Source organism: Falsiroseomonas oleicola (assembly GCF_019029495.1).
Classification (GTDB): domain Bacteria; phylum Pseudomonadota; class Alphaproteobacteria; order Acetobacterales; family Acetobacteraceae; genus Falsiroseomonas; species Falsiroseomonas oleicola.
In genome coordinates this window covers 1-111843 of the sequence record NZ_JAERQM010000010.1, presented here as the reverse complement: position 1 = coordinate 111843, position 111843 = coordinate 1, and the positions used below count along the sequence as shown (strand labels likewise).

Annotated in this window: 108 protein-coding genes, 1 tRNA gene and 1 pseudogene (1 of these 110 only partly in view); 46 read left to right on the top strand and 64 right to left on the bottom strand. The window is 69.2% G+C overall.

Annotated features, from left to right (window positions below; all coding sequences use genetic code 11):
* Positions 1-111: the final stretch of a DUF2891 domain-containing protein gene (locus JJQ90_RS24640; protein WP_216878945.1), read on the top strand. It extends 873 nt beyond the left edge of the window; the window shows 111 of its 984 coding nt (coding positions 874-984); its start codon lies off the left edge, out of view; its stop codon occupies positions 109-111.
* Here JJQ90_RS24640 and JJQ90_RS24635 read toward each other — a convergent pair.
* The 4 genes from JJQ90_RS24635 to JJQ90_RS24620 all read right to left on the bottom strand — a co-directional run bounded on the left by JJQ90_RS24635 (position 108) and on the right by JJQ90_RS24620 (position 2550).
* Positions 108-596 (bottom strand): DUF421 domain-containing protein, encoded by a 489-nt coding sequence (locus JJQ90_RS24635; RefSeq protein WP_230410957.1) that lies wholly within the window; start codon positions 594-596, stop codon positions 108-110. The genes JJQ90_RS24640 and JJQ90_RS24635 overlap by 4 nt on opposite strands.
* A 217-nt stretch (positions 597-813) precedes the next feature.
* A complete protein-coding gene (locus tag JJQ90_RS24630; protein WP_216878944.1) occupies positions 814-1908 on the bottom strand; it encodes an Acg family FMN-binding oxidoreductase in 1095 nt (364 codons plus the stop codon).
* Between the two features lie 225 nt (positions 1909-2133).
* Positions 2134-2210 (bottom strand) — tRNA-Arg (locus JJQ90_RS24625).
* Positions 2211-2223: 13 nt separating this feature from the next.
* Entirely contained in the window at positions 2224-2550 is a 327-nt protein-coding gene (locus tag JJQ90_RS24620; RefSeq protein ID WP_216878943.1) for an NADH dehydrogenase ubiquinone Fe-S protein 4, read from the bottom strand.
* 187 nt (positions 2551-2737) lie between these two features.
* Between JJQ90_RS24620 and JJQ90_RS24615 the strand changes: the two genes are divergently transcribed.
* Genes JJQ90_RS24615 through JJQ90_RS24605 form a run of 3 tightly spaced genes read left to right on the top strand, consistent with a single transcriptional unit; the run spans position 2738 to position 4728 of the window.
* Positions 2738-3622: a bestrophin-like domain gene (locus tag JJQ90_RS24615; protein WP_216878942.1), complete on the top strand. Its 885-nt coding sequence runs from the start codon at positions 2738-2740 to the stop codon at positions 3620-3622.
* 29 nt (positions 3623-3651) lie between these two features.
* Positions 3652-3966 (top strand): quaternary ammonium compound efflux SMR transporter SugE, encoded by a 315-nt coding sequence (gene sugE / locus JJQ90_RS24610; protein WP_216878941.1) that lies wholly within the window; start codon positions 3652-3654, stop codon positions 3964-3966.
* 60 nt (positions 3967-4026) lie between these two features.
* Positions 4027-4728, top strand: a complete 702-nt coding sequence (locus JJQ90_RS24605; RefSeq protein WP_216878940.1) for an isochorismatase family protein — start codon at positions 4027-4029, stop codon at positions 4726-4728.
* Here JJQ90_RS24605 and JJQ90_RS27570 read toward each other — a convergent pair whose 3' ends face one another.
* On the bottom strand, positions 4729-5733 hold the full coding sequence (locus JJQ90_RS27570; protein ID WP_216878939.1) for a nitrile hydratase subunit alpha: 1005 nt from the start codon (positions 5731-5733) through the stop codon (positions 4729-4731).
* An 88-nt stretch (positions 5734-5821) separates the two neighbouring features.
* Here JJQ90_RS27570 and JJQ90_RS24595 point away from each other — a divergent pair, with 88 nt between their 5' ends.
* The 3 genes from JJQ90_RS24595 to JJQ90_RS24585 are packed head-to-tail and all read left to right on the top strand — an operon-like array spanning position 5822 to position 7844.
* On the top strand, positions 5822-6817 hold the full coding sequence (locus JJQ90_RS24595) for a Bug family tripartite tricarboxylate transporter substrate binding protein (protein ID WP_216878938.1): 996 nt from the start codon (positions 5822-5824) through the stop codon (positions 6815-6817).
* The gene (locus JJQ90_RS24590) at positions 6814-7275 is read left to right on the top strand and encodes a CMD domain-containing protein (protein WP_216878937.1); all 462 of its coding nucleotides are present in this window, start codon (positions 6814-6816) and stop codon (positions 7273-7275) included. The genes JJQ90_RS24595 and JJQ90_RS24590 overlap by 4 nt, the downstream gene beginning before the upstream one ends.
* A complete protein-coding gene (locus tag JJQ90_RS24585; protein WP_216878936.1) occupies positions 7272-7844 on the top strand; it encodes a peroxidase-related enzyme in 573 nt (190 codons plus the stop codon). The genes JJQ90_RS24590 and JJQ90_RS24585 overlap by 4 nt, the downstream gene beginning before the upstream one ends.
* A 9-nt stretch (positions 7845-7853) precedes the next feature.
* Here JJQ90_RS24585 and JJQ90_RS24580 read toward each other — a convergent pair whose 3' ends face one another.
* The 8 genes from JJQ90_RS24580 to JJQ90_RS24545 all read right to left on the bottom strand — a co-directional run bounded on the left by JJQ90_RS24580 (position 7854) and on the right by JJQ90_RS24545 (position 15949).
* Entirely contained in the window at positions 7854-9017 is a 1164-nt protein-coding gene (locus tag JJQ90_RS24580) for an alpha/beta hydrolase (protein WP_216878935.1), read from the bottom strand.
* Positions 8977-9957 (bottom strand): Bug family tripartite tricarboxylate transporter substrate binding protein, encoded by a 981-nt coding sequence (locus tag JJQ90_RS24575; RefSeq protein ID WP_216878934.1) that lies wholly within the window; start codon positions 9955-9957, stop codon positions 8977-8979. The genes JJQ90_RS24580 and JJQ90_RS24575 overlap by 41 nt, the downstream gene beginning before the upstream one ends.
* 52 nt (positions 9958-10009) lie before the next feature.
* Positions 10010-11002 carry a D-2-hydroxyacid dehydrogenase gene (locus JJQ90_RS24570; RefSeq protein ID WP_216878933.1) on the bottom strand — a complete coding sequence of 331 codons (993 nt, stop codon included), beginning with the start codon at positions 11000-11002 and terminating at the stop codon, positions 10010-10012.
* Positions 11003-11032: 30 nt separating this feature from the next.
* On the bottom strand, positions 11033-12229 hold the full coding sequence (locus JJQ90_RS24565; protein ID WP_216878932.1) for an amidohydrolase: 1197 nt from the start codon (positions 12227-12229) through the stop codon (positions 11033-11035).
* 51 nt (positions 12230-12280) lie between these two features.
* Positions 12281-12700: a holo-ACP synthase gene (gene acpS, locus JJQ90_RS24560; RefSeq protein WP_216878931.1), complete on the bottom strand. Its 420-nt coding sequence runs from the start codon at positions 12698-12700 to the stop codon at positions 12281-12283.
* 13 nt (positions 12701-12713) lie between these two features.
* A complete protein-coding gene (locus JJQ90_RS24555; RefSeq protein ID WP_216878930.1) occupies positions 12714-14990 on the bottom strand; it encodes a RelA/SpoT family protein in 2277 nt (758 codons plus the stop codon).
* Positions 14991-15054: 64 nt separating this feature from the next.
* Positions 15055-15450: a DNA-directed RNA polymerase subunit omega gene (gene rpoZ, locus JJQ90_RS24550; protein ID WP_216878929.1), complete on the bottom strand. Its 396-nt coding sequence runs from the start codon at positions 15448-15450 to the stop codon at positions 15055-15057.
* Between the two features lie 151 nt (positions 15451-15601).
* Entirely contained in the window at positions 15602-15949 is a 348-nt protein-coding gene (locus JJQ90_RS24545; RefSeq protein ID WP_216878928.1) for a hypothetical protein, read from the bottom strand.
* A 58-nt stretch (positions 15950-16007) separates the two neighbouring features.
* Here JJQ90_RS24545 and JJQ90_RS24540 point away from each other — a divergent pair, with 58 nt between their 5' ends.
* Positions 16008-16559: a hypothetical protein gene (locus JJQ90_RS24540; RefSeq protein WP_216878927.1), complete on the top strand. Its 552-nt coding sequence runs from the start codon at positions 16008-16010 to the stop codon at positions 16557-16559.
* A 3-nt stretch (positions 16560-16562) separates the two neighbouring features.
* Here JJQ90_RS24540 and folK read toward each other — a convergent pair whose 3' ends face one another.
* On the bottom strand, positions 16563-17072 hold the full coding sequence (gene folK / locus JJQ90_RS24535; protein WP_216878926.1) for a 2-amino-4-hydroxy-6-hydroxymethyldihydropteridine diphosphokinase: 510 nt from the start codon (positions 17070-17072) through the stop codon (positions 16563-16565).
* A gap of 40 nt (positions 17073-17112) precedes the next feature.
* Between folK and JJQ90_RS24530 the strand changes: the two genes are divergently transcribed.
* The gene (locus JJQ90_RS24530; protein WP_377100055.1) at positions 17113-17751 is read left to right on the top strand and encodes a uracil-DNA glycosylase; all 639 of its coding nucleotides are present in this window, start codon (positions 17113-17115) and stop codon (positions 17749-17751) included.
* Positions 17752-17933: 182 nt separating this feature from the next.
* Here the strand turns inward: JJQ90_RS24530 and JJQ90_RS24525 are convergent, their stop codons facing one another.
* Together JJQ90_RS24525 and JJQ90_RS24520 are read right to left on the bottom strand one after the other, a co-directional pair.
* Positions 17934-18479, bottom strand: a complete 546-nt coding sequence (locus tag JJQ90_RS24525) for a glutathione peroxidase (protein WP_216878925.1) — start codon at positions 18477-18479, stop codon at positions 17934-17936.
* On the bottom strand, positions 18472-19143 hold the full coding sequence (locus JJQ90_RS24520; RefSeq protein ID WP_216878924.1) for a sulfite oxidase-like oxidoreductase: 672 nt from the start codon (positions 19141-19143) through the stop codon (positions 18472-18474). Before JJQ90_RS24520 ends, JJQ90_RS24525 begins: the two co-directional genes overlap by 8 nt.
* A 121-nt stretch (positions 19144-19264) precedes the next feature.
* Between JJQ90_RS24520 and JJQ90_RS24515 the strand changes: the two genes are divergently transcribed.
* The 3 genes from JJQ90_RS24515 to JJQ90_RS24505 all read left to right on the top strand — a co-directional run bounded on the left by JJQ90_RS24515 (position 19265) and on the right by JJQ90_RS24505 (position 20895).
* A complete protein-coding gene (locus JJQ90_RS24515) occupies positions 19265-19768 on the top strand; it encodes a hypothetical protein (RefSeq protein ID WP_216878923.1) in 504 nt (167 codons plus the stop codon).
* Positions 19765-20229 (top strand): hypothetical protein, encoded by a 465-nt coding sequence (locus JJQ90_RS24510; protein WP_216878922.1) that lies wholly within the window; start codon positions 19765-19767, stop codon positions 20227-20229. Before JJQ90_RS24515 ends, JJQ90_RS24510 begins: the two co-directional genes overlap by 4 nt.
* 114 nt (positions 20230-20343) lie before the next feature.
* Positions 20344-20895, top strand: a complete 552-nt coding sequence (locus tag JJQ90_RS24505; protein WP_216878921.1) for a hypothetical protein — start codon at positions 20344-20346, stop codon at positions 20893-20895.
* A gap of 7 nt (positions 20896-20902) precedes the next feature.
* Here JJQ90_RS24505 and JJQ90_RS24500 read toward each other — a convergent pair whose 3' ends face one another.
* From JJQ90_RS24500 to dapA, 3 genes are read right to left on the bottom strand one after another with little or no spacing between them, the layout of a single operon-like run.
* Positions 20903-21751: an alpha/beta hydrolase family protein gene (locus tag JJQ90_RS24500; protein ID WP_216878920.1), complete on the bottom strand. Its 849-nt coding sequence runs from the start codon at positions 21749-21751 to the stop codon at positions 20903-20905.
* 43 nt (positions 21752-21794) lie between these two features.
* On the bottom strand, positions 21795-22286 hold the full coding sequence (gene smpB, locus JJQ90_RS24495) for an SsrA-binding protein SmpB (protein ID WP_216878919.1): 492 nt from the start codon (positions 22284-22286) through the stop codon (positions 21795-21797).
* A complete protein-coding gene (gene dapA / locus JJQ90_RS24490) occupies positions 22286-23164 on the bottom strand; it encodes a 4-hydroxy-tetrahydrodipicolinate synthase (RefSeq protein WP_216878918.1) in 879 nt (292 codons plus the stop codon). The genes smpB and dapA overlap by 1 nt, the downstream gene beginning before the upstream one ends.
* Before the next feature lie 108 nt (positions 23165-23272).
* Between dapA and JJQ90_RS24485 the strand changes: the two genes are divergently transcribed.
* From JJQ90_RS24485 to JJQ90_RS24465, 5 genes are read left to right on the top strand one after another with little or no spacing between them, the layout of a single operon-like run.
* On the top strand, positions 23273-25237 hold the full coding sequence (locus JJQ90_RS24485; RefSeq protein ID WP_216878917.1) for a lytic transglycosylase domain-containing protein: 1965 nt from the start codon (positions 23273-23275) through the stop codon (positions 25235-25237).
* Complete coding sequence (locus JJQ90_RS24480; protein ID WP_216878916.1) at positions 25234-26076, top strand: alpha/beta fold hydrolase; 843 nt, start codon at positions 25234-25236, stop codon at positions 26074-26076. The genes JJQ90_RS24485 and JJQ90_RS24480 overlap by 4 nt, the downstream gene beginning before the upstream one ends.
* Positions 26073-26519, top strand: coding sequence for a phosphatidylglycerophosphatase A family protein (locus tag JJQ90_RS24475; RefSeq protein WP_216878915.1), 447 nt, complete (start codon positions 26073-26075; stop codon positions 26517-26519). The genes JJQ90_RS24480 and JJQ90_RS24475 overlap by 4 nt, the downstream gene beginning before the upstream one ends.
* Positions 26519-27016, top strand: coding sequence for a CinA family protein (locus tag JJQ90_RS24470; protein ID WP_216878914.1), 498 nt, complete (start codon positions 26519-26521; stop codon positions 27014-27016). The genes JJQ90_RS24475 and JJQ90_RS24470 overlap by 1 nt, the downstream gene beginning before the upstream one ends.
* Complete coding sequence (locus tag JJQ90_RS24465) at positions 27013-28398, top strand: dipeptidase (protein ID WP_216878913.1); 1386 nt, start codon at positions 27013-27015, stop codon at positions 28396-28398. The genes JJQ90_RS24470 and JJQ90_RS24465 overlap by 4 nt, the downstream gene beginning before the upstream one ends.
* 88 nt (positions 28399-28486) lie before the next feature.
* Here the strand turns inward: JJQ90_RS24465 and JJQ90_RS24460 are convergent, their stop codons facing one another.
* The 7 genes from JJQ90_RS24460 to JJQ90_RS24430 all read right to left on the bottom strand — a co-directional run bounded on the left by JJQ90_RS24460 (position 28487) and on the right by JJQ90_RS24430 (position 35030).
* Complete coding sequence (locus JJQ90_RS24460; protein ID WP_329959516.1) at positions 28487-29320, bottom strand: carbohydrate ABC transporter permease; 834 nt, start codon at positions 29318-29320, stop codon at positions 28487-28489.
* Entirely contained in the window at positions 29313-30236 is a 924-nt protein-coding gene (locus tag JJQ90_RS24455) for a carbohydrate ABC transporter permease (RefSeq protein ID WP_329959515.1), read from the bottom strand. Before JJQ90_RS24455 ends, JJQ90_RS24460 begins: the two co-directional genes overlap by 8 nt.
* A gap of 32 nt (positions 30237-30268) precedes the next feature.
* Positions 30269-31528 (bottom strand): ABC transporter substrate-binding protein, encoded by a 1260-nt coding sequence (locus JJQ90_RS24450; RefSeq protein WP_216878912.1) that lies wholly within the window; start codon positions 31526-31528, stop codon positions 30269-30271.
* 31 nt (positions 31529-31559) lie between these two features.
* The gene (locus JJQ90_RS24445; protein WP_216878911.1) at positions 31560-32303 is read right to left on the bottom strand and encodes a FadR/GntR family transcriptional regulator; all 744 of its coding nucleotides are present in this window, start codon (positions 32301-32303) and stop codon (positions 31560-31562) included.
* The gene (locus JJQ90_RS24440; protein WP_216878910.1) at positions 32303-33190 is read right to left on the bottom strand and encodes a TauD/TfdA dioxygenase family protein; all 888 of its coding nucleotides are present in this window, start codon (positions 33188-33190) and stop codon (positions 32303-32305) included. The genes JJQ90_RS24445 and JJQ90_RS24440 overlap by 1 nt, the downstream gene beginning before the upstream one ends.
* A gap of 70 nt (positions 33191-33260) precedes the next feature.
* Positions 33261-34328, bottom strand: coding sequence for a threonine aldolase family protein (locus tag JJQ90_RS24435; RefSeq protein ID WP_216878909.1), 1068 nt, complete (start codon positions 34326-34328; stop codon positions 33261-33263).
* A gap of 54 nt (positions 34329-34382) precedes the next feature.
* Positions 34383-35030: a glutathione S-transferase family protein gene (locus JJQ90_RS24430; RefSeq protein WP_329959514.1), complete on the bottom strand. Its 648-nt coding sequence runs from the start codon at positions 35028-35030 to the stop codon at positions 34383-34385.
* Between the two features lie 146 nt (positions 35031-35176).
* On the opposite strand from JJQ90_RS24430, the gene JJQ90_RS24425 reads away from it, so the two are divergent.
* Positions 35177-35809 carry a hypothetical protein gene (locus JJQ90_RS24425; RefSeq protein WP_216878907.1) on the top strand — a complete coding sequence of 211 codons (633 nt, stop codon included), beginning with the start codon at positions 35177-35179 and terminating at the stop codon, positions 35807-35809.
* Between the two features lie 4 nt (positions 35810-35813).
* On the opposite strand, the gene JJQ90_RS24420 is transcribed toward JJQ90_RS24425, so the two are convergent.
* The 7 genes from JJQ90_RS24420 to pdhA all read right to left on the bottom strand — a co-directional run bounded on the left by JJQ90_RS24420 (position 35814) and on the right by pdhA (position 42958).
* On the bottom strand, positions 35814-36284 hold the full coding sequence (locus JJQ90_RS24420; protein WP_216878906.1) for a type II toxin-antitoxin system RatA family toxin: 471 nt from the start codon (positions 36282-36284) through the stop codon (positions 35814-35816).
* Positions 36284-37276, bottom strand: a complete 993-nt coding sequence (gene lipA, locus JJQ90_RS24415) for a lipoyl synthase (protein ID WP_377100098.1) — start codon at positions 37274-37276, stop codon at positions 36284-36286. The genes JJQ90_RS24420 and lipA overlap by 1 nt, the downstream gene beginning before the upstream one ends.
* Before the next feature lie 9 nt (positions 37277-37285).
* Entirely contained in the window at positions 37286-38680 is a 1395-nt protein-coding gene (gene lpdA, locus JJQ90_RS24410; protein ID WP_216878904.1) for a dihydrolipoyl dehydrogenase, read from the bottom strand.
* A gap of 1 nt (position 38681) precedes the next feature.
* Entirely contained in the window at positions 38682-39170 is a 489-nt protein-coding gene (locus JJQ90_RS24405; protein WP_329959513.1) for a GNAT family N-acetyltransferase, read from the bottom strand.
* A gap of 70 nt (positions 39171-39240) precedes the next feature.
* On the bottom strand, positions 39241-40548 hold the full coding sequence (locus JJQ90_RS24400) for a pyruvate dehydrogenase complex dihydrolipoamide acetyltransferase (RefSeq protein WP_216878903.1): 1308 nt from the start codon (positions 40546-40548) through the stop codon (positions 39241-39243).
* A 12-nt stretch (positions 40549-40560) separates the two neighbouring features.
* Complete coding sequence (locus JJQ90_RS24395) at positions 40561-41925, bottom strand: pyruvate dehydrogenase complex E1 component subunit beta (RefSeq protein WP_216878902.1); 1365 nt, start codon at positions 41923-41925, stop codon at positions 40561-40563.
* Position 41926: 1 nt separating this feature from the next.
* Positions 41927-42958 carry a pyruvate dehydrogenase (acetyl-transferring) E1 component subunit alpha gene (pdhA, locus tag JJQ90_RS24390; RefSeq protein WP_216878901.1) on the bottom strand — a complete coding sequence of 344 codons (1032 nt, stop codon included), beginning with the start codon at positions 42956-42958 and terminating at the stop codon, positions 41927-41929.
* A gap of 232 nt (positions 42959-43190) precedes the next feature.
* On the opposite strand from pdhA, the gene JJQ90_RS24385 reads away from it, so the two are divergent.
* The gene (locus JJQ90_RS24385; RefSeq protein ID WP_216878900.1) at positions 43191-44423 is read left to right on the top strand and encodes an MFS transporter; all 1233 of its coding nucleotides are present in this window, start codon (positions 43191-43193) and stop codon (positions 44421-44423) included.
* Here JJQ90_RS24385 and JJQ90_RS24380 read toward each other — a convergent pair.
* From JJQ90_RS24380 to tpiA, 8 genes are all read right to left on the bottom strand, one after another.
* A complete protein-coding gene (locus JJQ90_RS24380; RefSeq protein WP_216878899.1) occupies positions 44396-44704 on the bottom strand; it encodes an FtsB family cell division protein in 309 nt (102 codons plus the stop codon). The two genes, JJQ90_RS24385 and JJQ90_RS24380, sit on opposite strands and share 28 nt — an antisense overlap.
* A gap of 147 nt (positions 44705-44851) precedes the next feature.
* Positions 44852-46129, bottom strand: coding sequence for a phosphopyruvate hydratase (gene eno, locus JJQ90_RS24375; protein ID WP_216878898.1), 1278 nt, complete (start codon positions 46127-46129; stop codon positions 44852-44854).
* Between the two features lie 136 nt (positions 46130-46265).
* Positions 46266-46571 carry a hypothetical protein gene (locus JJQ90_RS24370; protein WP_216878897.1) on the bottom strand — a complete coding sequence of 102 codons (306 nt, stop codon included), beginning with the start codon at positions 46569-46571 and terminating at the stop codon, positions 46266-46268.
* Between the two features lie 59 nt (positions 46572-46630).
* Positions 46631-46795 carry a hypothetical protein gene (locus tag JJQ90_RS24365; protein ID WP_216878896.1) on the bottom strand — a complete coding sequence of 55 codons (165 nt, stop codon included), beginning with the start codon at positions 46793-46795 and terminating at the stop codon, positions 46631-46633.
* Entirely contained in the window at positions 46795-48432 is a 1638-nt protein-coding gene (locus JJQ90_RS24360) for a CTP synthase (protein WP_216878895.1), read from the bottom strand. The genes JJQ90_RS24365 and JJQ90_RS24360 overlap by 1 nt, the downstream gene beginning before the upstream one ends.
* A gap of 107 nt (positions 48433-48539) precedes the next feature.
* The gene (secG, locus tag JJQ90_RS24355) at positions 48540-48872 is read right to left on the bottom strand and encodes a preprotein translocase subunit SecG (protein ID WP_216878894.1); all 333 of its coding nucleotides are present in this window, start codon (positions 48870-48872) and stop codon (positions 48540-48542) included.
* Positions 48873-49013: 141 nt separating this feature from the next.
* Entirely contained in the window at positions 49014-49259 is a 246-nt protein-coding gene (locus tag JJQ90_RS24350) for a hypothetical protein (RefSeq protein ID WP_216878893.1), read from the bottom strand.
* 97 nt (positions 49260-49356) lie between these two features.
* Positions 49357-50085 (bottom strand): triose-phosphate isomerase, encoded by a 729-nt coding sequence (gene tpiA, locus JJQ90_RS24345; protein WP_216878993.1) that lies wholly within the window; start codon positions 50083-50085, stop codon positions 49357-49359.
* A gap of 22 nt (positions 50086-50107) precedes the next feature.
* Between tpiA and JJQ90_RS24340 the strand changes: the two genes are divergently transcribed.
* From JJQ90_RS24340 to JJQ90_RS24315, 6 genes are all read left to right on the top strand, one after another.
* On the top strand, positions 50108-52081 hold the full coding sequence (locus JJQ90_RS24340) for a peptidylprolyl isomerase (protein WP_216878892.1): 1974 nt from the start codon (positions 50108-50110) through the stop codon (positions 52079-52081).
* The gene (trpE, locus tag JJQ90_RS24335) at positions 52078-53583 is read left to right on the top strand and encodes an anthranilate synthase component I (RefSeq protein WP_216878891.1); all 1506 of its coding nucleotides are present in this window, start codon (positions 52078-52080) and stop codon (positions 53581-53583) included. Before JJQ90_RS24340 ends, trpE begins: the two co-directional genes overlap by 4 nt.
* 128 nt (positions 53584-53711) lie before the next feature.
* The gene (locus JJQ90_RS24330; RefSeq protein WP_216878890.1) at positions 53712-55061 is read left to right on the top strand and encodes a sensor histidine kinase; all 1350 of its coding nucleotides are present in this window, start codon (positions 53712-53714) and stop codon (positions 55059-55061) included.
* On the top strand, positions 55058-56365 hold the full coding sequence (locus tag JJQ90_RS24325; protein WP_216878889.1) for a sigma-54-dependent transcriptional regulator: 1308 nt from the start codon (positions 55058-55060) through the stop codon (positions 56363-56365). Before JJQ90_RS24330 ends, JJQ90_RS24325 begins: the two co-directional genes overlap by 4 nt.
* 259 nt (positions 56366-56624) lie before the next feature.
* Positions 56625-57089: a tripartite tricarboxylate transporter TctB family protein gene (locus JJQ90_RS24320; RefSeq protein ID WP_216878888.1), complete on the top strand. Its 465-nt coding sequence runs from the start codon at positions 56625-56627 to the stop codon at positions 57087-57089.
* A gap of 3 nt (positions 57090-57092) precedes the next feature.
* Positions 57093-58598 carry a tripartite tricarboxylate transporter permease gene (locus JJQ90_RS24315; RefSeq protein WP_216878887.1) on the top strand — a complete coding sequence of 502 codons (1506 nt, stop codon included), beginning with the start codon at positions 57093-57095 and terminating at the stop codon, positions 58596-58598.
* 46 nt (positions 58599-58644) lie between these two features.
* On the opposite strand, the gene JJQ90_RS24310 is transcribed toward JJQ90_RS24315, so the two are convergent.
* The 6 genes from JJQ90_RS24310 to JJQ90_RS24285 all read right to left on the bottom strand — a co-directional run bounded on the left by JJQ90_RS24310 (position 58645) and on the right by JJQ90_RS24285 (position 65474).
* Entirely contained in the window at positions 58645-59685 is a 1041-nt protein-coding gene (locus tag JJQ90_RS24310; protein WP_216878886.1) for an ABC transporter ATP-binding protein, read from the bottom strand.
* Positions 59678-60661: an ABC transporter ATP-binding protein gene (locus JJQ90_RS24305; protein ID WP_216878885.1), complete on the bottom strand. Its 984-nt coding sequence runs from the start codon at positions 60659-60661 to the stop codon at positions 59678-59680. Before JJQ90_RS24305 ends, JJQ90_RS24310 begins: the two co-directional genes overlap by 8 nt.
* Positions 60661-61572 carry an ABC transporter permease gene (locus JJQ90_RS24300; protein ID WP_230410955.1) on the bottom strand — a complete coding sequence of 304 codons (912 nt, stop codon included), beginning with the start codon at positions 61570-61572 and terminating at the stop codon, positions 60661-60663. The genes JJQ90_RS24305 and JJQ90_RS24300 overlap by 1 nt, the downstream gene beginning before the upstream one ends.
* 10 nt (positions 61573-61582) lie before the next feature.
* A complete protein-coding gene (locus JJQ90_RS24295; protein WP_216878883.1) occupies positions 61583-62566 on the bottom strand; it encodes an ABC transporter permease in 984 nt (327 codons plus the stop codon).
* A 125-nt stretch (positions 62567-62691) separates the two neighbouring features.
* Positions 62692-64290, bottom strand: coding sequence for an ABC transporter substrate-binding protein (locus tag JJQ90_RS24290; protein ID WP_216878882.1), 1599 nt, complete (start codon positions 64288-64290; stop codon positions 62692-62694).
* A gap of 110 nt (positions 64291-64400) precedes the next feature.
* Entirely contained in the window at positions 64401-65474 is a 1074-nt protein-coding gene (locus JJQ90_RS24285; RefSeq protein WP_230410954.1) for an AI-2E family transporter, read from the bottom strand.
* A gap of 155 nt (positions 65475-65629) precedes the next feature.
* On the opposite strand from JJQ90_RS24285, the gene otnI reads away from it, so the two are divergent.
* The 4 genes from otnI (at position 65630) to JJQ90_RS24265 (ending at position 69104) form a co-directional block, all read left to right on the top strand.
* A complete protein-coding gene (gene otnI, locus JJQ90_RS24280) occupies positions 65630-66409 on the top strand; it encodes a 2-oxo-tetronate isomerase (RefSeq protein ID WP_216878881.1) in 780 nt (259 codons plus the stop codon).
* 3 nt (positions 66410-66412) lie between these two features.
* Positions 66413-67057 (top strand): nicotinamidase, encoded by a 645-nt coding sequence (locus JJQ90_RS24275; protein WP_216878880.1) that lies wholly within the window; start codon positions 66413-66415, stop codon positions 67055-67057.
* 20 nt (positions 67058-67077) lie between these two features.
* Positions 67078-67962, top strand: coding sequence for a 2-hydroxy-3-oxopropionate reductase (locus tag JJQ90_RS24270; RefSeq protein WP_216878879.1), 885 nt, complete (start codon positions 67078-67080; stop codon positions 67960-67962).
* A gap of 266 nt (positions 67963-68228) precedes the next feature.
* Complete coding sequence (locus tag JJQ90_RS24265) at positions 68229-69104, top strand: helix-turn-helix domain-containing protein (RefSeq protein WP_216878878.1); 876 nt, start codon at positions 68229-68231, stop codon at positions 69102-69104.
* Here the strand turns inward: JJQ90_RS24265 and JJQ90_RS24260 are convergent.
* The gene (locus JJQ90_RS24260) at positions 69101-71728 is read right to left on the bottom strand and encodes a bifunctional acetate--CoA ligase family protein/GNAT family N-acetyltransferase (RefSeq protein ID WP_216878877.1); all 2628 of its coding nucleotides are present in this window, start codon (positions 71726-71728) and stop codon (positions 69101-69103) included. The genes JJQ90_RS24265 and JJQ90_RS24260 overlap by 4 nt on opposite strands.
* Before the next feature lie 106 nt (positions 71729-71834).
* On the opposite strand from JJQ90_RS24260, the gene JJQ90_RS24255 reads away from it, so the two are divergent.
* On the top strand, positions 71835-72788 hold the full coding sequence (locus tag JJQ90_RS24255; protein WP_216878876.1) for an alpha/beta hydrolase: 954 nt from the start codon (positions 71835-71837) through the stop codon (positions 72786-72788).
* Between the two features lie 22 nt (positions 72789-72810).
* Here JJQ90_RS24255 and JJQ90_RS24250 read toward each other — a convergent pair whose 3' ends face one another.
* The 3 genes from JJQ90_RS24250 to JJQ90_RS24240 form a co-directional block, all read right to left on the bottom strand.
* Positions 72811-73200 (bottom strand): hypothetical protein, encoded by a 390-nt coding sequence (locus tag JJQ90_RS24250; protein ID WP_216878875.1) that lies wholly within the window; start codon positions 73198-73200, stop codon positions 72811-72813.
* A 2-nt stretch (positions 73201-73202) separates the two neighbouring features.
* Entirely contained in the window at positions 73203-74132 is a 930-nt protein-coding gene (locus JJQ90_RS24245) for a ParA family protein (RefSeq protein ID WP_216878874.1), read from the bottom strand.
* A gap of 178 nt (positions 74133-74310) precedes the next feature.
* On the bottom strand, positions 74311-76611 hold the full coding sequence (locus JJQ90_RS24240) for a molybdopterin-dependent oxidoreductase (protein WP_216878873.1): 2301 nt from the start codon (positions 76609-76611) through the stop codon (positions 74311-74313).
* Positions 76612-76760: 149 nt separating this feature from the next.
* On the opposite strand from JJQ90_RS24240, the gene JJQ90_RS24235 reads away from it, so the two are divergent.
* Both JJQ90_RS24235 and JJQ90_RS24230 read left to right on the top strand, forming a co-directional pair.
* Positions 76761-78170: an aspartate aminotransferase family protein gene (locus tag JJQ90_RS24235; protein ID WP_216878872.1), complete on the top strand. Its 1410-nt coding sequence runs from the start codon at positions 76761-76763 to the stop codon at positions 78168-78170.
* A 10-nt stretch (positions 78171-78180) separates the two neighbouring features.
* A complete protein-coding gene (locus JJQ90_RS24230; RefSeq protein WP_216878871.1) occupies positions 78181-79386 on the top strand; it encodes a glycosyltransferase 61 family protein in 1206 nt (401 codons plus the stop codon).
* 42 nt (positions 79387-79428) lie between these two features.
* On the opposite strand, the gene JJQ90_RS24225 is transcribed toward JJQ90_RS24230, so the two are convergent.
* Genes JJQ90_RS24225 through JJQ90_RS24210 form a run of 4 tightly spaced genes read right to left on the bottom strand, consistent with a single transcriptional unit; the run spans position 79429 to position 83246 of the window.
* The gene (locus JJQ90_RS24225) at positions 79429-79692 is read right to left on the bottom strand and encodes a hypothetical protein (protein WP_216878870.1); all 264 of its coding nucleotides are present in this window, start codon (positions 79690-79692) and stop codon (positions 79429-79431) included.
* Complete coding sequence (msrP, locus tag JJQ90_RS24220; protein WP_216878869.1) at positions 79683-80672, bottom strand: protein-methionine-sulfoxide reductase catalytic subunit MsrP; 990 nt, start codon at positions 80670-80672, stop codon at positions 79683-79685. The genes JJQ90_RS24225 and msrP overlap by 10 nt, the downstream gene beginning before the upstream one ends.
* A 52-nt stretch (positions 80673-80724) precedes the next feature.
* Positions 80725-82155: an ArnT family glycosyltransferase gene (locus tag JJQ90_RS24215; protein WP_216878868.1), complete on the bottom strand. Its 1431-nt coding sequence runs from the start codon at positions 82153-82155 to the stop codon at positions 80725-80727.
* Complete coding sequence (locus JJQ90_RS24210) at positions 82152-83246, bottom strand: glycosyltransferase family 2 protein (RefSeq protein WP_329959512.1); 1095 nt, start codon at positions 83244-83246, stop codon at positions 82152-82154. Before JJQ90_RS24210 ends, JJQ90_RS24215 begins: the two co-directional genes overlap by 4 nt.
* Before the next feature lie 215 nt (positions 83247-83461).
* Between JJQ90_RS24210 and JJQ90_RS27565 the strand changes: the two genes are divergently transcribed.
* Both JJQ90_RS27565 and JJQ90_RS24200 read left to right on the top strand, forming a co-directional pair.
* Positions 83462-85180: a hybrid sensor histidine kinase/response regulator gene (locus JJQ90_RS27565; protein WP_216878867.1), complete on the top strand. Its 1719-nt coding sequence runs from the start codon at positions 83462-83464 to the stop codon at positions 85178-85180.
* Positions 85181-85358: 178 nt separating this feature from the next.
* Positions 85359-89588 (top strand): EAL domain-containing protein, encoded by a 4230-nt coding sequence (locus JJQ90_RS24200; protein WP_216878866.1) that lies wholly within the window; start codon positions 85359-85361, stop codon positions 89586-89588.
* Positions 89589-89774: 186 nt separating this feature from the next.
* Here JJQ90_RS24200 and nhaA read toward each other — a convergent pair whose 3' ends face one another.
* Both nhaA and JJQ90_RS24190 read right to left on the bottom strand, forming a co-directional pair.
* The gene (nhaA, locus tag JJQ90_RS24195) at positions 89775-90983 is read right to left on the bottom strand and encodes a Na+/H+ antiporter NhaA (RefSeq protein WP_216878865.1); all 1209 of its coding nucleotides are present in this window, start codon (positions 90981-90983) and stop codon (positions 89775-89777) included.
* 204 nt (positions 90984-91187) lie between these two features.
* Complete coding sequence (locus JJQ90_RS24190) at positions 91188-91979, bottom strand: SDR family oxidoreductase (RefSeq protein WP_216878864.1); 792 nt, start codon at positions 91977-91979, stop codon at positions 91188-91190.
* Between the two features lie 130 nt (positions 91980-92109).
* Between JJQ90_RS24190 and JJQ90_RS24185 the strand changes: the two genes are divergently transcribed.
* From JJQ90_RS24185 to JJQ90_RS24165, 5 genes are all read left to right on the top strand, one after another.
* Positions 92110-93123 (top strand): Bug family tripartite tricarboxylate transporter substrate binding protein, encoded by a 1014-nt coding sequence (locus JJQ90_RS24185; protein WP_216878863.1) that lies wholly within the window; start codon positions 92110-92112, stop codon positions 93121-93123.
* Between the two features lie 22 nt (positions 93124-93145).
* Positions 93146-93607: a hypothetical protein gene (locus tag JJQ90_RS24180; protein ID WP_216878862.1), complete on the top strand. Its 462-nt coding sequence runs from the start codon at positions 93146-93148 to the stop codon at positions 93605-93607.
* A gap of 12 nt (positions 93608-93619) precedes the next feature.
* Complete coding sequence (locus tag JJQ90_RS24175; protein ID WP_216878861.1) at positions 93620-95137, top strand: tripartite tricarboxylate transporter permease; 1518 nt, start codon at positions 93620-93622, stop codon at positions 95135-95137.
* A gap of 76 nt (positions 95138-95213) precedes the next feature.
* The gene (locus JJQ90_RS24170) at positions 95214-95729 is read left to right on the top strand and encodes a cupin domain-containing protein (protein WP_216878860.1); all 516 of its coding nucleotides are present in this window, start codon (positions 95214-95216) and stop codon (positions 95727-95729) included.
* A gap of 7 nt (positions 95730-95736) precedes the next feature.
* On the top strand, positions 95737-96222 hold the full coding sequence (locus JJQ90_RS24165; RefSeq protein WP_216878859.1) for a MaoC family dehydratase: 486 nt from the start codon (positions 95737-95739) through the stop codon (positions 96220-96222).
* A gap of 11 nt (positions 96223-96233) precedes the next feature.
* Here the strand turns inward: JJQ90_RS24165 and JJQ90_RS24160 are convergent, their stop codons facing one another.
* Together JJQ90_RS24160 and JJQ90_RS24155 are read right to left on the bottom strand one after the other, a co-directional pair.
* A complete protein-coding gene (locus JJQ90_RS24160; protein WP_216878858.1) occupies positions 96234-97253 on the bottom strand; it encodes a Gfo/Idh/MocA family protein in 1020 nt (339 codons plus the stop codon).
* Complete coding sequence (locus tag JJQ90_RS24155) at positions 97250-97990, bottom strand: enoyl-CoA hydratase/isomerase family protein (protein WP_216878857.1); 741 nt, start codon at positions 97988-97990, stop codon at positions 97250-97252. The genes JJQ90_RS24160 and JJQ90_RS24155 overlap by 4 nt, the downstream gene beginning before the upstream one ends.
* Before the next feature lie 62 nt (positions 97991-98052).
* Here JJQ90_RS24155 and JJQ90_RS24150 point away from each other — a divergent pair, with 62 nt between their 5' ends.
* From JJQ90_RS24150 to JJQ90_RS24120, 7 genes are all read left to right on the top strand, one after another.
* Positions 98053-99597 (top strand): acyl CoA:acetate/3-ketoacid CoA transferase, encoded by a 1545-nt coding sequence (locus JJQ90_RS24150; RefSeq protein WP_216878856.1) that lies wholly within the window; start codon positions 98053-98055, stop codon positions 99595-99597.
* Complete coding sequence (locus JJQ90_RS24145; protein ID WP_216878855.1) at positions 99594-100031, top strand: MaoC family dehydratase; 438 nt, start codon at positions 99594-99596, stop codon at positions 100029-100031. Before JJQ90_RS24150 ends, JJQ90_RS24145 begins: the two co-directional genes overlap by 4 nt.
* A 90-nt stretch (positions 100032-100121) precedes the next feature.
* Positions 100122-101120 (top strand): TRAP transporter substrate-binding protein, encoded by a 999-nt coding sequence (locus tag JJQ90_RS24140; RefSeq protein WP_216878854.1) that lies wholly within the window; start codon positions 100122-100124, stop codon positions 101118-101120.
* 74 nt (positions 101121-101194) lie between these two features.
* On the top strand, positions 101195-101710 hold the full coding sequence (locus JJQ90_RS24135) for a TRAP transporter small permease (protein WP_216878853.1): 516 nt from the start codon (positions 101195-101197) through the stop codon (positions 101708-101710).
* On the top strand, positions 101710-103029 hold the full coding sequence (locus JJQ90_RS24130; RefSeq protein WP_216878852.1) for a TRAP transporter large permease: 1320 nt from the start codon (positions 101710-101712) through the stop codon (positions 103027-103029). Before JJQ90_RS24135 ends, JJQ90_RS24130 begins: the two co-directional genes overlap by 1 nt.
* 39 nt (positions 103030-103068) lie before the next feature.
* Positions 103069-104829: an ABC transporter transmembrane domain-containing protein gene (locus tag JJQ90_RS24125; protein ID WP_329959511.1), complete on the top strand. Its 1761-nt coding sequence runs from the start codon at positions 103069-103071 to the stop codon at positions 104827-104829.
* A gap of 112 nt (positions 104830-104941) precedes the next feature.
* Entirely contained in the window at positions 104942-105586 is a 645-nt protein-coding gene (locus tag JJQ90_RS24120; RefSeq protein WP_216878851.1) for a hypothetical protein, read from the top strand.
* Here the strand turns inward: JJQ90_RS24120 and JJQ90_RS24115 are convergent.
* From JJQ90_RS24115 to JJQ90_RS24105, 5 genes and pseudogenes are all read right to left on the bottom strand, one after another.
* Positions 105583-106221, bottom strand: coding sequence for a hypothetical protein (locus tag JJQ90_RS24115; RefSeq protein WP_216878850.1), 639 nt, complete (start codon positions 106219-106221; stop codon positions 105583-105585). The two genes, JJQ90_RS24120 and JJQ90_RS24115, sit on opposite strands and share 4 nt — an antisense overlap.
* Before the next feature lie 31 nt (positions 106222-106252).
* Positions 106253-106522 (bottom strand): annotated as a pseudogene (locus tag JJQ90_RS27390) (transposase); the annotation flags it as partial.
* Positions 106523-106721: 199 nt separating this feature from the next.
* Positions 106722-106988 carry a winged helix-turn-helix domain-containing protein gene (locus JJQ90_RS27385; RefSeq protein WP_268958712.1) on the bottom strand — a complete coding sequence of 89 codons (267 nt, stop codon included), beginning with the start codon at positions 106986-106988 and terminating at the stop codon, positions 106722-106724.
* Positions 106889-107320 carry a helix-turn-helix domain-containing protein gene (locus JJQ90_RS27380; protein ID WP_268958711.1) on the bottom strand — a complete coding sequence of 144 codons (432 nt, stop codon included), beginning with the start codon at positions 107318-107320 and terminating at the stop codon, positions 106889-106891. Before JJQ90_RS27380 ends, JJQ90_RS27385 begins: the two co-directional genes overlap by 100 nt.
* A gap of 198 nt (positions 107321-107518) precedes the next feature.
* Complete coding sequence (locus JJQ90_RS24105) at positions 107519-111790, bottom strand: autotransporter-associated beta strand repeat-containing protein (RefSeq protein WP_216878849.1); 4272 nt, start codon at positions 111788-111790, stop codon at positions 107519-107521.
* Between the last annotated feature and the right edge of the window lie 53 nt (positions 111791-111843).

The window sequence follows — 111843 nt, the reverse complement described above, 5'->3', positions numbered from 1 at the left end:
ATGGCGGCGGCGGCGCATCTGGCGGCCAGCCTGCCGCATCTCGACGGGCACTATATGGGCGCGCATTGGCTGGCGAGTTTTGCGACGTTGGCACTGGAGGAGGAAGGCTAGGCCGCGCGCCCGAAGACGGCGCTCAGCGTGCCGTCGCTTTCCAGGATGAGCGATGACACATCCTCGATCCCGCGACCGCCGGAGGCGCGGATGGCGCTCAGGGCTTCGTCGCGGGTGATGCGCTCGCGCCGCATCGTCGCGTCGCAAAAGGCGCCGTCACGGGCAAGCAAGGCGGGCTCCGACCGGACCAGCTTCGCGAAGCCCGCCCTGCGCACCGAGACATAGGTCACCAGGAACTGCATCAGGATCAGCAGGCCGAGCGCGACCATGCCTTCCGCCAGGGCGACGGATTCCTGGAGCAGGATGGCGGAAAGGGTCGAGCCGAGGGCCACGGTGACGACCAGGTCAAAGGCGTTCAGCTTCGCCAGCGTCCGCTTGCCCGAGATGCGCAGGAACAGGATCAGCGTGACATAGGCCAGGATGCCGACCGTCACCGTGCGGGCGATCCCCTCCCAGTTCTGAAAGAACATCCCTGACCAATTCATGCGATCCTCCTTGGCCAGTGGGATATTGTCGCGGGCGGGTCGATGTGGTGGCCAACGGGGCGCTGTCCCGCGAGTTCCATGCTGGCGCCCAGCCAGAAGGCGCAGGATCTGATCCCCGGCGATCACGCCAGCCCTGGCATGGCGGCGATCGCCTCAAACATCCGCATGCGGTCCTCGATGTCGCGGTCCGGCGGGGCTAGCCGGCCAGGTCGCCATTTCACGCGAGGACGGCTTCGACGGGCCTGCGCGCCGAGTAGGGAAGCGAAGGGCCGTAGCCAAAGCGCATGACGATGTCGGGGCGTCGCCCAGGCAGCCCGACCAGTGTCGCCAGCTCAGGCCGCAGGCTCGCGACTTCAACGGGCTGATTGATAAAGGCATGCTTGAGACCGAGGGCGGTGGCTTGCAACGCGAAACGCTGGCATGCGCGGCCAGCAAGCACCCAATGCGCGCGGTCGTCCTTGTGGGCCACGAAGACCGCGACCCCGGCTGTCGACGCAAACTGCCTGGCGTATTTCTCGTTCTCGGCTTCAGCCTTGAAAGCCAGATCAAACATCATTGGCCCGAGCCAGGAGGGCAGTGAGGGATTTCCAGAGGAGGCGCTGAGCAGACCGTCGCCGGCCCTCATGGCCTGCCGAGGGTTGAAGCGCAGCCACGCCTTCAGTTCATGCAGGAAGGCCGGATCGGCCAACTGCGCGCTGTTCCCGGCAAGGACCAGATCGCGGACCCGCTCGATCTGCGGCCGATCCGTGAGCAGAACCAGATCGACGCCCGGCATCGCCGCCGCCGTGACAAGACTTCGCAGATCGGCGGTGCTGACAGGCTTGCCGTCGAAGTCGCCACGGGTCGATTGGCGCTGCGGAATGGCGTTGAACAACATCGGCTCTGCCGGCACTTCGCCTCCGGTGGCGAAGATGATGGAACCGTTTTCCGCCGGGTTGAAGCGGAGTGCGCCCGGCCTTCCGCGCGCACCGCAGGCAATGGCCAGATTTTCTGCCGCGCAGCCGAGGCTGGCGAAAAGATGGTGGTTGTCCGGGTCGACGATTCCGATCTGCCGTGCCATGTCGGGCAGGATTTCGATATTGCCCGCGCTGATCCTGAACCGCCAAGGCTGCGTATTGTGGCTGTTGGCCGCGAGCGTCGCGTAGCGAATGAGATCGTTTGTCTCTGGCGCCTGCCTCAATGCCGCCCGCGTCGCGGCAATCGAGGCATTGTACTCCTCCATGGAGCCCATGCCCCGGAGCACGAAGAATGCTGCCCCGACACCAGCAATCGCCAGCCCGGCCCCGCCGGCAAGAAAAGAACGCCTGTTCATCTGGTTGCCGATCTTTTCGAAGCGATCGGAACGATCAACGATGACCGGTACGGTCGCGCGTTATACGATGAAAACGCCTGGAATTGAAATTACTCCCGTCAGATCACGACGTCACGTGTTTCAGATTATTCAATTATGAATTTCCCGGCAGACCAGCGGTCTCGACGTCTAAGCCGCGCCGAAAACCGGCTTTGGGATGCCATTATTGTTCTGGAATAGAGAAAATGGCGCACCCGGAGGGATTCGAACCCCCGACCCACGGAGTAGAAATCCGATGCTCTATCCAGCTGAGCTACGGGTGCAAAGCCGGCGCCGTCAGTGCGACCAGTTCTCGCTGCGGCCGAACTTGAAATTGTCCGCATAGGCCTTCGGCTTGATGTCGGCCCGCACCACCGGCGGCTGCGCGACCTCATAGGTCCAGCCGCGGCTTTCGGCATAGGCGATGGCGGCCTCGGCGGTGGCGAAGCGCAGCTTCACCTGGGCCTGGGTGTCGCCCGATCCGGGCCAGCCGGTCATCGGGTCCAGCCGCTTCTTCTCGCCCGGGGCGAATTCCAGCAGCCATTGCCCGGCCCCGGCGCGGCCGGACTGCATGGCGGATTTGGGCTGGCGGTGGATGCGGGCAATCTGGCTGTCGCGCGACATGGGGCGGCGGTCTTCCCTCGGCAGGGGCGGTGTTCTGCGGCTTTCCTATACATCACGCGACGTCCTGCCGCGACCCCTGCCCGCGCCAACCCCGGTCGCTAACCCCTGGTCAAGAAAGCAGGCCGGATACTGGCGCCTCGCCAAAGGAGGCCGCCTTGCCCCGCACCCATTCCGGCCGCGCCACGCCATGCCTCTGCTGATCGCCTTCTATGAACTGCCGGATATCGCGGTCTATGCGGTCTTCATGCTGGCCTCGGCGGGGCTTGCGGCGGGGGCCTGCGCGGCCATCGCGCCGCATCTGAACCTGCCGGACCGCAAGGACCATCTGGACATGGCGCTGCGCAGCACCGCCGCCGTGGTCTCGGCCCTGACGCTCACCCTGGCCTTCTGCGCCATCCAGGCCCGCACCCAGCAGAGCGATTCGCAGCGCCTGGTCTCGGCGGAGGTCTCGGCGATCAGCGGCATGGCGCGGCTGGCGGACCGGCTGGGCCCGCCGGCCGCCCCGCTCCAGACCGGCATCCGCGCCTATCTGACCAGCATCACGGAGGATGAGTTCCCCGGCATGGCCGATCGCGGCCGCCATCCGGAAACGCAGAAGCTGGCGGAGGCGCTGGAACACGCCGTCTATGCTGCCGCCGCGACGATGTCGGATGTCCTGGCCCAGGACCTGTTGCAGGAGATCGATGGGCTGGACACGGCGCGGGAGGAACGGCTGAGCCATGCCGCGGACGGGCTGCCCAAGCCCTTCTGGATCCTCATCAAGCTGCTGATGCTGCTGCTGATCGCCAGCGGCACGATGTATCCGGCGCGCCGCCATGTGCTCGGCGTGCTGGCGATCCAGGCCTCCGGCGTCGGCGCGCTGGTGGCCTTCGTCTTCCTGATGGACCAGCCCTTCCGGGGTAATATCTCGGTCTCCCCGGCGCCCTATCGCACGCTGATGCACAGCATCATCCACCGGGCGGAGGTGGCGGCGACGATCCGTCGCGGGCTGATGGTGGCACAGCCGCCACCCCTCGCGGCGGAGGACGCCACGCGTCTTGCCGGGGATGACCTGCCGCCGCCGGCGCCGTAAGACCCTGCCATCATGGCGGAGTTGGAAAGGTGGCCTGGATCTACCTGATCGGTGCCGGTCTGCTGGAGATCGGCTGGGCGATGGGGCTGAAGCACACGTATGGCTTCACCCGGCTGGTGCCCTCCCTGCTCACCGTCACCTGCATGGCGGCCAGCTTCTGGCTGCTGGCGCTGGCCCTGAAGACGCTGCCGATCGGCACGGCCTATGCCATCTGGACCGGCATCGGCGCCGTCGGCACCGCCATCCTCGGCATCTGGCTGCTTGGGGAACCGGCGAGTCTCGGCCGGCTGGCCGGCGTGGCGCTGATCGTGGGCGGCATCGTCACATTGAAGCTCGCCAGTTGAACGCCGCTTGACGCCTCCCGCCGCCACCGCGACCGTGGCCTTGTATCCCAGGAGGAAATCATGACGGAACCGCTGGAGAAGCTGGAGAAATGGCGCGGCTTCGTGCCGGATGAGGAGCTGGAGACCTATCGCAAGGGCGGCTTCGCGCGCCGCATCGGCATCGGCCGCCGCCCGGCGCTGCTGAACATCGACACCACCTACATGTTCGTCGACCCCGCCTATTCCCAATGCGGGCGGGAGGATCCGGCGCTGCTGGCCGCACTGGAACGACTGACGGCGCTGTTCCGGGAACTCGACCTGCCGATCTATTACAGCCGCCGCGACGACCGCACCCATCCCAGCTATCGCGGCATCTGGAACCTCAAGCTCGGCACCGCCGGAGACTTCCAGTACAGCCGCGACCCCCGCGCCGATGAATGGCCGGCCGCCTACGCGCCGCGGGAACAGGACCGGGTGGTGATGAAGAACAAGCCCTCCTGCTTCTTCGCCACGCCGCTGGAGGCCTTCCTGCGCTATGACGAGGTCGACACCGTCATCATCTGCGGCATTTCCACCAGCGGCTGCGTGCGGGCCGGCGCCATGGACGCCTTCTCGCATAATTTCCGCGTCGTGCTGGTGGAACAGGCCTGCGGCGACCGCAGCCCGAGCGCGCACAAGGCAAACCTGTTCGACCTCGACATGAAGTTCGCCGATGTCGAGAGCCTGGATTATGTCGAACGGGAGCTGCGCGCGCGGTTCGGACTCGCGCGTGCCGCGGAATAGTCAGGGGCTGGCCGCCGGGGTGACGCCGATCATCGAATCGCGCGTCACCAGTGTGGCGAGGCGCGCCGGGTCCCAGCCCTCCGTGCCCGCCGGGCGCGCGGGCACCACCAGGTAGCGCAGCTCCGCATTGCTGTCGTGCACGCGCAGCTCGGTCCCCTCGGGCAGCGTCGTGCCGAATTCGGCCAGGATGCCGCGCGGGTCGCGCACCGCGCGGGCGCGATAGGCGCGGCTTTTGTACCAGGCCGGCGGGCGGCCGAGGATGCTGCGCGGGTAGCAGGAACACAGGGTGCAGACGACCAGGTGATGGCGCTGCGCCGTGTTGAACAAGGCGGCCAGCTTGGTGCCCGCCGAATCCAGGCCAAGCTCCGCCGCCGCAGCCACCGCATCCTCCGCCAGGCGCCGCGCGAAATCCGGATCGGTCCAGGCACGCACGACCAGGGCGGCGCCGTTATGCGGGCCCCGCGCATCCATCCGCGCGATCTCCTCCCGGATTTCCCCTGGCGTCAGGATGCCCTTGGCCAGCAGCAGGTTGCGCACCGCCATGCCGCGCAGTCGCAGCGGGGAGAGCACGGTCTCCGCCGCGTCGTGATCCTCCTGATAGGGGTGATCCTCGTCATGGTCGTGGTCATGGTCGTGGTCATGGTCATCGTGGTGGTGGTGATGCCCCGCTGGCGCACCCTCCACCCGGTCCAGCCCTTCGGCGCGCAGCCGCGCCTCCTCGGCCAGCAACGCGGCCTCCGGCAGCGTCCCCTTCTCGATCAGCAGGCTGGAGAAGGCGAGGATCCAGCGCTCGTAATAAGGCATCGCCCAATAGGTCGCGGAATCGAGCTGTTCCTGCATGCGGCGGCTTTCATCCGTGGTGAACAGGCGGTGGCCGGCGAGCAGCATGCGGATCGCATCGGCCTCCTTCTCCCAATGCGCCGCCTCATGCTCCTCCCGCATCACGGGGCCGTCGAAGCGGCCGCCGGCGTCATGGGGCGGATGGTCCTGCGGCAGCGTGGTCATGGCTCTGTCCCGGATGCGTCGCCCAAGCCTCGACATGACGCGCCGTCCACGTCAACGTGGCTGAAATACAACTGGGAGACAGATGGGAATGACCCTTCGGAAAAACCTGTTCGGGCGCCGCCTGCTGCTGGCCACCGCCGGCGCGGCACTTGCCGCCCCCGCTCTCGCCCAGCCGGCCTGGCCGCAGCGCGACCTGCGGCTGATCGTGCCCTTCCCGCCCGGCGGCACGACCGATGTCGTGGCCCGCATGGTGGCGCTGGCGATGCGCGATCGGCTTGGCCGCGCCGTGGTGGTGGAAAACCAGCCCGGCGCCGGCAGCACCACCTCCGCCGGCCGTTTCGCGCGGGAGGGTGACGACCATGCGCTGTTCGTCTCGCAGATCGCCTCCCACGCCATCGGCCCAGCGCTGTACCGCAACCTTGCCTATCGCCCGATCGAGGATTTCCGGGCGGTCACGCTGATGGTCACGGTGCCGAATGTCTGGGTGGCGAATGCCGCCAAGGTGCCCGGCGATGTCCGCAGCTTCCTGCGCGACGCCCGGGCGCGGCCCAACGAACGCAACTTCGCCTCCGCCGGCAATGGCACCTCCACCCATCTGACCGGGGAGCTGATCGCCCAGCTCGCCCGCGCGCCGATGCAGCATGTGCCCTATCGCGGCGCCGGCCCGGGGATGGTGGCGGTGATGGGTGGGGAGGTGGACAGCTTCATCGACAACCTGACCACGGCCCTGCCGCAGATTCGTGCCGGCACGGTGAAGGCCCTGGCCGTCACCGCGCCGCGCCGCCTGCCGGACCTGCCCGATGTGCCCGCCCTGGCCGAACTCGGCGACGAATTCAACATGACTGGCTTTGCCGCCGAGGCCTGGTTCGGCCTGCACACGCATCGCAGCGCGTCCGACGCCGTGGTGGCGCGGATGGCGGCGGCGGCGCGCGAGGCCCTGGCCGATCCGACGCTGCGCCAGCAGCTCGCCGAACGCGGCACCACGCCGCAGGGCAATGCGCCGGAGGAATATGCCGCGCTGGTCAGTTCGGAGTTGGAGCGGTGGCGCGATGTCGTGAGCCGGGGCAATATCCTGGTGCAATGACAAACCTGCCACCTGACCTGATCGAGGACCTGCTCGGCATCGCGCCGGACAGCCCCTTGGGCGTGCTGCGCCGCCGCCGCCCCGAAGCCCTTCGCCATGCGGAGGGCGCCTTTCGCGAATTGGTGCTGCCCGAGGATCCGGGCGGCATCAGCCGGGCGGAGCGTGCGCGTCTCGCTTGCCATGTGGCGGCGCGGGAAGGCGATGCGGCGCTGGCCGCGCGGTACGAGGCCCTGGCCGGGGCGGTGGACCCCTCCCCCCGCCTCGATGCGCTACTCACCTATGCCGAGAAGGTGGCGATGACGCCGGAGGCGACGGCGAAGGCCGATATCGACGGGCTGGCGGCGCTCGGCCTGTCCCCGCGCGACATCGTGGCGGCGACCCAGCTCATCGCCTTCGTGCCCTACCAGGTCCGGATGCTGGCCGGGCTGCGGGCGATGCAGCAGGAGAAGGCCGCATGACCCGCTTCACCATGAAGCCCGTCGGCTGGCGGCCTCGGCTGGAACCCGTGAAGGCGGAAACCGCGACGCCCGCGCAGCTTGCGGCGCTGGATGCCTGCCCGCCGGCCGTGCGGCGCTCCACCTATTTCCTGACCCTCGCCCATGACCCCGGCTCGCTGGGTGAGCGGGGCGCGCTGTTCAACATCGTCATGTATGCCGAGGGTGGGCTGGACCGCGCGGATCGGGAACTGGCCACCGCCGTGGTCTCCATGGTGAATGGCTGCGTCTATTGCACCTCGGTCCATGCCAAGCGCTTCGTGGAGCTCAGCGGCGACGAGCCGGCGATGCAGCGCATCCTGGAGGAAGGCTGGGCCGCCGAGCCCGACCCGCGCCGCAAGGCCATCGCGGATGTGACGGAGGCGCTGACCCGCGACCCCGGCGTCGTCACCGCGGCCCATCTGGCGCCGCTGCGCGCGGTGGGGCTGGACGACCTGGAAATCCTCGACCTGCTGCATGGCATCGCCATGTTCGCCAATGCCAACCGGCTGATGCTGACCCTCGGCGACCCGCTGCTGCCGCGGGTGATGTAGAGGCGCCCCTCACTCCGGCGCCAGCGCCTGCCCGACCGCGACGAAGGGGCTGGCGATCACGGTGCCGACGGTGTTGAAGATGAAGGCGCCCGCCTGCCGCAGGCCGGCGCCGGGCGTGATCCGCCCGGTCGCCGCCATGCGGGCATAGGCCCCGGCGAAGCTCACATAGCGATCGTGGTTGAAGCTGTCCGAGGCTTCGAGCCCGGAGATATCGACGATGTTGAGCTGGGCGGCGCGCGCGGCCTCCTGCACCTCCGGGTCATGGACATTGACCAGCCCCAGCCGCTGCCGCGCGCCGGACAACTGGCTGGAGACGGACAAGGCGCGATCGTCACGGGAGACCAGGACGGTCATCGGCGGCGTCAGCGGGCCGATCACCTGCATCTGGGTCCGGAACACGTCGATATCGATATCCGGCGAGGCCAGGGCGACATGCAGCCGTGCCAGAACCGCGTCACGGCCGGCCAGGCGAAGCTGGCGCAGCGCCTCCACCGTCAGCCAGCCGCCCATGCTGTGCCCGACCAGCGTGATCTGCCCGCGCGGACAGATCTGCGTCAGCCGCGCCAGGAGATCGGCGAGATAGTCGCGCGAATAGATCGCGGAATCCCGGTCCGCCACATAGCCCAGCGTGGCGGCATCGGAGGGCCAGGCGAACAGGATGGGGATCAGCCGGTTGTCCGTGTCGTGGGCCATCTGCACCACCCGGAACAGCGCCTCCGGGAAGTTGGTGTTGTAGCCATGGACGAAGACGAGGGTATTCGCCGCCGCCTCGCCACAGCCCCGGCCCGCCAGCGCCGCCTCGAAATCGTCGCGGCCGAGGACGCGGTCCCGCAGCGGCGCGAAGCTCACCGCCGGATCTGCCGGGATGCGCGGCCATTCGATGCGACCCGGCCGGTGGTTCGGGGGGACGGAGACCGTGTATTCCGCGAAGTTGAGGTCGCGGGCACGGCGATTGGTGAAGCCATTGGCCTCGGGGGAGCGGCGTTCCCGCGTCGTCGCGACATGCACCGTCACGCCGCGCGCCTCGGCCGGCGCCGTCGTGATGGGCGTGAGGATATCCATCCCCGGTCGCTCCGTGCAGCCGATCAGCAGCAGGAACAGCACCAGAAGGCGCGGGCGGCGCCCCGCGCGCTCAGTTGATCCGCGCACCGGAAATCCGCACCAGCTCGGCATGGCGCACCAGCTCCTCCTGGAGATAGGTCGCCAGGCGTTCCGGCGTGCCGCCGCCATCGAAGGCCATGCCCGCGGCTTCCAGCCGCGACCGGGCGCCGGGGTCGGCCAGCACCTCATTGGCCAGGGCGTTCAGCCGCGTGACCAAAGCGGGCGAGGCGCCGCGCGGCAGCATCAGGCAGAACCAGGTGCCGAAGGCGAGGCCCGGCATGCCGAGCTCCGCCGCGGTGGGCACATCCGGCAATTGCGGCACGCGGCTTTCGGACAGCACGGCGATGGCCCGCACGCGCCCGGCCTCGACCAGCGGCTTGGCGCCGGTGACGAGGTTGAACATGGCCTGGATGCGCCCGGCGATCAGGTCCGTGGTCGCCGCCGCCGGCGCCGCATAGGGCACATGGGTCAGTTGCGTTCCGGTGCGGGAGGCGAAAAGCTCCGCCGCCAGATGCATCGAGGACCCGTTTCCGGTGGTGCCGTGGTTGATGGCGCCGGGATTGGCCTTGGCATAGGCGGTGAAGGCGGCGAGGTCGCGTGCCGGCAGGTCGTTGTTCACCGTCAGGATGTTCGGCACGCTGCCCAGCAGGATGACGGGGGTGAAATCCCGCACCGGGTCGAAGGGCATGTCGCGATACATCGCCGGATTGGTGGCCAGCGTGCCGGCCCATGTCCAGAGGATGGTATGCCCATCCGGCTCCGCCCGCGCCGCCGCCGTGGCGCCGATATTGCCGGCGGCGCCGCCCCGGTTCTCGATCACCACGGGCTGCGGCAGGCGCTTTTCCAGCTCCTGCGCGAAGATGCGGGCCAGCGTGTCCGCCGTGCCGCCACCGCCCGGCGCCGGCAGGATGATGCGGATCGGCCGGGTCGGCCAGGCGGGTGCCTGGGCCAGGCTGGGGGTGGTGGCGGCAATCGCCGCGGTGGCGAGAAGGCTGCGACGGGTGAGGCTCATGGCGGTGGCTCCGGAGCTGAACCCGGAACGCTACGTGGCCCGCCCGCCCTCCTCAATAGCCGCGCGCGGGGTCCACCCGGTTCGGCGCCGGCTGGCCTGCCCGCATGGCCAGCAGATTGGTGAAGAGGATGTCCAGCGTGTCCTCGTTATAGGTCGCCGGGTCGTCGGAGGAGACATGCGGCACCACCAGCATGCCCGGCGTGCGCCACATACGGTGGCCGGGCGGCAGCGGCTCCGGCACCGCCACATCGGTCACCACGCCGGCCAGGGCGCCGGCCTCCAGCGCGTCGCAGACGGCATCCTGGTCCCAGACCGCGCCGCGCGCCATGTTCACCACCTTGGCGCCTGCGGGCAGCAGGCCGATGCGGCGGCGGTCGACCAGGCCGCGCGTCTCGGGCGTCAGCGGGCAGGCCAGCAGCAGGAATTCGGCGCGCGGCAGAACCTGGTCCAGCGCGGCGGTGGTGACGACCTCATGGCATTCCGGATGCGGGGTCGCGCTGTTGCGCACGCCGATCACCTTCATGCCGAAGGCCTTGGCGTGCTTCGCGGCGGTGCCGCCGATGCTGCCCAGGCCGACGATGCAGACCGTGCGGCCGGCGAGCACCGAGCCGAAGCGCTTGGTCCAGCTCTCTTCCCGCTGCTGCGTGCCGAAGAACGGAATATGGCTGGCCAGCATCAGCAGCGACATCAGCGCGAATTCGCCGGCCTTGGCGGCATGGGCGCCGCGGTTGTTCAGCAGCGTGACCTCGGGCGGCAGCCAGCCGAAGGGCGCCAGGCCATCCAGGCCGGCGGAGGTGCAGGCGATGACCTTCAGCTTCGGCGCGATCCCGGGCAGGGCGCCGACGGGGAAGCGGGCCTTCACCACCCGCGTCCAGGTCAGCAGCGCCTCCGCCTGCCCGATCGCGGCGTCGAAGCCGGCATCGTCATCGGCGAAGGAGATGTCGGGCTGGCCGATCTCCGGATGGCGGGCCAGGGCGGCGGCGACCTGGGCTTCAGTGACGGGGAACAGCTTCTCGCCGTGTGGATTCTGGATATGGATGCGCATGCGCCAACCCTCGCAGGCCGGCGCGCGACGTCAAGTGAGCCAGGCACCATCGCGGGCCACGCATGCGCCCGCATGGAAGACCAGGCCGCGCGGCGGATGGCCGCCCACCGCCTCCGGCACATTCTCGGCCGGCAGGGTGAAGAAGTTGGCGGGGTGGCCCTCGGCGATGCCGTAATCGGCGATTCCCAGGGCGGCGGCGCCCTCGCTGGAGATCATGGCGAAGATCGCCTCCAGCAGCGGATCAGTGCGGACATCCTCGCGCCAGCCGATGACGCTGGCGCGTTCCAGCATGTCGGCATTGCCATAGGGGCTCCAGGTGTCGCGGATATCGTCATTTCCGCAGAACACCCGCACCCCGGCCCGGCGCAGCAGCATCAGCGGTGGCAGGGTGGCGCCGCCGGCGCCGTGGGTGACCAGCGCCACGCCCGATTCCGCCATCAGCGCGGCCGCCGCCTGCTGCTTCGATTCGGCGATGCCGCCCAGGCAGAAGCCATGGCTGATGGTGACCTGGCCCTGCATGCCCTCCGCCTTCGTGCGCGCGCAGATCTCCTGCAGGCTGAACAGGCCGAGCTCGCCCGGCTCATGCAGATGGATGTCGATGCCGACGCCGCGCCTGCGGGCGATAGCGAACAGCCCGTCGAGCTGGCCGGCGGGGTTGCGATCGACCTCGCAGGGGTCGATGCCGCCGACGAGGTCCGCCCCCTCCCCGATCGCCGCCTCCAGCAGGTCGAGCACCGGGGCGCCGCCCTGGCGCATGACGCCGGCCTGGGGGAAGGCGACGATCTGGATGGTCACCGCCGCCGCATGCGCCTGCTTCGCCGCCAGCACGCCGTGCAGGGCGGTCAGGCCGAAGCCCGGGGTGATGTCCGCATGGGTGCGGATATGCGCGGTGCCATGGGCGACGCAGCGGCGGATCAGATGGCCGGCGCGGTCGGCGGTGGAGGCCGGCAGGCTGGGCAGCAGGCTCTGGTCCGTGTCGATACGGCTCTGCCGGAAGGGTTTGGCGCTGTGCGGATGCCAGGGCAGGCCGAACAGGGTCTTGTCCAGGTGCATATGGCCATCGACCAGGCCGGGCAGCACCAGATGCCCGCCGAGGTCGCGCGTTTCGGCGGCTTCCGGCTCCGGTGCACCGGGCGGCAGGATGGCGGCGATGCGGCCGGCGGTGATGGCGATGCGCGGCGTGCTGCCATCGGCCAGGCGGAGATTGGTCAGCAGCAGGTCGGTCATGGCGGCGGCTCCAGGGGGAGCCGCCATCAAACGCCGGCCGGGCGCCGGTGGCTACACGCCCATCCGCGGCAAGGGCACCGCGGTGATGATGACCATGGCCTGGGCGTAGGGGAATTCATCCGTCATGGTCAGCGTGACATGGGAGACCAGCCCCGCCGGGGTGATCGCCGCCAGCCGCGCCGCCGCGCCGCCCGTCATGCGCAGGGTCGGCTGGCCGGAGGACAGGTTCACCACCCCCAGATCCCGCCAGAACACCCCCGCCCGGAAGCCGGTGCCCAGCGCCTTGGAGGCGGCCTCCTTCGCCGCATAGCGCTTGGCATAGGTCGCGGCGCGGATCTTCTCCGTCCGCCGTTCCGCCTTGGCGCGCTCCGCCGGGGTGAAGATGCGGTTGAGGAAGCGGTCGCCATACTGGCCGATCACCCGCTCGATCCGGCGGATGTCGATGATGTCGCTGCCAAGTCCGATAATCATGGAGGGGTCAAGCTCAGCCCTTGGACCGCTCGACCTGCGCCACGCCTTCCAGGGCGCGCAGGGCGGCGATGATGTTGGACAGGTGGCGCAGGTCCTGCACCTCCACATCCACCGCGATCTCCTGGAAATCCGGGCCGCGATGGACGATGCGGATGTTCTCGATGGCGCCTTCCTGGCGGGCGATCGATTCGGTGATGGTGGACAGCGCGCCGCGCTCGTTGCTGATGACCACCTCGATCCGCCCGGTATGGGCGACGCCGCTGCCATCGGCATAGTCCCAGTCGACATCGATGAAGCGTTCCGGGCTTTCGGCGAAGCCGGACAGGTTGTGGCAGTCGTTCTTGTGGACCGTCACGCCCTTGCCCGTGGTGACGATGCCGACGATGCGATCCCCCGGCAGCGGATGGCAGCAGCCGGCGAAATGCACCTCCATCCCCGCCACGAGGCCGGTGATGCCCATGGTGACGTCGCGCTTGAAGCCGCCCTTGGCGAGCGGCACCGCGCGGGGGCGGGAGCGTGCCAGCGGCAGCGGGTCCGCCGCGCGGGGCGGGCCGCGCAGCTCCGGATAGACCGCGTGCAGCACATCCTTGGGCGAGATGGCGCCGGAGGCGACGACCAGGCACAGCTCCTCGAAGCCGGTCTGCTTCAGCGTCTTCAGAACCGGCTCGATGATCTTCTCGGAGAACTCGACACCCTCCGCCCGGAAGGCCTTGGCCATGGCGGCGCGGCCTTCCTGCTGCTGCTGCTGGCGCTGCTCGGCATGGACGAAGCGGCGGATGCGGGCGCGGGCCTTGCCGGTGACGACGAAGCGCGCCCATTGCGGGTTCGGCGTGCCGCCGCGGGCGGTGATGATCTCCACCTGGTCGCCGTTTTCCAGCGGCGTGCGCAGCGGCTTGATCTGGCCGTTGATCTTGGCGCCGACGCATTGGTCGCCGACCTGGCTGTGCACCTGATAGGCGAAGTCGACGCAGGTGGAGCCGCGCGGCAAAGCGATCAACTCGCCCTTGGGCGTGAAGCAGAACACCTCGTCGCGGTGCAGCTCCATCCGCGTGGCGTCCAAAAATTCCTGCGGCTCGCTGGCCTGTTCCAGGATTTCCAGCAGGGCCTTCACCCAGGGGAAGTTCTGCCGGTCGCGCGCCGCCTCCCCGCCCTGTTTGTAGATCCAATGCGCGGCGACGCCGTATTCGGCGACCTCATGCATCTCCCGCGTGCGGATCTGCACCTCGATCTTGGCGTTGCGCCGTTCCGGCACGGTCAGGCCGGTATGGATCGACTGATAGCCATTGGTCTTGGGGGTGGAGATGTAGTCCTTGAACCGGCCCGGCACCACGCGATAGGCCGAGTGCAGCACGCCCAGCGCCTGGTAGCAGGCCGCCTTGTCGGGGACGATGACGCGGAAGGCCATGATATCGGAGAGCTGTTCGAATTCGATGCTCTTGCCGTGCATCTTCAGCCAGATGGAATAGGGCGACTTCTCCCGGCCTGTCAGTTCGAGCAGTTCAATGCCCGACTCCTCCAGCACCCGGCGCAGGTCAGTGCGGATTTCGGCGATCAGGTCGGCGCCCTGGCCATAGAGGAAGCCGCGGCGGGCCAGGATGGACTGGAAGGCGTCCGGCTCCAGCTCGCGGAAGGACAGCGTCTCCAACTCTGTCTTCAGCGCATCCATGCCGATGCGGCCGGCCAGGGGCGCGAAGATCTCCATTGTCTCCCGCGCCGTCTTGCGGCGGCGGGCTTCCTGCGGGACGAAGTGCAGGGTCTGCATGTTGTGCAGACGGTCGGCGAGCTTGACCAGGAGAACACGAATGTCCTCGCTCATCGCGAGGACCAGTTTCCGGAAATTCTCCGCCTGCTTCGTGCGTTCGGATTGCAGTTCCAGCCGCGTCAGCTTGGTGACGCCGTCCACCAGCCGGCTGACCTCCCGCCCGAAGCGCTTCTCCAGCTCGGCCAGGCCGACCTTGGTGTCCTCCGCCACGTCATGCAGCAGGGCGGTGGCGATGGAGGCGACATCCAGCCGGTAGTGGATCAGCGTGCGGGCGACCGCGACGGGATGGATGATATAGGGGTCGCCGTTGTCGCGTTTTTGGCCCTCATGCGCCGCCACGGCAGTGAGCCAGGCACGCTCGATCAGCGACGTATCGGCGCGGGGCGAATAGGCGGCAACGAGTCGCGCCAACTCCTGCCCGATGGTCTCCTGCGCCGGGGCCGGGCTGGCGGGGGCCAGCGGCGGCGCGGCGGGCGCCGGCTCCAGGGCGATGCCGGATTCGGCCGGGGGATCGGCGGGCGTGTTCATCGGCGGCCCATCCGGACCGTGGCAGGTTGCGCGGGGGACAGCCCCCCGCGCGAGCCGCCTGCGGTCAGCGCTTGCCGCCGAGCTCGGCGGCGATCGCCGCTTCGATGTCGTCGGCGGAGAGGTCTTCTAGGCCGCCACCCTCGCCGATCTGCTCCTCGTTCACATCCATGACGCCAAAGATGTTCTCGTCGGTGGCGATGAGGTCGAGCACCTCCTCCTCCGCCGGCTCCGGCTCCGGCGCGCGCTGCAGCGACTTCACCAGGTCGGCCTGGAGCAGGTCGAGGTCGACGGTGGCTTCCGCGATCTCGCGCAGTGCCACGACCGGGTTCTTGTCGTTGTCGCGTTCGAGGGTCAGGTCCTCGCCACGGCTGATGTTGCGGGCACGCTGCGCGGCATGCAGCACAAGCTCGAAGCGGTTGGGGACGCGGAGGATGCAGTCCTCGACGGTTACGCGCGCCATGGCGGCTCCAATCCCGATGCGGGGGGAATAGTCCGGGGCACCCGATGCGCAGACTCTGCGCGCGGGACTCCCCTCCCCACCCTATGGTGAACGCCCCATGTAGCCAGCCGGCGCGTCGCTTGCAAGGCGCGGCTGCGATGCGCGGCTCCGCTCAGACCGGCGCGGCCAGGGTGCAGTTACGTGCGGCCGCCATCTCCCGCAGCCGGGCATTCCGGCGCTCCAGGGCCGCCGATTCGCTGCGCTGGGTGTCGCCATTGTCCATGAAGGCAAGCCCGCCCAGGCCCATCAGCAGCAGCATGCCGGCATTGTCCGCGCCGCGACGTTCCGACTCCTGCGCCAACTCCGGGAGCCGCGCCTGGTTGGCAGCGAGCTCACCTTGAATGTGTTCGCAACTCAAACGATTATCCAGCCCGGTCGATTCGGCCTGTGGTTGCGCCTGCCGTGCCCCGCAGGCCGGCAGCAAGAAGAGGATCAGCAGCGTGGCGACGATTTTTCCCATGGGCGCATTGTTCCATAAGGGCATCATACAGAAAAGATGGGGCCGGGCTGTCCGCGGCATGGTTCTGGCGCTGGCATTGCCGCTGGCCGCCTGCGCCAGCGGTGCCACGCCGGGCGCCATGACCGTCCCCCTCTCCCCCGACACCATCATTGCCGAGGGCTCCGGCCTGCGGCAGGCGATCGCCACGGGCACCCTGGGCGGAGGGCAGGAGACCAATCCGATGTGGACCTCCCAGGTCTCCAACGAGGCCTTCGCCACGGCCCTGCGCCAGAGCCTCGGCACCCATGCAATGCTGGCGATCCAGGGCGGGCGCTTCCGGCTTGATGCGACGCTGGGCACGCTGCGGCAGCCGCTGATGGGCGCCTCGCTTGAGGTCACCTCGACCGTCGCCTACCGGCTGACCGCTGTGGCCAGCGGCGCGGTGGTCTTCGAGCGGACCATCGAGGCCGCCTATACCGCCCCCTTCAGCGCCGCCTTCGCCGCGGTCGAGCGGCTGCGCCTGGCGAATGAGGGATCGGTGCGGGAGAATATCCGGCAGTTCCTGGCCGCCCTGGTGGCCGAGGAAGCCCGCAATCCGCAGGCCTTCCGCGCCGGCACGCCGATCTCCTGAGGCCTAGCCGAGCACGCGCACCCCGGCCTGATCCGCCTGCGCCAGCAAATCCGCCACCGTGGCGCTGAGCCTGGGATGCACCCAGCCCGGCGCCACATCCGCCAGCGGCGCCAGGACGAAGGCGCGCAGATGGGCGCGAGGGTGGGGCAGGATGGGATCGGGCGCGTCGCGCATCACCCCGTCCAGGTCGATCAGGTCGAGGTCCAGCGTCCTTGGCGCATGGAGGTAGGGTCGTACCCGGCCGAAACGGGTCTCGATCTCCTGCAAGGCGGCGAGCAGCGCCGCGGGGTCGGGCGGCGCGGCGCCGGGGCGCAGGGCCAGGCGCGCCATGCCGTTGACGTAGTCGGGCGCGCCGGGGCTGGGCGGCACCGGGGCCGTGGCGTACCAGCGGGACAGCGCCCGCAGGCGCAGGCCGGGCAACGCATCCAGCGCGGCGGCGGCGGCGCGGCAGGTGGCCAGGGCATCGCGCCCATCCGGGCCGGGCAGGTTGGCGCCAAGGGCGATCAGGATCATATCCGCCGCTCTACTGCCAGTGCTCCGGAAAGACCACGCCTTGAACCTGCCCGAGACGCCCAGCCATGACTGCCCGCTATGTCCCCGACTGGTGGCGTATCGCATGGCGAATCGCGCCGCCTGGCCCGACTGGCACAATGGCCCCGTGCCCTGCTGGGGGCCGCGGGATGCAGCGATTCTGGTGGCCGGCCTGGCGCCGGGCGTGCGCGGGGCAAACCGCACCGGCAGGCCCTTCACCGGCGACCATGCCGGCAAGCTGCTTTATGCGACGCTGCTGAAATACGGACTGGCCCGCGGCGAGTACCGGGAGGACCCGGCGGACGGCATGGAATTGCTCGGCGTGCGGATCGCCAATGCGGTGCGCTGCGTGCCGCCGGCCAACCTGCCGACGCCCGCCGAAATCACCACCTGCAACCGCTTCTTCATGGCGGAGCGCGCCTCCATGCCCAATTTGCGGGTGGTTCTGGCGCTGGGCCTGGTCGCCCATAACGCGGTGATGAAAAGCCACCGCATTCCCGCGGCGCGGCACCGCTTCGCGCATGGCGCCATGCATGCGCTGCCCGATGGCACGCTGCTGGCCGACAGCTATCACGTCAGCCGCTACAACACGAATACCGGCCGGCTGACGACGGAGATGTTCGAATCCGTGGTGGCGGAGATCCTGCGCCGCCTCGGTTGAGCGGGGTGGGAGCGTGGCGCGCCACACCCCCCGCCCCCACCTCAGCGAAGGCCGAGGAAGCTCAGGATGGCAATGACGATGACGACGGCGCCGACGATGTAAACGATGCTGTTCATGAGATGTCCCTCGGTTCACGACAGCGGGACAACGGGGCAGCAGCGGGAAAGTTGCAGACTCCGTATTCAGCCCATCGGATGTCCGCCGAGCGCCGCCTCCACCGCTCGCAGCAGGTCGGGATGGTCCGGCGCGACCGAGGTTGGGAAGGCGCGCACCGCCACCCCATCCCGCGCCACCAGGAACTTGTGAAAATTCCAGCGCGGCGGTCCGCCGGCGCGAGCAGCGAGCCAGGCGAACAGCGGATGCGCCCGCGGCCCGCGCAGCGTGGTCAGCCCGGCCATGGGGAAGGTGATGCCATAGACCGTCTCGCAGAATTCACGGATTTTCGCGGCCTCCGCACTCTCCTGCCGAAAGTCGTTGGAGGGCACGCCGATCACGGCGAAGCCCTGTGGCGCGAAACGGTCATGCAGGCGTTGCAGCCCCTCATATTGCGGCGTGAAGCCACAGAAGCTGGCGGTGTTCACCACCAGCAGCGCCTGACCACGGAAATCGGCAAGTGGCAGCGCGCCGCCCTCCAGCGCCTCCAGCCGGAAGTCGAAGACGGTCTGGGTCGGGGCGGCCGCCATCAGCAACGGCGCGGCGAGCAGCGCCCGGCGTGACACATCAGCCATAACGCTCCTCCATCCAGGGGTCGCCGCGATTGTGGTAGCCGCGCACCTCCCAGAAGCCGGGGCGGTCGTCGCGCAGCAGTTCCACCCGGGTCAGCCACTTCGGGCTTTTCCAGAAATACAGATGCGGCACCACCAGTCGCAGCGGCCCGCCGTGCTGGCGTTCCAGCGGCGCGCCTTCCCAGGAATGCGCGAACAGGTTCTCGGGCCGCGCGAAATCCTCGATGGCGAGGTTCGTGGTGTAGCCGTCATAGCTGGTCAGCGCGACGAAGCGCGCCTCCTCCTTCGGCCGGGCCAGGGCCAGCAGGTCCGGCACCGGCACGCCGTCCCATCGGTTCGCGTAGCGCGACCACTGGGTGACGCAGTGGATGTCGTTGGTGCGGCTGGCCTGGGGCAGCCCGAGAAATTCATCCAGCGTCAGGCGCAGCGGCGCGGCCACCAGCCCCTCGATGCGCAGCCGGTATTTCTCCCGGCTCACATCCGGCTGCACGCCGAGGTCGAGCACCGGGAAATCCTTCACCAGGCGCTGGCCGGGCGGCAGGCGGTCGGCCTCGGGCGTGGAGGTCGTGCCGGTCAGCAACCGCCCGTCCCGCGCCCAGCCCTGTTTCGCCTCGACAAGCTTCTCGCGCAGCTTGCCGGTGAGCGTCACATCCTCGTCGTCAGCCATGGCATGCTCCTCAGTCCTGATAGGTGCCGATGCGCGGTACGGATGCAAGAGGCGCGAGCCCAACGATCCGTGAACAGACCAGGGGTTGCCGGATCGACGGTCTTTCCGCCAACCCTGGACCATGACCCGCATTAGAACCGTTGCCCTGCTCCTCGCCTGCCTTGCCCTGCCCGGCTGCGGCGCCCTGCTGTCGGAGGGCAGCAGCGCCGCGGCCGGTATCGGCGGCGCCAGCCTGGCGGAGGCGGTGGGCGCCAATGCCGCGGCGACCACGGGCATCGGCCTCGGCGTCCAGGCGGGCGCGCGGGCCGGGCTGCAATACGCCCAGCGCCGCAGCCGCAACGCCGCCCAGCTTCGCCTGGCCGCCGTGGCCGGGCCGCTGGAGGTGGGCGGCGTCACCCGCTGGGACACCGACCATTCCCTGCCGATCGAGCCGGAGGAGCGCGGCGAGGTCACCGTGGTGCGCCGCATCGCCGCCGGGGACCTGGACTGCAAGGAGATCGTCTTCTCGGTGGAGGGCGATCCCCCTGCCCGCGCCTTCTACACCGCCACCATCTGCCGCGACGGCACCATCTGGCGCTGGGCGACGGCCGAACCGGCAACGGAACGCTGGGGCAGCCTGCAGTGAAGCGTTTGGCGCTGCTGCTGGCCCTGGCCCTGCCCGGCTGCGGCCAGGTGGCGGAGATCACGGGCGCGGTGGCGGGTGGCGGTGCGGCGCTGGCCAGCAGCAATCCGGCGCTGGGCTATGCGCTGGGCATCACCGTGCGCGCCGGCGTCACCGCGGGCATGCAAGGCGTGATGCGCTGGCGCAGCCGCGAGGAACAGGATGCGCTGGCCGCCGCGATCGGCGGGCTGGCGCCGGACAGCGCCGGCCGCTGGGCCGTGCGCCACCGCATCCCCATCGGCAACCGCGACGGCGAGTTGCGACTGGTGCGAGTGATCGACAATGCCCTGGCAGAGTGCCGGGAGGCGCTGTTCTCGGTGCAGGGCGAGACCCAGTGGTTCCTCACCACCGCCTGCCGCCAGGGCGAGACCTGGAAATGGGCCGGCGCGGAACCGGCGACGGGGCGCTGGGGCAGCCTGCAATGAGGCTGAGGTCGCTCACGGATTCGTAAGCCGAGGCCGGGTGTTCAAGGCCGGGCGCTGCCCCTAACCGTATTCAATGTTGTTTGTTTCGGGGGAGTGCTCCGGATGGAAGACCGGATGACGGCGCCGCGCCCGCTCGACGCGGAGGAGCTGGACCAGGTGACCGGCGGCTTCGGCATCGGCAATGTCGGCTGGACCAATATGGACCTGGATGACCTGCTGTCCTTCATCGACGACAGCCGGAACGCGGACCCCACCGAGCCGCCGCCGAACCCGGTGCAGGAGCAGTTGACCGCGATGGCGGAACGCGATGCCTGGATCGGCACCGCGCAGCAGGTGCTGGGTGAATTGCGGGACAACCGCCCGGCCGATGGCACCGCCGCCTTCGGCAGCATCACCGGCCCGGATGGCGCGCCGCTCTCCGTCACGGACTGGCTCGCCGCCCAGGGCATGGAGGTGCCGGATGCCGGCCAGGACGGGCTGGGCGACCCCGCCGAGTTCGACGCCGTGATCGGCGCGCTGGAGGGTGTCATCGCGGCCGAGATCGAGGCGAACACCATGGCCGCCGAAGCGCTGCGCCTGATGACATCGCGCGGCGCGGAGGCGGATGCACTGCTGCAGCACTACCTGGACAAGATGAAGCAGACGCAGGGCGCGGCCGGCGGGTGAGGCCGGGTCACCTCGCCCGGTCGCCCTGCCTGCGCAGGAAATCCGTCACCACCGGTCCCCAGACGGCGCTGCCGCCACGGCCGAAGAACAGGCTGTGGCCATCGGCGCCGAAGGCCGGCAGCGCGGCGAATTCCACCCGCCCGCCGGCATCGGCGAAGGCGCGCCGCATCCGCTGGGCGAGCTCCGGGCCGAAGAAGCTGTCATTGGCGGTATAGACCCATAGCGTCGGCAGGCGCGCGCTGCGCCCGAAGCCGCCGGCCGCGGCCACCAGCCGGTCGGCGCCACAGACCTGGTTCGGTTGCCCGCCGGCCCAGCCGCCCCTGCCGCCGGCCATGTTCACCACCGCCACCACGCCCTCCGGCGGGTTCGCCGCCAAGGCGAGCGCGCCCCAGCCGCCGGCGGATTGCCCCACCACCAGCACGCCATCGCTACGAATTCCGGGCAGTCGCCGCCCATGTCCCACCGCCGCGGCGATGTCCCGCGCGGTCTGCCGGCCACCCGCCGCATAGTCCGGCGTGGCGCAGCGGCCATAGGCTTCCGCCCATTCGCCCCCCGCCGCGCCATAGCCGCGGCGCAGCGGCAGCAGCACGGCGAAGCCGCGATCGAGGAACCAGCGCACCGCCTCCGCCGTGCAGGGCTGCGGCCGCATGGCGGCGCGGGCGGCGGCATTGACCGGGGAGCCGTGGTTGATGACGGCCAGCGGCGCGGGACCGGCGCCCTCCGGCCGGCAGAGCCGCGCCGCGATGGCCCGGCCGGTGCCGGGAACCTCGATGACGAGCAGGCCAGGATCGGCCGGGGCGGTCTGGGCGCTGGCACAGCCGGCGACCAGAAGGGCAATCAGGAGAAGGAGGCGCATGCCGCAGCCTCGCGATCCTTTCGGAGTCGCGTCGAGGGGGCTTTCAGCCCCGGTCGCGCATCAGCCTCGCCTTGTCGCGCGACCAGTCGCGTTCCGCGATGGCGGCGCGCTTGTCGTGCTTCTTCTTGCCCTCACCCACGCCGAGCTGGATCTTCGCCACGCCGCGCTCGTTGAACTCGATGGCGAGCGGCACCAGCGAGATGCCGTCGCGGGCGATGCTGGCCGAAAGCTCCTTCACCTGCTTGCGGTGCAGCAGCAGCTTGCGCGGGCGGCGCGGCTCGAAGGTGGCGACATGGCTGCCGGCCTGCCATTCGGGGATGTAGCAGTTGAACAGCCACATTTCCCCGTCCCGCTCGCCGGCCCAGGCCTCGGTCAGGGTGGCGCGGCCGGCGCGCAGCGACTTCACCTCCGGCCCCACCAACATCACGCCGGCCTCGATCTCCTCGCCGATCTTGTAGTCGTAGCGCGCCTTGCGGTTCTGGGCCGCGATGCCGTGGCTGATCAGCGCGCTTTTCTTCTTCTTCGGCTCTGCCATCAGTTCAACAACCCGGCGCCCGTCATGGCGGCGCGGACGCGGGCGCGCGTCGCCTCCGCCACCGGGGCCATCGGCAGGCGGCAATGGTCGGTGCCATGGCCGAGCAGGCTTGCCGCGACCTTCACCGGGCCGGGCGAGGTTTCGCAGAACATCGCGTCATGCACCGGGGTCAGTCGCGCCTGGATCGCCATGGCGTCCTTGATGCGGCCCTCGGCCCAGGCGTCGTGCATCTGCCGGCACAGGCGCGGGGCAATATTGCCGGTGACGCTGATGCAGCCATGCCCGCCGGCCGCGAGAAAAGCCAAGGCCGTATGGTCCTCGCCCGACAACTGACAGAAATCCTCGCCGATGGCGGCGGTGGTGTGCAGCGGGCGGGTCAGGTTGGCAGTGGCATCCTTCACGCCGACGATATTCGGGTGCTTCGCCAGCCGCGCCATGGTCTCCACCGACATGTCCACCACGCTGCGTGGCGGAATGTTGTAGATGATGATCGGGAGATCGACGGAATCGGCGATCGCCATGAAGTGGCGATACATGCCCTCCTGGGTCGGCTTGTTGTAATAGGGCGTCACCACCAGCGCCGCATCGGCGCCTGCCGCCTTGGCATGGCGCGTCAGGTCCACGGCTTCCGACGTGCTGTTGGAGCCGGTGCCGGCGATCACCGGCACGCGGCCGGCGGCAGCCGCGATGCACAGGTCCACCACCTGGTGATGCTCGGCATGGCTCAGCGTCGGGCTCTCGCCCGTCGTGCCCACCGGGATCAGGCCCTGGGTGCCTTCCGTGATCTGCCATTTCACGAAATCCTGGAAAGCCTTCGCGTCCAGGGTTCCGTCTTCCTGCATGGGCGTGATCAACGCCACCAGCGATCCCCTGAACATGTTTTTTCCGGTCATTCCAGCGTGGTTGAGTGGGCCGAAGAACCTAATGGCCCGGGCTCTGCACGACAAGGGCGCGAGATGTGGCGCGATTTGCGCTAGGATTTGGCCATGCGCAGCATCCTTGCCCTGATCCTCGCCTCCACCCTCGGGACAACCCTTGCCGGGCCGGCACAATCGCAGCCCTGGGCCAGCGATTCCGCCCGCCTCGCCGGCCGCCAGGCCATGGAGGCGCTGCGGCAGAACCGCTTCCTGGAAGCCGACAGCCTGTCGCTCGCCGCCGATCCGGTGGTGCGCAAGCTGGTGGTCTGGGGCCGCGTGCAGAACCGCAATGGCGGCGCCAGCGCGGCCGAGATCGTCGGCTGGCTGGACGCCAACCCCGACTGGCCCCTGCCCATCACGGTCTCCATCCGGGCGGAGGAGGCGCTGGTCGGAGAGCCTGACGACGCCCTGGCGCTGCGCCAATTCGCCCGCAGCGCGCCGCGCACCCTGGCCGGCACGCAGCGCTTCGCCGATGCCCTGACCCGCGCCGGTCGCACGGCGGAAGCCAGCGCCGCGCTGCGCGCCGGCTGGCGCGACGCGGAGGCGGACAATTTCGCCGAGCCGGACTTCCTGGCCCGCAACAGCCTGTCCCTGACCGCCGCCGACCATGCCGCGCGCGCCGACCGCCTCGCCTGGGCCGGGCAGATCGGCGCCGCCGCGCGGCTGCTGCCGGTGCTGGACGGCAATGCGCGCGCCGCGCTGGAGGCCCGCCTCGCCGCCAGCGCCACACCCGGCCCGGTGCGCCATATCGGCGCCGCACACGACACCGCCCGGCTGCTGCGCCGTGCCGAGCGCGATGCCGAGGCCGCCGCCATCTGGCAGGCGGCCGAACCCCTCCAGCGCGAGCTTTCGCCGGAGGCCCAGCGCGCCATCTGGGTGGAGCGCCAGGTTCTGTCCCGCAAGACGCTGCGCCTCGGCGACCCCGCCACCGCCTATCGCCTGGCCGCCAATCACGGCCAGGCGGAGCCCGGCGAGGCGCGGCAGGATGCGGAGTTCCTTGCCGGCTTCATCGCGCTGCGCGTGCTCAACCAGCCGGCCCAGGCGCTCGGCCATTTCACCCGGGTCGGGGAAGGCAGCCGCAGCGTCATCACCCGCGCCCGCGCCGCCTATTGGGAAGGTGCGGCCCTGGCCAGCCTCGGCCGCACAGGAGAGGCCCAGGCGAAGTGGCGGGAGGCGGCGACCCTGCCCACCGCCTTCTACGGCCAATTGGCCAGCGTCTCCCTCGGCGAAAGCCCGGCCCAGCTCGCCGCCCGCATCGCCGGCGTGCCCAGCCCGGCCCCGCCGCAGGAGGCCGGCGTGCGCTTCCTGGGGCGGGAGATGGTGCGGGCGGTGATCGCGCTGTCCGACCTCGGCCAGTCGGACCGCGCCCGGCTGTTCCTTCTGCGGCTGGAGGAACTGGCGCCGGAGCCTTCGGACCACTGGCTGATCGCGCGGCTGGGGGTTGCCATCGGCCGGCCGGACCATGCGGTCTGGGTGGCGCGGCGCGCGGGGGCGGATGGGGTGATGCTGCTGGAGGATGGCTGGCCCACCCCCTATCCCGCGCCGAGCGATGGCGCGGAGCCGGCGCTGGTCCATGCCATCACGCGGCAGGAAAGCAATTTCGACCTCTCGGCCGTGTCCTCGGCCAATGCGCGGGGGCCGATGCAGCTTCTGCCCACCACCGCGGCCGGCGTGGCACGGCGGCTGGGCGTGCCGCATACGACGGCGATGCTGACCACGGACGCGGCGCATAATCTGCGGCTTGGCAGTGCCTTCATCGACCAGATGCTGAACCGCTTCGGCGGCGCCATGCCGCTGGCCGCCGCCGGCTACAATGCCGGGCCGGGGCGCGTTGACCAGTGGCTCGGCACCTATGGCGATCCGCGCACCCCGGAGGGACCGCATATCCTCGACTGGATGGAGCAGATTCCCTTCAGCGAGACGCGCAACTATGTGCAGCGGGTGATCGAGAACGTGGTGGTCTATCGTGCCCGCAACCCCGCCACCGGCGACCTGCCGCATCCGCTCGCCAGCCTGATGGCCGGCCGCCGATGACCACCCGCCGAGTTTTCTTCCATGCGCGCGACGGGCTGCGGTTGGCGGCGCTGGACCATCCGGGGCCGGAGGGACGGACCCCGATCCTCTGCCTGCACGGGCTGACCCGGACCTCGGAAGATTTTGACTCTCTGGCGGCGCGCCATTCCGGCAAGCGGCGGGTGCTGGCGCTGGATTTCGCGGGGCATGGCGAAAGCGCCCGCGCCGCGGATGTCGCACGCTACGGCGTGGAGCACAGCCTGCGCGACGTGCTCGACGCCATGGCGGCGCTGCATTGCCACCGCGCCGTGGTGGTCGGCACCAGCTTCGGCGGCATCCTGGCCATGATCCTCGGCGTTTTGCGCCCGACCGCCTTGGCCGGGGTGGTGCTGAACGATGTGGGGCCGGTGCTGGAGCCGGTGGCGCTGGACCATGTGCGGGATTTCGTCGGCCACGACCCGGCGCTGCCGGGCCTGGAAGCGGCGGTGGCGCATCTCAAGGCCGTGTTGCCACCGCTGGTGATGGGCGAGGCCGCCTGGCAGCGCTTCGCCACAGGCACCTTCCGGGCCGGGCCGGATGGCGCCTGGCATCCCCGCTGGGACATTCGCATCGCCAGGGCGATGGAGGCCGCCGGCCAGATGCCCGACCTCTGGCCCGCCTTCGGCGCCCTGGCCCATGCGCCGCTGATGCTGGTGCGCGGCGCGCTTTCCACCCTGCTGGCGGAGGAGACCGCGCTGCGCATGGGCGAGCTCCGGCCCGACATGCGCTTCGTCGAGATCGCCGGCACCGGCCATTGCCCGACGCTGGAGGAACCGGCGGCCATCGCCGCCCTCGACAGCTTCCTCGACCGCATTCCATGACCCCCGCCTTGATGGTGGCGACGCTGGGGGGCGTTGGACGGCTGCGCCCAGGCCCCGGCACCTGGGGCTCGGCTCTGGTGCTGCCGGCGCTGTGGCTTGGGCCATGGGCATGCCTGGGCCTCGCGGCGCTGTGCCTGGTGGCGGGCTGGTGGGCGGCGGGCGAGGTGCTGCGGGATGGTGTGGAGGACCCGGGCTGGTTCGTGGCGGATGAGGGCGCTGGCATGCTGCTGGCCCTCGCTGCCCTGCCCGCGGCCACCCTGCCCGGCGCGCTGCTGGCCTTCGCCCTGTTTCGCGTTCTGGACATCACGAAGCCCTGGCCGATTTCCTGGTTCGACCGGCAGCCGGGCGCCTTCGGCGTGATGCTGGACGATGTGATCGCCGGCGCCATCGCCGGCGCGACGCTGCTGGCGTTTCATGCCTTCTTTCCGGGAGTGCTCATCTGATGCTGCCCGCAACAACCCTTGAGGACGCGCAACGCCTTCTGGTGCGATTGAAGGAACGCGAGCTGACCCTCGCCACGGCGGAATCCTGCACCGGCGGGCTGATCGCCGCGGCGCTGACCGCGATCCCCGGCTATTCCACCATCATGCTCGCCGGCTACGTCACCTATTCCAACGAGGCCAAGACCCGCATGCTGGGCGTGCCCGCCCCGTTGATCGAGGCCGTGGGCGCGGTCAGCGAGCCGGTGGCGCGACAGATGGCCGAGGGCGCGGCGCGGGATTCCGGTGCCGCCGTCGCCGTCTCCTGCACCGGTATCGCCGGGCCGACCGGCGGCAGCCCGGAAAAGCCGGTGGGCCTGGTGCATCTGGCCTGTGTGCTGCGCGGCCGGCCGACATTGGCCGAGCACCACATCTTCCCCGGCGACCGCACGGCGATCCGCGCCGCCACCGTCGCTGCCGCCTTCGCCCTGATCCGCCGCGCCTTGGAGTCCAACGCATGAGCCAGACCGACCAGATTCTCGCCGCCCTCGATGCCGACCGCGACGCCGCGGTGGCCCGCCTGGTGGAATGGCTGCGCATCCCCTCCATCAGCGCGCAGCCCGACCATGCGGGGGATTGCGTGCGCGCCGCCGAATGGGTGCGCGACCAGCTTTTGGGACTTGGCTTCGAGGCGAGCCTTCGGCAGACGCCAAAGCACCCCGTGGTGGTGGCGCATCACCCTGGCCCGGCGACTGGGGCAAAGCGCCACCTGCTCTATTACGGCCATTACGACGTGCAGCCGCCTGACCCGCTGGAACTCTGGACCAGCCCACCCTTCGAGCCGGTTCTGGTGGACGGGCCGAACGGCCAGCGCGTGGTCGCGCGCGGCGCGGTGGACGACAAGGGCCAGACGCTGATGTGGATCGACGCGCTGCGCGCCTGGCAGAAGGTGGCCGGCGGCCCGCCCTGCGCCATCACCGCGGTGATCGAGGGTGAGGAGGAAATCGGCTCACCCAACCTCGCCCCCTTCATGGAGGCCAATGCCGCGGAACTGAAGGCGGATGTCGCCATCATCAGCGACACCGGCATGTGGGACATCGACACCCCGGCCCTGTCCACCCGCCTGCGCGGCATGTGCTTCGTGCAGCTCGACATCAAGGCGGCGAGTCGGGACCTGCATTCCGGCATGTATGGCGGCAGCGCGCTGAACCCGAACAACCTGATCACGAAGATCCTGGGCGAGTTGCACGACGCCAATGGCCGCGTGCAGCTTCCGGGCTTCTATGATGGCGTGCCGGAGCTTTCGCCCGAGCTGCGCGCGCAGTGGCAGGCGCTGGGCTTCTCGGAACACGACTTTCTCGGTGCCATCGGGCTTTCGGTGCCAGTCGGCGAGAAGGACCGTGGCGCGCTGGAACGGCTCTGGGCGCGGCCGACGGCCGATATCAACGGCATCTGGGGCGGCTATACCGGCGCCGGCAGCAAGACCGTCATCCCCAGCGAGGCGCATGCCAAGATCACCTTCCGGCTTGTGCCCGGCCAGCACCACGAGAAAGTCTTCGAGGCCTTCAAGCAATTCGTGAATGCCCGGCTTCCGGCCGATGCCACCGCCACCTTCCAGGGCGGCGGCGCCAGCCCGGGGATCGAAGTGCCGGCGGATAGCGACTTCGTGAAGGCGGCGCAGGCGGCGCTGGCCGATGAGTACGGCCGCCCCGCCGCGATGATCGGCTGCGGCGGCTCCATCCCCGTCGTCTCCTCGATGAAGGACGTGCTGGGGCTGGATACCGTGCTGATGGGCTTCGGGCTGGAGGATGACCAGGTGCACAGCCCGAACGAGAAGTTCGACCTGCGTTGCTTCCACCAGGGCGCCCGCAGCCATGCGCGGCTGCTGGCGAAGCTGGGCTGAGAAAGCCGACTTCCGCCGGAAGCCCGGCTTCTGCTTTGACGGGCGCGCCGGCGCCGACCAACCCGGCGCGCGGAAAGCGGTGGAGGGTTCAGCCCTTCACCGCCCCGGCCGCCAGCCCCGCCACCACATAGCGCTGCGCCGCCAGCACGAAGATCAGCACCGGCGCCAGTTGCACCGTGGCGGCGGCGAACAGGACGCCCCAGTCCACACCCTCCACCGTGCTCAGGATTTCGCTGATCACCAGCGGCGTGGTGCGCGCATCCCGCGTGGTGAAGACCAGCGCGAAGATATACTCGTTCCAGGCATAGACGATGACGAACAGCGAGGCGGCGATGACGCCGTTCATCACCAGCGGGAAGACGATGCGGCGCAGGATCTGCAGCAGCGTCGCCCCATCCACCACCGCCGCCTCCTCCAGTTCGCGCGGCACCTGGTCGATGAAGGCGCGCATGATCCAGGTGGAGAGGCTGACGAAGAAGGCGGCGTAGAGCAGCATCAGCACCAGATGCGTGTCCGACAGATGCAGGTAGCTGAACACGGGGAACAGCGGCAGCGTCACCACGATCGGCGGCAGCATGCGCACCAGCACCATGAAGAAGGCCGAGAGCGTCAGGGCCCGGCTGGAATAGCGGGAATAGACGTAGCCGGCGCAGGTGGCGAAGGCGATGGTGATGGCCGTGGCGCCGATGGTGATGATCAGGCTGTTCAGCATATTGTCGAAGAAGGCGGGCCAGGCGCGCCACAGCTCCCGGTAGTTGTCGAGCGTCGGCGTGAAGATCAGCGTCGGCGGGATGGCGAAGATTTCGCGCGGCGGTTTGAAGGACGCGCTGATCACCATCAGGATCGGAAAGACCGACCAGATCACGGCCAGGGCGGCGAGGGAAAGGCGCAGCGCCTTGCCGAAGGGTCCGGGCCTATGCACGGGCGAACATCCGCTTCCAGGCGGTGTACAGATAGGGCGCGGCGATGCTCAGCGACAGCAGCATCATCACCAGCCCCGTCGCGGAAGCCAGGCCGAATTCGTGGTAGCGAAAGGCGGCGCGATACAGATAGACGGCCAGCACCTCCGTCAGCCTGGCCGGGCCGCCCTCCGTCAGCAGCCAGATCTCGGAGAAGACGCGCATTGCCGTGATGTAGCGGAACATCAGCGCCACCAGCAGCGCCGGCAGGATCACCGGCAACTGCACATGGATGAAGACGCGCCAGCCCCCTGCCCCATCCACCGTCGCCGCCTCGATCAATTCGCGCGGCACCGCCTGCAGGGCGGCGTAGAGGATCAGGAAGGTGAAGGGCGTGTGGATCCAGATCGACAGCAGCGAGGCCAGCACCAGCGCATCGGTCGGATTGGCGGACCAGTCGAGCTGGCCCAGCCCCACCGCCTCCAGCGCCCAGGACACCATGCCGATATCGGGCTCGAGCACGAAGCGCCACATGGCGACCGCGGAGACCTCGTTGATCGCATAGGGCGCGATCAGCAGCGCGACGAACAGCGTGCGGAAGGGCATCCAGCCGGCTGCCAGCAGGGCCAGGCCGAGGCCCAGCAGCAGCTCCCCATAGACCACCGCATTGACCACGAGGAAGGTGTTCCAGACCGCGCGCCAGAACACCGGATCGTCGATCAGCGTCCGGAAATTGCCGAGGCCGACGAAACGCATCTCCGCGGTGAAGGACACCGCATGCAGGCTGAGCCAGCCGACCCAGATCGCCGGCAGCAGGATCAGCGACACCAGCAGAAGCTGTGCCGGTGTCAGCAGGATCCACTGCGCCAGGCCGGGCCGGCCGCCAAAAAGTGGCCGGCTGCGAGGGCGCGCCTTCGCCTGCCGCGCAGGCGCTGACACATCCCCTTCCGCGAGGGGTGGCGAGGCGGCGCTCAAGCCGGCAGCAGGGGTTCGATGCGGCTGCGGGCGCTGCGCATCGCCGCCAGCGGCTCCGCCTGCCCCAGCATGGCGCGCTGCACCTCCTCCATGAAGATGTCCATCGACCGCCCCGCCTGTTCGAAGCCCGGCACGGTCAGCCGCGCATGTGGCAGGACGCGCTGCTCGATGGCCAGGAAGGGCGCCATCTCCCGCACCTTGGGATCGTCATAGGCGGAGCTGCGCACCGGGCCATTGCCGTTCACCGCGGCGCGGATGGTGCTGGCGCGGGACGAAACCTCCCGGATGAAGGACCAGGACAGACGCTTGTCGCGGGCATTGCGCGGGATCGCCATCGCCCAGACGGACGTCTTGGCCGGGGCGAGATCCGTGCTGCCGGCCATCGGGATCGGCGCCACCGCGATCTCCCCGGCGAAGCGCGACTGGCGCGCATCGTTGTAGTTGATGAAGCGGCCGAAGGGCTGGGTCGTCATCGCCGCCCGGCCCTGCTGCATGGCGGTGATGACCTCCTCCGTCTTGAAGGTCATCACGTTGCGCGGCAGCACCCCCCGGCGGAACCAATCGCGCAGCAGCGCCACGGCGCGCACGGCGGGCTCGGCATCGCCGACGAAGCGATAGTCCTGGGTGATGAAGTCGCCGCCATGGGCGCGGATGAGATCCATGGTGCCGGAGGGGTCGTCCATGGAATTGGCGAAGCCGGCGACGCGGGTTCCGTCGGCGCGTGCATGGGTCAGGCGGTCGGCGGCGGCGATGATCTCGGCGAAGGTGGTCGGTACCTCAACCCCCCGCTCCCGCAGCAGCGCCTTGTTGTAGAAGAAGCCGTGGGTGGCGTGGCGATAGGGGATGCCGGTCTGCTTGCCGCGGAAATTGTGCGAGCCGTACATGGTGGCCGCGATCTCATCCGCCGTTTCCAGCGGCTCGGCCTCCATGAAGGGGCGCAGATCCTCGAACAGCGGGGCGACGTGCGGGCCGGTGTAGCGGTCGAGCAGGAAGGCGACGTCGACGCCGCCCTGGGACAGTGCCGCCTCGCGATAGACGCGCTCATGCACCGCCTCGACGCCGAAGGTCAGCCATTCGGTCTCAACCCCCGCCTGCTGCTTCCAGGCAGCGCTGCTGTCGCCGCCGGCGGCCCCGGTCACGGCGCGCTGATGCACCGCATGGCTCATGATGACGAAGCGGCGTCCCTGCGCCAGGGCAGGTGCGGCAAGCATTGTCGCGGAGGCGCTGCCCAGAAGGGCCCGGCGGGTGATTTGCATATTTGTTATTTCCTCCCCCATGCATGTTGTCTCAGCCCGATGGCACGAGTCCGATGGGCTGGCGCTGGTAGATGTGCTGTCGCGCGGCGGCGATGTGCGCCTGCATTTCCGCGCGGGCCAAGGCCGCGTCACGGCGCCGGATCGCGTCCAGGATGTTGCGGTGCTCGGCGGCGATCAGCCGGGCGCGCGCGACCGGGTCGTCGATGCCGAAATTCCGGACCTCGACCGGGCCGAGGCCGATCAGGTTCGGCAGTTGCTCCAGCGTCGCCACGAAGAAGCCATTGCCGGAGGCGCGGGCGACGGCGCGGTGGAAGCGGAAATTGGTGTCCCGCACCAGCTCCGGCGCGCCGAGCGGTGCCAGCTCCTCCGCCTGCCGCAGCGCCGCCTCGATCTCGGCCAGGGTCTCCGGCGTATGGCGCAGCGCGGCGAGCTGGGCCGTCTCACCCTCCACCGCGATGCGGAATTCGTAGAAGCGCTCGACATCGGCGACCGTGGCGACGGCCGGGAAGCGCATCGCACCGGCATCCGGCCCGCGCAGCACGACACTGCCCGAGCCTTGCTGGGAGCTGACATAGCCCTGCTCCCGCAGGCGCGCGAGCGCGCCACGGACGATGGGGCGGCTGACGCCGAAGCGCCGGCACAGCTCGAACTCCGTCGGCAGCTTGCAGTCGCGCGGGAAATCCCCGCGATCGATCAGACGGCGCAGCTGTTCCTCCAGCCGCTCCGCCAGGGAAGGCTGGCGCGGTGCCGCAGGGGCTGACGGCGCGCCCGACATCAAACCGGGCGTTCCCCGCGCGTGGTCAGCCGATGCATGCGGCGGCGGCCCTGGCCCGTAAAAGCCTCGCGCCGATGCATGGTGCAGCGGTTGTCCCAGATCACCAGGTCGCCCACCCGCCAGCTTTGCGACCAGACCCGCGCCGGGTCATTGGCCGTGGCGAACAGCTCGTCACACAGCGCCTCGCTCTGCGCCAGGGGTAGGCCGGGGATATAGGCGCCGAAGCGGCGGCCCAGATACAGCGCCTTTCGGCCGGTCAGCGGATGGGTGCGGACGATGGGATGGATCGGCCCCGGCATCTCCCGCACATCATCTGTCTCGATATCCTTGTAGCCGGGGCGGCGGCCGCCCTGGGCGTTGTGGCTGGCCTGGTGCTTCATGCGCAGCCGGGCGATGCGCGCCTTGGTCTCCGGTGGCAGCACCTCATAGGCCGAGTACATATTGGCAAAGCTGGTATTGCCGCCGCTGGGCGGCACTTCCCGCGCCAACAACATTGTCAGCGCGGAGGGTGTGTCGGTGAAGGCGAGGTCGGTGTGCCAGTGCAGCTCCCCATCGCCATGCTCGCCGATCGGCTGCCCATCCTCCGTGACGTTGGAGATGATGGTCACGTAGCGCGCATTCTCGAGATAGACGGGGCGGGAGCGTGTGAAGTCCGGTGAGGGCAGCAGTTCCCCGAAGCGGGCGCCAAAGCGCTCGAAGGCCTCGTCATCGATGTTGGTGTCGCGGATGCGGATGACGAGGTGGTCGAGCAGCGCCTGGCGGACCGTCTCCATGGCCTCGTCGGTCAGCTTCGCGGGATCGAAGCCATGGATGTCTGCGCCGAGCGCGCCACCAGTCGGCACGGCCCGGATCCGGGCCGGGGCTTCGACCAAGGCTTCCTTGAGCATGGGATGCGTCCTCCGAACATATTTGTCAGGAAGCCTCGGAGGCGCATCCCAATTTGTCAAGGCAAATTTGTTACCCCCTCGATAGCGCAGTGCGGATCGCGGAGAGTGCCTGGTCGATCATCGGCGCAGTCACATCCAGATGCGTGCAGGCGCGCAGCCGCCCGCCGAGCAGGGACAGGGCCACGCCTTCCATCCGCACCCGCCGCACCAACTCCGTCGCCGCCACGCCGGTGCCGGGGATGGTGAAGAAGACCAGGTTGGTGTCGGGGTCCTGCACCTCCACCCCCTCCATCTGCGCCAGGCCGCGGGCGAGCGCCTTGGCATTGGCGTGATCCTCCGCCAGCCGGTCGACATTGTGGTCCAGCGCATAGAGGCAGCCGGCCGCGCAGACACCCGCCTGCCGCATCGCGCCGCCCAGCCGCTGCTTCCAGCGCCAGGCCTCGTCGATGAATTCGGAGGAGCCGCAGAGCACGGCGCCGAGGGGCGCGCCGAGGCCCTTGGTGAAGTCCAGCCAGACGCTGTCGAAGCCCGCCGCCATATCGGCCGGCGCGACGCCGGCGGCGACGCAGGCATTCATCAGCCGGGCGCCGTCCATATGGGTGGAAAGGCCCGCACCATGGGCAATGCCGGCGATCTCATCCAGCGTCGCCTTGGCCCAGACGGCGCCGCCGCCCGTATTCGCCGTCTGCTCCACCTCCACCAGCCGCTGCGTCGGCGTGTGGCGCGACTTGCCGCGCAGGGCGCCACGCAGCGCATCCGGCGTGTACATGCCGCGCGGACCCTTCAAGGGCAGGATCTGGACGCTGCCGAGCGCCGCATGGGCGCCGCCCTCGCTGGTCAGGATATGCGCCGTCTCATGCGCGATGATCTCCTCCCCCGGGCGGCAATGCACCAAAGTGGAGGCCACGTTGCACATGGTGCCGGAGGGCATGAACACCGCCGCCTCCTTGCCCATCAGCGCCGCCATGCGGTCGCACAGGGCATGCACGGTGGGGTCGTCACCATGCTGCTCGTCGCCGACCTCGGCCCGCATCATGGCGTCCAGCATCGCCGGGCTGGGCCTGGTCTGGGTGTCGGAATACAGGTTGATGCGGACGGGCGGCGCGCCGGCGGGCGGGCGTTCGGGGGCGTGGACCATGCGGCAAGGCTCCGGCGTTGTGCTGGCGCACTCCGCTATGCCCGGCCCGCAACGTCAAGCCGGGGTGGCGAGCCCGTGGCGCTGCCAGAGCGGCGCGATGGCCGGGCGCCGTGCCACCGCCTGGGCCAGCGCCTCGATTTTTGGGAGGTTGGCGGGTGTCCAGACCCGGCCCTCTGCCCAGCGCGACAGCACGGCGAGGTAGATGTCGGCCACCGTGAACTGGGTGCCGAGCAGGAAGGGCGCGGCCGGGTCGCCGGTCAGGCCGGCATGCGCCTCCACCACCCGCATCACGTCGCGCGCCATGGCCAGCGCGCCATCGCGCAGCGCCTGGTGCTGGTGGGGGCTGACGCCGAAGCGGGCTGGGTAATCCCAGCGGGTGATCTGCGGGTAGAACTCGCCCGCCAGCAGCGCCATCCAGCGCAGCGCCCGCGCCCGCCCGGGATCGCCCGGTGGCGGCAGAAGGCGTGGGTGGATATCGGCGAGCGTCACCAGGATCGCCAGGCTTTCGGTCATCACCGTGCCGTCCGGCAGGATCAGCGTCGGCAGCCGGCCCATGGGATTGATGGCGCGATAGTCGGCGCGAAGCTGGTGGTCGCCCTCCAGCGGCACCGCGCGCAATTCCACCGCAGCGCCGACCTCCGCCAGCGCCATCTCGACCGGGGCGGAGCCGGAGCCGGCATCGCCGTAGAGGATGTATCCCACGCCGCGCAGCCTGCCCCGATTCCCCGCGCCGTGGCAGACGCAAAGTCGTGAAACAGCGCGCAACGCCGGCGCCATCCGCCCATCGAGGGGCCGTGCTTCCCTCGCGCCCTCATGACATCGGGCGCTGGTAGATGAGCGGGTTGCAGGTGAGCATCGGGGACATCCTGGCGGATCAGCGGGAGGCGGCGGCGATACGTGCCGGCGCCTCGGCCAGCGACATCCGCCATGCCCGCGACAGCGGCTTCGACCCGCAGGATGTCATGACGATCCGCCAGGTCACCGCCGCCCGCGCCGTGCTGCTGATGTTTCGCTGCCCCAACCTGGCCGCGCGGTCGCTGCACGGGCTGCTGCCGGCGAAGACCGCGGTGACCACGGCGAAAAGCGGCACATCCGGCGCCGTGACCAGCCCCAGCGGCCTGCTGATGGTCTCCGACTACGACATCATGAGTTGCTGGCGGCAGGAGAATGCCGGCTTCCGCAAGATCCCCATCACCGCCACCACCCCTGGCGCGAAATACGGCGCCTGGCTGCCGGAGGCGCGCGAGCTGGTGCGGGAGCTGAATCGCAGCCTTGTGACGAAGATCCAGCATGGCGCGCAGGATGACTGGCTGGATGCCGAGCGCAATCGCGGCTTGAAGCCGGAGGACCTGTACCTGGCCTTCCGCCTCGGCGTGCCGGAGATGTTGGCCGGCCCGGCGGCGCTGGAACGCTTCTACCGGCAGGACATGCTGTTCTGGCCCTACCTGCCGAATGGCAGGCATTGCGGTCGGACGTCGTAAACCTTCAGGCGGAAGGCGCGGGCGTCGCGGCGGCCGGCGGTGGCGCCCGGCGGTACAGATTGGCGGCGCGGCGTTCGAAGGACCGCACCATCAGCCGCACCGCCTCGTTGAAGACGGTGCCGATGACGGCCTGCAGCAGGCGCGACTTGAACTCGAAATCGACGAAGAAATCCACCTCGGTCCCGTTGGCGACGGTGCGGAAGCGCCAATGGTTGTTGAGATAACGGAACGGACCGGTCAGGTAGCGCACATGCACATGATGCGGCCGTTCCAGCGTGACATTGCTGCGGAAGGTTTCGCGGAACATCTTGAAGCCGATGGTCAGATCCGCGACCAGCTCGTCCTCGGTGCGGGAGACGATGCGCGCGCCGACGCACCAGGGCAGGAACTCCGGATAGCGGCGCACATCCGCCACCATGTCGAACAACTGTTCCTGCGTGTAGGGCAGGACGCGCTTTTCCGCATGGGTGGGCATCAGGCGGCCTTCAGCTTGGCGGCGCGCGCATCCCGCAGCGCCGCGAAATCGCGATCTGCATGGTAGCTGGACCGGGTCAGCGGCGTGGCGGAGACCAGGAGAAAACCCTTGCCGCGCGCCGCCTGTCCATAATCGGCGAATTCATCCGGCGTCACGAAACGGTCCACCGCCGCATGCTTCACCGAAGGCTGCAGGTACTGGCCAATGGTCAAAAAATCGACCTCGGCGCTGCGCAGGTCGTCCATCACCTGAAGCACCTCGATCCGCTTCTCCCCCAGCCCGACCATGATGCCGGACTTGGTGAAGATGGAGGGGTCGCGCTGCTTCACCCGGTCGAGCAGCCGCAGCGAATGGTAGTAGCGCGCGCCGGGGCGAATGGTGGGGTACAGCGCCGGCACGGTTTCCAGATTGTGGTTGAACACATCGGGACGCGCATCGATCACCACCTCCAGCGCCCCGTCCTTGCGCAGGAAGTCGGGGGTGAGGATCTCGATGGTGGTTTCGGGCGCCGCGGCGCGGATGGCGCGGATGGTCTGGGCAAAATGCTCCGCCCCGCCATCGGCCAGGTCGTCGCGGTCCACGCTGGTGATGACGACGTGGCGCAGGCCGAGCTTGGCCACCGCATCGGCCACCCGGCGCGGCTCGTCCGTATCCAGCGCCTTCGGCATGCCGGTGATGACGTTGCAGAAGGAACAGGCGCGGGTGCAGGTGTCGCCCATGATCATCATGGTGGCGTGGCGCTGCGACCAGCACTCCCCGATATTCGGGCAGGCCGCCTCCTCACACACCGTGACCAGCCCATTGGCGCGCATCAGCGCATGGGTTTCCCGGTAGATCGGGCTGGTCGGCGCCTTCACCCGGATCCAGTCCGGCTTCCGCTGGATCGGGTTGTCCGGGCGCTTCGCCTTTTCCGGATGCCTTTCGGCGCCGGTCTTCGCCACCGCCGCCGAGGTCTCGGCGGCGTTGCGGGCGTGGTTGATTTCGACGCGAATGGCCATGGCCTAGATGTGGATCACCCGGCCATAGGCATCAAGCACCGACTCATGCATGGTCTCGGAAACCGTCGGATGCGGGAAGACGGTGTGCATCAGCTCGGCCTCAGTGGATTCCAGGGTGCGGGCGATGCCGTAGCCCTGGATCATCTCCGTGACTTCCGGCCCGACCATATGGGCGCCCAGCAATTCGCCGGTCTTGGCGTCGAACACCGTCTTCACCAGGCCCTCCGGCTCCCCCATTGCGATGGCCTTGCCGTTGCCGATGAAGGGGAAGCGGCCGACGCGGACCTCATGGCCGAGCTCCTTGGCCTTCTTCTCCGTCAGGCCGACGCTGGCGACCTGCGGGCGGCAATAGGTGCAGCCGGGGATGTTCAGCACATCCATGGCATGCGGGTGCTTGCCGGCGATGGCCTCGACGCAGATCACCGCCTCATGGCTCGCCTTATGGGCCAGCCAGGGGGCGCCGGTGAGGTCGCCGATGGCATAGACGCCCGGTTCGCCGGTATTGCCGAAGGCGTCGGTGACAATGTGGGTGCGGTCCACCTTCACCTTGGTGCCTTCCAGGCCGAGGTCTTCCACATTGCCGACGATGCCGACGGCGGAGATCATGCGGCCCGCGGTGATTTCCTGCACCTTGCCGCCGGCTTCCACGATGGCGGTGATGCTGTCCGCGCCCTTGCGCACGCCCTGCACGCGGGCGCCGGTGATGATCTGCATCTTCTGCTTGGCAAAAGCCTTGTGGACGAAGGCGGAGATTTCCTCGTCCTCCACCGGCAGGATGCGGTCCATCACCTCGATCAGCGTGACCTCGGCGCCCATGTTCAGGTAGAAGCTGGCGAATTCGGAGCCGATGGCGCCGGAGCCCATGACGATAAGCTTCTTCGGCAGAGCGGCCGGGGTCATCGCTTCCCGGTAGGACCAGATCAGCTTGCCGTCCGGCTCCATCCCCGGCAGGACGCGCGCCCGCGCGCCGGTCGCCAGCAGGATGTGTTTCGCGGCAAGCTCTGCCACCGGCTTGCCGTCCTTGGTGACCGAAAGCTTGCCCGGGCCGGCCAGCTTTCCGTGGCCGTCAAAAACGGAAACCTTGTTCTTCTTCATCAGGTGCTTCACGCCACCCGAGAGCTGCCCCGCCACCTGCCGGCTACGCTTCACCACCTTCGCAAAATCGAAGCGGATGTTGTCGGCGGCGAAGCCATAGGCATCCAGGGTATGGAGCAAATGATTGATTTCGCTGGCGCGCAGCAGGGCCTTGGTAGGGATGCAGCCCCAGTTGAGGCAGATTCCGCCCAGGTTCTCACGCTCCACCAGCGCGACCTTCATGCCGAGCTGGCTGGCGCGGATGGCGCCGACATAGCCACCAGGGCCGCCGCCGACGACGACGAGATCGAAAGTCTCGGCCATTTCAGGAGTCTCCTGCCAGGGCACGCAGAGCGTCACCCGAGAGGCGCCGTATGCGCCATTCATCGCGGCTTTCCGAGCCGATGCGGTCATAGAACTTGATGGCCGGCGCGTTCCAGTCGAGCACCTGCCATTCCATCCGCGTGCAGTTTTCCGCCACCGCGCGCTGCGCCAGACGCCGGAAGAAGGCGCCGCCGACGCCGAGGCCGCGGTGTTCCGGCTCGACATAGATGTCTTCGAGATAGATGCCGGGGCGGCCGGTGAACGTCGAGAAATTGTAGAACCAGATCGCCTGGCCGATGGCGCGGCCCTCGCGCTCTGCCAGGATGCAGAAGACGCGGGGCGTGGGGCCGAACAGGGCCTCGCGGAAATCGGCCTCCGTCCCCACCGCCTCGTGCAGCAGTTTTTCGTACTCGGCGAGGTCGCGGACCAAGCGGAGGATTTCCGGAAGATCCGCCACGGTCGCGTCGCGCAGGGTGAAACCGCTGGTCACATGCAGCCTTTCAGCAAAGGGCGAAAGCCCTCTCCCCCCATTGGGTGGAGAGGGCTTCTCCCGGAACCCGCTAAAGCATCAGGCTCAGCGGTTCCTCGACGATCTTCTTGAAGGTGGCGATCCATTCCGCCGCCAACGCGCCGTCCACCACGCGGTGATCGACGGACAGCGTGCAGGTCATCACCGTGGCAATCGCCAGCGCCCCATCCTTCACCACCGGCCGCTGCTGCCCGGCGGAGACGGCGAGGATGCCGGCCTGCGGCGGGTTGATGATCGCGGAGAAGTCGCTGACGCCGTACATCCCCATGTTGGAGATGGAGAAGCCGCCGCCCTGGAACTCCTCCGGCTTCAATTTTCCGGACTTGGCCCGCGCCGCCAGATCCTTCATCTGGTTGCTGATCGAGGCCAGGCCCGCCTGGTCCGCCTTTCGGATGATCGGCGTGATCAGCCCATCCGGGATGCTGACGGCCACCGAGATATCGACGTCGTGGTACTGGAGGATCGCCTCCTCGGTCCAGGTCGCATTGACCTGCGGCAGGCGCCGCAGCGCGACCGCGGCGGCCTTGATGACCAGGTCGTTCACGGAAAGCTTGAAGGCGCCCGGGCCATCCTTGGGCGAGGTCGCATTCAGCTGCGAGCGCAGCTTCAGCAGCGCATCGATCTCGATATCCATGGTGACGTAGAAATGCGGCACCGTCTGCTTCGATTCCGACAGCCGCCGCGCGATCACCTTGCGGATGCTGCTGTTCGGAATGGCCGTGTGCGGCGCCGTGATGGCGGGCGCCGGGGTCTTGGGCGCCGGGGCGGCGGCAGGTGCAGGAGCCGGCGCGGCAGCCTGTGCCGGCGCGGGCTTGCCGGCCTGCGGCTTGGCCAGCGCGGCCTCCACATCCGTCTTCACGATGCGCCCATTCGGCCCGGTACCGCTGATGGCCCCGAGGTCCAGCCCGGCCTGGGCCGCCATGCGACGCGCCAGGGGCGAAGCGATGGTGCGGTCGCCGGATTCGGCGGTCTTCGGGGCTTCCGCCTTCGGTGCGGCGGCTGGCTCCGTCTTCGGCGTCTCCGGCGCGGGCGCTGACTTGGCGGGCTCTGCCTTCGGAGCCTCGGCCTTCGGCGCCGGCGCCGCATCGGCGGATTCACCCGGCTCCACCAGCACGGCGATCGGGTCGTTGACCTTCACGCCGGCGGTGCCGCCCTGCACCAGGATCTTGCCCAGCACGCCCTCATCCACGGCTTCCACTTCCATGGTCGCCTTGTCGGTCTCGATTTCGGCGATGATGTCGCCGGCCTTGACCGTGTCGCCCTCGTTCTTCAGCCAGCGCGCCAGCGTGCCCTCGGTCATGGTGGGGGACAGCGCCGGCATCAGGATGTTCGTGGCCATGAGCTGCCTCCCTTACTTGTAGGTCACGCGCTTGGCGGCCTCGATCACCTGTTCGAGGCGCGGCAGGGCCAGCTTCTCCAGGTTCGCGGCATAGGGCATCGGGATATCAAGGCCATGCACGCGCACCGGCGGCGCATCCAGGTCGTCGAAGCAGTTCTCCAGGATCTGCATGGCGACCTCCGCCCCGATGCCGGCATAGGGCCAGCCTTCCTCGAGCGTGACCAGCCGGTTGGTCTTCTTCACCGACTTCACGACCGTCTCGATGTCCAGCGGCCGAAGCGTGCGCAGGTTGATGACCTCCGCGCTGATGCCCTGCGCGGCGAGTTCCTCCGCCGCCTGCATCGCCATGCCGACCATGATGGAGAAGGCCACCAGGGTCACATCGGTGCCCTCGCGCTCCACCTTCGCCTTGCCGATCGGCAGGATGAAATCCTCATCCACCGGGCAGTCGAAGGTCTGGCCGTAGAGGATCTCGTTCTCGAGGAAGATGATCGGGTTCGGATCGCGGATCGCGGCCCGCAGCAGGCCCTTGGCATCCGCCGCCGACCAGGGGGCGATCACCTTCAGGCCCGGCAGATGCGCGTACCAGCTGGCATAGCATTGGCTGTGCTGGGCCGCGACGCGGCTGGCCGCGCCGTTCGGGCCGCGGAAGACAATGGGGCAGCCGAGCTGGCCGCCCGACATGTACAGCGTCTTCGCCGCCGAATTCACGATGTGGTCGATCGCCTGCATCGAGAAGTTGAAGGTCATGAACTCGACGATGGGCTTGAGGCCCGTCATCGCCGCGCCCACCGCCATGCCGGTGAAGCCGTGTTCCGTGATCGGCATGTCGATCACGCGCTTCGGGCCGAACTCGTCCAACAACCCCTGGCTGATCTTGTAGGCGCCCTGGTACTGGCCGACTTCCTCGCCCATCAGGAACACGTCCTTGTCGGCGCGCATCTCCGCCGCCATGGCGTCGCGCAGCGCCTCGCGCACCGTCATCGGCCGGGTCGCGCCCCAGTCCTTCTCCGGCGCGGCGGCGGCCTGGGCCGGCACCGAGGCGGCGGCGGGCTTCGCCGTCTCCATCTTTTCCGTCTTGGCGGGCTCAGCCTTGGGCGCCTCGGCCTTCGGGGCTTCCGCCTTGGGGGCCGCCACGCTGCCGTCATCCAGCTCCGCGATCGGGGTGTTCACCGAAACACCCTCGGTGCCCTCGGGCACCAGGATCTTGCTCAGCGTGCCCTCATCGACGGCTTCCACTTCCATGGTCGCCTTGTCGGTCTCGATCTCGGCGATCACGTCGCCGGCCTTCACCGCATCGCCTTCCGCCTTGAGCCAGCGGGCCAGCTTGCCCTCCGTCATGGTGGGGCTGAGGGCGGGCATCAGAATTTGCGTCATCTCAGCGGGACTCCACCAGGACGTCCGTCCACAATTCGCTCTCATCCGGCTCCGGCGAGGTCTGCGCGAATTCCGCGCTGTCCTGCACGATGGCCTTCACCTCGTCGTCGATCACCTTCAGCGCGGCCTCGCTGGTGTCGAAGACCTCCAGCAGCATCTTGCGCGCGGTCTCGATGCAGTCGTTCTGCTCGCGCATCTTCTGCACCTCCTCCCGCGTCCGGTACTTGGCCGGGTCGGACATGGAGTGGCCGCGGTAGCGGTAGGTCTTCATCTCCAGCAGATAGGGGCCGTTGCCGGCGCGGCAGTGGGCGATGGCGCGCTCGCCCGCCTCCTTCACCGCGACCACATCCATGCCGTTGACCTGCTCCCCGGGGATGCCCCAGGGCGCGCCGTTCTTCGACAGGTCGCGGGACGCGCTAGCGCGCTCCACGCTGGTGCCCATGCCGTATTTGTTGTTCTCGATAACGAAGACGCAGGGCAGCTTGAACAGGGCGGCCAGGTTCATGCTCTCATAGACCTGCCCCTGGTTCGACGCGCCTTCGCCGAAATAGGCCAGCGCGACCGCACCGTCATTGCGGTACCAGTTGGCGAAGGCGAGGCCGGCGCCGAGCGACACCTGCGCGCCGACGATGCCATGGCCGCCATAGAAGCCCTTCTCGCGGGAGAACATGTGCATGCTCCCGCCCTTGCCCTTGGAATAGCCGCCGATGCGGCCGGTCAGCTCCGCCATCACGCCGCGGGCCTCCATGCCGGTGGCCAGCATATGGCCGTGGTCGCGGTAGGAGGTGATGACCTGGTCGCCCGGCTTCAGGCCGAGCTGCATGCCGACCACCACCGCTTCCTGCCCGATATACAGGTGGCAGAAGCCGCCGATCAGGCCCATGCCGTAGAGCTGGCCGGCCTTCTCCTCGAAGCGTCGGATCAGCAGCATGTCGCGATAGGCGCGGGTCAGCTCGTCCTTGCTGATGGAAGGCTGGTTGGCCCCCTTGGAGGCCCCCTTGCCGCGGGCAGATCGGGTGGCGGCTTCGGCCATGCGGTGTCCTCCTCAGAGCTTCCCTCCACCGCATCTACGCGCGCGGCGTGCCCCGTGCAAGCAGGTCTTTCGCGGGGAAGATGTTGATTGTGCAGCGCAATATAGAGATTAACTGAATTGCGGTTAACTGACTTTTGGCCCGGTTTTCGTCATTGCGGCGCAACCGCCGGATGGCGCCCGAATCGTGCCCGGGGCACCCCGGGTCCCGCAAGATTCCGGAACAAGGCCCCGCATGTCCCCGCCCGACCGTCTAAAACTGCCACTGATTTTCGCCGCCCTGCATGGAGCGGACCAGTTGGCGCTCGCCGCCCTGCCGCTGATCGCGACCTTGTCCCTGGGCGCCGGGCCCGGCCTGACGGGCGCCCTGGTGGCAGCCCAGGGCATGGCCTGGCTGCTGGTGGCCCTGCCCGCCGGCGTGCTGGCGGACCGCATGGACCGCCGGCGCCTGCTGGCCGCCGGCGGGTTGCTGGCGGCGCTGGGCTTCGGCCTCGCGCTGCCGCTGGCGGGGCAGCCGGTGTTGCTCGGACTGGCCGGCTTCCTCGGCGCGAGCGGGGTGGTGGCGGCCGCACTGGCCAGCTTTGCCCTTTTGCCTTCCCTGGTCGAACGCCCAGCCTTGCCGGCGGCCAACGCACGGCTGGAACTGGGCCGGGCGCTGGCGACACTGGCGGCGGCGCCCATTGCAGGCATCCTCGCCACACGGGGCCTGCCACAGGCCGGGCTTGGCCTTGCGGCCCTGGCCGGGCTGGTGGCGGCGCTGCTGGCCTGGCGGCTGCCGGCGCCCACCGCCCTGCCCCGCGCCACCCAGCCGGGCCTTGGCGCGGCGGTGGCGGAGGGTGCGCGCTTCGTCCTGGCGCAACCCCTTCTGCGCGCCATTGCCCTGGCCGCCATTGCCTGGAATGCCGGCTTCTTCGCACTGATGGCTGTTGCCGTGCCGCTGGCCCTGGGGCCATTGGGCCTCGATGCCGCCACGGCCGGCCTGGCGCTCGGCGCCTATGGCGCGGGGCTGGTGCTGGGCGCATTGGCCGCACCGAGGATCAGCACGATGCTGCCGCTCGGGCAGGTGCTGCTGTCAGGGCCGGGCCTGTCGGTGCTGGGCATGGCCGCCCTGCTGCTGGCGCCGGGTTTCGTCACGCTTGCCCTTTGCATGGGGCTGCTCGGCTTCGGGCCGATGCTGTGGCAGGTGGCGCAGACCAGCCTGCGGCAGGCGGTGACGCCGATGGCGCTGCTCGGGCGGGTCGGCGCGGTGATGCAGGTGGCGGTGTTCGGGGTGCGCCCCCTGGGGGCGCTGATCGGTGGCGGTATCGCCACCGGCTTCGGCCTGCCAGCGGCGCTGTGGCTGGCCATGCTCGGCTTCGGCCTGTCCCTGCTGGCCGTCGCCCTCAGCCCGCTGGCGCCGCTGCGCGCCCTGCCCAGCCTCGATCAGATGCGGGGCCTCGATCAGAACAGGCGGCGCTCGGCCTCATAGGGCACCACGATCTCGTCCTTGCCGACGAGGTTCAGCGTCTGCCGCGCCCGCTCATCCAGCTGGTCGCGGTCCAGGCGGTCGCCGCGCAGGCCGGCGACGCGGCGCTCCGCCGCCTCCAGCTCCACCATCACCCGGTCACGTTCCAGGCGCGCCTCCTGCAGGCGCTCCAGACGATGGTCGCGGGCGATCAGCCCACGCTCCCCATGCACCGCATGCCAGATGAAATAGCCGCTGGTGGCCAGGAATACGGAGGGCAGGACAGCCGCCCGCAGCCTCCGCATCAGCCAAGCCCCAAAACCCCCCCGCCGTACTGGCGGCAGATACATATCCGACACGCTCGCGAGCCCCCCGGCCGACGCCCCCATAAGACAGGGGCCCGCCCCCGCCTGTCCAGCGGATTCGAGCCCCTGCAACAACTTAACGCTCAATTAGCGGCGCAGCACGCTCCGCCCGGCATAACGAGCCGCCGAGCCCAGATCCTGCTCGATGCGGATCAGCTGGTTGTACTTGGCCGTGCGGTCGGAACGGGAAAGCGAGCCGGTTTTGATCTGCCCGCAATTGGTGGCGACGGCGAGGTCGGCGATGGTCGCATCCTCGGTCTCGCCGGAGCGGTGGCTCATCACCGCCTTGAAGCCGGCGCGATGCGCCATCTCCACCGCCTCCAGCGTCTCGGTCAGCGTGCCGATCTGGTTGACCTTCACCAGGATGGCATTTCCCGTATTCGTCTCGATGCCACGGCGAAGCCGCTCGGTGTTGGTGACGAAAAGATCGTCGCCGACCAGGTTCACCTTGCCGCCGAGCCGGTCGGTCAGCAGCTTCCAGCCCTCCCAGTCATCCTCGGACATGCCGTCCTCGATCGAGACGATCGGGAACTTCTTCGTCAGGGCTTCCAGGTAGTCCACCATCTGGCCGGAATCGAAGGTCTTGCCCTCGCCTTCCATCACGTAGCGGCCATCCTTGTAGAACTCGGTGGCGGCGCTATCCAGGGCGAACAGGATATCCTCGCCCACCCGGTGGCCGGCCTTCTCGCAGGCCTTGCTGATGAAGCCCAGCGCTTCCTCGGCGCTGCCGATATTCGGCGCGAAGCCGCCCTCATCGCCCACATTGGTGTTGTGGCCCGCATCGTGCAGCTGCTTCTTGAGTTGCGCGAAGACCTCCGAGCCGATCCGCACCGCATCGGCGATCGTGCCGGCGGCGACCGGCATGATCATGAATTCCTGGATGTCGATCGGATTGTCCGCGTGCTGGCCGCCATTGATGATGTTCATCATCGGGACCGGCAGGGTGCGGGCGAAGACGCCGCCGACATAGCGATACAGCGGCATGTCGAGATCGGCCGCCGCGGCCTTCGCCGTGGCCAGCGACACCGCCAGGATGGCATTGGCGCCGAGGCGGGACTTGTTCGGCGTGCCGTCCAGCTCGATCATCGTCTCGTCGATCTTGACCTGCTCGGCGGCGTCCATGCCGCCGATGGCGTCGAAGATCTCGCCTTCCACATGGGCGCAGGCCTTCTGCACGCCCTTGCCGCCGAAGCGGGCCTTGTCCCCGTCCCGCAGCTCCACCGCCTCATGCGCGCCGGTGGAGGCACCGGAGGGCACGATGGCCCGGCCGATGGCGCCGGAGTCCAGCACCACCTCCGCCTCCACCGTCGGGTTGCCCCGGCTGTCGAGGACCTCACGGGCGATGATATCGGCGATGGCGGCCATGGGCGGGGCTCCGGATCGGGGGAGAATTCCCGGTCGCGCTTAAAGGTCCGGCGCCAGATCGGCAAGCCGCCCCAGGCGACTTGCCCCTTTGGCAGCAACTCCGCGACGCGGCGCCATGCGGGGGGGGGTTGTGACGTTACCGTGGCCGCCGCGTATCCCACACCGCCGCGAAGCCGCGCCGCAGTGGCATGCCCTGGCGGTCGCAGGGCTCCACCCGACCACAGGGCACGGCGACAGCGCGGGTCAGCAGCGAGTCCTTCGTCCGGCTGTAGCCCGCGAGCTTGAGGTCCAGCGCGCCGCAGGGGTGCACCTTTGTGACCAGCCCCCAATCCCCGGCGCGGGCCGTATTCACGGACCCACCCTCGTCCCGCACCAGGCGCACCAGGTCGCCCGGTTCGAACAGATAGGATTCGACGCCTGAAACACCCGTCAATGTGCGCATGGCGGGCATTGCACCCCAAAAGGGTGACGAAATCCTTGACGGCAGGCGTAACGTTGCCGTCAACCCTTGCCGCGACCGCCACCCAGCAACAGCGTGATGCCCAGCCCGACGGCCAGCGCCAGCGGCACGGCCAGCGAGCCGAACAGGAAGCCTGCCGCCGCCGTCCCCACCAGGGTGACGGCCATGCCGATGCCGAAGCGCCGCAGCCTCGCCTGCTGGTCCATCAGACCAGCCGCGCCTGCCGCACCGCGGCGGCGATGAATCCCTTGAACAGGGGATGCGGTTCGAAGGGCTTGGACTTCAGCTCAGGATGGAACTGCACGCCGATGAACCAGGGATGGTCCGGGATCTCGACGATCTCCGGCAGCGAGCCGTCCGGGGACATGCCGGCGAAGCGCATGCCCACCTCCTCCAGCCGCTCGCGATAGCCGACATTCACCTCGAATCGGTGGCGATGGCGTTCGGTGACCTCGGCCGCGCCGTCATAGACACCCCGCACAAGGGAGCCCTCGGCGAGCTTCGCGACATAGGAGCCCAGCCGCATGGTGCCGCCCAGGTCGCCACCGGCCGTCCGGGTCTCCACCTGGTTGCCACGGGTCCATTCAGTCAGCAGCCCGACGACCGGCTCCGCGCAGGTGCCGAATTCGGTGGAGGAAGCGCCCTTGAGGCCGACCAGATTCCGCGCCGCCTCGATCACCGCCATCTGCATGCCGAAGCAGATGCCAAAGAAGGGAATCTTGCGGGTGCGGGCGAAGCGCACAGCCTCGATCTTGCCGGAGGAACCGCGTTCGCCGAAGCCGCCCGGCACCAGGATGCCGTGCACACCTTCAAGCTGCTTGACGGCTTCCTCGTCGCCCGCCTCGAAGACCTGGCTGTCCACCCAGTTCAGCTTGACCTTCACATTGTTGGCGATGCCGCCATGCGCCAGCGCCTCGGCCAGCGACTTATAGCTGTCGAGCAGGTTGGTATACTTGCCGACCACCGCGATGGTCACCTCGCCCTCCGGCGCGCGGATCGACTGGACGATCTTCTCCCAGCGCCGCATGTCGGGCTCGCCGTAGAAGGAGAGGTTGAAGTGCCGCAGCACTTCGCGGTCCAGGCCCTCGGCATGGTAGCTGATCGGCACGGAATAGATGCTGTCGGCGTCATAGGCCGGGATCACCGATTCCGGGCGCACATTGCAGAACAGCGCGATCTTACGGCGCTCGCTTTCCGGGATCTGGCGGTCGCAGCGGCAGAGCAGGATCTGGGGCTGGATGCCGACACCCAGCAGTTCCTTGACGCTGTGCTGCGTCGGCTTGGTCTTCAGCTCCCCGGCCGAGGAGATGTAGGGCACCAGGGTCAGGTGGATGAACAGGCTGCGGGTCGGGCCGAGCTCATTGGCGAGCTGGCGGATAGCCTCCAGGAAGGGCAGCGATTCGATGTCGCCCACGGTGCCGCCGACCTCGACGAGGACGAAGTCGTAGCCATCCGTCTCGGCCTGGATCACCGCCTTGATCTTGTCGGTGATGTGCGGAATGACCTGCACGGTCCCGCCCAGATAGTCGCCGCGGCGTTCGGCCGCGATCACGTCCGAATAGATCCGGCCCGTGGTCCAGTTGTCGAGCTTGGAGGCGTGGACCCCGGTGAACCGCTCGTAATGGCCCAGGTCGAGGTCGGTTTCCGCCCCGTCATCGGTCACATAGACCTCGCCATGCTGATACGGGGACATCGTGCCCGGATCGACATTGAGGTAGGGGTCGAGCTTGCGAAGGCGCACCTTGTAGCCGCGCGCCTGGAGAAGGGCGCCCAGCGATGCCGCTGCGATGCCCTTGCCGAGGGATGAAACCACGCCGCCGGTGACGAATACGAACCGCGTCATGGACGCCCCTCATAGCGAAGCCGGGCGGGTCTGGGAACCCGTCCGGCGTGTTGGAACCGATTGTGGCAGGCATGCTCCCTGCGCGGGTGTCGCGCGGGGATGGAAACTCAGTTGTTGGGCACCGTCGGCGCGACCGGAGCCACCGGGGTGGCCGGTGCGGCGGCGCCCGGCGGGCTGCCCGCCGGCATGTCGAGGATGGAGCCGCGCGGCGCCTGGCCCTTGCCGAGCATGGCCAGCACCAGCGCCAGCGCCATGAAGATGGTGCCGAGCACCGCGGTGGTCCGCGTCAGCAGGTTGGCGGTGCCGCGGCCGGACATGAAGCCGCCCATGCCCTGGGACGTCCCGATGCCCAGGCCGCCACCCTCGCTGCGCTGCACGAGAATGACCCCGATCAGCGCCAGGGTGACAAGCAGGAAAAAGACGAGGAGGAGATTGGTCATGGCGGGCGCCTTCTAGCGGGTCTGGCCGGTCATGACCAGCGTCGCCGTTACGCCTCCCTGCCGGCTGGTCGCGCCGAGAGTCAGGCTTCGCGGCGAAGCAGGTTTAGGTGCGGAGCGGGGCGGCCTCTCCGCCGATCCGGCTCAGCCCATAAATAGCAATATATGCGGCGGCGGCGGGCGCGCCCCGCCGGCCACCTGGTCCAATTCGGCGTCGCTGATGGGCCGGGGCTGGAAATCCGCCTCCGTCAGCTCATAGCCGCGGCTGCGCGCCCAGCCGGCGAGCCGGGCTGGGGCAGGGTTGACGCCAAGTTCGGCGAGCAGACCCTGCCGGGCCTCGGCCGTCGCGTGATCGGCCATGAAACGCGCGAATTCAGTGGAGGTGGACATGGGCTGCCTGTCCCGTCTGGGGCGATGATTCTAGGCTAGGCGTAGCCCAGCAGCCAGAAATTTCAGATCGACTTCGATTTGGACCCCCCCCCCTCGCCTATTCCGCTGCCGCGGCGATGGCCAGGAAATCCGCCGCGACCAGGCTGGCGCCGCCGACCAGCCCGCCATCGACATTCGCCAAAGCCAGGATCGCCTTCGCATTGCCCGGCTTCATCGAGCCGCCATAGAGAATATGCGTGCCCTGCCCCGCCGCGCCGAATCGCGCCACCAGGCTGTCGCGGATGGTGGCGTGGATGGCGGCGATGTCGGCCTCGGTCGGGGTGCGGCCGGTGCCGATGGCCCAGACCGGCTCATAGGCGATGATGCCGGCGAAATCGTCCGGTAGCGACTCGGCGAGCTGCCGGCGCACCACGGCCTCCGCCTCCCCCGCCAGGCGCTGCGCCTCCGTCTCGCCGACGCAGACCACCGGCACCAGACCTGCGGCCAGCGCAGCCTTCACCTTGGCCTGGACCACGGCATCGGTCTCACCATGGTCGGCGCGGCGTTCGGAATGGCCCAAGATCACATGGGTGGCGCCGATGTCCCGCAGCATGGCGGCGGAGGTGTCGCCGGTATGCGCGCCCTTGGCCGCCGCATGGCAATCCTGCGCGCCCAAGGCCACCGTCCGCCCCGCCATCGCGGCCAGGGCCGGGATATGAACGAAAGGCGGGCAGATCAGCAGGTCCGCCGGCAGACCGGCAGCCCCGGCCTGCACCGCCTCGGCCAGCGCCACCGCCTCCCGCAACGTGCCATGCATCTTCCAGTTGCCGGCGATGAGGGGGCGGATTCCGGGGGTCACGGGCATCTCCTTGAGCGTTGACTTCGCCTACCAACCTCGTGCCGGGCTGGCAACCGGCGGCATTTCCGGCTACCGGGACGGCATGATCACCTGGTTCCGCAAGCTCACCCAGACCTGGTTCGCCAAGGTCCTCTTCCTCCTGCTGGTCCTTTCCTTCGCCATCTGGGGGATCGAGGACACCGTGCGCGATTTCGGCCGGGAAACCGCCGTCGTCAGCATGGAGGGCGGCGATATCGAGGTGCCCGAGGCCCAGATGGCCGCGCGCCGCGAATTGCAGCGGGTGCAGGCCCAGCTCGGCCAGGGCTTCGAGGCGGAGGAGCCGCTGCGCCGCGCCATCGCCATGCAGGCGGTCGAACAATTGATCGCGGAGCGCGCCCAGCGGGCGGAGGCCACGCGGCTCGGCCTGTCCACGCCGGATGAGGCGGTGCAGGCCTATATCTTCGCCATCCCGAATTTCCAGACCGCCGGCCAGTATGACCGGCTCGTGCTCGACCAGTTCCTGCGCCAGAACGACATGACGGAGGCGCAGTTCCTGCGCATTGTCCGCGACGACCTGGAGCGAATCCAGCTTTCCGGCGCCGTCCGCGCCGGCGCGCCCGCGCCGGACGTCCTGGCCCGTGCCCTGGTGCGCTACGAACAGGAACGCCGCATCGCCCAGGTGGTGGAACTGCCTTTGCTGGATGCGCCGGAGCCGGAACCGCCGACCGAGGCGGCGCTGCAACGCTTCCACGCCAACAACCCGGAACGCTTCTCCACCCCCGCCCTGCGGGAAGTGACCCTCGCCGTGCTGACGGCCGACAACCTCGCCGATCAGATCGAGATCTCCGACGCCGACCTCGCCGCCGCCTATGAGCAACGCCGGGGCCAGTATGAGACGGCGGAGCGGCGCGACCTGCAGCAGGCGCTGCTGCCGGACCAGGCGACGGCCCAGCGCATTGCCGGGATGTGGCGCGCCAACCCCGATTTCGCCGCGATCGAGCAGGCGGCGACCGCGGCCGGTGGCGCGGCGCTGTCGCTCGGCAATGTGCCGCGCGCCGACCTGCCGCTGCCGGAACTGGCCGAGGCCGCCTTCGGCGCAGCGCAGGGCGCCGTGACCGACCCCGTGCAATCGCCCTTCGGCTGGCATGTGATGCGGGTGGCGGCTGTCACCCCGGGCCGCACCTCGACGCTGGAGGAGGTGCGCGACCGCCTGCGCCAGGATGTGGCGCTGGAACGCGCCGGCGACCTGGCCTTCGAACGCGCCAACCGGGTGGAGGATGCGATTGCCGGCGGCGCGCCGCTGGAACAGGCCGCCCGCGAATTCGGCCTGACGGTTGCCACCCTGAGCCTGGATGCCGAGGGCCGCGACGCGGAGGGCCTGCCCGCCGTGCTGCCGGTGCCCGTCGCCGCGCGGGCGGAGGCGCTGCGCGCCATCTTCGCCGCCGACCAGGGCGCCGCCCCCCGCCTGCAGGAATTCCGCGAGGCGCAGGGCTTCATGGGCATCGAGATCCGCGCCGTGAACGCGCCGGCGCTGAGGCCCTTCGAACAGGTGGAGGCGGATGTGCGCCTCGCCTGGACCAATGACGCGAAGCGCCGGGCGCAGGAGGCGCGGGCCGCCGGCCTGCTCGCCGCCGTGCGCGGCGGCCAGACGCTGGAAGCGGCCGCCAGCGCCGCCGGCCTGACGAGCACCCGCATGGGCCCCTTCGGCCGCCAGCCGGAACCGGGCGCGCCGGGCCTGACCGTGCCGCGCGAATTGCTGTCGGTGCTGTTCGGCATCGCGGTGAATGAGCCGACCATGGCACCCACCGCCGCCGGCTTCGCCGTGGCGCAACTGCTGGAAGTGGTCTCGACCGACCCGGCCGCGGATCAGGCCGCGCTCGACAATGCCCGCCGCAGCGCGCAGCAGCAGATGGCCGATGACCTGAACGCCGCCTATGTGGCGGCGCTGCGCAACCGCGCCGCGCCGCGGATCAGCCCGACCCTGCTGCAACAGGTTGTGCCATGAGCGCCATGTCCAGCTTCGCCAGCTTCGCGGAAGGCCTCGCCGCCGGCCAGGGCCAGGTGGTGTTCCGGGAGCGCGTCGCCGATCTGGACACGCCGGTCGGCGCCTATCTCCGCCTCGTCCAGGGGCGCCACAACGCCTTCCTGCTGGAATCGGTGGAAGGCGGCGCGGCGCGCGGGCGCTTTTCCGCCCTCGGCATGGAGCCCGACCTGGTCTGGCGCTGCCGCGACGGCCGCGCGGAGATCAACCGCCACGCCTTGTCGGCCCCGCATGCCTTCGTGGCCGATCCGGCGCCACCGCTCGACAGCCTGCGGACCCTGGTCCAGGCGACGCGCATGCCGATGCCGGCCGGGCTGCCCTCCATCGCGGCCGGGCTGTTCGGCTATCTCGGCTACGACATGGTCCGGCACATGGAACGCCTGCCGGATGCCAATCCGGATGTGCTCGGCATTCCGGAGGCGGTGATGATCCGCCCCACCCTGGTCGCCGTCTTCGACCATGTGCGGGATACGCTGACCCTGGTGACGCCGGTCTGGCCCGAAGCCGGCCAGGACCCGAAATCGGCCTGGGACCTGGCACAGGCGCGGCTGGATGAGGCCGAGGCGGCGCTCGACCGCCCCCTGCCCCGCCCGGCGCCCGCCGCCAGCCTGCCGGTGCCGCCCGCGCCGACCTCCAACTTCACCAAGGAGGCCTACAAGGCCGCCGTGCTGCGGGCGAAGGACTACATCACCGCCGGCGACGTCTTCCAGGTGGTGCCCGCCCAGCGCTTCACCGCGCCCTTCGGCCTGCCGCCCTTTTCGCTGTATCGCGCGCTGCGCCGGCTAAACCCGGCGCCCTACCTGTTCTTCCTCGACCTGCAGGGCCTCTCTCTGGTCGGTGCCTCCCCGGAAATCCTGGTCAGCGTGAAGCATGGCGAGGTCAAGCTGCGGCCGCTCGCCGGCACCCGTCCCCGGGGCGCGACGCCGGAGGAGGACAAGCGGCTGGAGGCAGAGCTGCTGGCCGATCCGAAGGAACTGGCCGAGCACCTGATGCTGATCGATCTCGGCCGCAACGATGTCGGCCGCGTGGCGGAGATCGGCTCCGTCCGGGTCACCCAGAAATTCCAGGTCGAGCGCTATTCCCAGGTCATGCACATCATGTCCGAGGTGGTGGGCCGTCTGCGCCCGGGGCTGGATGCGCTGGACGCACTCACCGCCGGCTTCCCGGCCGGCACGCTGTCGGGCGCGCCGAAGGTCCGGGCGATGCAGATCATCGAGGAGCTGGAACCCTCCCGCCGCGGTGCCTATGCGGGCGGCGTCGGCTATTTCGGCGCCGATGGCGACATGGACATCTGCATCGCGCTGCGCACCGCCCTGGTGAAGGACGGGCTGATGCATGTGCAGGCCGGCGCCGGCGTGGTGGCGGACAGCGACCCGGAAGCCGAGTACCAGGAGACCCACCAGAAGGCGCGCGCCCTGTTCCGCGCGGCGGAGGAAGCGGTGCGCTTCGCGGCGCAGCGGCGCTGACGTCCGGCGCCACGGCCGGCTGAGGGCGGTTTGCCCTTCACCTGGACGCGGGCCATAGCTGGGCGATGCAAGCGACCTCCTTCGGACCCCGCCGTCCCTTCCTGTCCGTGGCTGCGCGGCTCCCGCTCATGGCCGGCATCGCCATCTTCCTGACCGGCCTCGCCTCGGCGCAGTTCACCATGTTCATCATGGGCCGTGAGATCGACCACCAGACCGAGACCATGGCGGCGGTCTATCTGGACACCCTGTCCTCCGCCGCCGTGCAGGCGCTGGAGACCAACGACATCCCCACCCTCCAGAAGGCGCTTGAACGCGCGCTGGGATTCCAGGTGGGCGTGGTGGACCGGATCATCGCCGTCGGCCTGCCCGACGGCACCATCCTGGCGCGCGCCGGCGCCACGGACGCCGAACCGCCGATGACACGGGGCGAACTGGCCAGCCACTGGGAACCCAGCGAGGGGGGCCGAATCGCCTGGGCACAGCGGGAGGTCGTGCAGAACAACCGGGTGGTGGCCCTGGCCGCCGTGCAACTGGCCTTCCCCGACGTCATCCGCCGGCGGGACGGGCTGCGGCTGCGCCTGGGTTTCGCCTGCCTGCTGCTCGCCGGCTTCGCGGCGATAATGGCCGCCGACCTGGCCGCCCGCCTGATGCAACCGGTGCTGAAGGTCGCCGCCTTTCTGGAGCAGATGACGGCGCGGCAGGAACCCAGGACGGAGGAGCCCCCACCACGCCGCACCGAGGCCGGCCGCCTGGAGGCGGCGCTGGAGCGGTTGATGGGCCATCTGCGGGAACGCGAAGCGCTGGCCGCCCGGCTGACCGAGCGGGAGCGGGTGGCCGTGCTCGGCCGCCTCGCCGCCACGGTGGCGCATGAGGTGCGCAACCCGCTGGCCGGCATGCTCAATGCGATCGACACGCTGCGCCATTTCGGCAGCGACGCGGCCGTGCGAACCCGGTCCCTCGACTTGGTGGAGCGCGGGCTCCAGCAGATCGAGACCGTGGTCCGCACCACCCTGGCCACCCAGCGGCCACCGCCGGAAGCCCGGCCTGTCACGGCCGCCGACCTGGACGACCTGCATGCGCTGGTGCTGCCGGAGGCCCGCCGTCGCGGCGTCGACCTGGCCTGGGCGGTGACGCTGGCCGAACCCTTCCGGACCGATGGCGTTCAGGTGCGCCAGATCGTGCTGAACCTGCTGTTGAACGCCATCGCGGCCACCCCGCCGGGGGGCCAGGTGCTGCTGCGCGCGGCGCGCCAGGGCGATATGCTGCGGGTGCAGGTGGAGGATCAGGGCGGCGGCCTGCCGCCGGCGGCGGAGGGCCTGCTGCTGGGCCTCAGTCCCGCCGGCATCGGCGACGGGCTGGGGCTGGAGGTGGCGGCGCGGCTGGCAGGCAGCCTCGGCGGCCATATCGGCGTCGAGTCCCGGCCCGGTGGCAGCCGCATCAGCATCGAGATCCCCCGCCACCCGGACCACCCGGCATGAGTGGCGCGGCCTCCCTCCTGCTGGTGGAGGATGACGAGGTGCTCGGCACCTCCCTGGTCCAGCGCCTGAACCTGGAAGGCGTGACCTGCTGGTGGGCCCGTACGGCGGCGGAGGGCGAGACGCTGCTGCGCCGCCATCGCCCCTCACTGGTCGTCTGCGACATCCGCCTGCCGGATGAGAGCGGGGAGGCGCTGCTGCTGCGCCTGATGCCGGAGATCGGCGCCACGCCGGTGATCGTCGCCACCGCCTATGGCGAGGTCGCGCAGGCCGTGCGCCTGCTGCGCGCCGGCGCCGACGACTACCTGGTGAAGCCCTTCCCGCCGCAGTTGCTGCTGGAGAAGCTGCGTCTTCTCGGTGCACCGGCGACGGCGGCGCCGCAGGCGGCCGAGGCCGGCTGGCAATCCCCCGCCATGCGCCTGCTGGCCAGCCAGTTGGCACGCCTGGCCCAGGTGACGACGCCCGTCCTGCTGAGCGGCGAGAGCGGCGCGGGCAAGGAGATCGCGGCACGCCGGCTGCATGCGCTGGGCGCCAACCCCGCCGCCCCCTTCGTCGCGGTGAACTGTGCCGCCATCCCATCCGAACTGATGGAGAGCGAGGTCTTCGGCCATGAGCGGGGCGCCTTCACCGGCGCGACGCAGCGCCATGAGGGATTCGCCGAGCGCGCGGCGGACGGCACGCTGTTCCTCGACGAGATCGGCGAACTGGCACCGCCGCTACAGGCCAAGCTGCTGCGCCTGCTGCAGGAACGCAGCTTCACCCGGGTCGGCGGGCGGGACACCCTGCCGCTGCACGCCCGCATCGTCGCCGCGACGAACATCGACCTGCAGAGCAGGCTGGCAGATGGCGGCTTCCGGCAGGACCTGTACTACCGCCTGGCGGTGGTCGAACTGGTGCTGCCCCCGCTGCGGGAGCGGCCGGAGGATCTGTACGGCCTGGCGGAGGCCTTCGCCGCGCATTTCGCGCGCGCCTTCCACCGCCCCGGCCTGACCCTCGGCGCCCCGGCGCTGGAGGCGCTGCTGGACCACCCCTGGCCGGGCAATGTGCGGGAATTGCGCAACCGCATCGAGCGCGCCGCCATCCTGGCCAACCACCCGATCCTGACGCCGGACGACATCTTCCCCGGCCAGGCCGTCACGACCACGACACCCGTCTCGCTGGCCGAGGCGCGCGACCTGGCGGAGCGCGACCACATCCGCCGCGTCCTGGCCCGTTCCGGCGGCCGGGTGGCGGAGGCGGCGCAGCTTCTCGGCATATCCCGCACCACCATGTGGGAGCGCATGCGGCGGCTGAGGCTGGATAGCTGACGACCACCCCATGACCCGGCACCACGTCCGGAATTCCGGACCTAGCACCGGCGCGCCCGTTCGCCGCGCCGAACACCGATCCGGACGGAATCCAGCAAGACACTGATGTTTCTATAAAAACTTCCTGGCACGGGGCTTGATATGGCGATCCCGATGCCGTCGCGCCGGGGCGACGGTCCGCATTCGGGAAGGATCGTAGGATGCAGAGATTTGGGTCGGGCTCGCCCCGAAGCCATGTGGCGCCGGGTGCGCGCCATCCATGAAGACAGCCCGCTTGGACCCGCGCGATGTCATCGGCGGTCTGGTCCTGATCGCCATCGGCGCCGCCGCCCTCGTCATCGCCGATGACTATTCCTTCGGCTCCGCCCGCCGCATGGGCCCGGGCTATTTCCCCGTCCTGCTGGGCTGGATCTGCTGCGCCCTCGGCGCCGCCGTGGTGGCCAAGGGCTTCATCCGCAAGATGTGGGACGACGGGCTGCCCGAAATGCCCTCCCTGCGCGCCGTGCTCGGCATCTCCGCCAGCATCTTCGCCTTCATCCTGGCGGGGGAGCATCTCGGCCTGGTGCCGGCCATCCTGTTGCTGGTGGGCATCAGCGCCCTGGTGGACCGCGGCAACCGGCCGCTGACCGCCGGCCTGCTGGCGGTCGCCGTCGCCATCGGCGGTGTCGCCATCTTCATCTACGGGCTGGGCATCATCTTCCCGCTCTTCACCGGGGGGCGCTGAGCCATGGACGTCTTCGACAACCTGGCGGCCGGATTCGGCATCGCCTTCACGCTGACCAACCTCGGCTATTCGCTGCTCGGTGTCATCGTCGGCAACCTGATCGGCGTGCTGCCGGGGATCGGACCGCTGGCGGCGATCTCGATCCTGCTGCCGATCACCTTCGGGCTGGAGCCATCCGGCGCGCTCATCATGCTCGCCGGCATCTATTACGGCGCGCAATATGGCGGTGCGACAACCTCGATCCTGCTGAACATCCCGGGCGTCGCCTCGCATGCCGTCACCTGCCTGGACGGCTATCCGATGGCCCGCCAGGGGCGCGCGGGCGTGGCGATCTTCACCTCGATGATGTCGTCCTTCATCGGCGCCTGCGTCGGCATCCTCATCATGATGTTCTTCTCGCCCTTCATGGTGCGCGCGGCGCTGAGCTTCGGCCCGGCCGACTACTTCGCCATGATGGCGCTGGGGCTGATCGCGGCCTCCACCCTCGCCCAGGGCTCGGCGCTGAAGAGCATCGCCATGGTCATCCTCGGCCTGCTGATCGGCATGATCGGCACCGATGTGCAGACCGGTCAGCAGCGCTTCACGGGCGGGATCCCGGAACTGTCCGACGGCGTCAACATCGTCGCGGTCGCCACCGGCCTGTTCGGCATCGCCGACATCCTGGCCAATGTGAACCGGCCGCAGGGGTCGATCATCGCGCGCGGGGCGATGAGCATGCGTTCCATGCTGCCGACCATGGCGGAGGTGCGGCGCTGCGTCGCGCCGATCCTGCGCGGCACCGGAATCGGCGCCGTGCTCGGCATCCTGCCCGGCACCGGCGGCACCATCGCCTCCTTCATGTCCTACGCCTTCGAGAAGAAGATCTCGAAGACGCCGGAGCGTTTCGGCAAGGGCACGATCGAGGGCATCGCGGCGCCGGAGGCCTCCAACAACTCCGCCGCGCAGACCGCCTTCATCCCCACCCTCACCCTGGGCGTGCCGGGCGATGCGGTGATGGCGTTGATGCTGGGGGCGCTCATCATCTTCGGCATCCAGCCCGGCCCGCGCTTCCCGGCCGAGCATCCGGACATCTTCTGGAGCCTGATCGCCAGCTTCTGGATCGGCAATCTGCTGCTGGTGATCATCAACATCCCGATGATCGGAATCTGGACGCGGCTGCTGCTGGTGCCCTACCGCATCCTGTATCCGGCAATCCTGTTCTTCGTCTGCATCGGCGTCTACAGCATCAACAACGCGCTGTTCGATGTCGGGCTGGCGCTGGTCTTCGGCCTGCTCGGCTACGGCATGAAGCTGCTGAACTTCGAGCCGGCACCGCTGCTGCTGGGCTATGTGCTGGGCCCGTTGATGGAGGAACACCTGCGCCGCGCCATGCTGCTGTCGCGCGGCGACATGATGGTGTTCATCGACCGGCCGATCAGCGCATCCCTGCTCGGGCTATGCGCTGCGCTGCTGATCTGGACCGTGTGGTCCGCGCTGCGGTCGTCTCGCCGCGTCCACGCGCAGGCCTGACGCCGCGGCCCTCCTCCCCCTGGCGGGGAGGAGGGCCCAACGGCTGTCAGCCGCCGGCCGCGACCAGCGGTTCCCCGACCCGGTCGCGGCCTTCTTCCACCGCGTGGCAGGCCACCATCGTCTCCGGCGTGCCGCGGGCCGGGATCATCTCCGGCCGCTCCGCCTTGCAGCGCGCATCGGCCAGCGGGCAGCGCGGGTGGAAGGGGCAGCCGCTGGGTGGGTTGATCGGGCTCGGCACCTCGCCGCCCACCGGGATGCGCTGGCGGCCGGTCATTTCCAGGTCCGGAATCGCCTCCATCAGCGCCCGCGTGTACGGGTGGCGCGCGGTGGTGAACAGCGTCTCCGCCGGCGCCAGCTCCACCAGCCGGCCGAGATACATGACACCGACGCGGTCGCTGACCTGCCGCACCACGGCCAGGTTGTGGCTGATGAACAGATAGGTCAGCCCCAGCCGCTGCTGCAGGTCCTTCATCAGGTTCAGGATCTGCGCCTGCACCGAGACATCGAGCGCGCTCGTCGGCTCGTCGCATACCAGGAATTCCGGGTTGGAGGAGAGCGCGCGGGCGATGGAAATGCGCTGGCGCTGGCCGCCCGAGAATTCATGCGGGAATTTCTGGCCGTCGAGCGGGGACAGGCCGACCTGGGTCAGCAGTTCGGCCACCTTGGCGCCGATCTCCGCCTTGTCCTTCATCAGGCCGAAGGCGCGGATCGGCTCGGCGATGATGTCGCGCACCCGCCAGCGGGGGTTCAGGCTGGCATAGGGGTCCTGGAAGATCATCTGCATGCGCCGGCGCTGGCTGCTATCCGCCCGCGCCTGCGAAAGATCCTGGCCGTCGAAGATCACGCTGCCGAAGGTCGGGCCGTAGAGGCCGACGACCAGCCGAGCGACCGTGGACTTGCCGCAGCCGCTTTCGCCGACCAGCGACAAAGTGGTGCCCTTTTCGATGGCGAAGGAAATGCCATCCACCGCCTTCAGGCTGCGCCTTCCCTCCCGCGCCAGCACGCGCTGCACCAGGGGGCGGGAGACGTCGAAGTGGCGGGCGACGTTGATCGTCTCCAGCATCGGGGTGCCGATGGGATCACGCATGGCGCGGTGCTCCCTCGGCATAGAGCCAGCAGGCGGCGAGGCTGTCCCCAGCCGGCATCAGCTCCGGCCGCTCCACCCGGCAGCGGTCGAAGACTTTTGGGCAGCGCGGGTTATAGGCGCAGCCAGGCGGGATGGCGGAAAGCCGGGGCATGGAGCCGTCGATCTGCTGCATCCGGTCCAGCCGCCGCCCGACCGGGGGGATGGAGCCCATGAGGCCGGCGGAATAGGGGTGGCTGGCATGGCGCACCACATTGCGCACCGCGCCGATCTCGACGATGCGGCCGGCATACATCACCGCCACGCGATCCGCCGTTTCCGCGATCACGCCCATGTCGTGGGTGACCAGCATCATGCTGGTGCCCTTCTCCCGCGCCAGGGATTTCAGCAGGGCGATGACCTGCGCCTGGATCGAAACATCCAGCGCCGTGGTGGGCTCGTCCGCCACGATCAGCTTCGGCTCCGCGCAAAGGGCCAGGGCGATGACCACGCGTTGGCGCATCCCGCCGGAGAATTCATGCGGGTAGCTGTCGATACGCTGGCTGGCGGCGGGAATGCCGACCAGTTCCAGCCATTCGATCGCCTTGGCCCGCGCCTGGGCCGGGTTCAGCGGCAGATGCGTGACCATCGTCTCGATGAGCTGGGCGCCGACGGTGTAGAGCGGGTTCAGTGTGGTCAGCGGGTCCTGGAAGATCGCGCCGATCTCGCGCCCGCGCAGTTTTCGCAATTCCGAATAGGGAAGATTGTCGATCCGCCTTCCGTTCAGCAGGATCTCGCCGCCGGCGATGCGGCCGGGAGGTTCCAGCAAGCCGATGATGGCCGCGCCGGTCATGGACTTTCCGGCGCCGGATTCGCCCACCACGCCCAGCACCTCGCCCTGCGCGATGCTGAAGGACACGTCGTTCAAAGCCACCAGGGTGCCGCGGCGCGTGGGAAACTCCACGCGGAGGTTACGGACTTCAAGCAGGGGTGCGGTCATTATCGGAGCTTCGGGTTCAGGGCGTCGCGCAGCCAGTCGCCCAGCAGGTTCACGGACAGCACCAGGAGAATGAGGGCAATGCCCGGAAAGATGGTGATCCACCATTCGCCGGAGAACAGGAAGTCATTGCCGATACGGATCAGCGTGCCCAGCGAGGGCTGGGTCGGCGGCACGCCGACGCCGAGGAAGGACAGCGTGGCCTCCGCCAGCACGGCGAAGCCCAGGTTCAGCGTGGCGATGACCAGCACCGGCCCCAACACATTGGGCAGCACATGCGTCACCATGATGCGCGCGCGGGACAGGCCGATGACCCGCGCCGCCTGCACATATTCCTTGTTGCGCTCCACCAGCGTCGATCCGCGCACAGTGCGCGCGAAGGACGGCCAGTTGCTGATGCCGATGGCGAAGATCACGACATAGAGCGCGATCTGGTCATGCACCTCGCGTGGTAGCGCCGCCCGGACAACGCCATCGATCAGCAGTGCGATCAGGATGGTGGGGAAGGTCAGCTTGATGTCGGCGATGCGCATCAGCACCGCATCCACCGTCCCGCCCATATAGCCCGCCGCGAGGCCCGCGGTGATGCCGATGGAGACGGAGAGCAGCACGGCGCAGAAGCCGACCAGCAGCGAGACCCGCGCGCCATACATGATGGCGGAAAGCACGTCGCGCCCCTGGTCATCCGTGCCCAGCAGGTAGTTCGGATCGCCATCCGCCTCCCAGGCCGGCGGCTTGAAGGCGTCCATGAGCTGCAGGGAGGCCAGGTCGAAGGGGTTGTGCGGCGCGATCCAGGGCGCCAGCACGGCGCCGCCGACGCAGATCAGCGCGACGATGGCGGAAGCCACGGTGATCGGCGAACGGGTGAAGGAATACCAGATGTCGCTGTCCAGCGCCCTCTGAATGGCATTCATCTGGGCCATCTCAGTGCGCCCCCTTGCCGCGGCCGATGCGCAGGCGGGGATCCACCGCATAGTACAGCAGGTCGACGATCAGGTTGATGGTGACGAACATCAGCGCGATCAGCAGCAGATAGGCGGACATCACGGGAATGTCGGCGGCACCAACACTCTGGATGAACAGCAGCCCCATGCCGGGCCATTGGAACACCGTCTCCGTCACGATGGCGAAGGCGATGATGGCGCCGAGCTGCAGGCCGGTGATGGTGATGACCGGCACCAGCGTGTTCTTCAGCGCATGGCCGAAATGCACCGCGCGGTTGGTCAGGCCTCGCGCGCGGGCGAACTTGATGTAGTCGGTGCGCAGCACCTCCATCATCTCCGCCCGCACCAGCCGCATGATGAGCGTGAGCTGGAACAGGCCCAGCGTGATGGAAGGCAGGATCAGCGCCTTCAGCCCCGACCAGGTCAGCAGCCCCGTGCTCCAGCCGCCGACATTCACCGTGTCGCCCCGCCCGAAGCTGGGCAGCCAGCCGAGCCAGACGGAGAAGGTGAGGATCAGCAGGATGCCGATGAGGAAGGTCGGCAGCGACACACCGATCAGGCTGAAGGTCAGGAAGAAGCGGCTGAGCCAGGAATTGCGGTAGAGGCCGGTATAGACCCCCATCGGCACGCCGATCGCCAGTGCCAGGAAGGCCGCGCAAAGCGCGAGCTCAAGCGTCGCCGGCGCGCGTTCCACGATGAGCTGCGCGACGGGGCGCGACAGGCGGTAGGACAGGCCGAATTCGCCCTGCGCCGCATTCACCACGAACTTGGCGAATTGCACGAAGAAGGGCTGGTCCAGTCCCAGATCGGCCACCAGCGCATCCCGCTGCGCCACGGTGTAGTCCTGCCCCAGCATGATGGCGACCGGGTCGCCGACATAGGCGAACATCGCGAAGGACAGCAGGGCGACCGTCAGCATGACGGGCAGGGCCTGCAATATGCGGCTGATGATGAAGGCGAACACGGTCCCTCGATACGGCTGGCAGTGATGGCGGCGCCGGCTGGTGCCGCCAGTAGTATTTTGGCCCTCATACACCGGGCACGGCCTTCGGCCGCCTGGCTGCGCCACACAGGCGGCAGCCGCCCCAATCAGTCGATGCGGGCGAAGCGGAAGTAGGGCTGGTTGTTCGCCGCATGCGGGATGGTGAAGTTGCTGCGCATGGCCCAGGGAATCATCTGGTGGTGCAGCGGGATATGCGGCACGTCCTCGCGGTAGATGCGCAGCGCCTCATGGATCGCGGCCATGCGGTCGGCGCCCGACTGGGTCTTCATCCGCTCCACCAGCGCATCCATGCGCGGGTTGGAATAGCCGCCATAGTTCCAGATACCGTCGCCCTGCGCGCCGTTGCGCGTGGCCAGCAGCGACTGGAAGGAATACAGCGCATCCAGCGTCGGCACGCCCCAGCCGAGCAGATAGGCGCTGGTATCCTGGCGCTGGATCTGCGCGAAGAAGGGCGCCAGCGGCTGCGCCTTCACGCTGGTGCGCACGCCCACGCGCGTCCACATCGCCGCCACCGCCTGGCAGATCTGCTCGTCATTGATGTAGCGGTTGTTCGGGCAGTCCAGCGTGATGCCGAAGCCGTTCGGATAGCCTGCCTCCGCCAGCAAGGCACGGGCGCGGGCCTGGTCATAGGGCAGGCGCGTATCCTCGGCCTGGCTGTAGCCATTCACCTGCGGCGGGAAGAAGGTACCGGTGACCACGGACTGGCCGCGCATGGTGGTGCGATGGATCGCCTGGATATCGATCGCGTGGTACAGCGCCTGCCGCACCCGCAGGTCGGCGAAGGGGTTGCGGCCACGCACATCGCTGTATTGCAGTTCCGGCCGCGCCACGTCGAAGGCCAGGAAGATGGTGCGCACCTCCGGCCCTTCCAGCACGCGGATATTCTGCGCGGCGCGCAGGCGGTTCAGGTCCTGCAAGGGCGGGTCGAGCACGAAGTCCACCTCGCCGGACAGCAGCGCCGCGATGCGCGTGGCGTCGGAGGCGATGGGACGGAACTGGATTTCCTGCACATTCGCCCGCGCCGAATCGGGCTCGGCCCAGCCATACCATTCGGTGTTCCGGCGCAGCACCGTGCGCACGTCATTCTCCCGGCTCGCCAGGCGGAAGGCGCCGGTGCCGTTGGTGTTGCGGGTGGTGTGCATCTCCTCCCGCGCCCGGGTGTTCTGCGGGCGAGTGGCGCCGTTCGCCTCGGACCAGGCCTTCGACATCATGTAGACGGAGGCGAATTTGTTCGGGAGGATCGGGTCGGCGATGCGGGTCACCACGTCGACGGTGAACTCATCGACCTTCACCGCTTCCTGCACCGTATCGACATAGATGCCGAAGTTGGAGGTGGGCTGTCGCGCCCGCCCGATGCTGAACACCACGTCGTCGGCGGTGAAGGCCTCGCCACCGTGGAACTTCACGCCGGGCCGCAGCACGAAGCGCCAGCGGGTGGGCTCGACCTGGGTCCAGGACAGCGCCAGGCCCGGGCGCAGCGACAGGTCGGCGTTGCGGTGGATCAGCGGGTCATAGATCTGCTGGAGCACCATGGTGACGGTGCCGACATTCTGGCTGTGCGGATCCATCGTGTTCGGATCGCCCGCCGCCGCCCAGCGCACCGTCTGGGCCGAGGCCCCACCCATGCCCGGCGCCATGACGCCAAGCGCCATCACCGCGGCCGCGGCCAGAAGCAACCTTCTCATCCCAGATACCCCCTGCTTGAAGGGCGACGGGTCGTTGCGCCCGCCTGCCGGAAACCTGCCTGTCAGACCATGGTCCATATCGTGCCGCGAAGGGCTTCGGAAGCCCGATCTCAGGTCAGGGGCTTGGCGCTAGGCGCCGAGGACCCCTTCCCTGCCCATTCCCGCAGCAGGGTGAAGCCGACTGCCAGAAGAACAGGCCCCAGGAACAGCCCGAGGATGCCAAACCCGATCACCCCGCCGATCGCCCCCAGCAGCGTCAGCAGCAAGGGCAGGTCGGCGCCGCGGCTGATCAGCCAGGGCCGGATGACGTTGTCCACCGACGATATCCCAGCGGCGCCGTAGACCCCCATGAACAGCCCCCAGCCCGTCTCCCCCTGGGTGAAAAGCCAGATCGTGGCCGGCACCCAGACCAGCGGCGCCCCCACCGGCAGGATGGAGAGCACGCCGGCCACCACTCCGAGCAGCACCGGCTGCGGCACGCCGGCGATCCACAGCCCGAAGACGGTCATCGCCCCCTGCACCACCGCCGTGCCCAGCAGGCCATAGACCACGCCGCGCGTGACATTGCCGGTCAGCAGGATCAGCCGCCGCGTGCCGGGACCGGCCATCTTCTCCATCACCGCCTCGGCCTGGGCCGCCATGGCGGGACCGTCGCGGTAGAAGAAGAAGGCCAGGAAGATGGCCATGATGAGCTCGGCGATGCCCGAGAGCAGCGCCAGAAGCACCGCCAGGGCATTGCTGGCGATGCCGCCCGCATAGGGGCTGATCGCCTCGAACAGGCCGGCAAAGGTGGAATCCCAGCCGCTCATCAGCCCCCGGATCGGCTCCCCCACATAGGGAAGACCGCCGAGCCAGGTGGCGAGGCTGGGCAGGCCAGTGACCAGCAGGCTCTCGAAGGAGCTGCGCAGCCCGTCGATCTCCTCCCGCGTCGTCGGCGTGGCGAAGACCAGAGGCAGGGCGATCAGCACGAATTCCGCCAGCACCATCACCAAAGCGGCGCTGCCGGGGCCGAGGCCCGTCTTCTCCCGCAGCATGCGGAAGGCGGGCCAGGTCGTGTAGGTCAGGATCACCGCCCAGAGCAGCGCGGAGATGAAGGGCCGCATCACCCAGAAACAGCCCAGGCCGAGCGCGAGCAGCGCAACCAGACCGAGCAGGCGGGCGGGGCGGAGGGTGTCTTGGCTCATCGGGGATTCCAGCCTGGGAATCGAGACTTAGCGGAAGCCCGAGCCGCGCGCACGCATCCTCCGCCCCAACCCCGCACCGGGCCGGCGGGCTTGCCGGGCGCGGGGGGCCAAGGCATCACCCCCGTCCGGGATCACCGGAGGGGAAGGAGACCGCCATGCCGCGTTTTGCCGCCAATATCTCGCTGATGTTCACCGAGCTGCCATTCCTCGACCGCTTCGCCGCCGCCGCCAAGGCCGGCTTCAAGGCGGTGGAATTCCTGTTCCCCTATGACTTCCCCGCCGCCGAGATCGCCACCCGGCTGAAGGACAACGGCCTGTCCCAGGTGCTGTTCAACGGCCCGCCCGGTGACTGGAGTCAGGGCGAGCGCGGCCAGGCCGCCCTGCCCGGCCGCCAGGCGGAGTTCAAGGAAGGTTTCCGCAAGGCGCTGGACTATGCGGCGGCGCTGGAATGCCCGCGCATCCATGTCATGTCCGGCCTGGCGCCGGCCGGCGTGCCGCATGACGCGATGACCGCGACGCTCGCGGCCAACCTCGCCTGGGCGGCGGAGCTGGCCGCGCCCGCCGGTGTGAAGCCGGTGATCGAGCCGATCAACCACCGCGACATTCCCGGCTTCTTCCTGAACACCACCGACCAGGCCGCCGCCATCATCCAGGCGATCGGGGCGGAGAAGGTCGGCATGCAGTTCGACCTGTATCACTGCCAGATCACCGAGGGCGACATCGTCAAGCGGGTGGAAAAGCACCTGCCGCTGATCGCCCATATGCAGGTGGCCGACAATCCCGGCCGCAACGAGCCCGGCACCGGCGAGGTGAACTGGCCCTTCGTCTTCGACCGGATCGACGCGCTGGGCTTCCGGGGCTGGATCGGCTGCGAATACCGCCCAGCCGGCGAGACGGTGGCGGGCCTCGGCTGGTTCAGCCCCTACAAGGGCTGAGCCATGCCCGCCCCCCTGCACCCGCAGGAGGATCTGCTGCTGGTCGTGGACCCGCAGCCGACCTTCATGGATCTGTGCCCCGACGAGCTGCCGGTGCCGGGGGCGGAGGCGGTGATCCCGGTCATCAACCGCATCCTGGCCGGGCCCATCGCGCGGGCCGTGGTCACGCAGGACTGGCACCACCCGCGGCACCTGTCCTTCGCCTCCCAGCACCCCGGCCGCGCGCCGCTGGACCAGGTGGAGACCCCCTACGGGCCACAGGTGCTGTGGCCCGACCATGGCGTGCGGGCCACGCCGGGCGCGGCGATCCATTCCGCGCTGGACCAGGCCAAGGTCGTGCTTGTGCTGCGCAAGGGATTCCGTCCCACGATCGACAGTTATTCCGCATTCCGGGAAAATGACCGGAAAACTGGGACGGGCCTCGCCGAATGGCTGCGGGCCGTGGGGGTGCGGCGCCTGTTCATCGCCGGCATCACCCGCCCCTACTGCGTCGACTGGACCGCCGAGGATGCCGCGGCCCTCGGCTTCGAGACCTGGCTGGTCGAGGATGCCTGTGCCCGGCTCGGTCCCCTGGAGGCCCTCGATGCCAGCCGCCGGCGCCTGGCCGCGGCCGGCATCCACTTCACCACCGCCTCCGCCCTCATCTGAAACCTCTGGAGACCTTCGCAATGAAAATCGGATTCATCGGCCTCGGCATCATGGGCAAGCCCATGGCACTCCATCTCAAGGCCGCGGGCCATGAGGTCTGCGCCCCCGACCGCGCCAGCCTGACCGCCGAGTTGCGGGAGGCGCTGACCATCCTGCCGGATGCCAGCGCGGTGGCCGCGGCGGCGGAGGTCATCATCCTGATGGTGCCCGACACCCCCGATGTGGAAGCCGCGCTGTTCGGCGCCGGCGGAGTCGCGGCCGGCCTCGCCCCGGGCAAGCTGGTGATCGACATGTCCTCCATCAGCCCGACCGCCACCAAGACCTTCGCCGCCAAGGTCGCGGAGAAGGGCTGCGACTACCTCGATGCCCCGGTCTCCGGCGGCGAGGTGGGCGCCAAGCAGGCGACGCTGACCATCATGGTTGGCGGCAGCGAAGCGGCCTTCGAGCGGGCCAAGCCCTTGTTCGAGGCCATGGGCAAGAACATCACCCTGGTGGGCGACACCGGCGCCGGCCAGACCTGCAAGGTCGCCAACCAGATCATCGTCGCCCTGACCATCGAGGCGGTGGGCGAAGCCCTGGTCTTCGCCAGCAAGGCGGGGGCGGACCCGGCCAAGGTACGGCAGGCGCTGATGGGCGGACTTGCCACCTCACGTATACTTGAACTTCACGGTGAGCGGATGATCAAGCGCACCTTCGCGCCGGGATTCCGGATTGAGTTGCACCAGAAGGACCTCAACCTGGCGCTGCAGGCGGGCAAGGAACTGGGCGTCGCACTGCCCAATACCGCCTCAACTGCCCAGCTTTTCGCCGCCTGCGCCGCGCTCGGCGGGGCCGCGTGGGACCATTCCGGCATGGTCAAGGCCTTGGAAACACTTGCCGCGCACAAGGTGGCACCCGACGCCTGAGGCAAATCGGCGCCACGAGGATGGCAGGACGCGGCGGCATGCCCCCGCCGCGTCAGCCTGACGCGACGGCGCCCTCCAGGGTTGTGATGAATGACAATTTTCACAACCATGAGGCGTTATGACTCCGCAATGACCACCATTTTCCCGTGCTTTTCGCGTTGCCTTGAGCGCCGCCGTCCCGCATTTTAGCGCCAGCCGCACGATCCGTGAGATTCTGTCTCCCCGATCGTGGTTGTATCTGGATCAATGGACCTACGGGGGATTGCATGCGTTTCGCGGACATAGGGCAGCAACTGCGCGCCTACCGCCTCGAATCCGGCCTCCGGGCGGAGGAGATCGCGGCACGCCTCGGTGTCTCCCGCGCCGCGCTGTACCGGTATGAGAAGGGCGAGGTCATCAAGCTGGACACGATCCGGCGCCTCGCGGAGCTTCTGAAGATTTCGCCGCTGTCGCTGCTCGGCATCGGCGTCGAGTATTTCGCCCGCCCCCTGGCCTTCCAGGAACGGCTGCGCCAGGTGGAGGAGCAGGCGGATCAGATCCTGATCGTCGGCGGCGCCTTCTGCTACCAGACCACCACGGATGCCTTCGACGGCGCCGTCGGCGAGGCCTGGACCGAGGCCGCGGATGCGGCGCCGGAACGCCTCCAGGCGCGTGCCAGCGCCGACCAGGCGCTGGGGCTCCTCTCGGCCCGCAAGCGCCTGCATGCGGCACGCCGCCCGACCATCATCGCCATCCTCGGCGAGGCCGCCCTGCGCCGCTTCCTGCAGGATGGCGTGGCCGCCGGCCTGCCGGTGCCGGAACGCACCCGCCAGCGCTGCCTGGCGGCGGCGCGGGCGGAGGCGGAGGCGATCGCCGCGATGATGGAAAGCGTGCCGATCGGCGTGCAGATCGGCCTCGCCTCGGGCGTCGAGCCCACCGGCGGCTTCATGGTGCTGCGCGGGCGGGAAAGGGCGCATGTCGTCTCCTCCCCCTTCCCGGCCGATACCCCCCCGAATGGCGGCCTCGGCGTCGGCTCCATCACCGCGGCGGATGAGGCGGTGGCGGCGCATCAGCGCGTGGCGGAAGTCGCCTGGCGCGACGCGATGAAGGGTGCGGCCGCGGCGGCGCGGGTGCGGGAACTGATCCGCGCCAGCGGCGGCTAAGCCGCGGGGCTTGGCGGGATCTCCCGCCGGGCCTCCACCACCTCCTCATCCTCCGGGCTGCGCCGGGTGGTGAAGCCGAGGGCGCGGATGAAGGCGAGCATGGGGGCGTTGTCGGCCAGGATCTGGCCGACGATGTGGCGCACCCCCTCCGCCTGCGCCCAGTCGAACAGGCGCTGCATCAGGTGCCGACCGAGGCCCTGGCCCTTCATCGCCGCATCCACCACCACGGCGAATTCCGCCGTCTGGCCATCTGATTCCCGGATCAGGCGGGAGATGCCGAGCATGTCCTCCGACCCATCCGGCCGACGGCGCATGGCGACAAAGGCGATCTCGCGGTCGTAGTCGATCTGGGTCAGCCGGGCGATCTGCACCGGCGGCAGTTCCCGCATCTGGCTGAAGAAGCGCCAGCGCACATCCTCCGGCGTCAGGCGGCGGAACATCTCGGCATGGGCCTCGGCATCCTCCGGCCGGATCGGCCGCACCAGCAGCGTCTCGCCCGACCGTGCCTGCCAGGGTGCCGACAGCTCCTCCGGATAGGGTGGCACGGCGAGCATGGCCTTGCGGCCCGCCGGGCGCAGCCGGCAGGAGGCATCGGCCGCCATCACCCCACCGGCCGAGGCGAAGAGCGGATTCACGCCGAGGCTTTCGATCTCCGGAAAATCCACCGCGATCTGCGAGAGGCGCACCAGCGCACCCGCCACCGCATCCAGATCCACCGCCGCATGGTCGCGATAGCCCGCCAACAAGGGCGCGGCGCGGCTGCGGCCGATCAGCGCGCCGGCCAAAGCGTGGTTCAGCGGCGGCAGGTCGAAGCCCTCATCCCGCAGCAGGTCGGCCGCGGTGCCGCCCAGGCCGAAGCCGATGAAGGGGCCAAACATGGCGTCGTCCCCCAGTCGCATGCGCAGCTCCTGCGCCCCCTGGGCCTGGCGTTGCACCAGGAAGCCGGTCAGCCGCGCCCCAGGCCGTTCCCGCGCCACGCGGTCCAGCATCGCCTCCGCCGCCTCCCGCACCGCGAGGCGGCTGCGCAGGCCGAGCACGACGCCGCCGACCTCCGTCTTGCGGGCGATGTCGGGGCAGCGGAGTTTCAGCACCACCGGGAAGCCCAGGGCCTGCGCCGCCGCCTCCGCCCCCGCCACATCGGCGGCGACCTGCCCGGCCACCACCGGGAGCCCATAGGCGGCGAGCAGCGCCAGCGCCTCATCCTCCGCCAGCGACAGCCTTCCCTCCGCCCGCACGGCGGCCAGAATGCGCTGCACGGCGGCGCGGTCCGGCTGCAGGGCGAGCACCTGGCGGCCGGGGAGTTCGGCGGCGGCGGCACGGTTCTGGCGGTCCTTCAAAAGATGCAGCGCGCCGCGCACCGCGGCCTCCGGCGTCGCGAACACCGCCAGCCCGGCGGCGGCCAGGGCGCCGCGCTGGGCGCCCGCCGTGGCCTGGCCGGACCAGCAGACCAGGATCGGCGCCGCCCGGGTCGCCTTGGCGGCGGCGGAGAGGGTGGCGGCCAGCAGCGCCGCATCCTCCCCGGCCTCCGGCGCATGCAGCGCCACCACGGCATCCACCTGGCGGATGCCGGCCAGCATCATCGCCGCCTCCCCCAGCCCGGTCGCCGCGCCCGGCCCCAGGATCAGCGGATTGGCGCCGGACCAGCCAGGGCGCAGGCCGATTTCCAGCGCCTGCATCGCCTCCGCCGGCAGGGTCGCCAGACGCGCCCCACCTTCCAGCACCGCATCGGCCGCCAGCAGCCCGAGCCCCGTGGAATTGGCCACCAAAGCGATGCCCGCCCCCGGCGCCACGCCTGTGCCGAGCTTCACCCGCGCCAGCGTCTCCGCCGCTGAGAGCAGGTCGTCCAGCCCCGTCACCCGCAGCACGCCGGCCCGGCGCAGCGCCGCTTCCATCACCGCATCGGCGGTGCCGGAGGGGTCGGCCAGCCGCCCCCCGGCGCGGATCGCGACCACCGGGCGCATCCGCGCGGCGGCGCGGGCGGCGGAGATGAACATGCGGCGGTTCTTGATGTGGCGCAGTTCCAGCAGGATGGCGCCGGTGCCGGGGTCGCGGGACAGCCAGTCCAGCGCATGGGCGAAGCCGAGGTCGTCATTCTCGCCGATGCCGATGACATGGCTGAAGCCGACCGCCTCCGCCTCCGCCCAATCAAGCACCGCGCGGCTGAGGGCGGAGGATTGCCCGACCAGCGCCAACCGCCCGCGCCGGGGCGGCAGATGCGACAGCGAGGCGTTCAACCCGATGCCCGGCACGCAGATGCCGAAGCTGCCCTGCCCCAGCGCGCGCACGCCCGTGCGACGGCTGGCGCCGGCGAGGTCCGGCGCCGCGCCCGGCACCACCACGGCATGGCAGCCTCGGGCGGAGAGCGCCGCCATGGCGGGCTCCACCAGCCCTGGCGCCACGGACAGCACGGCGAGGTCCGGCGCCTGGGCCAGGCCGGCGATGCCCGCCACATCCCCCAGCACCATCAGGCTGCCGCTGAATCCGCCGGATTCGAGGTTGTGGCGGATGGGCGCGGAGGACGGCACGGCGGGATCGGCCACCAGCACCACATGGCGCGGCCGGTACAGGGCCTGTTCGCGGAAGCGCACCGCGGAATGGTGGGAGAGGCTGGAGGAAAGGCTCATTGTGCAATGCAACATGGGGCCGTGACGGTCGCGCCGCAACGCAAGGGGGCTTGGCAGCCGCCGTCTTCCCGCCTTCGATAGCGCGGAACCGATGAAGGGAGCCACAATGCCCGCCCAAGACCCCCGCTGGGACCCGGAAATGCTCGCCTTCAACGCGATGATGGAGGCGGAGGGCGCCAAGCAGCCGCCCATCACCCTGACCCTGCCGCTGGACACCGCTCGGGCGCTGACCGAGGCAATGAACATCCCCCTGACCGAGGGCGGCCCGGTGATGGCCGAAAGCGCCGATCGCTGGCTGCCGATCCGCGGCCGCCGGCTGCTGTGCCGGCTGCACCGCCCGGTGGAGGGCACGCTGCCCGTGCTGGTCTATCTGCATGGCGGCGGCTGGGTGTGGAACAGCATCGACACGCATGACCGGCTGATGCGCGAATACGCGGCCTCCGCCGGCTGCGCCGTGATCGGCCCGGACTATGCGATGAGCCCGGAGGCGCCCTTCCCCCAGGCGGTGGAGGAATGCGCGGCCGTGGTGCGCTGGGTGGCGACGCAGGGCGCGGAATGGGGGCTGGACCCGGCGCGGATCGTGCTCGGCGGGGACAGCGCGGGGGCGAACCTGGCGATGGGCGTGGCGCTGCTGCTGCGGCGGACCGATCCGGGGCTGCGGCTTTCGGGGCTATTGCTGAATTACGGGGTGTTCGACGCGGACTTCGAAACGCCGAGTTATCGGGAATTTGCCGATGGCTATTTCCTGACGCGGGAGAAGATGCGGTTCTATTGGGACTGCTACGCGCCACGCCATGCCGACCGGCTGAACCCGGTGGCGAGCCCCCTCCGCGCCGATCTGCGCGGACTGCCGCCCTGCCTGTTGCATGTGGCGGAGCTAGATGTGCTGGCTTCCGAGAATTTGGCGATGGGCGATGCGCTGCGGGCGGCGGGGGTGGAGGTGGAGCAGGAGGTGTTTGCGGGGACGGCGCATGGGTTCTTGCGGGCGCTGAACCATGTGCGGGCGGCGCGAAGGGCGGCGGCGGGGGGTGGGGAGTGGCTGAGGAGGGTGTTGGGGTGAAATGCGGAAATTTGCCCTTCGGCTAGCTATTTTCACCACGAATGGCTTTCGAATTAAGTCTGGCCCCAATGAGCGACTCGATAATTTTATCTTCGATGGCGCTCAGGTTATCCTCCTTCAAGATATGAACGTTATTCTTGCGCCCGATTAAAGTGAGGTCTGCCCTTGAAAGCCTCAAACTAGCCAGAAAACCGCGACCCTCGCCACGATCACTAATTTGCATCAATTTGCTGGTGACCAAATCCAAATCAGAGCGCAGGTCAAGATTTTTTTGAGCCTTGGAAGACTGCCTCCGGCCGCTACTAGGTTTTTTTTCGAGCGCCTCAGCAACCGCGCGGACCTCTGTAGAATCGCTGCGTTCTATAACATCCGCTATCGCACGAAGCAGTCTAACGATCTCGGGCGTGCTCATATCTAGATTCCTATTTTTCCAGCGAATTCGGTTGTAACTTCTTCCAGGCCATCGACAACACTTCGGTGGCTGTAGTTATTGTGGGAGGTCAGAACAACCGGGACGCCGTATTCGGGCGCCCCAGCGAAAAGGGTGTCATTTTTTTTGATATAAGCCTTAAACACTGGCAGTTTTGCACCTCGGGTGACGCGTGCGATATAATTGCGCTGAGCTGAAATCGGCTGCCCTCCATATTCCTGGATCATTGTAAATACAACCCCCATAACTGCCGGTTTTATAATAACATCCGCAGAAGATGTGTCCACCGCGATATACTCGTTATAGTCAGATATCAGCCCCCTGATGCTGCGGATCAAATAATCAATTCCAAGCGTTGAAAGTTCATCAGGTCGAGTCGGAACAAGTATAAAATTACTTGCTATGATAGCAGTCTTGGTGACAATATTAAAATTAGGAGGGCAATCTATCAACACAACATCATATTCGTGATCTTCGGCCAATTTCGCAAATCCATCCGCAAGCCTACGATGCACACTAATGAAATTCCGCTTTGACTGAGTTAAATTCGCCCCACCGAGACTAGTGGCAAGTTCGAGGTCGACATTAATTAAGCCTAAATGGCTAAAGATAATATCTAACCGCCCCCTCCCCGCTAATTTTTGCTGTATACGCAGCGGCGAGGTAATTAAAGAATCTAGACGAATCGGAGCGCCGCTATCATGGGCATCAAACCAAGCTTTAATTGTTCCGCTCGCTTCATAATTGGCACTCCATTCATCCGGCCTAATAAAAGAAAATGTCAGACTTGCCTGCGGATCCAGATCAACCAGTAAAACACGCTTGCCTCGCCACGCCAGCTCCGCGCCCAAATTAGCGGTGAGGGATGTCTTTCCGACACCACCCTTATAATTGATGATTGATACGATCTTCATGTACACGCCTCCATTCTTAAAACAACATAGCGCGCCATATTTTCTTTCGCCAGTCGCAATGATGGTGCCCGGTAAATTTTCCCGGAAGATGATACTTCAGGCCTTTAACAGTGACCTAGTTGCCACTGAGAATAAGAGAAACATATATTAGACATTCAGTATATATCGCTTCACCTCGCTAAGACGCCCCCTTCGGCGGCCCATGCACCGTCACAGCCCCCGCCTCCCCCACCCAGCCCTCAATCTCCACAAGGCAAGACTGCGCCGCCGAGCCCTGTCCCAGCCGCGATGTCCCCACATCCTGTGTCAGCACATTCGCATTCCCGTGCAGGCAGGCGCTGTCCGTCGCGCCCGGCCGTTCGGGGTTCCACCAGGCGCCGGTGGCCATGGCCACCACGCCGGGGCGGATCGCCTCCGTCACCTCGACCCCCGCCGCCACCGCGCCGCGGTCGTTGAACACCCGCACCACCTGGCCATCCACCAGCCCGCGCGCCGCCGCATCCGCCGGGTTCATGCGCAGCCGCTCGCGGCCCTGGATCTTGTCCGCCGCCGCCACCCGGCCGCTATCCAACTGCCCATGCAGCCGCGTCGCCGGCTGGAAGGACAGCATATGCAGCGGGTATTTCGCGGCCAGCTTGCTGCCGAGATATTCAGTTGGCTCGTGCCACACCGGGTGGCCCGGCGTTTCGGCATAGCCGAAGCTGGCAATGGTTTCGGAAAAAATCTCGACCTTGCCGGAGGGGGTGTTCAGCGGGTTCGCCTCCGGATCGGCAGCGAAATCCGCGAATTGCACGAAATCCGTCTCCGGCGCCGGAATCTCGACATGGCCGGTTTCCCAGAAGGTCTCGAAATCGGGCACCACCACGCCCTGCTTGGCGCAGGCTTGGCGCCAGCGGCCATACATGTGCTGCAGCCAGGCGCTTTCGTCCCGCTGCTCCGTAAAACTGTCCCGGAATCCCGCCGCCTCGGCGAGGTCGGCAAAGATATCCACATCGTTGCGCGCCTGCGCCACCGGCGCGATCGCCTGATGCATGGCGCGGACAAAGCGGTCGCGGGAGGAGCTGGCGATATCGTTGCGTTCCAGCGTCGTCGTCGCCGGCAGCACGATATCGGCGTGACGCGCGACGGAGGTCCACCAGGGCTCCGCCACCACCACCGTCTCCGCCCGGTTCCAGCCGCGCAGCAGCCGGCCGAGGTCCTGATGGTGGTGAAAGGGGTTGCCGCCGGCCCACCAGATCATGCGGATATCGGGCAGCAGCAGGTCGCGGCCATTGTACTGTAGAATCTCGCCCGGCCGCTCCAGCAGCTCCGTCACCCGCGCCACGGGGATATAGGCGCCGCAGGGGTTGCGCACCCCGGGGCCGGAGACGGAGGGAAGTTCCTGCCGCGGCGTGCCCATGCCGTTGATGCTGCCATAGCCGAAGGCAATCCCCTGCCCCGGTCTGCCGATGCCGCCCAGCATCGCCGCGAAGGCCACCAGCGCCCACCAGGGCTGCTCGCCGTGTTCGGCGCGCTGGATGGACCAGGTGGCGGTCAGCATGGTCGGCGCGCCGGCGGCTTCCAGGGCCAGGCGGCGGATGGTCTCGGCGGGCACCTCGGTGATGGCGGCGGCCCAGTCGGGGGTCTTCGCCACGCCATCCACCTCCCCCATCACATAGGCGCGGAAGCGGTCGAAGCCGGTGGCGCAGCGGGTGAGGAAATCCGTATCCTCGCGCCCCGCCGCGATCAGCACATGCGCCATGGCGAGGATCAGCGCCGCATCGGTGTTGGGGCGGATCGGCACCCATTCGGCACCGAGGAAATCGGCCGCATCGCCGCGGAAGGGGCTGATATTGACGAAGCGCACGCCGGCCTCGGCCGCCTGCTTCATCAGCGGCACATATTCATGCGCGCCGCCGCCGCCCGCCGTCACCAGCCCGTTCTTCAGCGGCAGCCCGCCGAGGCACAGCATCAGCTTGGTGTTGCGGCGGATGCTGCCCCAGTCGGTAACGCGGCCCTGCACGACCTCATTGGTGCCGAGGATATGGGGCATCAGCGTCATGCCGGCGCCGTAGGAGTAGTTGGTCACCTGGCTGGTGAAGCCGCCGCCCAGGCCGAGATAGCGGTGCAGCTGTGTCCGCGCATGGTGGTAGCGCCCGGCGGAGGACCAGCCATAGGACCCGCCGAGGATCGAGGGTGCGCCGTGTTCCGCGCGGATGCGGCCGGTTTCCTCCGCCACGATGCGCAGCACCTCGTCCCAGCCGACCGGCACGAAGTCATCGCCGCCGCGCGCCGATCCGCGCCTTTCGCCGCGCAGCCAGCCGGCGCGGATATAGGGGCGGTCGATCCGCGCCTTGCCATGCACCGCATCGGGCATGGAGGACAGCAGGCTGCCGGGAAAGGGGTCGCGCGCGAAGGGGCGGGCCTCGACGAAGCGGCCATTCTCGACGATCGCGTCGAAGGCGCCCCAATGGGCGGAATGCGGCTTGATCTCGGTCATGTGTCGGTTCCCGTGCTGCCTGCAATCTGCCGCCGGGCGCGGGCCGGGGCAACCGTCGCGACCCTATCGCGACGCGTTGCGCTTCCACTTGGCCGAAAAGGGTCTAGGCTTCGCGCTCCAGGACACCTGCCCGAGGATCGACCAGCGCCATGACGCCCCCCGCCAACGCGGCCCGCAATTCCAACGCCGCCCGCGACATCGCCCATGTCATGCACCCCTACACGGACCAGCGCGCCCATGCGGTGAACGGCCCGGTGGTGATCACCCGCGGCGAGGGCGTGCGGGTCTGGGACGACCAGGGCAAGGAATATATCGAGGCGATGGCCGGCCTCTGGTGCGCCTCGCTGGGCTTCAGCAGCAAGCGGCTGGCGGATGTGGCGCATCAGCAGATGCTCAAGCTGCCCTTCTACCACGCCTTCACGGCCAAGTCGCATGAGCCGCTGATCGACCTGTCGGAGATGCTGATCGAGCGCGCGCCCTGCCCGATGAGCAAGGTGTTCTATGCCAATAGCGGGTCGGAGGCGAACGACACCGCGGTCAAGATGATCTGGTACTACAACAACGCCATCGGCCGCCCGCTGAAGAAGAAGCTGATCGCGCGCCACAAGGCCTATCACGGCATCACCGCCGTGGCGGGGTCCCTCACCGGCCTGCCGGCGAACCACAAGATGTTCGACCTGCCGGTGTCCGACCGCTTCATCCATGTCTCGACGCCGCACCACTACCACGGCGGACTGCCCGGCGAGTCGGAGGAGGATTTCGCGACGCGACTGGCCACGGAACTTGAGGAGACGATCCTGCGCGAGGGGCCGGAGACCGTCGCCGGCTTCTTCGCGGAACCGGTGATGGGCGCCGGCGGCGTGATGGTGCCGCCCGCCACCTATTTCGCCAAGATCCAGGCCGTGCTGCGCAAGTACGACGTGCTGTTCGTGGCCGATGAGGTGATCTGCGGCTTCGGGCGCACCGGCAACTACTGGGGCTGCCAGACCTTCGACATCACGCCGGACATCATCACCTGCGCCAAGGCGCTGTCGGCCTCCTTCCTACCGATCTCGGCCATCATCATCAACGACAAGGTCTTCCAGGGCCTGGCGGATGGCTCCGCCACCATCGGCACCTTCGGCCATGGCTTCACCTATTCGGGCCATCCGGTCTCCGCCGCCGTGGCGATGGAGACGCTGAAGATCTACGACGAGATGAACCTGGTGGAGCATGTCCGCACCGTCGGCGCGCATATGCAGAAGGCGCTGCGCGACCGCTTCGAAGGCCATCCGCTGGTCGGCGAAGTGCGCGGCGTCGGCATGGTCGGCGCGGTGGAACTGGTGGCCGACCAGGCGACGCGGAAGAACTTCGACCCCTCCGTCAAGATCGGCCCGCGGCTTGCCAAGGCGGGTGAGGCCGAGGGCGTGATCCTGCGCGGCCTGCCGAACGACGCCATGGCCTTCTCCCCGCCGCTCATCATGCAGATCGACGATATCGACCGGATGGTGGAGCGCGCCGGGCGGGCGCTGGATGCGGTGACGGTGCAGCTGCGGCGGGAAAGCCTGACGCTGGTCTGAGGCACCTCAGGTGGCGGGCCTGCGATGGGTCGAGAATGCGTTGGTGGCCCCCTGCTCGGGGCTCCAGCGCGACAGCCAGATGCGCTGGCAGGTCGATGGCGGTGTCTTCGATGCCGAAGGCGCCCTCGTCGACAGCAGTCGCCACCTTGGCGACCTGGCCATGAACATCCAGCCCGCCGAATGTCGGGGTGAGGATCTGCCGGTGCAGCCTGGACGCTACCTGTTCGGCGGCTGGCTGCAGCGGCATTTCGGGCATCAACTGACCACGCTCGGCCGGCTCTGGGCGCTGCGCCAGTTGCAGAACGGGATCGACGGCGTCGTCTTCCTGCGCCTGCCGGACCACACCTTCCGCAATCCCGCCGGCAGCCCGCACAAGCTGCCGGCGGTGGTCGACATGCTGGCCTGCTTCGGCATCGGCGGGCCGCGGCGGCCGCTGCTGATGGTGGAAACGCCCACCCGCTTCGCCCATCTCGCCATGCCGGACCAGATTCTCTTCGCCCAGCCCGAGACAACGGCGGAGGACAATGCCGAATACCTCGCCATGCTGCGGCAGATGCGGGAGTCGCGGCGGGTGCGGAAGGGGCTGGTGCTGCCGCGCCTCTACGTCTCCCGCCGCCGGCTGCCGGAGCAGCAGGGGCGCGACCTGTTCGAGGACATGTTGGAGGAGAACCTGATCGGCGAGGGCTATGCCATCCTCTACCCCGAGCAGATGACGGTCTCGGAGCAGGTTGCCGCCTATGCCTGCGCCCGGCAGATCGTCTTCTCGGAAAGCTCGGCGATCCATCTCGGCATTGGTCAGGTCGAGGCGGACCAGCGCATCGCGGTGATCGCACGCCGGCGCCCCCTGGCGGCGAGCCTGTCGCGCGAGATCGCCGCCGCAGGGCTGCGACAGGCCCGGGTGATCCAGGCGACGCGCGGCGCGGTGATGGCGCTCCAGGACGGGCGAGTGGATGCCTATGCCAGCTTCACCGGGCTCGCCCTGACCGATATGGCCCAGCTTCGCGACGAATTGCGCGAGGCCGGGCTTTGCCGCGGCACGGATTGGCAATTGCCGACCGAGGCGGAGATCGAAGGCCGCGTCGCCGAGGCCATCGCCGCCCGCCAGGCGCTATGGCCCGAGCGCGTGGCGCGCTACGTCACGGCGCAGGAAATGCTGCCGGGCTCACGGCCCGTGGCACCCGCGATCCAGCCCACGCCACAGCCAAGCGAGGCCTGAGGCAGGGCCAGCAAGCATTGCGGGGGCCCGCGCCGCTGTTTGTCACCGCCGGCGCGCAAGGCCCAGCAGCAGGAACAGCCCGCCCAACCCGGCCGGCACAGCCCAGACCGGCCAGAGCAGCACGGGCAGGATCACCCAGTCCCACAATTCCGGCAGGACGCGCCGCTGCACCCCCGCCTGGAAGGTGTTCAGGAATTCCGGCCATAACTGAAAAATCGCGGCGCCCAGCGGCGTGTCGGTGCCGAACCAGAGGCCCAGCGCCAGCGCCACGATCAGCAGCAGCAGTCCGAGGAATTTCAGGCCCAAAGCCTTTCATTCTGAAGGTTGGTGTAGAGCCCGGCGACGAAGTCGCCATAGCCGTTGAACATCCGCGTCGGCACCCGTTCATTGCTGCCGATCAGCCGCTCCGTCGCCTGGGACCAGCGCGGATGCGGCACCTGCGGGTTCACATTGGCCCAGAAGCCGTATTCGCTGGCCTGCAAGGTCTCCCAGAACGAGACCGGGCGCTGGTCCGTCAGGGTGATGCGCGCGATCGACTTGCCCGACTTGAAGCCATACTTCCACGGGAAGACCACGCGGAACGGCCCGCCATTCTGCGGCGGCAGCGGGCGGCCGAACAGGCCCACCGGCATGAAGGTCAGCTCATTCGCCGCCTCCTCGATGGTGCAGCCCTCGATATGCGGCCAGGGGTACCAGGACTGCCGCAGCCCGGTCATCACCTCGGGCTTCTGGGCCGTTTCGAAGCGCACGAATTTCGCGCTGCCCAGCGGCTTCACGATGTCGAGCAGCTTGGACAGTTGGAAGCCGGTCCAGGGCACGGTCATGCCCCAGGCCTCGACGCAGCGCAGCCGATAGACCCGCTCCTCCAACCCGATGCGTTGGATCAGGTCATCCACGTCGAATTCGCCGGGGCTTTCGACCATGCCATCCACCTTGATGGTCCAGGGCCGTGTCGGCATCCGCAGCGCCGTGCTCCAGATACCCTTGTCGCTGCCGAACTCGTAGAAATTGTTGAAGGTGACGGCGTCCCGCTCGGGTGACAAAGCGCGATCCGCCGGGTAGCGGGTGTTGCGCATGGCCGGTGGCAGGTCGGGAATCTCGGCCGGCAGGCGGGTCCAGGGGTCGGCGGGTTCGCTGCGGCGCCAGAACTGGGCCTTGGCAACGCTGGGCGCGAGCATCGCCCCGGCGCCCGCGGCGGCCATCAGGGCGCGGCGGCCCAGCACCAGATGTTCCGGGGTCGCCTGGCTTTCCGGAATCTCCCAACCGCGCCGTCGCTTGATGAACATGGAGGTCTCCGCCCTGGGTCGTGTCTAAAGCATCGTGCGACCCAGCCTTCCGTCAAGGACGGGGAAGGATCGCGGAAGGTGGCAGATCCGGACGCGACTCGATCCGGAAGACGCGATAGCGCTCCGCCTCGATGCCGCGCCGGCTGCGCGGCAGGCTGCGTCCGACCGGCTCGGCTCCGGGCCAGTCGGGCGCGCTGTCCCGTCTTTCGCTCTGCACCAGCACACCGGTTACGCCGGGCACGGGGCGCGGAAGATTAAAAAGTGCCCATCGCGGATTCAGCGCCACCACCGGGATGCCCGGCGGCAGGTTCAAGGCGAGCTGCGCGGCCAGGCCATATTCCTCCGCCGCCACGAAGCCGGCGCCGAGCGCGCGGCGCTCCGCCTCCACCGCCTGCGCCAGCTCCGGCCAGCCGCCAAGCCGCGCCAGCGTCGGGTCCTGCCGACGGCCGAGCGGCAGCGGCGCGAAGGCGGCCTGGACATAGACCGCCAGCGCCAGCACGGCGCCGAGCCCGACGGCCGGCCGCTGCCAGCGATGCAGCCGCGCCGGCAGGAAGGCGGCGGCGGCGAGGCAGGCGGCGGGGTAGAGGATGGCCGGCCAATTGCCCTGCACCCGGCTGCCGGTCGCCTGCCACAGGAACAGCGCGGTGCCCGGCAGCACCAGCGCCGCCAGCAGCCCCGCCGCCGCATCGCCCCGCCACCAGCGCCGCGCCGCCACCGCCACGCCCACCACGCAGAGCAGGAAGACCAGCGGCGTCGCGAGGCCGATCTGCCCGCCGATCAACTCGCCGAGATAGCGCAGGGTGAAGCCCGCCTCATCCGTCCCGGCCCGGCCGCCCTGCTTGGCGAAGGAGGCCCAGTCGTTCCGCGCGTTCCACAGCACCACCGGCAGGAAGACCAGCACCGCCAGCGCGCCGCCGGCATAAAGCCGCCAGTCCCGCCACCAGCGCCAGGCGTCGCGGCAGGCCAGCAGCCAGAGCACCACGCCGGCGCCAAGCAGCACGGCCGTGTATTTGGAGAATAACGAGAACCCCGCCAGCAGCCCGAAGGCCAGCCACCAGCGCCCGTCTTGCGAGGCATGCAGCCGCGCCAGCGCCCAGAGCGCGGCAGTCCAGAACACCAGCAGCGGCAGGTCGGGCGTCACCAATATGCCGCCGACGCCGACCAGCAGCGTGGCGTTGAACAGCAGCGCCGCCCAGAAGCCCGGCCTGCGGTCCGGAAACAGCGCATCTCCGGCCCGCGCCAGCAACAGGGAGGCGATGGCGAGCGAAATCGGCCCGATCAGCCGGATGCCAAAAGCGTTCTCGCCGGCCAGCAGCGTGCCCGCCCGGATGAACCAGGCGACCATCGGCGGATGGTCGAGATAGCCGCCCTGAAGCGTGCGGGACCAGACCCAGTAATAGGCCTCGTCGGGCGCCAGCGGCACCAGCGCCGCCACGCCCAGGCGCAGCGCCGTCACCCCCAGCAGCAGCCAGGCGAGGCTCATCGGGCGCGCCACACCAGGGTGGAGGACACCGCGTAGTTCCACACCACGGTGATCAGCGCGCCGGCCGCCCCCGCCGCACCCCAGGCCAGCAGCCCATCGCGCACCAGCAGCCCGGCGATGCCGACATTGGCCGCCGCGCCGATGCCGCAAACCAGGTAGAACAGCGCCAGGCCGCGCCACAGCGCCCCCCCGCGCAGCCGGGCGTCGCGATAGGTGATGCGGTTGTTCAGCACGAAATTCGCCGTCATGGCGACAAAGGTCGCCGCCCATTGCGCCGGCCCAAAGCCCAGCGGCCCGACCAGCAGGGCCAGCGCCACCATATGCACCAGCAAGCCGATGGCGCCGACCGCCGCGAAGGCCACAAAGCGCAGCGGCACCGCGCCGCGCGTCGCCTTGTCCAGCAGCAGCGCGCCGAATTCCAGCAGTACCGTCGCATCCAGCTTGCTCTCCCCCGCCTGGCGGGAGCGGAAGCTGTAGGGCAGTTCCGCCACCACCAGCCTGCGGCGGGCCGAGAGCAGGATGTCGAGCAGGATCTTGAAGCCGCGCGCGGCCAGGCGCGGCGCCACCTCCTCCACCAGGTCGCGGCGCAGCAGGAAGAAGCCGCTCATCGGATCGGCGACCTTCACGGGCAGCAGCAACCGCGCCAGCGCCGCGCCACCTTCCGAGAGCGCGCCACGCGCGGCCGAGAACCCGCCCTGCGCCGCGCCGCCGGCGACATGGCGGCTGCCGATGGCGATATCGGCGCCAGCCTCAACCGCCGCCAACATGGCCGGCAGGATGGTCTCGTCATGCTGAAGATCGCCATCCATCACGGCGACGAAGGGCGCGGAGATGGAGAGGAACCCCTCGATACAGGCGGAAGCCAGCCCACGCCGGCCGATACGGCGAATGCAGCGGATGCGGGGGTCGGTGGCGGCGATGGCGCGCGCCGCGGCGGCGGTGCCATCGGGGCTGTCGTCATCGACGAACACCGCCTCCCAGGCCAGACCGGCCAGGGCGGAATCGAGCCGCGCGACCAGCGGGGCGACATTCGCCGCCTCGCCATAGACGGGGATGATGATGGCCAGGCGGGCAGGCAGAAGGGCGTTCACCAGCGCGCTCTACAGCAAGTCCGGCGACGATGAAATCACCGCGCCGCCCGCGCATTGCGCCGCGACGCGATGGACCGCGGGTGATTACACCCCGGCCATGGTCAGGTTAATATCGCCAGCATGATGATAGCCCGACCCCATGCCGGCCGCGCCAGACCACCAATGGCGCGGCGCCATTCCGTCGCAGGGCAACGCAGCGCGGTGATGGCGCCCGCGTGAGGGGCAAGCCCGTCATCCCGCCGGCCGCCCGGGCCGGCGGGCTGAGGCTGCTGCGCGCGCTCGCGGTCCTGCTGCCGCTGGCGGCGCTGGCGGCCACCGGCTTCGGCACCTACCACGCCGCGGAACAGGCGGCGCGGGGGCGGGTGCAGCGCGTGGCGGACATGCTGCACGAACACGCCCTTCGCGCCTTCGAGGCGCAGGAGCTCACCATCGCGGCCATCGAGCAGCGCATGCTCGGCCAGGACTGGGGTGCTGTGGCGGGGGACCGCTCGCTGTTCGATTTCCTGCGCGCCCTGGATGCGGTGAACCAGAATTCCGGCGGCCTGGCGCTGATCGACCCGGGCGGACTTCAGGTGATGTCCTCGGCCCGAACACTGGACGCGCCCGCGCAGGACGTGTCGGGGCAGGACTATGTCGCGGCCCTGCCGGCCGGCTCCCCCATCCGCGACGCCCCCTTCATCGGACAGGTGGTGCGGGATGCGGATTCCGGCACGCTGGTCTTTCCGCTGGTCCGCCCGCGCGCGCGGGCGGATGGGATGAGCGATGGCGGCGCGATACTGGCGGCGCTCTGGCCCGCCAATTTCCAGTCCTTCTATCGCAGCATCCTGGAAACCCCGCAGGATGCCGTGACCCTGTTCCGCCTGGACGGCGCGGTGCTGGCGGCGGTGCCGGCGCCGGGAAGTCCGGAGGGCGCCGCCCTGCCGCGCCGGGCCGGGGACATGCTGCGGGCGCTGCGACGGGGCCATGTGGCGACACTGCGCGGCCCCTCACCCGTCGATGGCGTGGCGCGGCTCACCGCCTTCCGGCGGCTGCTGCGGCACGATATCGGCATCGCCTATGGGCTGTCGGAACAGGCGCTTCTGCGGGAATGGGCGCGCCGCATGCTGGGGCCGCTGGTGGGGGCGGGCCTCGGCATCGCGCTGCTGCTGGCGGCGATCTGGCAGGCCGAACGCGCCATGCGCAGCCGCAGCCTGGCCGAGGCCCGGGCACGCGGGGCCGAACGCCAGGCGACGCTGGGGCTGCTGGCCGGCGGGCTGGCGCATGATTTCGGCAACATCACCCAATCGGTCGTCGCCGCCGCCCGTCTGCTGGACCGCCATGCGGAGGATCAGGAGCGGGTGCGCCAGGTGGCCGGGCACCTCGCGCGCCATGCGGAACGTGCCACCGCCTTGTCGCGCCGGCTGCTGGACACCACGCGCCGCATCGACCCGGTGGCCCTGACAACCGCCCAGCCGATCGATGTCAGCGCCTCGCTGCGCGAGCTTGCCCTGCTGCTGAACGCGACCCTGGGTGCCGGCATCCGGGTGCGCTGCGAGGTCCCGCCCGGCCTGCGCAGCGCGCCGGGGCTGGACCGGGCGGAGCTGGAGACGGCGCTGATCAACCTCGCGGCCAATGCGCGGGATGCCATGCCACAGGGTGGTGAAGTGCGGATCACCGCGCACCGCCTCTCGGCCCCCCCCACCCCGCGCGACGCGCCGGATCTGCCGCCGGGGGCCTATCTGCGCATCAGCGTGAGCGATTCGGGCCATGGCATGCCGCCGGAGGTGCTGGCGCGGCTGGGAGAGCCGTTCTTCACGACCAAGCCCGTGGGACGCGGCACCGGCCTTGGCCTCGCGATGGTCGCCGCCTTCCTGCGTCGCGCCGGAGGAGCCTTGACGGCGCAGAGCACCGCGGGGCGCGGCAGCACCATCCATCTGCTGGTGCCGGCCAGCTAGAAGCCTGCCGGCTCGAAACCCGCCGGCTCGAAACCGGCGATGCCCGGCGCAGACAAATTACAACCATTTCCTACATCGCTGCCGCTGGCATTCCATGCACGAGAAATCTACAGTTTCATGCTACCTAGAGTTGTCTGTGCTGGATTTTCGCCACTTTGAAGAGAAGCGAGGGATCGCCTTGGCTCCGGCCGCACTGCCCGCGAACGAGACCGAACGCCTGAAGGCGCTGCACGCGGCCGGGATCCTCGACACCGCGCAGGATGCCCGATTCGACGCCTTTGCCCGCCTCGCGGCGCATCTCGCCGGCACGCCGATGGCAATGGTTTCCCTGATCGATGCGGACCGGCAGTGGTTCAAGGCCGCGATTGGGGTCGAGCTGCGGGAAATCCCAGGCCGCAGCTCCTTCTGCGCCCATGCCATCCTCCAGCCCGAGCGGGTGATGGTGGTGGAGGATGCGGCGCAGGATCCGCGTTTCGCGAACAATCCACTGGTGATCGGCCCACCGCATGTCCGCTTCTATGCCGGCGCGCCGATCATCGACCGCGCCGGCCATGCGCTCGGCACGCTCTGTGTGCTGGACAACCTGCCACGGCAGATGCCGGAGGCCGCCTCCCGCGCCCTGGCCGATATCGCCCAGGGCGTGGCGGCGGCGATCGAACTGCGCAGCAGCCTCGAATCGGCGCAGTCGGCGGCGCTGCGCGACCCGCTGACCGGCCTCGGCAACCGCCCTTTGTTCGAACAGCGGCTGGAGGAGGCGATCGGCCGCGCCAGGGGGCCGGAGGCGCACAGCTTCGCGGTGTTCTGCCTGGACCTCGACCGCTTCAAGGCGGTGAACGACCTGCTCGGCCATGCCGGCGGCGATGCCCTGCTGCGGGAAGCGGCACGACGGCTGACCGCCTCGGTGCGGCAGGCCGATACGGTGGCGCGCCTCGGCGGCGATGAATTCGCCGTGATCCTGTCCGGCCCCACCACGGCGGCAGAGGCCGATGCGCTGGCGGTGCGGCTGATCGAGGCGCTGAGCGCGCCGTTCGAATATGAAGGCCAGCCGGTGCCGATCCGCACCTCGGTCGGCTATGCGCTGGCACCGGCCGATGGGCTGGACGCGGATGCGCTGCTGCGGCGGGCCGACAATGCGCTCTATGCGGCGAAGAACCAGGGCCGCGGCCAGCAGATGCGCTTCGACCCGGCGATGGAGGGGCAGCTCGCCGGCCGCCAGGCGCTGGAACGCGACCTGCGCAGCGCCCTCGCCCATGGCGCCTTCCGCTTCGAGTGGCAGCCGGTTGCGGATGCGAAGACCGGCCGGATCGTGAGCTGCGAGGCGCTGCTGCGCTGGGACCGCCCGGGCCACGGCCCGGTCTCCCCGGCCGTCTTCGTGCCCATCGCCGAGGCCTGCGGCCTGGGTGGGATGCTGGATGAATGGGTGCTGCGGGAGGGCTGCCGCCAGGCCGCCGCCTGGCCGCACAAGCTCAAGGTGGCGCTGAACGTCTCCGCCTCCCGCTTCCATCTCGGTGGGCTGGCGGGCCTGGTCGCCGCGATGCTGCGCGATTCCGGCCTGTCGCCGGACCGGCTGGAGTTGGAGGTGACCGAAGGCACCCTCATCAAGGATGAGGCGGCGGCGGCGGTGACGATCGAGGAGTTGCACGTGCTCGGCGTGCGCGTCGCGCTCGACGATTTCGGCACCGGCTATTCCTCGCTCGGCTATCTGCACACCCTGCCGCTCGACAAGGTGAAGCTCGACCGCTCCTTCATCCGCGACATGGACAGCAGCGACAAGGCGCGCAACGTGGTGCGTGCGGTGCTGCAGCTGTGCCGCGGCCTCGGCATCAAGGCCTGCGCGGAAGGCGTCGAGACCCAGGCGCAGCTCGACTACCTGCGCGCCGAGGGCTGCGACCTGATCCAGGGCTATCTTATCGGCCGGCCGCACCCCGTGCCGCCGGTGCCAGAGGCCGTGCCGCAGGTGTCTTCGGCCTGGATCCTGCCGCCGCGGCCCGCCATTCCCCCCACCCCGGGCCGCAGCGGCTCACGCGCGGCCGGACGCCGCGCGAACTGGGTGCGCAAGGTGCGGCTGCGCTGGGCGGGTCTCGCTTTGCTGGCGCTGCTGCCGATGCTGACCTTCGCCACCTGGCTGCTGGAGACCGAGGCGCGCGACCGCATCGCCACCGCCGAGGCCCAGGCCGCCGAGGTGGCGCAACGCGGCGCGCGGGAGATGGATACGCTGGTCGAGCAGGCGCAGGCGCTGCTCGGTGCCCTCTCCCGCGTTCCGGCGGTGCTGGACAGCCTGCGCGACAGCGCGGCCGCGCCAGCCTGCACCGATGTGCTGCGGGAGGTCACCGGCGGCGCGGCCTGGCTTTATTCGCTGGCGACGGTGCGACCCGATGGCTGGACGGCCTGCACCAGCCGCGGCACGCCGCCGGTCAACCTGGCCAACAGCCCGGCTTTCCGGCAGGCGCTGCGAGACCGCACCGACGTGCTCTCGGGCCTGACCCGCCCGCTGTCGGGCGACGGGCAACCCATGCTGTATCTGGGCCGGCCGATCCAGGATGCCGAGGGTGGGCTGACCGGGGTGATGTCCGCAGGCCTCGACGTCGCATGGCTGATGCGGCGCCTCACGGCCAGCACGCCGACGTCCTTCCGGATCGGCCTGATCGATGGGACCGGGCGGCTGGTCGGGCTGCATATGCCGGATGCGGATGCGACGGAACGTGCGCGCTGGGGCATCGGCAGCGATGTCAGCGACCATCCGGTGGCGCGCGCGGCGCTGGCCAATTCGAATCCCGGCCAGATGCGCGCGCCGATCCGCCCGGGTGTGGAGGGCCTGTTCAGCTATGCGCCACTCGGCCTCAGCGGCGCGCGGGTGATTGTCGGCGTGGATGAGGCGGTGCTGCTGGCCCCCGTGCAACAGCGCCGGCTGCTGTCCTACCTGCTGATGGGCATCGGCGGCCTGGTGCTGGTGGGGCTGGTGCTGGCGATGGGGGAATTCCTGGTGCTGCGGCCGATCCGCCGGCTGGGACATACCGTGGACCGGCTGGCCGATGGCGACCTTTCCGCGCGGGTCGGCCTGGATATGCGGGTGGCGACGCCGGAACTGGCGGCGCTGGCCAGCCGGCTGGACGTGATGGCGGCGCGTCTTGCCTCGGCACTGGACACCGCGCGGGCGGCGAGCGCCGTGAAGTCGCGCTTCCTTTCGGCCGCCAGCCACGAGCTGCGCACGCCGTTGAACGGCATCCTCGGCTGGGCGCAACTCATGATGCGCGACCGCAGCCTGGGGCCGGACCACCGCGAGCAGGTGCGCACCATCTCCGACGCCGGGGAGCATCTGGCCGGCGTGGTCGGCCGGCTGCTGGAGATCAGCACCATCGAGGCCGGCCGGGCCGAGGCCCCTCGGCTTGAGCCCTCGGATGCCGCGGCGCTGGCGCGGTCCTGCGTCGAGCTGCTGCGCCCCTCGGCCGACGAGAAGGGCCTGACGCTGCGTATCGAGGTCGCGGCCGACGTGCCGCGCGCGGTGCTGATGGACCGGGCGCGGGTGCGGCAGATCCTGCTGAACCTGCTCGGCAATGCCGTGAAGTTCACCGAGGCGGGCGGCGTCACGCTGCGGGTCTTCCGCCCGCTGGAGGGCCGGCTGCGCTTCGATGTCAGCGATACCGGGCCGGGCGTCTCGCCCCTGCTGAATGGCCGGCTGTTCCAGGATTTCGTGCGCTACGATCCGGATGGCAGCGGCGCGGCCGGGTCGGGACTGGGGCTTGCCGTCTCGGCCCGCTTCGCCGCACTGCTGGGCGGGCAGATCGAATATGAGCCGGGGCCGGGCGGGCGCGGCAGCCTGTTCTGGTTCGAACTGCCCGCGCCAGCCGCGGCACAGGCGGAAGGCGCCCTGCCCCCGGCCCCGAGCGGCCGCGTGCCGCCACCGCTCGTGCTGCCCGAGCTGGTGCCGACCGCGCCGGCCAATCCGGAGGTCCTGGACGAGGCGGGATATCCGCGGCGGCCGCATGGCACCGCACGCCGGCCGCTGCGGATCCTGGCCGCGGACGATGTCGCGGCCAACCGGCTGCTGCTGCGGGCGGCGCTGGAATCGGTGGGTCATCGGGTGGATCTGGTGGCGGATGGCGCCGCGGCGGTGGCAGCGGTGGCGCGCAGCGGCGGCAGCTATGACGCCGTGCTGATGGATGTGCAGATGCCCGGCATGGATGGGCTGGAAGCGACGCGCCGCATCCGCGCCCTGCCTGGCCGGGTCGGGATGGTGCCGATCCTGGCCGTGACGGCCGGCGCCTTCCGGGAGGATATCGAGGCCTGCCAGCAGGCCGGCATGGACGGCCATGTGGAAAAGCCAATCCGCGTGGAAACCCTGGAACAGGCTTTGGAGGATGTGGCCGGGCAGCAGGTGGTGGCGGAGGGCGCCGCGCGCCGCGCCTGACCCGCGAAAGGCGGCGGCGGGCGCCGCCTCAGGCTGACCGCGAAGGGCGGGGCGGGTGCCGCCTCAATTCGGCGGGCCTGCCTCTCGACCGGTTCGAGCACCCGAATGGGCGTCACGACGCAGGCGTGCCCTGCGCACGACCGTTCGAGGGCGACCCGGAGCGGCCACGCGGAAGGGCCGCTGGAATCAGGCCTCCGCCGTCTTTGGCGCCGGAACGCGGCGCGGCACCAGGCGCAGCAGCAGGAACCCCGCCAGGCCAGCCAGGATCGAGCCCATCAGGATGCCGATCTTCACATTGTCCTGAAGATGCGGGTCATTGGCGAAGGCCAGCAGGCCGATGAACAGGCTCATGGTGAAGCCGATGCCGCAGAGCAGGGAAATGCCCAGCAGCTGCAGCCAGCTCGCCCCCATCGGCAGTTCCGCCAGCCCGGAGCGGATGGTGATGGCGGCGAAGCCGAAGACGCCGACCAGCTTGCCGAAGAACAGGCCCATCGCCACGCCGAGCGTCAGGTTGTTGCCCAGCGTCGCCAGTGTGACGCCGGCGAAGCTGACCCCGGCATTGGCGAAGCCGAAGATCGGGATGACCAGGAAGGCGACCCAACGGTGCAGGGCGTGTTCCAACTGGTGCAGCGGCGAATGTGCCAGGTTGTCCGGCGCCCCCGGGGCCGGCCGCAGCGGAATGGTGAAGGCCAGCAGAACGCCCGCCACCGTGGCATGCACGCCCGACCGCAGCACCAGCACCCACAGCACGGCGCCCAGCAGCAGATAGGCCCACAGCTTCATCACCCCGGCGCGGTTCATCGCCACCAGCCCGGCGATCACCGCGGCCGCCAGGCCAAGGTCGAGCATCGAGATGTTGCCGGTGTAGAACACCGCGATGATGGCAACGGCGCCCAGGTCGTCGATGATCGCCAACGCCGTCAGGAACACCTTGAGCGAGATCGGCACGCGCGAACCCAGCAGGGACAGCACGCCGAGCGCGAAGGCGATATCGGTCGCAGCCGGAATTGCCCAGCCGCGCACCGCCGTGGGGTCGGAGCCGTTGAAGGCCAGGTAGATCAGCGCCGGCACGGCCATGCCGCCGAGCGCGGCAATGCCCGGCAGGGCACGGCGCGACCAGGTGGAAAGCTGGCCGTCCAGAACCTCCCGTTTGATCTCCAGGCCGACCAGCAGGAAGAACACCGCCATCAGCCCGTCATTGATCCAGTGCAGCAGCGACAGCGGGCCCAGATAGGCACCGAGCGCGCCGAAGTAGCTGGGCGCCAGGGCGGAGTTGGCGACGATCAGCGCCAGCACGGCGGCCCCCATGAGCACCAGGCCGCCGGAGGCCTCGCCATCCATGAAGTTGCGCAGCATCGAGAAGGGGCGGCGTTGGTTTGGGCTGGTCTCGGCCATGCGTCAGCGGGTCCCCAGATGGTGCATCGCAGAGGGCCCGGGCGAGCAGCCCGGCAGCGCAGCCGCTTACCAGCAGGCGCCGGCCTGGCTGCGCCCGAACAGCCCCCACCGCGCCCACCCTGGCGGGCGGCGCGGCCTGGCAGGGCTTACTCGATTACGGCGGAAATACAACCGAAACCGCCACGCCTGGCGCCAGCGCCTGGACTACAACAGGCCCCGCGCGATGCCGCCATCCACATTCACCGTCTGGCCGGTGACATAGGCGGCGCGCGGGCTCGACAGCCAGACCACCATCACCGCCACCTCCTCCGCCGTCGCGAAGCGGCCGAGCGGGATTTCATGGGCGAATTCGGCGATCACCTCCGCCACCGCGCGGCCCTGCTCCGCCGCCAGTTTCTCCGCGCGGTCCTGCCACAGCCGAGTCAGGGTGCGGCCCGGCGCCACGCAGTTCACGCGGATACCCTCCGCCGCATATTCGCCGGCCAGCGTCTTGGTCAGGCCCAGCAGCCCCGCCTTGTGGACGTTGGAGACGATCTGGTTCGGATAGGGCATGCGCGAGGCCGCCGCGCCGAGCAGCACGATGGCGGGCGCCTGGCCCTGGCGCAGCAGCGGCAGGGCGGCGCGCACCGCCCGCACCGCCGACAGCACGTTGAACTGGTAGTTGCCGAGCCAATCCTCATCCGTCAGCGCCTCGAAGCCCGAACGGATGGACCCGCCGACGGCATCGACCAGCGCATCGAGTCCGCCCCAGCGCGCCTGGGCCGCCGCCATCAGTCGTTCCGCCGCGCCCTGTTGCGTCAGGTCCGCCACCGCGGTGGCCGGCGCGCGGCCGCATTCGGCGCCGATGCGCGCCGCCGAATCGGCAATGGCGGCGGCGTTGCGGGAGGCGATCATCACCTCCGCCCCCTCCGCCACCAGCAGCTTCGCCGTGGCATAGCCAATGCCGGTGGAGGCGCCGACCACCAGCACGCGCCGCCCCTGATATCCAAGATCCATCCCAGCCTCCCCTCGATCGGCGTCGCGCCGTGCTAAGCCGTTGACTGTCAGCAATAGCCTGTCTAACTGGACTTACGAAGATCAAGAACCGCGCGGCGCCCAGCGCCGCCATTCAGGGAGAGGACGGGTCATGACCGATTCCATTCATGCGATTCCGCGCCGTCGCGCGCTGCTGCTGGCGGCCGGTGCCGGTGCCGCGCTGGCCGCCCCGGGCATTGCGCGCGCGCAGACCTTTCCGGAGCGGCCGATCACGCTGCTCGTGCCCTTTGCCACGGGTGGCTACAATGACCGCCTGGCCCGCGCCATGGCGCCCTTCGTGCAGAAGCATATCGGCCAGCCGGTGACGGTGGTGAACCGCCCCGGCGGCGGCACGGTGCTGGGCAACACCTTCTACATGCAGCAGCCGGATGACGGCTACATGGTGATGGTGCATTCGGCCGGCCCGTATATCCCCCTGTCGATCCTGACGCGGAACGCCCGCTACAAGGCGGACGACTTCCACATGATCAACCTGCCCTCCCGCGACCTGACCCTGGCCGCCTGCGCCACCAGCAAGGGCATCAATTCGATCGATGAGGTCGTGCAGCGGCTGAAGGCCGATCCGCGCAGCCTGTCCATCGGCGTGCAGCCGGCCTCGGCCGATCTCATCAACATGGCGCTCTGGATGCAGGCACATGGCATCGACCGGTCGCGCGTGCGGGTTGTCACCTATGATGGCGGCGGGCCGGCGCGCACGGCGACGGCGGGCGGGCATGTCGATGTCGGCTTCGTCGGCGGCGAGGGCTTCCTGCCGATCAAGGACCGCATCAAGCCGCTGCTGCTGTTCAGCGACGAGAAGTCCACCGACTATCCGGACGCGCCGCTGCTGACCGACCATGCCCGCGCCGCTGGCTTCCAGCCGCAATCGGTCGATGGCTCGCAGCGCGGCTTCGTCGTGCTGAAGCGCTTCGTCGCGGCGCAGCCGGAACGCTATGCCATCCTGCTGCGCGCCATCGAGGCGGCGACCAAGGATCCGGAATGCGTCAGCACCCTCGGCAACCAGCAGCTCGCCACCACCTGGTATGGGCCGGAGGCATCGAACCGCGCCTATCTCAGCAGCGCCGCGCTGATGGAACGCTATGCCGACCTGCTGAAGCAGGCCTGAACCCAGGCCGGAGGCGCCGCGAATGCAGACTGCCATCTTGCGGCGCCGCATCGCCTGGGCCCCGCTGGCCCTGGTGACCGCGCTGGCCGGCATCGCGCTGGCCTATCTTCTGGAAGCGCGGGGCGTGTCGCACGACCCGCAGAACCTGCTGCTGCTGCAACCTACGGCCTGGCTGGTGCTGGGCCTCTGGGTGTTCCTCGCCTTCGGCTTCCTGCGCATGCCGGTGACCGAGGGCGAGGTGCGGGAGACGCCGGCCGAGGTGTTGCGCATCCTCGCCATGGTTGGCGCCTTCGGGCTGTTCATCCTGGGGCTGGAGGCGGTGGGCTACGACCTTTCCATCTGGGGCTTCACCCTGGTGGCGCTGGTGATCGGCGGGGAGCGCAAGCCCTTGCCGCTGCTGCTGTTCCCGCCCCTGTTCATGCTCGGCGTGGTCCATGGCTTCCGCCTGCTGGTGCCCTACCCCTTCCCCACCAGCCTGCTCTAGGCGCCACGCACCATGATCGACTTCCCCGCCTTCGGCGCCGCCCTCAACATGCTGGGCGGTTCGCTCGATGCCTGGATCTGGGTGGTGCCCGGATTGCTGATCGGGCTGCTGTTCGGCGCCCTGCCCGGCATCTCCGTCTCCATGGCGATGGCGCTGGTGCTGCCGGCCACGCTCTACATGGACTTCCTGCCGGCCATCATCTTCCTCACCTCGGTCTATACCGGGGCGGGGTTCGGCGGCTCGATCCCCGCGGTGCTCATCAACATCCCCGGCACATCCTCGGCCGTCGCCACCACCTTCGACGGCTATCCGATGGCGCAGAAGGGGCTGCACAACGAGGCGCTGGGCGCGGCGCTGGTGTCCTCCTGCATCGGTGTGCTGATCTCCTATGTGATCCTTTTCGTGCTGGTGCAGCCGCTGGCGGAGATCGTGCTGCGCATCGGGCCGTATGAGATGGCGGCGATCGGCATCTGGGGCCTGGTGCTGCTGGGCTCGATCGGCGGTTCCTCCGTCACCAAGGGGCTTTTCGCGGCGGGGATCGGCGTGCTCTGCGGCACGGTCGGCATGAACACCGCCGGCTATATGCGCGGCGACATGGGCATCCCCTGGCTGCTGGATGGCGTGCCGACGATCCCCGCGATGGTGGGCCTGCTGGCCGCCAGCCAGCTTTTCGCCCTGGTGAATGCGAAGTTCATCGTCGCCGATGAATCGAAACGCACCATCAGCCTGCGCCGCATCATCGCCGGTGGCGGGCTGGTGCTGGGCAGCCCGGTGGCGCTGCTGCGCGGCTCCTTCATCGGCGTCTTCATCGGCGCGGTGCCGGGCGTGGGTTCCTCCATCGCCAACCTGATCTCCTATGGCGAGGCGCGGCGCGTCTCGCCCGACCCCGAAAGCTATGGCAAGGGCAATCCGCGCGGGCTGATCGCCGCGGAATCGGCCAACAGCTCCTCCGAGGGCGGGTCCATGGCGACGATGCTGGCGCTGGGCATTCCGGGCGGCGGCGCGACGGCGATCCTGCTGGCCTCCTTCGCCATGCACAATGTCATCGGCGGGCCGCGCTTCATGGAGCAGAACCGGGACATCGTCTATGCGATCATCATTTCCAACTTCGCCCAGGCGCTGATCCTGCTGCTGGTCGGCACCGCCTTCGTCTTCGTCGCCAGCACCGTGGTCCGCCTGCCGTTGCGCTACCTGATCCCCAGCGTCCTGGTGATGTCGACCATGGGCGCCTTCGCCATCGAGGGTTCCATCGCCGGGCCGATCACGCTGTTCGTCTTCGCGGTTCTGGGCTGGCTGATGTCGCGCTACGGCTTCCCGGTCGCCGCCATCGTGGTCGGGTTGCTGCTCGGCAAGCTGATCGAGACGGAGCTGCTGCGCGCCTGGCAGCTCGCGGGCGGCGATCCGCTCTATATCCTGGAGCATCCGGTGGCGGTCGGGATCCTGGTGTTGATGGCGGTCTCGCTGGGGCTTTCGCTGCGGCGCGACATCCGCCGTCGGCGCGCGCTGAAGGCCGCCTCCGCCGTCGCCTGAATCGGCGCCTGAGCCGAATGGTTGACACCGGGCCGGCCGGGGCGAAAAGTCGTCCCGGCCAAGGAGGAGCCCTGAAATGTCCCTGACAGTCGAAGATTTTGCTGCGCAATGCCGCACCGCGCTGAAGGACAACCCCGGCAAGCCCGGGCGGGAGAAGGTCTGCGCCCTGGTGCAGGAGGCGTTGAAGGACGCCGGCTTCGTCGCCGCGGCCATCCCCGAGGGCACGCCGGAGCGCCAGGTGATCTATGAGGACCCGGAGCTGGGCTTCGCCGTCCTCGCCCATGCCTATTCGGATGCCAAGACCAGCAGCCCGCATGACCACGGCCCCTCCTGGGCCATCTATGGCCAGGCGACGGGCGAGACGGTGATGACCGACTATGAATGCCTGGCGCGGCCCGAGGGCATGAAGTCCGGCAAGGCGCTGCGCCTGCGCGACTACACGCTGCGCCCCGGCGATGCCTATCTGTACGAGCCGGGCGAGCTGCATTCCCCGCGCCGCGACGGCCCGACCCGGCTGCTGCGGATCGAGGGCGTCAACATGGATCGCGTGAAGCGCCTGCCCTATGTCGAGGTCCAGGCGGCCCAAGCCTGATCCGAGCATGAAGATCGACCCGGCGCTGCTGCGCTACGAGCAGGTCGAGCCCGGCCTGGTCATCGAGACCGGCGGCATCACGGTGACGGAGGCGCATATCATCGCCTTCGCCGGCCTGACCGGGGACTTCTTCGACATCCACATGGATGACGACTATGCGCGCGGCCTGGGCTATCCCGGCCGCGTCGCGCATGGGCTGCTGGGCCTCGCGCTCTGCGACGGGTTGAAGAACCGCGCGCCCGTGAAATTTGCCGCGATTGTCTCGCTCGGCTGGCGCTGGACCTTTGCGGGCCCGATCCTGGTCGGCGACCGCATCGCCGCGCGCATCACCGTGCTGTCGAAGCGCGCGACCCGGAAACCCGGGCGCGGCATCGTCACCATGGGGTTCGATCTCGTGAACCAGAGGGATGAGGTCGTGCAGAGGGGTGAGAACGACCTGATGGTCCACACGCTGGCGTCTGATCGCCAGAGGCCGGAACGGCCGGAGGCGTGAATCAGCCGCCCCTACAGATCGACGAAGCCGCCTGACTCGGCGCTGCGCAGAATCGCCTCGATGGCGTGCAGCACGGGCAGGCCGGTGACGCCATCATTCATCGGGGCACGGACCTCCGTGATGGCGGCGCAAACTTCGGCGATCATCGCGCGGTGCGGGCCATGGTCGAAGGCCATGGGGTCGGCACCCCCGCCACCGGCCATGGCGCCATCGACGATCTCGACCGCCCTGCCCTTCACATGCAGCTCCAGCCGTTCCGCCACCAGCGCCGCGCTGCCGCCGGTGCCGGCGATCTCGACGCGTTCGGGATAGCCGGGCTCGGCCACCGTCGTCGCATCCAGCGCGCCGATGGCGCCGCTGGCAAATTGCAGCGCGGCGCTGGCCATGTCCTCCGTGTCGATGGCGCGCAACCCGCTGGTCTTCGCCAGCGCGCCGAGGCGGGCCAGCGGGCCGGCGATGTGCAGCAGCAGGTCCAGCGTATGAATCGCCTGGGTCAGCAGCACGCCACCGCCATCCCGCGCCTTCATCCCCCGGCCCGGCTGCGCGAAATAGGCCGCGTCGCGCCACCAGCGGATGCTGGCCGAGCAGGACAACAGCCTGCCCAGCTCACCGCCCGCCACCGCCTGCTTCAGCCGCAGCGCCGCCGGCCGGAAGCGGTGCTGGAAGACGACGCCGAGCGTCACCCCCGCCTCCCGCGCCACCTGCACGAGTTGCGCCGCCTCGGCCGCCGTGCGTTCCAGCGGCTTCTCCACCAGCATGTGTTTTCCGGATGCCGCCGCCGCGCGCGCCACGGGCAGGTGCTGGCCGGGCGGTGTCAGCACCAGCACCAGGTCGAGGCCCGGGGCGGCGAGCAGCGCCTCCAGGCTGTCGAAGACGGGCGCCTTCCAGCGCAGGGCGAAACCCGCCCGACGTTCCGAACTCGGCGAAAAGCCGCCGACCAGCCTTGCGGTGCCAACTTCCTCCAGATCGCGGATCGCCAGCATATGCGGCTGGGTCGCCATGCCCAGCCCGACGACACCGATGCCGATCATGCCCGTCCCCCTTCGCGTAAAGCCGCCAGGCACAGCACGTTCATCTCGTTCTCATAGGCGAAGCCCGCGGTCAGCGGTGCCTCCAGCGACTGTCGCACCGCCGCCTTCACCGCCTGCACCGCCACCGGCGACAGCGCCGCGAGGCGCGCACACAGCGCCTTCGCCGTGTCCTCCAGCGCATCATCCGGCACGAGCTGTTCCACCAGCCGCAGCCGCAGCGCCTCCGCCCCGTCGATCTGCTCGCCGGTCAGCAGCAGCCGCATCGCCTGGCCGAAGCCCGCGACGCGCGGCAGCATCTGGGAGGCGCCACCGCCGCCGACCCAGCCGCGCGTCACCTCGGGAAAGCCGATGCGGCTGCTCTCCGCCGCGATGCGGATATCGGCGGCGAGCGCGAGTTCAAAGCCGCCGCCCAGCGCCCAACCCTTGATCGCGGCCACCACCGGCTTGCGGATGGCGCGCACCGCGCCCGGATAATCCGGCCGATGCCGGAAATCCCAGGCGGTCGGAAAGGCCTCGATGGCGCGCAGGTCCATGCCGGCGCAGAAGGCGCGCGTGCCGCCGCCGCGCAGCAGCACGGCGCGCACCGCGTCATCGTCATTGATCCGGCGCGCATGGTTGGCGAGTTCGGCGGCCATCGCATTGGTGATGGCGTTGTGCTTGGCGGGGCGGTCGAGCGTCAGCACCGCCACGCCTTCCGCCACCTCCAGCGTCACCTCTCCGTCCTTGGCCTCGGCCACAGCTTTCACTCCCCCGCTTTGCGGCTAGGATAGCCGCAATGACGGTTGGGGAAACGGGCGGGATGCGCAAAGTGACGGCGCGGCAGGCGGCATCGCTGCTGCGGGATGGCGATACGCTGCTGATCGGTGGCTCCGGCGGTGGGCATGCGGTGCCGGAGGCGCTGCTCGCCGCGCTCGGCGCGCGTTTCGCCGAATCGGGCGCGCCGCGCGGCATCACGGCGCTGCATCCTGTGGGCGTGGGCGATGGCGGGACGCGCGGCCTCGGCCATCTGGCCCGGAAGGGCCTGCTGAAGCGCAATATCGCCGGCAGCTACGTCAACAGCCCGCCGGTCGGCGCCATGGCCCTGGCCGATGAGATCGAGGCCTGGTCCCTGCCGCAGGGCGTGCTGTCCCAGCTCATGCGCGAAATGGCCGCCGGGCGGATGGGGCTGTTCACGAAGACCGGGCTGCACAGCTTCGTCGATCCACGCGTCGAGGGCGGCCGCCAGAGCCCCTCCGCCAAGGAAGATCTGGTGGAGCTGGTGACGCTGCGCGGCGAGGAGATGCTGTTCTACAAGCCCTATCATGTCGATGTCGCCTTCCTGCGCGGCACCACCGCGGATGAGGACGGCAATGTCTCCATGGAGCAGGAGGCGGTGACGCTGGAGATGCTCTCCGAGGCACAGGCGACGAAGCGCTGCGGTGGCATCGTGGTGGTGCAGGTGAAGCGCGTGGTGCGCCGCGGCAGCCTGCATCCGAAGATGGTGAAGATCCCCGGCATATTGGTGGATCTGGTGGTCGTGGCGCCGGAGCAGGAGCAGACCTACCTCACCCCCTATTCCCCCGCCTATTCGGGCGAGTTCCGCATTCCCCTGGACGACATCCCCCGCCTGAAGCTGGATGCCCGCAAGATCGTGGCGCGGCGCGGGGCGCTGGAATTGTTTCCGCGCGCCATCTGCAATCTCGGAAGCGGCATCTTCACCGGCATCGCCAATGTGGCGGCGGAGGAAGGCTGCCTCGACGCCATCTGCCTGACCAATGAGCAGGGCAATATCGGCGGCGCGCCGGCCTCGGGCGGCGAGGCCGGGGCGGCGATGAACCCGGATGCGCAGGTCGACCAGCCCTATCAGTTCGACTTCTACGATGGTGGCGGGCTCGACCTCGCCTTCCTGTCCTTCGCGGAATTCGATGCGGCGGGAAATGTGAATGTCTCCCGCTTCGGCGGGAAGCTGATCGGGCCGGGCGGCTTCATCAATATCAGCCAGCATGCGAAGCGCGTGATCTTCGGCGGCACGCTGACCGCCGGCGGCAAGCCCAAGGCGGTGGCGCAAGTGGAGCAGATCACCTTCTCCGGCGCCTTCGCCCGCGAACGCGGCCAGCCGGTGCTGTATGTGACGGAAGCAGCCGTCTTCCAGCTCGGCGCGGCGGGGCCGGAGATGGTGGAAATCGCACCCGGCCTGACGGTGGAGGAGGTGTGCGGTCGCATGGGCTTTCGGCCCGCCATCGCGGCGAGCCTCCGGCAGATGGATGCCAGGCTGTTCGCGGCGGCGCGCATGGACCTCGCCGCCGATATCGCCGCACGCCCCGGCCGCCCGGTCTCCGACCGCCTCGCGGGCCTGGCGCCGTGATCTTCGGGATCGAGACCGGCGCGGAGTCCAGCTTCGCCAAGACGCTGACGGAACGCGACCTGCTGCTGACGGCGGAGATCACCGGCGATCACGACCCGCTGCATGTCGATGCCGACTACGCCGCGCGCACGCCCTATGGCCAGCGGATCGCCCATGGGGCGCTGGTGCTGGGCCTGCTCTCCGCCACGGCGTCGGCCATGGCGCAGCGGGCGATCGCGGCGGGGGCGGAGGGTGTACCGGTTTCCATCGGCTATGACCGCGTGCGCTTCCTGGCCCCCGCCTTCATCGGCGACAGCCTGACCGCGCGCTACCGCGTGGACAGCCTGGACGCCGCACGCCGCCGGTCGGAAGCGGCCTGCGAGGTGATGAACCAGAAAGGCGAAACCTGCCTGGTCGCCCGCCACCTGATGAAATGGGTGGCGCAGCCCGGGTAACTGGGCGGTTTCCAAGCATGGCGAAGGCAGTTTAGACTGCCCGCGTAAACCCGGGCGTCTTGACCCGGCAATCACAAGGGGAAGCTATCCATGGAACGTCGCGCATTGCTCGGCGGCATCGCCGCTGCCTCCGGCCTGCTGGCCGCACCACATGTGGTCCGCGCGCAGACGCCGATCACGCTGAACGGCGCCAGCCAGTTCAACGAGGAACATGTCTTCACCCGCGCGATGAAGCATTTTGCGACGAAGGTGGTGGAATATTACGGCCGGCCGGTGAACTTCGTCTGGCATCTCAACAGCTCCCTGGGGCTGGAGAAGCAGTACTTCGAGTACATGTCCGCCGGCCGCGCCGTCGACTTCGGCATTGTCAGCCCGGCGCATATGTCCACCTTCAGCCGCGCCGCGCCCTTCATCGACGCGCCCTTCCTGTTCCGCGACCTGTCGCATTGGAACAAGGTGCTGGACGGCGACATGCTGAAGCCCGTGTCTGACGAGGTCGAGCGCCGCGCCCGCGTCGCCCTGATCGGCTATGCCGGCGGCGGCACGCGCAACATCTTCTCCAACCGCCCGGCCACGAACATGGCGGAACTGCGCGGGCTGCGCGTGCGCGTGCAGGGCGCGCCGATCTGGTCGCGCACCTTCCAGGCGATCGGCATGGCGCCGCAGGTGATCGCCTATAACGAGGTCTACAACGCCATCCAGAACAACGTCATCCAGGCCGGTGAGAACGAGGCCGCGGGTGTCGAGCAGATGCGCTTCTACGAAGTCGGCCCGAACCTCATCATGACGGAGCACGCCATCACCGTGCGGCCGCTGTGCTTCTCCGTGCAGACCATGTCCCGCCTGCCGCGCGAGCTGCAGGAAGCGATCCGTCGCGCGGGCCGTGAGGCCGGCGTCTTCGGCCGCAATGCGGAAAGCAGCGAGGATGCGGCGAAGATCACGGCGCTGGAATCCGCAGGCCGCCTGAAGAAGATCGCCTTCACGCAGCGCGCGGAGATGAACGCCGCCGTCGCGCCGGTGATGGAGGCCTACGCGAAGGAGATCGATGCGGACCGCATCTTCTCCGCCATCAACGCACTGACCTCCTGAGTCTTCCGGGCGGGGCGCGCCGCGCGCCCCGCCATTTTTCTCCCAGAGCCCACAAGCGAAGGATACCCAGCCGCATGCCGCCACAGGGCGCGCGCGGATTGTTCCGCCGCATCACCGCCTTCTATGCGCGTTGCCTCGACGTGCTGCTGGTCGTCACCGTCATCAGCATCATCCTGCCCGTCACCATGCAGATCTTCGCGCGCTTCGTGGATTTCATCCCGCGCTACATCTGGACCGAGGAACTGTCCCGCTTCCTGCTGGTCTGGATGATCATGATCGGCAGCATGATCGGCGTGCGCGAGGCGACGCATTTCAACGTCGACCTGTTCTACAACCTGCGCGGCCGCGCCAAGGCGGCGATGGACATCCTCTCGGCGCTGTTCGTGCTGGGCTTCGCCTATGTCTTCATCGTCTATGGCTGGGAATTCACCGATACCGCCTGGTACCGGATCAGCGAACTGGCGGAACTGCCGCTCTGGACCATCCACATCGCCTGGCCGATCGCCGGCGTCACCTGGGTGATCTTCGCCGGTGAACGCATGTGGGACGATGTGCAGGTCCTGCTGCACGGCGAAAGGGCGGATTCCTGATGGGCGGCAATGCACTGGCCACCGGCGAAGCCGCGTGGATCATGTTCGGCATCTTCTTCACCCTGCTGGCGCTGCGCGTGCCGGTGGCGGTCAGCCTGGGTATCGCCTGCCTGCCGGCCTTCATCCTGGAAGACCGCCTCTGGCCGATGATCCTGGTGCAGGAGACGTTCAACTCCTACAACTCCTTCATCCTGCTGGCCGTGCCCTTCTTCCTGCTGGCCGCCAACCTGATGACCGCGGGCGGCATCACGGACCGGCTGGTCACGCTGTCACGATCCATGGTGGGGCATCTGCCCGGCGGGCTGGCGCAGATCAATGTCGTGCTGTCGGTGTTCTTCGCCGGCATCTCCGGCAGTTCCACGGCGGACGCCGCCAGCCAGGGCCGCGTCTTCATCGATGCGCAGATCAAGGAAGGCTACTCGCCGAGCTTCTCGGTCGCCATCACCGCCGTCTCCTCCGTGCTCGCGGTGGTGATCCCGCCCTCGATCCTGATGATCGTCTGGGGCGGGGTGCTGACCACCTCGATCGGCGCGCTGTTCCTGGCCGGCATCCTGCCGGGGCTGCTGCTGGCGGCCTCGCAGATGGGCACGGTGCATGTCTATGCGAAGCTGCGGAACTACCCGACCTATCCCAAGGCCACCTGGGGTGAGCTGGCGCACGCGCTGTTCATCTCCATCCCCGCGCTGATGACGCCCTTCATCATCATCGGCGGCAAGATCTTCGGCTGGTTCACGCCCACCGAGGCGGCCTGTATCGCCGTGCTCTATGCCCTGGCGCTGTCGCTGCTGGTCTATCGCAAGATGGACATGCGCGGGCTGTACGATGCCTTCAGCCGCACCGGCCGCTTCGCCGCCATCACGCTGTTCTGCGTCGGCACCGCCAGCGTCTTCGGCTGGCTGATGGCCTTCTACCAGATCCCGCAGGCGCTGCTCTCCGGCGTCTCGGCCTGGGAGATGGGGTCGATCGCGACCGGCTTCTTCATCGCGGCGACCTTCCTGGTGGTGGGCTGCTTCCTGGATGCGATCCCGGCCATCATCATCGTCGGCACCATCCTCCAGCCGATCGCGGCGGCGGGCGACATCCACCCGGTGCATTTCGCCATGATCAGCATCGTCTCCCTGGCCTTCGGCCTGGTGACGCCGCCCTATGGCCTGTGCCTGCTGATCTGCTGTTCCATCGCCGGGTTGCGGCTGGTCGACGTGCTGAAGGACGTTCTGATCATGCTGGTGCCGATGTTCATGGTTCTGGTGCTGCTGATCCTGCTGCCGGATGTGGCGCTGCTGATCCCGCGCCTGCTGGAGCCCGGCTTCATGGAGTAGCCTGTTGCTGCAGGGCGCGGCGGGGTGCATTCAGTCGGGGTGACCTCCCCCGCCCCCCGCCCGCCCCTGGCCTCGCTGCGTCTGATGTTGCCGCAATTGCGGCCCTACCTGTCCCGCACGCTGCTGGCCGGCTTCGCCCTGCTCTCGGCGGCGGGTCTGACGCTGGCCCTCGGCCAGGGCCTGCGACGTCTGATCGACGAGGGGTTCACCGGCGGCGCCGCGGCGCTGGACAATGCGGCGATCTTCATGGGCAGCGTCGTCGCGCTGCTCGCGATCGCCACCTCCGCCCGCTACTATCTGGTTTCCTGGCTCGGCGAGCGGGTGGCGGCGGATCTGCGGCGGCGGGTCTTCGACCATGTGCTGTCGCTCTCGCCGCGCTATTTCGAAACGGCGCGCACCGGCGACATCCTGTCCCGCATGACCGCCGATGTCGGGCTGCTGCAATCCCTGATCGGCTCCGCCATCTCCATGGGGCTGCGCAACACGCTGACGGGCCTCGGCGCGCTGGCCATGCTGCTGGCGACCAGCGCCAAGCTGGCCGGCATCGTGCTGGCGGTGCTGCCGCTGGTGATCGTGCCGCTGGTCATCTTCGGCCGCCGCGAACGCAGGCTTTCGAAGGTCGCGCAGGAACGGGTGGCGGACCTGGCCGCAACGGCGGAGGAAGCGCTGAACGGCCTGCGCATCGTCCAGGCCTTCACCCATGAGCCGGAGGATCGCCGCCGCTTCGGGGCGGAGGCCGAGGCCTCGGTCGCCGCCGCGCTGCGGCGCGTCGCCTCCCGCACCGCGCTGATCCTGGTGGTGATTCTCTGCGGCTTCGGCGCCATCACCTTCAGCCTCTGGGTCGGCGGGCATGATGTGGTGGCGGGGCGGATGACGGGGGGCGAGCTTTCGGCCTTCGTCTTCTACGCCGTGCTGCTGGCCTCCTCCGGCGCGACGATGAGCGAGCTCTGGGGCGAGATCCAGCGCGCGGCGGCGGCGGCCGACCGGCTGCTGGAACTGCTCTCCGCCGAATCGGACATCCGCGCCCCCGAGAGCCCGGCCTTGCTGCCGGAGCCGCCGCAGGGCCGCGTCACCTTCGAGGCCGTGCGCTTCACCTATCCCAGCCGGCCCGACCGCGCGGCGCTGGAGGATTTTTCGCTGACCGTGGCGCCGGGGGAGACGGTGGCGCTGGTCGGCCCCTCCGGCGCCGGCAAGACCACGGTGTTTCAGCTTCTGCTGCGCTTCTACGACCCGCAATCGGGCCGGGTGCTGGTGGACGGGGTGGATGCCGCGGCACTCGACCCCGCCGATCTGCGCGGGCGGCTGGGGCTGGTGCCGCAGGACCCGGCGATCTTCTCGACCTCGGTGGCCGAGAACATCCGCTATGGCCGGCTGGGCGCGACCGATGCCGAGGTTCGCGCGGCAGCCCGCGCGGCGGCGGCGGAGGGCTTCATCGAGCGCCTGCCCCAGGGCTATGCCACCCATCTCGGTGCCCGGGGCGTGACGCTGTCCGGCGGCCAGCGCCAGCGCATCGCCATCGCCCGCGCCATCCTGCGCGACCCGCCGATCCTGCTGCTGGACGAGGCGACCAGCGCGCTGGATGCGGAATCCGAGCAATCGGTGCAGCAGGCGCTGGAGGATCTGTCCAAGGGCCGGACCACGCTGGTGGTGGCGCATCGCCTGGCCACGGTGCGCAAGGCGGACCGGATCGTGGTGCTGGAGGAGGGGCGGATCGTCGCCCAGGGCACGCATGACGAGCTTGTGCGCCAGGGCGGGCTTTATGCGCGGCTGGCGGCGCTGCAATTCGCGGAAGCCGGGTAAAGCCGGGACCGCCTGCGACGATGCGCGGCATGGACCAGCCGACCCTGCCCCACTGCTTGACTCCTGAAGATGAAGTCGGAAGATTTCGCCATCGGACCAAGGAGCAGACAGGATGCGCCCCGCGTTCATGCTGGCCATCTTGATGGCTTCTTCCGCCACCGCGCCCGCCCAGGCGCAGATGGATGTGCAGCAACTGGTCTGGCAATGCGGGGCCGCCGCCAGCGACCGTGGCCTGACCGGCTCGGCGCGGGACGCCTTCGTGCAACGCTGCGTCGACTCCGATGGCAGGGTCGGGACCGAAAGCCGGCGCCCGCCGGCGCCGGCGGCACGGTCCACCGCCTGGCGCCTCACGGCCCCGACGACCGTGCAGTGGGATCTGGGCATTCAGGCCAGGGACCGTCGATCGGCCCTGAGCCTCGGTTGCGGCCGGGCCGTCGACGGAGACTTCCTCGTCATGGCCCATTTCGGCGCCCCGCGCGGCTGGCACTTTCGGGGGGAGGAGGCTGTCATGGAGATCGACGGCGTCCGGCGACGCGTGCAGGTCAACGGCGCCGATGACATCGTGACGCTGTCGGACGACGTGCAGCGCAACCATGCCGCGCTCTCGGAACAGACGCTGGCGCTTCTGGCCCGTGGCAGGTCATTGCGGATTCATGGTCTGGTCAGCCGCGGTCGGCCACAGACAGTCACCTTCGACATCAGCGGCGGCGCGGCCCTGTTCGCGGCCTTCGAGCGGAACTGCCGCAGCCTTCGCTAGCCCGCCTCACCCCCGCGCGGCGGCAGCACGAAGCCATCCTGCCCCGGCGTCTCCGCCCATTCCCGGAAGGGCGCGGAGGGATTGACCCGGCCGCTGCGCAGCAGGGTCAGCCAGACCACGCTGGCCTTGAGGAACTGGTTCACACCGCAGGGCCAGAGCGCCAGGCTGAGCGCCTCCGCCATCTTCGGCTCGGGCACCGCCGCGCCATAGGCGGCCTCCAGATCAACGGCCAGCGCCCATTCCTCGCCCCGCGCCGCATGGATGCCGAGCAGCGCCAGCCGGGCCAGGGCCGGCGGCACGTCGAGTCCGGCGACCAGCGCCGCCACCCCGTCCAGATAGCCGCGCGCCGCCGGAACCTCGGGAAAATAGCCCTGCCAGTGCCGGTCGAGGAAGGCGAAGGTCTCCGCGCCCCACGCCCAGGCGACGAGGCGGAAGGCCGCCTCCGCCTGCCGCCCGGTGCCGCCGGTGCGGAAGAACAGGTCGACGTGGTGGGTGCCGACATGCTCATCGGCCGCCGTCAGGATGGCGAGCCAGACGAATTCCTTCTCGAAGGGGTCGAGATGGCAATCCGTCAGCGTCAGCGCGCGGTACATGACGCCATAGGCGTCCTGCAGATCCGGCAGGGCGGCCGCCATGGCGCCCTGATGCGGCATCATACCGACGGCATTACGCTTTGACCGCTGCCCAATCGCGTGCGGCGATGGAGGTGATGCGGGCGGGTTCTGCGACGAGGGAGTTCCATGCGTTGCAGCATGCGCCGACGATGGCGTCGTAGGTCTCATGGACGCGGTTGCTGAGGTGGTTCTGGCGGAGGAACTGCCAGACGTTCTCGACTGGGTTGAGTTCGGGGGAATAGGGCGGCAGCGGCAGCAGGCTGATGTTGTCGGGGATGCGCAGCTTGCCGCCGGGTTGGTGCCAGCCCGCGCCGTCGAGCGTGACGACGCGTGCGCGCCGAGTGCGACCTGGCGGCTGATCTCGGCAAGGTGCTCATTCATGGCGCGGCCATTGGCGACCGGCAGCACCAGGCCGGCACCAACGCCACGCGCCGGGCAGACGGCGCCGAACAGGTAGGCCCAGCGGTAGCGCTGGTCGCGCGGTGCGGGCGGACGGCTGCCCTTGTCGGCCCAGACGCGCGTCAGGGTACCCTGCTGGCCGACGTGGGCCTCGTCCTGCCACCAGAGTTCGATCGGCTTGCCGCGTGCGTGCGGCGGGATCGCCGCGGCGACCAGATCGGCGAAGTTTTTTTGTGTGCCTCCTGGGCCTGGGCGTCATGCGCCGGGTGCCGCGGCCGCACTGATAGCCCTACAAAACCCAGCCGGCGCAGCAGCGCGCCGACCGTACGCTCGGCAAGCGCACCCCGAACCGGGCCTCGATCACCGCGGCAAGATCGACCCGTCGCCAACGCACCACGGTGTGCTCGGCCGGGTCCGGGCCGCTACGCACCAACGCGGCGACAACCTCCTCCTGCTCGGCCGACAAAAGCCGCCGCGGCCCACCGCCATGCGGCCGCGCCGACAGGCCACCAAGCCCCGCCTCGTTGTAGCGGTGCACCCAGTCGCGCAGCGTCTGCCGGTCCATCCCGCACAGTCGCGCCGCATCCGCCCGAGAGGTGCCTTCCAGCATGAGGGCCAGCGCCAGCATCCGCCGCGCCGCGTCCGCATCTCGGCTGCTGGACGCCGCCCGCCTTAGCGACGCCGCGTCATGCTCATCACGCGTGATCGCCACCGCCACCATGCGCATTGCTCCTTCAAAAGAAGGCAGCGAACCACAGCCACCGTGACCACGGGAATCCCTCATCACGAGTCAACACGTCATGCCGTTGGTATCAGTCGCAATGAGAGGCCGCGGGAGTTGCTGGAGCTTTCAGCCAGGAATGCCCCGCGAAGCCCTCAATCCCCCGCGCACCCGGCTGCAGCCCCGCGCCCACCCGCCTCAGAAGGCGTAGCGGATGCGGGCCGTGCCGTTCACGGCGTGGCTATTGCCCGAAAGCTCCGCATCCACCCGCGCGGTCACGGTGGTGGAGGGGCTCAGCCGCCAGTCCAGCCCGCCCGAGACCAGCGCCGCATGCGCATCCGGCCGCGGCCCGCTGACCGTGAAGCCGGCCTGCGGCAGACCGATGAACTGCGCGCTCATCCCCGCATCCCGCTGGAGGTAGGCCGCCCAGCCCGCCCGCGCGAAGCCGCTCAGCGCCGGGCCCAGGCTGGTATCCGCCCGCACCGTCATCTCCAGCCGCGACTGGCCCTGCGTCTGCCCGGCCACTGCCAGCGCCGCCGCCCCCTGCCCGCCCGTTGCGCGTTCCGTGTAGCTCGGCACCGTGTACCAGCTGCCCTGGAAGGCCAGCGCCGGTGTCAGCGCCACGCCCGGCAGCACATCCGCCACCCGCCAGCCGGCCTCCAGCCGGGTGGAGACGCCCTGGCTCGTCACATCGCTGCGCAGGTCACCGGCGCCGAGGAACGGCACCGAGCGCTCCGTCGAAAGTTCCATCGCGCCATAGGCCAGCGCCGCCGCCAGCCGCAGCGGCCCGAACTGGCCCGTGCCATGCACCGCCCCCTGCAACTGGGTGCCTTCCGCCCGGCCAAGGCCATCCGACAGCCGCGCCGTCGCACCCGTCGCCGCCAGGGCGAAGCCCGCCACCACCTGCGCGGAGAGCCGCACATCCGCCCCCGCCGCCACGCCGCCGCTGGTCGAGGAGACGGAGTTCGTGGCGTTGCCGCCCGCCTCCATCCGCTGGTTGGCGGCCAGCGCCGTGGCCCAGACCGCGTAGCGCGGGGTGGAGCCGGCCGCGCCATCGCCCGGCGCCTCCGCATCCCGCGCCGGGTCCAGGATGGCGCCCAGGAACTGCCCGGCGCCCTGCGCGTGCAGCCCCGCCGCCACCGCATGCACCTGGCCCGAGACCTGGTCCAGCCCGCGCGGCAGTTGCGCCGCCGGCAGGTTGTACAGCGGGAAGAAGGCCGAGACATCGGCCCCGTCCGTCACCGCACGGTCAAGGCCCGCCGCCACCGCAATCTGGTTCGGCGTGCCCTGGCCCAGGATCGGCACCGGCACGCCGGGGGTTGCCGGCGGCGGCGGGTCGGTGATGATCGGCACCAGCATCGCCGGCGTCAGCAGCAGCTGCGCCTCCGTCGCCGTGGTATTCACCGTGCTGGTCACGCCGGCGCCGAAGCTGCCCTGCGTGTCCAGCGCGGCGAAGCTGCCCGCCACCGCGCCGGCCTGGATCAGCGTATAGGGCGCGTTGAAGCTGTAGCTGCCGCCCAGCGCCACCAATTGCAGCGTGCCGCCCAGCGTCGCCGTGCCGGAGACGTTGATCCGGTCCGCCAGCGGGCCCTGCACCTCGATCTGCGTGGTCGAGCCCGGCGCCAGCGCCAGGTCGCCGCTGACGGTCAGCGTGCCGATCGAATTGCCCGGCGCGATCGCGCCACCCGCCCGCACCGCAACCCCCGGCAGGCTGCCCGTGCCGCCCAGCGTGCCGCCCGCTTCCACCGTGACGCCGGAGGATGCGGCGATGGAGCCATTCACCGAAAGCCGACCGGCCTGTACCGTGGTGGCGCCGGTGTAGGTATTGGCCGCGTTCAGGATCAGGTTGCCCGGCCCATCCTGGGTCAGCGTGCCGCTGCCGGAGATCAGGTTGCCGACCGTCACCGCATCGGAGCGGTTGAACACCAGCGCGCCATTGTTCACCACCGCCCCGCTGCCCAGCGTGCCACTGGTGCCGCCATCGCCCACCTGCACCGTGCCGGTCTGGATCGTCGTGCCACCGGAATAGCTGTTTGCGCCGGTCAGGATCAGCGTGCCCATGCCGATCTTGTCGATGTCGCCGCTGCCCATGATGCGTCCGGCAAAGTTGCCGGACACAAGCAGGGTGGTGTTCGGATTGATCAGGTCCCCCGCACCCTGCAGATTTGTGATCTGTTCGGTCGTGCTGCTCCGCTCGCTGAAATCGAGCGTCGCGCCGGCCTCGATGATGGTGCTGTTGGCGCCCGGCATGGCATTGCCGATCCGAAGCGTGCCGCCCGCCACGCGAAGCTCGGTCATCGACGCGAAGTTCACCGATGTGGGCCGATAGCGGATGATTCCGGTATCGGTTGCGGAGCCGAAGACCAGCGTGTTGACGCCGGGCAGGGATTGCGCGCCGGTCAGGGTCAGCGTCTCTCCCGCCGCGGCGGTGATGCTGGCGCTGGCGCCGGTATTCAGCGCGATCGCGTTGGCCAGCGTGTCCGTCCCAGTCGCGCGTAGCGCACCGCCATCGAAGGTCAGGGTCCCGGTGCCGAGCGCGCCGCCATTGGCGATCTCGATGGTGCCGGCGCGGAGCGCGGTGCCACCGGAATAGGTGTTGGCGCCCGTCAGCGTCAGCACGCCGCTGCCATTCTGCGCCAGCGTGCCGGTGCCGGAGATCAGGTTGCCGACCGTCACCGCATCGCTGCGATCAAACGCCAGCGCCGCATTGTTCACCACCGCCCCGCTGCCCAGCGTGCCCGTGGTGCCGCCATTGCCGACCCGCAGCGTGCCCGCCGCGATGGTGGTATCGCCCGAATAGGTATTCGCGCCGGTCAGGGTCAACACGCTGCTGCCGTTCTGCGTCAGCGTGCCGGTGCCGGAGATCACTTCCCCGAAGGTCACCGCATTGCCGCGGTTGAAGGCCAGCGCCGCATCGTTCACCACCGCGCCGGTGCCGAGCGCGCCCGTGGTACCGCCATTGCCCACCTGCAGCGTACCCGCGGTGATGGTCGTGCCGCCGGTGTAGCTATTGGCGCCCGTCAGGATCAGCGTGTCGGCGCCGATCTTCTCCAACTGCGCCGTGCCGGCGATCTCGCCGGAGAAATCGCCCGCCCGGACATAGGTGACGCCCGTATTCGTCAGCCGCCCGGCGCCGCGCAGATCATTGATGGCGAAGCTGGACGACGGGGTATTGCCGTCGAGGTCGAGGGTCGCGCCGGCATCGATGGTGGTGGTGGTGATCCTTTCGCTGAGCTGGGCAATGCTGCGATTGCCGCTGACCAGCGTACCGCCCGCGATGCGCAGGGAACCCGGCGGGTTGGTGGTGCTGATACCGCTGAACTGCGCGATCAGCGTGCCGGTATTGGCCAGGCTGCCGAAGACGATCACGGCGTCGTCGCCCAGGCTGAACTGGCCCGTCAGCGTCACCGTCTGGCCCGTCGCGGCGCTGATCGTGCCCAGGCCGGCAGTGGCCACGGCGATATCGTTGGCGAGCGTGCCCGTGACATTGCCGCGCAGCGTGCCGCCATCCAGGCTCACGCCGCCGGTGCCAAGGCCACCGAGGTCATTCAGCGCAATGGTGCCCGTGGTGATGGTCGTGCCACCCGAATAGGTATTGGCGCCGCCTAGCGTCAGCACGCCGCTGCCGTTCTGCCTCAGCGTGCCGGTGCCGGAAATCACATCCGCCACGGATTGCGCGCTGGTGGTGTTGAAGACCAGCGCTGCGTCGTTCACCACCGCGCCGGTGCCGAGCCTGCCGCCCGCGCCGCCATTGCCAATCTGCAGGGTGCCCGCGGTGATGGTCGTGCCGCCGGTGTAGGTATTGGTGCCGGTCAGCGTCAGCACGCCGGTGCCGACCTTCTCGAGCGTCATCAGGCCAGTCTGGTTCTGCCGGAGCACCCCGGAATAGGTCTCAACCGTGTTCAGCCCGCCAATGACAAGGCGGACATCACTCGTGGTGTCGAGGCTGACATTGGCGCCGCCGCTGAGCGCGCCCATGGTGATGGTCCGCGCCGCGCCCTGGATCACCATCTGCCCGTTGACGATGAAATTCGACTCGCCGCCCACACTACTGTTGCGGAGAACCATCCCGCCATCGATCTGATAGGTGACGTTGGTGCCGGTGGCGGAGGTACCCTGCACCGACATGGCCTGGCCGTTCGGGATGATAATGACCTGTTCGACGCCCGAATTGTTGACGACGTTGCCTTCCAGCGTCGTGACTCCGGTGGCGGTGATCGTATAGGTCGGCGCACCGACGTCATACAGGATGCCACGGAAGTTCGATGAGGTGCTGGTGGACAGGCTGGTCGGCCCGGTGTTCTGGAAGATGAACCCGCCCACGCCCGGCAGCGTCCCGGTGCTCCAATTCGTCGCGGTGTTGAAATCCGTACCCGGTCCGATCCAGACCGGCTGCGCGGCGGCCGGTGCCGCCAGGCCGCACAGCGCCGCGAAGGCGGCCGAGACCAGCACCGGGGAAGAACGCGGCACGCTTGTCAGCGCCGTGCCGCTACGCAGAGCCTCGCCATAGCCAGATGATCCAG

Bases quoted from the DNA above. Each gene is read 5' to 3' on its own strand.
- JJQ90_RS24635 (WP_230410957.1), bottom strand. From the start codon at position 596: ATGAATTGGTCAGGGATGTTCTTTCAGAACTGGGAGGGGATCGCCCGC.
- JJQ90_RS24630 (WP_216878944.1), bottom strand. From the start codon at position 1,908: ATGAACAGGCGTTCTTTTCTTGCCGGCGGGGCCGGGCTGGCGATTGCT.
- JJQ90_RS24620 (WP_216878943.1), bottom strand. From the start codon at position 2,550: ATGTCGCGCGACAGCCAGATTGCCCGCATCCACCGCCAGCCCAAATCC.
- JJQ90_RS24615 (WP_216878942.1), top strand. From the start codon at position 2,738: ATGCCTCTGCTGATCGCCTTCTATGAACTGCCGGATATCGCGGTCTAT.
- JJQ90_RS24605 (WP_216878940.1), top strand. From the start codon at position 4,027: ATGACGGAACCGCTGGAGAAGCTGGAGAAATGGCGCGGCTTCGTGCCG.
- JJQ90_RS27570 (WP_216878939.1), bottom strand. From the start codon at position 5,733: ATGACCACGCTGCCGCAGGACCATCCGCCCCATGACGCCGGCGGCCGC.
- JJQ90_RS24595 (WP_216878938.1), top strand. From the start codon at position 5,822: ATGACCCTTCGGAAAAACCTGTTCGGGCGCCGCCTGCTGCTGGCCACC.
- JJQ90_RS24590 (WP_216878937.1), top strand. From the start codon at position 6,814: ATGACAAACCTGCCACCTGACCTGATCGAGGACCTGCTCGGCATCGCG.
- JJQ90_RS24585 (WP_216878936.1), top strand. From the start codon at position 7,272: ATGACCCGCTTCACCATGAAGCCCGTCGGCTGGCGGCCTCGGCTGGAA.
- JJQ90_RS24580 (WP_216878935.1), bottom strand. From the start codon at position 9,017: ATGCCGAGCTGGTGCGGATTTCCGGTGCGCGGATCAACTGAGCGCGCG.
- JJQ90_RS24575 (WP_216878934.1), bottom strand. From the start codon at position 9,957: ATGAGCCTCACCCGTCGCAGCCTTCTCGCCACCGCGGCGATTGCCGCC.
- JJQ90_RS24570 (WP_216878933.1), bottom strand. From the start codon at position 11,002: ATGCGCATCCATATCCAGAATCCACACGGCGAGAAGCTGTTCCCCGTC.
- JJQ90_RS24565 (WP_216878932.1), bottom strand. From the start codon at position 12,229: ATGACCGACCTGCTGCTGACCAATCTCCGCCTGGCCGATGGCAGCACG.
- acpS (WP_216878931.1), bottom strand. From the start codon at position 12,700: ATGATTATCGGACTTGGCAGCGACATCATCGACATCCGCCGGATCGAG.
- JJQ90_RS24555 (WP_216878930.1), bottom strand. From the start codon at position 14,990: ATGAACACGCCCGCCGATCCCCCGGCCGAATCCGGCATCGCCCTGGAG.
- rpoZ (WP_216878929.1), bottom strand. From the start codon at position 15,450: ATGGCGCGCGTAACCGTCGAGGACTGCATCCTCCGCGTCCCCAACCGC.
- JJQ90_RS24545 (WP_216878928.1), bottom strand. From the start codon at position 15,949: ATGGGAAAAATCGTCGCCACGCTGCTGATCCTCTTCTTGCTGCCGGCC.
- JJQ90_RS24540 (WP_216878927.1), top strand. From the start codon at position 16,008: ATGGTTCTGGCGCTGGCATTGCCGCTGGCCGCCTGCGCCAGCGGTGCC.
- folK (WP_216878926.1), bottom strand. From the start codon at position 17,072: ATGATCCTGATCGCCCTTGGCGCCAACCTGCCCGGCCCGGATGGGCGC.
- JJQ90_RS24525 (WP_216878925.1), bottom strand. From the start codon at position 18,479: ATGGCTGATGTGTCACGCCGGGCGCTGCTCGCCGCGCCGTTGCTGATG.
- JJQ90_RS24520 (WP_216878924.1), bottom strand. From the start codon at position 19,143: ATGGCTGACGACGAGGATGTGACGCTCACCGGCAAGCTGCGCGAGAAG.
- JJQ90_RS24515 (WP_216878923.1), top strand. From the start codon at position 19,265: ATGACCCGCATTAGAACCGTTGCCCTGCTCCTCGCCTGCCTTGCCCTG.
- JJQ90_RS24505 (WP_216878921.1), top strand. From the start codon at position 20,344: ATGACGGCGCCGCGCCCGCTCGACGCGGAGGAGCTGGACCAGGTGACC.
- JJQ90_RS24500 (WP_216878920.1), bottom strand. From the start codon at position 21,751: ATGCGCCTCCTTCTCCTGATTGCCCTTCTGGTCGCCGGCTGTGCCAGC.
- smpB (WP_216878919.1), bottom strand. From the start codon at position 22,286: ATGGCAGAGCCGAAGAAGAAGAAAAGCGCGCTGATCAGCCACGGCATC.
- dapA (WP_216878918.1), bottom strand. From the start codon at position 23,164: ATGTTCAGGGGATCGCTGGTGGCGTTGATCACGCCCATGCAGGAAGAC.
- JJQ90_RS24485 (WP_216878917.1), top strand. From the start codon at position 23,273: ATGCGCAGCATCCTTGCCCTGATCCTCGCCTCCACCCTCGGGACAACC.
- JJQ90_RS24480 (WP_216878916.1), top strand. From the start codon at position 25,234: ATGACCACCCGCCGAGTTTTCTTCCATGCGCGCGACGGGCTGCGGTTG.
- JJQ90_RS24475 (WP_216878915.1), top strand. From the start codon at position 26,073: ATGACCCCCGCCTTGATGGTGGCGACGCTGGGGGGCGTTGGACGGCTG.
- JJQ90_RS24470 (WP_216878914.1), top strand. From the start codon at position 26,519: ATGCTGCCCGCAACAACCCTTGAGGACGCGCAACGCCTTCTGGTGCGA.
- JJQ90_RS24465 (WP_216878913.1), top strand. From the start codon at position 27,013: ATGAGCCAGACCGACCAGATTCTCGCCGCCCTCGATGCCGACCGCGAC.
- JJQ90_RS24450 (WP_216878912.1), bottom strand. From the start codon at position 31,528: ATGCAAATCACCCGCCGGGCCCTTCTGGGCAGCGCCTCCGCGACAATG.
- JJQ90_RS24445 (WP_216878911.1), bottom strand. From the start codon at position 32,303: ATGTCGGGCGCGCCGTCAGCCCCTGCGGCACCGCGCCAGCCTTCCCTG.
- JJQ90_RS24440 (WP_216878910.1), bottom strand. From the start codon at position 33,190: ATGCTCAAGGAAGCCTTGGTCGAAGCCCCGGCCCGGATCCGGGCCGTG.
- JJQ90_RS24435 (WP_216878909.1), bottom strand. From the start codon at position 34,328: ATGGTCCACGCCCCCGAACGCCCGCCCGCCGGCGCGCCGCCCGTCCGC.
- JJQ90_RS24420 (WP_216878906.1), bottom strand. From the start codon at position 36,284: ATGCCCACCCATGCGGAAAAGCGCGTCCTGCCCTACACGCAGGAACAG.
- lpdA (WP_216878904.1), bottom strand. From the start codon at position 38,680: ATGGCCGAGACTTTCGATCTCGTCGTCGTCGGCGGCGGCCCTGGTGGC.
- JJQ90_RS24400 (WP_216878903.1), bottom strand. From the start codon at position 40,548: ATGGCCACGAACATCCTGATGCCGGCGCTGTCCCCCACCATGACCGAG.
- JJQ90_RS24395 (WP_216878902.1), bottom strand. From the start codon at position 41,925: ATGACGCAAATTCTGATGCCCGCCCTCAGCCCCACCATGACGGAGGGC.
- pdhA (WP_216878901.1), bottom strand. From the start codon at position 42,958: ATGGCCGAAGCCGCCACCCGATCTGCCCGCGGCAAGGGGGCCTCCAAG.
- JJQ90_RS24385 (WP_216878900.1), top strand. From the start codon at position 43,191: ATGTCCCCGCCCGACCGTCTAAAACTGCCACTGATTTTCGCCGCCCTG.
- JJQ90_RS24380 (WP_216878899.1), bottom strand. From the start codon at position 44,704: ATGCGGAGGCTGCGGGCGGCTGTCCTGCCCTCCGTATTCCTGGCCACC.
- eno (WP_216878898.1), bottom strand. From the start codon at position 46,129: ATGGCCGCCATCGCCGATATCATCGCCCGTGAGGTCCTCGACAGCCGG.
- JJQ90_RS24370 (WP_216878897.1), bottom strand. From the start codon at position 46,571: ATGCGCACATTGACGGGTGTTTCAGGCGTCGAATCCTATCTGTTCGAA.
- JJQ90_RS24365 (WP_216878896.1), bottom strand. From the start codon at position 46,795: ATGGACCAGCAGGCGAGGCTGCGGCGCTTCGGCATCGGCATGGCCGTC.
- JJQ90_RS24360 (WP_216878895.1), bottom strand. From the start codon at position 48,432: ATGACGCGGTTCGTATTCGTCACCGGCGGCGTGGTTTCATCCCTCGGC.
- secG (WP_216878894.1), bottom strand. From the start codon at position 48,872: ATGACCAATCTCCTCCTCGTCTTTTTCCTGCTTGTCACCCTGGCGCTG.
- JJQ90_RS24350 (WP_216878893.1), bottom strand. From the start codon at position 49,259: ATGTCCACCTCCACTGAATTCGCGCGTTTCATGGCCGATCACGCGACG.
- trpE (WP_216878891.1), top strand. From the start codon at position 52,078: ATGAGCGCCATGTCCAGCTTCGCCAGCTTCGCGGAAGGCCTCGCCGCC.
- JJQ90_RS24330 (WP_216878890.1), top strand. From the start codon at position 53,712: ATGGCCGGCATCGCCATCTTCCTGACCGGCCTCGCCTCGGCGCAGTTC.
- JJQ90_RS24325 (WP_216878889.1), top strand. From the start codon at position 55,058: ATGAGTGGCGCGGCCTCCCTCCTGCTGGTGGAGGATGACGAGGTGCTC.
- JJQ90_RS24320 (WP_216878888.1), top strand. From the start codon at position 56,625: ATGAAGACAGCCCGCTTGGACCCGCGCGATGTCATCGGCGGTCTGGTC.
- JJQ90_RS24315 (WP_216878887.1), top strand. From the start codon at position 57,093: ATGGACGTCTTCGACAACCTGGCGGCCGGATTCGGCATCGCCTTCACG.
- JJQ90_RS24310 (WP_216878886.1), bottom strand. From the start codon at position 59,685: ATGCGTGATCCCATCGGCACCCCGATGCTGGAGACGATCAACGTCGCC.
- JJQ90_RS24305 (WP_216878885.1), bottom strand. From the start codon at position 60,661: ATGACCGCACCCCTGCTTGAAGTCCGTAACCTCCGCGTGGAGTTTCCC.
- JJQ90_RS24300 (WP_230410955.1), bottom strand. From the start codon at position 61,572: ATGAATGCCATTCAGAGGGCGCTGGACAGCGACATCTGGTATTCCTTC.
- JJQ90_RS24290 (WP_216878882.1), bottom strand. From the start codon at position 64,290: ATGAGAAGGTTGCTTCTGGCCGCGGCCGCGGTGATGGCGCTTGGCGTC.
- JJQ90_RS24285 (WP_230410954.1), bottom strand. From the start codon at position 65,474: ATGAGCCAAGACACCCTCCGCCCCGCCCGCCTGCTCGGTCTGGTTGCG.
- otnI (WP_216878881.1), top strand. From the start codon at position 65,630: ATGCCGCGTTTTGCCGCCAATATCTCGCTGATGTTCACCGAGCTGCCA.
- JJQ90_RS24275 (WP_216878880.1), top strand. From the start codon at position 66,413: ATGCCCGCCCCCCTGCACCCGCAGGAGGATCTGCTGCTGGTCGTGGAC.
- JJQ90_RS24270 (WP_216878879.1), top strand. From the start codon at position 67,078: ATGAAAATCGGATTCATCGGCCTCGGCATCATGGGCAAGCCCATGGCA.
- JJQ90_RS24265 (WP_216878878.1), top strand. From the start codon at position 68,229: ATGCGTTTCGCGGACATAGGGCAGCAACTGCGCGCCTACCGCCTCGAA.
- JJQ90_RS24260 (WP_216878877.1), bottom strand. From the start codon at position 71,728: ATGAGCCTTTCCTCCAGCCTCTCCCACCATTCCGCGGTGCGCTTCCGC.
- JJQ90_RS24255 (WP_216878876.1), top strand. From the start codon at position 71,835: ATGCCCGCCCAAGACCCCCGCTGGGACCCGGAAATGCTCGCCTTCAAC.
- JJQ90_RS24250 (WP_216878875.1), bottom strand. From the start codon at position 73,200: ATGAGCACGCCCGAGATCGTTAGACTGCTTCGTGCGATAGCGGATGTT.
- JJQ90_RS24245 (WP_216878874.1), bottom strand. From the start codon at position 74,132: ATGAAGATCGTATCAATCATCAATTATAAGGGTGGTGTCGGAAAGACA.
- JJQ90_RS24240 (WP_216878873.1), bottom strand. From the start codon at position 76,611: ATGACCGAGATCAAGCCGCATTCCGCCCATTGGGGCGCCTTCGACGCG.
- JJQ90_RS24235 (WP_216878872.1), top strand. From the start codon at position 76,761: ATGACGCCCCCCGCCAACGCGGCCCGCAATTCCAACGCCGCCCGCGAC.
- msrP (WP_216878869.1), bottom strand. From the start codon at position 80,672: ATGTTCATCAAGCGACGGCGCGGTTGGGAGATTCCGGAAAGCCAGGCG.
- JJQ90_RS24215 (WP_216878868.1), bottom strand. From the start codon at position 82,155: ATGAGCCTCGCCTGGCTGCTGCTGGGGGTGACGGCGCTGCGCCTGGGC.
- nhaA (WP_216878865.1), bottom strand. From the start codon at position 90,983: ATGGCCGAGACCAGCCCAAACCAACGCCGCCCCTTCTCGATGCTGCGC.
- JJQ90_RS24190 (WP_216878864.1), bottom strand. From the start codon at position 91,979: ATGGATCTTGGATATCAGGGGCGGCGCGTGCTGGTGGTCGGCGCCTCC.
- JJQ90_RS24185 (WP_216878863.1), top strand. From the start codon at position 92,110: ATGACCGATTCCATTCATGCGATTCCGCGCCGTCGCGCGCTGCTGCTG.
- JJQ90_RS24180 (WP_216878862.1), top strand. From the start codon at position 93,146: ATGCAGACTGCCATCTTGCGGCGCCGCATCGCCTGGGCCCCGCTGGCC.
- JJQ90_RS24175 (WP_216878861.1), top strand. From the start codon at position 93,620: ATGATCGACTTCCCCGCCTTCGGCGCCGCCCTCAACATGCTGGGCGGT.
- JJQ90_RS24170 (WP_216878860.1), top strand. From the start codon at position 95,214: ATGTCCCTGACAGTCGAAGATTTTGCTGCGCAATGCCGCACCGCGCTG.
- JJQ90_RS24165 (WP_216878859.1), top strand. From the start codon at position 95,737: ATGAAGATCGACCCGGCGCTGCTGCGCTACGAGCAGGTCGAGCCCGGC.
- JJQ90_RS24160 (WP_216878858.1), bottom strand. From the start codon at position 97,253: ATGATCGGCATCGGTGTCGTCGGGCTGGGCATGGCGACCCAGCCGCAT.
- JJQ90_RS24150 (WP_216878856.1), top strand. From the start codon at position 98,053: ATGCGCAAAGTGACGGCGCGGCAGGCGGCATCGCTGCTGCGGGATGGC.
- JJQ90_RS24140 (WP_216878854.1), top strand. From the start codon at position 100,122: ATGGAACGTCGCGCATTGCTCGGCGGCATCGCCGCTGCCTCCGGCCTG.
- JJQ90_RS24135 (WP_216878853.1), top strand. From the start codon at position 101,195: ATGCCGCCACAGGGCGCGCGCGGATTGTTCCGCCGCATCACCGCCTTC.
- JJQ90_RS24130 (WP_216878852.1), top strand. From the start codon at position 101,710: ATGGGCGGCAATGCACTGGCCACCGGCGAAGCCGCGTGGATCATGTTC.
- JJQ90_RS24120 (WP_216878851.1), top strand. From the start codon at position 104,942: ATGCGCCCCGCGTTCATGCTGGCCATCTTGATGGCTTCTTCCGCCACC.
- JJQ90_RS24115 (WP_216878850.1), bottom strand. From the start codon at position 106,221: ATGGCGGCCGCCCTGCCGGATCTGCAGGACGCCTATGGCGTCATGTAC.
- JJQ90_RS27380 (WP_268958711.1), bottom strand. From the start codon at position 107,320: ATGGTGGCGGTGGCGATCACGCGTGATGAGCATGACGCGGCGTCGCTA.